At 73.7% G+C, this 90,652-nt stretch carries 88 protein-coding genes and 1 pseudogene; 40 read left to right on the plus strand and 49 right to left on the minus strand.

Annotation, left to right across the window (positions count from 1 at the left end; all coding sequences use genetic code 11):
• Positions 1-34 precede the first annotated feature (34 nt).
• Together ACZ3YL_RS28010 and ACZ3YL_RS28015 are read left to right on the plus strand one after the other, a co-directional pair.
• On the plus strand, positions 35-913 hold the full coding sequence (locus ACZ3YL_RS28010; RefSeq protein WP_223243579.1) for an NAD(P)H-binding protein: 879 nt from the start codon (positions 35-37) through the stop codon (positions 911-913).
• Between the two features lie 200 nt (positions 914-1,113).
• Positions 1,114-1,380: a DUF5302 domain-containing protein gene (locus ACZ3YL_RS28015; protein WP_188309803.1), complete on the plus strand. Its 267-nt coding sequence runs from the start codon at positions 1,114-1,116 to the stop codon at positions 1,378-1,380.
• A gap of 129 nt (positions 1,381-1,509) precedes the next feature.
• On the opposite strand, the gene ACZ3YL_RS28020 is transcribed toward ACZ3YL_RS28015, so the two are convergent.
• The 3 genes and pseudogenes from ACZ3YL_RS28020 to ACZ3YL_RS28030 all read right to left on the minus strand — a co-directional run bounded on the left by ACZ3YL_RS28020 (position 1,510) and on the right by ACZ3YL_RS28030 (position 3,663).
• Positions 1,510-2,034: a DUF6879 family protein gene (locus ACZ3YL_RS28020; RefSeq protein WP_188309802.1), complete on the minus strand. Its 525-nt coding sequence runs from the start codon at positions 2,032-2,034 to the stop codon at positions 1,510-1,512.
• A pseudogene (locus ACZ3YL_RS28025) lies at positions 2,031-2,682 on the minus strand (phosphotransferase). Before ACZ3YL_RS28025 ends, ACZ3YL_RS28020 begins: the two are co-directional and overlap by 4 nt.
• A gap of 96 nt (positions 2,683-2,778) precedes the next feature.
• The gene (locus tag ACZ3YL_RS28030) at positions 2,779-3,663 is read right to left on the minus strand and encodes a helix-turn-helix transcriptional regulator (protein ID WP_465660248.1); all 885 of its coding nucleotides are present in this window, start codon (positions 3,661-3,663) and stop codon (positions 2,779-2,781) included.
• Between the two features lie 175 nt (positions 3,664-3,838).
• On the opposite strand from ACZ3YL_RS28030, the gene ACZ3YL_RS28035 reads away from it, so the two are divergent.
• Positions 3,839-4,615, plus strand: coding sequence for an SDR family oxidoreductase (locus tag ACZ3YL_RS28035; RefSeq protein ID WP_465660249.1), 777 nt, complete (start codon positions 3,839-3,841; stop codon positions 4,613-4,615).
• Between the two features lie 455 nt (positions 4,616-5,070).
• Here the strand turns inward: ACZ3YL_RS28035 and ACZ3YL_RS28040 are convergent, their stop codons facing one another.
• From ACZ3YL_RS28040 to ACZ3YL_RS28060, 5 genes are all read right to left on the minus strand, one after another.
• Positions 5,071-5,571: a DUF6879 family protein gene (locus ACZ3YL_RS28040; RefSeq protein WP_411293104.1), complete on the minus strand. Its 501-nt coding sequence runs from the start codon at positions 5,569-5,571 to the stop codon at positions 5,071-5,073.
• 92 nt (positions 5,572-5,663) lie between these two features.
• On the minus strand, positions 5,664-5,915 hold the full coding sequence (locus ACZ3YL_RS28045) for a DUF397 domain-containing protein (RefSeq protein WP_317621508.1): 252 nt from the start codon (positions 5,913-5,915) through the stop codon (positions 5,664-5,666).
• A gap of 90 nt (positions 5,916-6,005) precedes the next feature.
• On the minus strand, positions 6,006-6,215 hold the full coding sequence (locus ACZ3YL_RS28050) for a DUF397 domain-containing protein (protein ID WP_465660250.1): 210 nt from the start codon (positions 6,213-6,215) through the stop codon (positions 6,006-6,008).
• Positions 6,212-7,066 carry a helix-turn-helix domain-containing protein gene (locus ACZ3YL_RS28055; RefSeq protein WP_465660251.1) on the minus strand — a complete coding sequence of 285 codons (855 nt, stop codon included), beginning with the start codon at positions 7,064-7,066 and terminating at the stop codon, positions 6,212-6,214. Before ACZ3YL_RS28055 ends, ACZ3YL_RS28050 begins: the two co-directional genes overlap by 4 nt.
• A 216-nt stretch (positions 7,067-7,282) precedes the next feature.
• The gene (locus ACZ3YL_RS28060) at positions 7,283-7,549 is read right to left on the minus strand and encodes a hypothetical protein (RefSeq protein ID WP_465660252.1); all 267 of its coding nucleotides are present in this window, start codon (positions 7,547-7,549) and stop codon (positions 7,283-7,285) included.
• Between ACZ3YL_RS28060 and ACZ3YL_RS28065 the strand changes: the two genes are divergently transcribed.
• From ACZ3YL_RS28065 to ACZ3YL_RS28085, 5 genes are all read left to right on the plus strand, one after another.
• The gene (locus ACZ3YL_RS28065) at positions 7,544-7,705 is read left to right on the plus strand and encodes an ATP-binding protein (protein ID WP_465660253.1); all 162 of its coding nucleotides are present in this window, start codon (positions 7,544-7,546) and stop codon (positions 7,703-7,705) included. The genes ACZ3YL_RS28060 and ACZ3YL_RS28065 overlap by 6 nt on opposite strands.
• Positions 7,702-7,977 (plus strand): hypothetical protein, encoded by a 276-nt coding sequence (locus tag ACZ3YL_RS28070; RefSeq protein WP_465660254.1) that lies wholly within the window; start codon positions 7,702-7,704, stop codon positions 7,975-7,977. The genes ACZ3YL_RS28065 and ACZ3YL_RS28070 overlap by 4 nt, the downstream gene beginning before the upstream one ends.
• Positions 7,974-8,150, plus strand: coding sequence for a hypothetical protein (locus ACZ3YL_RS28075; protein WP_465660255.1), 177 nt, complete (start codon positions 7,974-7,976; stop codon positions 8,148-8,150). Before ACZ3YL_RS28070 ends, ACZ3YL_RS28075 begins: the two co-directional genes overlap by 4 nt.
• 54 nt (positions 8,151-8,204) lie before the next feature.
• Complete coding sequence (locus ACZ3YL_RS28080) at positions 8,205-8,645, plus strand: hypothetical protein (RefSeq protein WP_465660256.1); 441 nt, start codon at positions 8,205-8,207, stop codon at positions 8,643-8,645.
• A gap of 289 nt (positions 8,646-8,934) precedes the next feature.
• Positions 8,935-9,090, plus strand: a complete 156-nt coding sequence (locus ACZ3YL_RS28085; protein ID WP_188309795.1) for a hypothetical protein — start codon at positions 8,935-8,937, stop codon at positions 9,088-9,090.
• Between the two features lie 22 nt (positions 9,091-9,112).
• Here the strand turns inward: ACZ3YL_RS28085 and ACZ3YL_RS28090 are convergent, their stop codons facing one another.
• Both ACZ3YL_RS28090 and ACZ3YL_RS28095 read right to left on the minus strand, forming a co-directional pair.
• A complete protein-coding gene (locus tag ACZ3YL_RS28090; RefSeq protein WP_465660257.1) occupies positions 9,113-9,535 on the minus strand; it encodes a tautomerase family protein in 423 nt (140 codons plus the stop codon).
• Between the two features lie 37 nt (positions 9,536-9,572).
• A complete protein-coding gene (locus ACZ3YL_RS28095; RefSeq protein ID WP_465660258.1) occupies positions 9,573-10,283 on the minus strand; it encodes an SDR family oxidoreductase in 711 nt (236 codons plus the stop codon).
• A gap of 149 nt (positions 10,284-10,432) precedes the next feature.
• On the opposite strand from ACZ3YL_RS28095, the gene ACZ3YL_RS28100 reads away from it, so the two are divergent.
• The gene (locus tag ACZ3YL_RS28100) at positions 10,433-11,026 is read left to right on the plus strand and encodes a TetR/AcrR family transcriptional regulator (RefSeq protein WP_188309792.1); all 594 of its coding nucleotides are present in this window, start codon (positions 10,433-10,435) and stop codon (positions 11,024-11,026) included.
• A 2-nt stretch (positions 11,027-11,028) separates the two neighbouring features.
• Here ACZ3YL_RS28100 and ACZ3YL_RS28105 read toward each other — a convergent pair whose 3' ends face one another.
• Positions 11,029-11,451, minus strand: a complete 423-nt coding sequence (locus tag ACZ3YL_RS28105) for an SRPBCC family protein (protein WP_465660259.1) — start codon at positions 11,449-11,451, stop codon at positions 11,029-11,031.
• Between the two features lie 116 nt (positions 11,452-11,567).
• Between ACZ3YL_RS28105 and ACZ3YL_RS28110 the strand changes: the two genes are divergently transcribed.
• Positions 11,568-12,206, plus strand: a complete 639-nt coding sequence (locus ACZ3YL_RS28110; protein WP_188309790.1) for a formylglycine-generating enzyme family protein — start codon at positions 11,568-11,570, stop codon at positions 12,204-12,206.
• 35 nt (positions 12,207-12,241) lie between these two features.
• A complete protein-coding gene (locus ACZ3YL_RS28115; protein WP_188309789.1) occupies positions 12,242-12,766 on the plus strand; it encodes a GNAT family N-acetyltransferase in 525 nt (174 codons plus the stop codon).
• Between the two features lie 4 nt (positions 12,767-12,770).
• Here the strand turns inward: ACZ3YL_RS28115 and ACZ3YL_RS28120 are convergent, their stop codons facing one another.
• Together ACZ3YL_RS28120 and soxR are read right to left on the minus strand one after the other, a co-directional pair.
• Complete coding sequence (locus ACZ3YL_RS28120; protein WP_188309788.1) at positions 12,771-13,694, minus strand: phosphotransferase family protein; 924 nt, start codon at positions 13,692-13,694, stop codon at positions 12,771-12,773.
• A 43-nt stretch (positions 13,695-13,737) separates the two neighbouring features.
• Positions 13,738-14,289, minus strand: a complete 552-nt coding sequence (soxR, locus tag ACZ3YL_RS28125) for a redox-sensitive transcriptional activator SoxR (RefSeq protein ID WP_465660260.1) — start codon at positions 14,287-14,289, stop codon at positions 13,738-13,740.
• A gap of 56 nt (positions 14,290-14,345) precedes the next feature.
• Between soxR and ACZ3YL_RS28130 the strand changes: the two genes are divergently transcribed.
• Complete coding sequence (locus tag ACZ3YL_RS28130) at positions 14,346-15,071, plus strand: transketolase (RefSeq protein ID WP_465660261.1); 726 nt, start codon at positions 14,346-14,348, stop codon at positions 15,069-15,071.
• 122 nt (positions 15,072-15,193) lie between these two features.
• Positions 15,194-16,087, plus strand: a complete 894-nt coding sequence (locus ACZ3YL_RS28135; RefSeq protein WP_465660262.1) for a transketolase family protein — start codon at positions 15,194-15,196, stop codon at positions 16,085-16,087.
• A 63-nt stretch (positions 16,088-16,150) separates the two neighbouring features.
• Here ACZ3YL_RS28135 and treZ read toward each other — a convergent pair whose 3' ends face one another.
• The 3 genes from treZ to glgX all read right to left on the minus strand — a co-directional run bounded on the left by treZ (position 16,151) and on the right by glgX (position 22,600).
• Positions 16,151-17,884, minus strand: coding sequence for a malto-oligosyltrehalose trehalohydrolase (gene treZ, locus ACZ3YL_RS28140; protein WP_465660263.1), 1,734 nt, complete (start codon positions 17,882-17,884; stop codon positions 16,151-16,153).
• 2 nt (positions 17,885-17,886) lie between these two features.
• Positions 17,887-20,331: a malto-oligosyltrehalose synthase gene (gene treY / locus ACZ3YL_RS28145; RefSeq protein WP_465660264.1), complete on the minus strand. Its 2,445-nt coding sequence runs from the start codon at positions 20,329-20,331 to the stop codon at positions 17,887-17,889.
• Between the two features lie 154 nt (positions 20,332-20,485).
• Positions 20,486-22,600, minus strand: coding sequence for a glycogen debranching protein GlgX (gene glgX, locus ACZ3YL_RS28150; RefSeq protein ID WP_465660265.1), 2,115 nt, complete (start codon positions 22,598-22,600; stop codon positions 20,486-20,488).
• Positions 22,601-23,027: 427 nt separating this feature from the next.
• Between glgX and ACZ3YL_RS28155 the strand changes: the two genes are divergently transcribed.
• The 6 genes from ACZ3YL_RS28155 (at position 23,028) to ACZ3YL_RS28180 (ending at position 29,182) form a co-directional block, all read left to right on the plus strand.
• Positions 23,028-24,302, plus strand: a complete 1,275-nt coding sequence (locus ACZ3YL_RS28155; RefSeq protein ID WP_465660266.1) for an SAV2148 family HEPN domain-containing protein — start codon at positions 23,028-23,030, stop codon at positions 24,300-24,302.
• A 59-nt stretch (positions 24,303-24,361) separates the two neighbouring features.
• Positions 24,362-24,814 (plus strand): GNAT family N-acetyltransferase, encoded by a 453-nt coding sequence (locus ACZ3YL_RS28160; RefSeq protein ID WP_465660267.1) that lies wholly within the window; start codon positions 24,362-24,364, stop codon positions 24,812-24,814.
• Positions 24,815-24,879: 65 nt separating this feature from the next.
• Positions 24,880-25,623 (plus strand): ABC transporter ATP-binding protein, encoded by a 744-nt coding sequence (locus ACZ3YL_RS28165; protein WP_188306902.1) that lies wholly within the window; start codon positions 24,880-24,882, stop codon positions 25,621-25,623.
• Complete coding sequence (locus ACZ3YL_RS28170; protein WP_465660268.1) at positions 25,620-27,566, plus strand: FtsX-like permease family protein; 1,947 nt, start codon at positions 25,620-25,622, stop codon at positions 27,564-27,566. Before ACZ3YL_RS28165 ends, ACZ3YL_RS28170 begins: the two co-directional genes overlap by 4 nt.
• 432 nt (positions 27,567-27,998) lie before the next feature.
• Positions 27,999-28,721 carry an exonuclease domain-containing protein gene (locus ACZ3YL_RS28175; protein ID WP_188305088.1) on the plus strand — a complete coding sequence of 241 codons (723 nt, stop codon included), beginning with the start codon at positions 27,999-28,001 and terminating at the stop codon, positions 28,719-28,721.
• On the plus strand, positions 28,718-29,182 hold the full coding sequence (locus ACZ3YL_RS28180) for a GNAT family N-acetyltransferase (protein ID WP_188305087.1): 465 nt from the start codon (positions 28,718-28,720) through the stop codon (positions 29,180-29,182). The genes ACZ3YL_RS28175 and ACZ3YL_RS28180 overlap by 4 nt, the downstream gene beginning before the upstream one ends.
• Positions 29,183-29,255: 73 nt before the next feature.
• Here ACZ3YL_RS28180 and ACZ3YL_RS28185 read toward each other — a convergent pair whose 3' ends face one another.
• The 3 genes from ACZ3YL_RS28185 to ACZ3YL_RS28195 form a co-directional block, all read right to left on the minus strand.
• Positions 29,256-30,059 (minus strand): YwqG family protein, encoded by an 804-nt coding sequence (locus ACZ3YL_RS28185; protein ID WP_465660269.1) that lies wholly within the window; start codon positions 30,057-30,059, stop codon positions 29,256-29,258.
• Between the two features lie 76 nt (positions 30,060-30,135).
• Positions 30,136-31,161, minus strand: coding sequence for a polysaccharide deacetylase family protein (locus ACZ3YL_RS28190; protein ID WP_465660270.1), 1,026 nt, complete (start codon positions 31,159-31,161; stop codon positions 30,136-30,138).
• Positions 31,162-31,332: 171 nt separating this feature from the next.
• Positions 31,333-32,226 carry a phosphotransferase enzyme family protein gene (locus ACZ3YL_RS28195; protein ID WP_465660271.1) on the minus strand — a complete coding sequence of 298 codons (894 nt, stop codon included), beginning with the start codon at positions 32,224-32,226 and terminating at the stop codon, positions 31,333-31,335.
• Positions 32,227-32,742: 516 nt separating this feature from the next.
• Here ACZ3YL_RS28195 and ACZ3YL_RS28200 point away from each other — a divergent pair.
• The 4 genes from ACZ3YL_RS28200 to ACZ3YL_RS28215 all read left to right on the plus strand — a co-directional run bounded on the left by ACZ3YL_RS28200 (position 32,743) and on the right by ACZ3YL_RS28215 (position 38,300).
• A complete protein-coding gene (locus ACZ3YL_RS28200) occupies positions 32,743-34,881 on the plus strand; it encodes an MMPL family transporter (protein ID WP_465660272.1) in 2,139 nt (712 codons plus the stop codon).
• Between the two features lie 303 nt (positions 34,882-35,184).
• Positions 35,185-35,391, plus strand: coding sequence for a cold-shock protein (locus ACZ3YL_RS28205; protein WP_188305083.1), 207 nt, complete (start codon positions 35,185-35,187; stop codon positions 35,389-35,391).
• Positions 35,392-35,562: 171 nt separating this feature from the next.
• Positions 35,563-37,299 (plus strand): DEAD/DEAH box helicase, encoded by a 1,737-nt coding sequence (locus ACZ3YL_RS28210; protein ID WP_465660273.1) that lies wholly within the window; start codon positions 35,563-35,565, stop codon positions 37,297-37,299.
• 287 nt (positions 37,300-37,586) lie between these two features.
• On the plus strand, positions 37,587-38,300 hold the full coding sequence (locus ACZ3YL_RS28215; RefSeq protein ID WP_465660274.1) for a ricin-type beta-trefoil lectin domain protein: 714 nt from the start codon (positions 37,587-37,589) through the stop codon (positions 38,298-38,300).
• A 63-nt stretch (positions 38,301-38,363) separates the two neighbouring features.
• Here ACZ3YL_RS28215 and ACZ3YL_RS28220 read toward each other — a convergent pair whose 3' ends face one another.
• Complete coding sequence (locus ACZ3YL_RS28220) at positions 38,364-39,212, minus strand: helix-turn-helix transcriptional regulator (RefSeq protein WP_188305081.1); 849 nt, start codon at positions 39,210-39,212, stop codon at positions 38,364-38,366.
• 113 nt (positions 39,213-39,325) lie between these two features.
• On the opposite strand from ACZ3YL_RS28220, the gene ACZ3YL_RS28225 reads away from it, so the two are divergent.
• The 3 genes from ACZ3YL_RS28225 (at position 39,326) to ACZ3YL_RS28235 (ending at position 41,073) form a co-directional block, all read left to right on the plus strand.
• Entirely contained in the window at positions 39,326-40,336 is a 1,011-nt protein-coding gene (locus ACZ3YL_RS28225; protein ID WP_465660275.1) for a hypothetical protein, read from the plus strand.
• Positions 40,337-40,476: 140 nt separating this feature from the next.
• On the plus strand, positions 40,477-40,752 hold the full coding sequence (locus ACZ3YL_RS28230; protein WP_465660276.1) for a hypothetical protein: 276 nt from the start codon (positions 40,477-40,479) through the stop codon (positions 40,750-40,752).
• Positions 40,753-40,761: 9 nt separating this feature from the next.
• Entirely contained in the window at positions 40,762-41,073 is a 312-nt protein-coding gene (locus tag ACZ3YL_RS28235; RefSeq protein ID WP_465660277.1) for a hypothetical protein, read from the plus strand.
• A gap of 85 nt (positions 41,074-41,158) precedes the next feature.
• Here ACZ3YL_RS28235 and ACZ3YL_RS28240 read toward each other — a convergent pair whose 3' ends face one another.
• From ACZ3YL_RS28240 to ACZ3YL_RS28290, 11 genes are all read right to left on the minus strand, one after another.
• Positions 41,159-41,902, minus strand: a complete 744-nt coding sequence (locus ACZ3YL_RS28240; RefSeq protein WP_465660278.1) for a sirohydrochlorin chelatase — start codon at positions 41,900-41,902, stop codon at positions 41,159-41,161.
• A gap of 8 nt (positions 41,903-41,910) precedes the next feature.
• On the minus strand, positions 41,911-42,822 hold the full coding sequence (locus tag ACZ3YL_RS28245; RefSeq protein ID WP_465660279.1) for an ABC transporter permease: 912 nt from the start codon (positions 42,820-42,822) through the stop codon (positions 41,911-41,913).
• Positions 42,809-43,612 carry an ABC transporter ATP-binding protein gene (locus tag ACZ3YL_RS28250; protein ID WP_188305892.1) on the minus strand — a complete coding sequence of 268 codons (804 nt, stop codon included), beginning with the start codon at positions 43,610-43,612 and terminating at the stop codon, positions 42,809-42,811. The genes ACZ3YL_RS28245 and ACZ3YL_RS28250 overlap by 14 nt, the downstream gene beginning before the upstream one ends.
• Positions 43,613-43,740: 128 nt before the next feature.
• Positions 43,741-44,925, minus strand: coding sequence for an aliphatic sulfonate ABC transporter substrate-binding protein (locus tag ACZ3YL_RS28255; RefSeq protein WP_465660301.1), 1,185 nt, complete (start codon positions 44,923-44,925; stop codon positions 43,741-43,743).
• Between the two features lie 243 nt (positions 44,926-45,168).
• Positions 45,169-46,512, minus strand: a complete 1,344-nt coding sequence (locus ACZ3YL_RS28260) for a sulfate adenylyltransferase subunit 1 (protein WP_465660280.1) — start codon at positions 46,510-46,512, stop codon at positions 45,169-45,171.
• The gene (gene cysD / locus ACZ3YL_RS28265) at positions 46,512-47,468 is read right to left on the minus strand and encodes a sulfate adenylyltransferase subunit CysD (protein WP_188305890.1); all 957 of its coding nucleotides are present in this window, start codon (positions 47,466-47,468) and stop codon (positions 46,512-46,514) included. Before cysD ends, ACZ3YL_RS28260 begins: the two co-directional genes overlap by 1 nt.
• Positions 47,465-48,046 (minus strand): adenylyl-sulfate kinase, encoded by a 582-nt coding sequence (cysC, locus tag ACZ3YL_RS28270; RefSeq protein WP_188305894.1) that lies wholly within the window; start codon positions 48,044-48,046, stop codon positions 47,465-47,467. Before cysC ends, cysD begins: the two co-directional genes overlap by 4 nt.
• Before the next feature lie 47 nt (positions 48,047-48,093).
• On the minus strand, positions 48,094-48,795 hold the full coding sequence (locus tag ACZ3YL_RS28275) for a phosphoadenylyl-sulfate reductase (protein ID WP_465660281.1): 702 nt from the start codon (positions 48,793-48,795) through the stop codon (positions 48,094-48,096).
• The gene (locus ACZ3YL_RS28280; RefSeq protein WP_465660282.1) at positions 48,776-48,955 is read right to left on the minus strand and encodes a hypothetical protein; all 180 of its coding nucleotides are present in this window, start codon (positions 48,953-48,955) and stop codon (positions 48,776-48,778) included. Before ACZ3YL_RS28280 ends, ACZ3YL_RS28275 begins: the two co-directional genes overlap by 20 nt.
• On the minus strand, positions 48,952-50,685 hold the full coding sequence (locus tag ACZ3YL_RS28285) for a nitrite/sulfite reductase (RefSeq protein WP_465660283.1): 1,734 nt from the start codon (positions 50,683-50,685) through the stop codon (positions 48,952-48,954). Before ACZ3YL_RS28285 ends, ACZ3YL_RS28280 begins: the two co-directional genes overlap by 4 nt.
• A gap of 196 nt (positions 50,686-50,881) precedes the next feature.
• Positions 50,882-50,965 (minus strand): putative leader peptide, encoded by an 84-nt coding sequence (locus ACZ3YL_RS28290; RefSeq protein WP_317621159.1) that lies wholly within the window; start codon positions 50,963-50,965, stop codon positions 50,882-50,884.
• A gap of 234 nt (positions 50,966-51,199) precedes the next feature.
• Between ACZ3YL_RS28290 and ACZ3YL_RS28295 the strand changes: the two genes are divergently transcribed.
• On the plus strand, positions 51,200-52,630 hold the full coding sequence (locus tag ACZ3YL_RS28295) for a YihY/virulence factor BrkB family protein (protein WP_465660284.1): 1,431 nt from the start codon (positions 51,200-51,202) through the stop codon (positions 52,628-52,630).
• Positions 52,631-52,844: 214 nt separating this feature from the next.
• On the opposite strand, the gene ACZ3YL_RS28300 is transcribed toward ACZ3YL_RS28295, so the two are convergent.
• On the minus strand, positions 52,845-54,632 hold the full coding sequence (locus tag ACZ3YL_RS28300) for an FtsW/RodA/SpoVE family cell cycle protein (RefSeq protein WP_465660285.1): 1,788 nt from the start codon (positions 54,630-54,632) through the stop codon (positions 52,845-52,847).
• A 302-nt stretch (positions 54,633-54,934) separates the two neighbouring features.
• Here ACZ3YL_RS28300 and ACZ3YL_RS28305 point away from each other — a divergent pair, with 302 nt between their 5' ends.
• The 4 genes from ACZ3YL_RS28305 to ACZ3YL_RS28320 all read left to right on the plus strand — a co-directional run bounded on the left by ACZ3YL_RS28305 (position 54,935) and on the right by ACZ3YL_RS28320 (position 60,111).
• Entirely contained in the window at positions 54,935-55,996 is a 1,062-nt protein-coding gene (locus tag ACZ3YL_RS28305; protein ID WP_465660286.1) for a cytochrome c oxidase assembly protein, read from the plus strand.
• A gap of 352 nt (positions 55,997-56,348) precedes the next feature.
• Complete coding sequence (rsgA, locus tag ACZ3YL_RS28310; protein ID WP_465660287.1) at positions 56,349-57,470, plus strand: ribosome small subunit-dependent GTPase A; 1,122 nt, start codon at positions 56,349-56,351, stop codon at positions 57,468-57,470.
• A 509-nt stretch (positions 57,471-57,979) separates the two neighbouring features.
• A complete protein-coding gene (locus ACZ3YL_RS28315) occupies positions 57,980-59,605 on the plus strand; it encodes a DNA-3-methyladenine glycosylase 2 family protein (protein WP_465660288.1) in 1,626 nt (541 codons plus the stop codon).
• Positions 59,602-60,111 (plus strand): methylated-DNA--[protein]-cysteine S-methyltransferase, encoded by a 510-nt coding sequence (locus ACZ3YL_RS28320; RefSeq protein WP_188304171.1) that lies wholly within the window; start codon positions 59,602-59,604, stop codon positions 60,109-60,111. The genes ACZ3YL_RS28315 and ACZ3YL_RS28320 overlap by 4 nt, the downstream gene beginning before the upstream one ends.
• Before the next feature lie 70 nt (positions 60,112-60,181).
• Here ACZ3YL_RS28320 and ACZ3YL_RS28325 read toward each other — a convergent pair whose 3' ends face one another.
• Positions 60,182-60,691, minus strand: a complete 510-nt coding sequence (locus ACZ3YL_RS28325; RefSeq protein WP_188304172.1) for a GNAT family N-acetyltransferase — start codon at positions 60,689-60,691, stop codon at positions 60,182-60,184.
• Positions 60,692-60,734: 43 nt separating this feature from the next.
• Positions 60,735-61,250 carry a MarR family winged helix-turn-helix transcriptional regulator gene (locus ACZ3YL_RS28330; protein WP_188304173.1) on the minus strand — a complete coding sequence of 172 codons (516 nt, stop codon included), beginning with the start codon at positions 61,248-61,250 and terminating at the stop codon, positions 60,735-60,737.
• A 140-nt stretch (positions 61,251-61,390) separates the two neighbouring features.
• On the opposite strand from ACZ3YL_RS28330, the gene ACZ3YL_RS28335 reads away from it, so the two are divergent.
• Positions 61,391-62,914: an MFS transporter gene (locus tag ACZ3YL_RS28335; protein WP_465660289.1), complete on the plus strand. Its 1,524-nt coding sequence runs from the start codon at positions 61,391-61,393 to the stop codon at positions 62,912-62,914.
• Here the strand turns inward: ACZ3YL_RS28335 and pth are convergent.
• The 4 genes from pth to ACZ3YL_RS28355 all read right to left on the minus strand — a co-directional run bounded on the left by pth (position 62,901) and on the right by ACZ3YL_RS28355 (position 65,647).
• Positions 62,901-63,485: an aminoacyl-tRNA hydrolase gene (pth, locus tag ACZ3YL_RS28340; protein ID WP_188304175.1), complete on the minus strand. Its 585-nt coding sequence runs from the start codon at positions 63,483-63,485 to the stop codon at positions 62,901-62,903. The two genes, ACZ3YL_RS28335 and pth, sit on opposite strands and share 14 nt — an antisense overlap.
• 98 nt (positions 63,486-63,583) lie before the next feature.
• Entirely contained in the window at positions 63,584-64,216 is a 633-nt protein-coding gene (locus tag ACZ3YL_RS28345; RefSeq protein WP_465660302.1) for a DUF305 domain-containing protein, read from the minus strand.
• Positions 64,217-64,377: 161 nt separating this feature from the next.
• Entirely contained in the window at positions 64,378-65,040 is a 663-nt protein-coding gene (locus ACZ3YL_RS28350) for a DUF3105 domain-containing protein (protein ID WP_188304176.1), read from the minus strand.
• A gap of 100 nt (positions 65,041-65,140) precedes the next feature.
• Positions 65,141-65,647, minus strand: coding sequence for a hypothetical protein (locus ACZ3YL_RS28355; protein WP_188304177.1), 507 nt, complete (start codon positions 65,645-65,647; stop codon positions 65,141-65,143).
• Between the two features lie 327 nt (positions 65,648-65,974).
• On the opposite strand from ACZ3YL_RS28355, the gene ACZ3YL_RS28360 reads away from it, so the two are divergent.
• A complete protein-coding gene (locus tag ACZ3YL_RS28360; protein WP_465660290.1) occupies positions 65,975-67,759 on the plus strand; it encodes a PP2C family serine/threonine-protein phosphatase in 1,785 nt (594 codons plus the stop codon).
• Positions 67,760-67,941: 182 nt separating this feature from the next.
• Here ACZ3YL_RS28360 and ACZ3YL_RS28365 read toward each other — a convergent pair whose 3' ends face one another.
• The 4 genes from ACZ3YL_RS28365 to ACZ3YL_RS28380 form a co-directional block, all read right to left on the minus strand.
• The gene (locus ACZ3YL_RS28365) at positions 67,942-68,541 is read right to left on the minus strand and encodes a TetR/AcrR family transcriptional regulator (protein ID WP_188304179.1); all 600 of its coding nucleotides are present in this window, start codon (positions 68,539-68,541) and stop codon (positions 67,942-67,944) included.
• Between the two features lie 79 nt (positions 68,542-68,620).
• A complete protein-coding gene (locus ACZ3YL_RS28370) occupies positions 68,621-69,664 on the minus strand; it encodes an agmatine deiminase family protein (RefSeq protein ID WP_188304180.1) in 1,044 nt (347 codons plus the stop codon).
• Positions 69,665-69,710: 46 nt separating this feature from the next.
• Complete coding sequence (locus tag ACZ3YL_RS28375) at positions 69,711-71,432, minus strand: urease subunit alpha (protein ID WP_188304181.1); 1,722 nt, start codon at positions 71,430-71,432, stop codon at positions 69,711-69,713.
• Positions 71,429-72,139, minus strand: a complete 711-nt coding sequence (locus ACZ3YL_RS28380; RefSeq protein ID WP_188304182.1) for an urease subunit gamma — start codon at positions 72,137-72,139, stop codon at positions 71,429-71,431. Before ACZ3YL_RS28380 ends, ACZ3YL_RS28375 begins: the two co-directional genes overlap by 4 nt.
• 503 nt (positions 72,140-72,642) lie before the next feature.
• On the opposite strand from ACZ3YL_RS28380, the gene ACZ3YL_RS28385 reads away from it, so the two are divergent.
• On the plus strand, positions 72,643-73,158 hold the full coding sequence (locus ACZ3YL_RS28385; protein ID WP_188307380.1) for an ATP-binding protein: 516 nt from the start codon (positions 72,643-72,645) through the stop codon (positions 73,156-73,158).
• Between the two features lie 413 nt (positions 73,159-73,571).
• The gene (locus ACZ3YL_RS28390; protein ID WP_465660291.1) at positions 73,572-75,881 is read left to right on the plus strand and encodes a SpoIIE family protein phosphatase; all 2,310 of its coding nucleotides are present in this window, start codon (positions 73,572-73,574) and stop codon (positions 75,879-75,881) included.
• Between the two features lie 31 nt (positions 75,882-75,912).
• Here the strand turns inward: ACZ3YL_RS28390 and ACZ3YL_RS28395 are convergent, their stop codons facing one another.
• The 5 genes from ACZ3YL_RS28395 to ACZ3YL_RS28415 all read right to left on the minus strand — a co-directional run bounded on the left by ACZ3YL_RS28395 (position 75,913) and on the right by ACZ3YL_RS28415 (position 81,202).
• The gene (locus tag ACZ3YL_RS28395; protein WP_465660292.1) at positions 75,913-76,998 is read right to left on the minus strand and encodes a DUF2637 domain-containing protein; all 1,086 of its coding nucleotides are present in this window, start codon (positions 76,996-76,998) and stop codon (positions 75,913-75,915) included.
• Positions 76,999-77,228: 230 nt separating this feature from the next.
• The gene (locus tag ACZ3YL_RS28400) at positions 77,229-78,263 is read right to left on the minus strand and encodes a (2Fe-2S)-binding protein (RefSeq protein ID WP_465660293.1); all 1,035 of its coding nucleotides are present in this window, start codon (positions 78,261-78,263) and stop codon (positions 77,229-77,231) included.
• 172 nt (positions 78,264-78,435) lie between these two features.
• Entirely contained in the window at positions 78,436-79,272 is an 837-nt protein-coding gene (locus ACZ3YL_RS28405) for a hypothetical protein (protein WP_411293056.1), read from the minus strand.
• 236 nt (positions 79,273-79,508) lie between these two features.
• Positions 79,509-80,369, minus strand: coding sequence for a hypothetical protein (locus tag ACZ3YL_RS28410; RefSeq protein ID WP_465660294.1), 861 nt, complete (start codon positions 80,367-80,369; stop codon positions 79,509-79,511).
• Between the two features lie 173 nt (positions 80,370-80,542).
• Positions 80,543-81,202 carry a nucleotidyltransferase family protein gene (locus tag ACZ3YL_RS28415; protein ID WP_465660295.1) on the minus strand — a complete coding sequence of 220 codons (660 nt, stop codon included), beginning with the start codon at positions 81,200-81,202 and terminating at the stop codon, positions 80,543-80,545.
• A gap of 141 nt (positions 81,203-81,343) precedes the next feature.
• Between ACZ3YL_RS28415 and moaA the strand changes: the two genes are divergently transcribed.
• The 3 genes from moaA (at position 81,344) to ACZ3YL_RS28430 (ending at position 85,062) form a co-directional block, all read left to right on the plus strand.
• A complete protein-coding gene (moaA, locus tag ACZ3YL_RS28420; RefSeq protein WP_465660296.1) occupies positions 81,344-82,339 on the plus strand; it encodes a GTP 3',8-cyclase MoaA in 996 nt (331 codons plus the stop codon).
• 247 nt (positions 82,340-82,586) lie between these two features.
• The gene (locus ACZ3YL_RS28425; protein WP_188307529.1) at positions 82,587-83,348 is read left to right on the plus strand and encodes an HNH endonuclease family protein; all 762 of its coding nucleotides are present in this window, start codon (positions 82,587-82,589) and stop codon (positions 83,346-83,348) included.
• 130 nt (positions 83,349-83,478) lie between these two features.
• Positions 83,479-85,062 (plus strand): alpha/beta hydrolase, encoded by a 1,584-nt coding sequence (locus tag ACZ3YL_RS28430; protein WP_465660297.1) that lies wholly within the window; start codon positions 83,479-83,481, stop codon positions 85,060-85,062.
• Between the two features lie 206 nt (positions 85,063-85,268).
• Here the strand turns inward: ACZ3YL_RS28430 and ACZ3YL_RS28435 are convergent, their stop codons facing one another.
• Together ACZ3YL_RS28435 and ACZ3YL_RS28440 are read right to left on the minus strand one after the other, a co-directional pair.
• Positions 85,269-87,734 (minus strand): glycosyltransferase family 39 protein, encoded by a 2,466-nt coding sequence (locus ACZ3YL_RS28435; protein ID WP_465660298.1) that lies wholly within the window; start codon positions 87,732-87,734, stop codon positions 85,269-85,271.
• A gap of 119 nt (positions 87,735-87,853) precedes the next feature.
• Complete coding sequence (locus ACZ3YL_RS28440) at positions 87,854-88,975, minus strand: alpha/beta hydrolase (RefSeq protein WP_317621531.1); 1,122 nt, start codon at positions 88,973-88,975, stop codon at positions 87,854-87,856.
• Between the two features lie 151 nt (positions 88,976-89,126).
• Here ACZ3YL_RS28440 and ACZ3YL_RS28445 point away from each other — a divergent pair, with 151 nt between their 5' ends.
• Positions 89,127-89,318 carry a hypothetical protein gene (locus ACZ3YL_RS28445; RefSeq protein ID WP_188310114.1) on the plus strand — a complete coding sequence of 64 codons (192 nt, stop codon included), beginning with the start codon at positions 89,127-89,129 and terminating at the stop codon, positions 89,316-89,318.
• A gap of 186 nt (positions 89,319-89,504) precedes the next feature.
• A partial coding sequence (locus ACZ3YL_RS28450) for a putative Ig domain-containing protein (protein WP_465660299.1) occupies positions 89,505-90,652 on the plus strand: 1,148 nt, incomplete at its 3' end.

A 90,652-nucleotide genomic window follows, 5' to 3' on the forward strand; every position in this document is an offset into this window, starting at 1 on the left:
GCTTTTTTAACCAAGTAAAGTTTCTATGGGTGGCATGGAACAGAAAGACATCCCTCCCGTGCTCGTGACCGGGGCGACGGGCCGGGTCGGCCGCATCGTCGTCGACCAACTCCTCGACGCGGGCGTACCGGTCCGCGCCCTCACCCATCGCCCCGAGGCGGCGGCGACGCTGCCGGCGAAGGCCGAGGTCTTCATCGGCGACCTCACCGTGCCCGAGTCGCTCGGCCCGGCCTTGCAGGGCGCCGGAGCGGTCTTCCTGGTCTGGACCGCCCCGCCGCAGACCGCCGCGGCAGTCGTCGAGCGGCTGGCGGCCCACGTCCGGCGGGTCGTCTTCCTCTCCTCCCCGCACCGGACGCCGCACCCCTTCTTCCAGCAGCCCAATCCCATGGCGGCGCTGCACGCCGACATCGAGCGGCTCATCGCCGGCACCGGACTCGAGTCGACGATCCTCCGGCCGGGGATGTTCGCGTCGAACACGCTGGCCTGGTGGGCGCCCGCGATCCGGGCCGGCGAGGTCGTCCGGTGGCCTCACGGAGCCGCCGAGACGGCACCGGTCGACGACCGCGACGTCGCGGCCGTCGCGGCGCGGACGCTCTGTCGGGACGGATACGTCGGAGGCGACTACGTCCTCACGGGCCCCGAATCGCTCACCCAAGCCACGCAGGTGGACGTCATCGGCGACGCCCTGGGGCGCCGGATCGCCTTCGAGGAGATGACGCCGGACGAGTTCCGGCGCCTGTCGGAGGGCGCGGTGCCCGGTTCGGTCGTCGACATGCTGCTCGCCGCGTGGAGCGCGGCGGTCGGACGGCCCGCGTACATCACCACCGCTGTGGCCGACATCCTCGGGACGGCGCCGCGAGCGTTTCGTCAGTGGGCCGCCGACCACGCCACCGCGTTCACGGAGGCTCCGTAGCCTCGTCGACCGCGCCCTGGGCCCCGGCGGCGGCCCCCGGTCCGTAGCCGCCCCGGCCCTCGCCCTGAGGGCGCTCCACCATCGAGCAGGTCGGCCGGCTGGAGGCCCTCGGGGTGGTCTGGTGGGCCGGGCCGGTTTCGGGACGTGACATGGTGTCCCGTGAAGGCATCAACCCGACACCATCCACCAGGAGGTCCCGTATGAGCAGCGGCGCAGCGTCACCCGAGAACCCGGAGAACACCGAGAACACCGAGAGCCCCGAGAGGTCGGAGGCCGGCCAGGCCACCGAGGTCCCCGCGGCCGCCGCCCAGGACGACGTCAAGGCCCAGTTCCTCGCCGCGCTGGAGCGCAAGCACGGCGCCAAGGGCGGGAGCACGGCCGGCGGTCCGAACGGCGATTCGAAGATCCATGGCGCGCACGCCGCGGCGGGCGGCAAGCGCAACTTCCGCCGCAAGAGCGGCGGCTGACCGCTCCGGTGCGCACCGGAGCGCACGGGAGCGCACCGGAGAAGCGGCCGGGCCTCGGCGGGGCGGGCAGCGCCGGGGCCGGACCGGTTCGGGTGTCCGGGTGCCCCAGCACCGGGGCGCCGGGCGTGGTCAGACGGTGAAGTCGGCGTGCGGGGTGCCGCGCTCCCAGACGGTCTCGAAGGCGGCGGAGACGAGCTTCACCACCGCCGGGTCCTCCGAGTACTCGTGGCCGGCCCAGTCGCCGTCGCCGGTGAACCAGTGGAACAGCACCTGGCGGTCGTCGACCAGCCAGAGGTCGTTGCCGGGCAGCGGGATGTCGGACGCCAGCCGTCGGGGCAGCCAGCGGACCTGCTCGCCGGCGGCGAGGTTCACCGGGGTGAGCGCGTGCTCCCAGCGGATGTAGTCGGTGACGGGCTCGGAGACGATCCTCGCGCGGCGCAACTCGACGCCGCGGCCGACGGTCTCCCGGACCAGCGGCACCCAGCCGGCCCACCAGGCGGAGTCCGGGTCCGTGTCGGCCGTGCCGGAGCGCTTGAACTCCTCGAACTCGGCGGCTTCCTGGGCGACTCCGTAGGCGTCGCGCATTTCCAGGTGGACGGCCGTACGGCGGGCGCTCCTCAGCAGGGCGGAGTAGTCGGGCACGATCTCGGTCATCGGAGGCCTTTCGCGGGATCGGGTGGCAGGTAGGTGTGGGCGCCGGCCGTGAGGCGGCGGAGGGCGGCGTGGGCGGGCGGGCCCCAGGTGGGCTTGCCGCCCGGGCGGCCGCTCAGGCCCGCCTCGCCGATGTGGATGCCGCCGAGGGCGCGCAGGACGGCCCAGCCGCGGGCGCGGCGCAGGGTGGCGGGGTCGCGGGTGGGGCGGTAGGCCTGGTGGAAGAGGGCGGCGGCGCCGTCCGGGAGCAGGGACCAGGCGGCGGCGAGGTCGCCGGCCGGGTCACCCGCGCAGAGTTCGCCGAAGTCGATGACGCCGCAGAGCGTGCCGTCGGCCGTGAGGACGTTGGCCGGGTGGAGGTCGCCGTGGATCCAGAGGGTCGGAGGGCGCGCCGAGGCGTCGGGGTGCCGGGATCGGCAGGGGCAGATCCGGCGGGAGGGCGGGTAGCCAGGCATGTTCCTTGCGCAGCAAAGCACCTGCCGACTCGGTGGCCCAGGGCAGCCGGACGGCGAGGTCCTCGCCGAGGCGCCACATCTGGTTGTCCCAGCCGCGCGCGCCGAGGCGCAGGGGGAGAGCGGCGAGATCGGGGTGCTGGTCTCGGAGGAGTTGCCGGACCAGGTCTGCGGTGATCTCGATCTCGGTACGGGGCATGAGGGGAAGGGTAGTTGGGGGCGGGGTCGGGTGTGGGTCAGTTGCGGTGGGGGGTGTTGGGTGCGGGTCGTTTGGCGCGCGGGGGTCGGGTGCGGGTCAGTTGGGGCGCGGGGTGTCGGGGGCCGGGATCTCGGGGGCGGTGGGGGCCGTCCAGCTGGCCAGGACCTGGAGGGACTGGGCGGTCGGGGAGTTCGGCTCGACGTTGTAGACGCAGAGGGTCTGCTCGCTGTCGCCGGGCGTCTGGAAGGACTCGTAGGAGAAGTGCAGGTCCCCGACCAGGGGATGGAGGTAGTGCTTGGCGCCGTGGGTGCGGCGCAGCACCCGGTGGTCGTTCCACCAGCCGGTGAACTCCGGTGCCTGGAGCATGAGTTCGCCGACCAGGTCGGCGAGCTGGCGGTCGTTGGGGTAGCGCCCCGCTTCGAGGCGGAGGACGGCCACCGTCTCGGCGGCGATCCGCTCCCAATCGCCCACGCTCTCGCGGGCCTTGGGGTCCAGGAGGTAGTAGCGGGCCAGGTTGCGGCGGTTCGCGGGCAGCGCGTCGAAGTCGGTGAGGACCTCCCGGGCGAGCCGGTTGGAGGCCAGCACGTCGGTGCGTCGGCCGAGGATGAACGCCGGTACGTGGTTGAGGGTCTCCAGCATCAAGTGCAGCCCGGGGCGCACCCGTTGGGCTCTCGCCGGTGTGCGGCGGGTGGTGGGCCGGGTGTCGGAGTGGAGGAGGTCGGTGAGGTGCTCGCGTTCGGTGTCGTCCAGGCGCAGGGCGCGGCTGATCGCGTCCAGGACTTCGGCGGAGGGGTTGAGGGCCCGGCCCTGCTCCAGGCGGGTGTAGTACTCGGAGCTGACGCCCGCTAGCCGGGCCACCTCGTCCCGGCGCAGGCCGGGCACGCGCCGCACGCGGCCGTCGGCGGGCAGTCCGGCCTCCTCGGGGGTGACGCGGGCGCGGCGTGAGCGGAGGAAGCCGGCGATTTCCTTGGTGCGGTCCATGGGTCCATTGTCGGTGGGGCGGTGGTGGTGCGGGCGGGCGTGGGTGGTCCTGGCGGTACCAGTCAGGGCAGGGCCAGTTATGGCGTCCTGCGATGCCCGTCCGGGGGTTGTACTGGATCTGCGGTCGACGGAGAGCGGCCGGCGGAACTCCCAAAGCCCTTGGAGGGTAAGCAACATGTCCACGAACACCACGTCCCAGTCGCTTGCCGGTCGCGTCGCCGTCGTCACCGGGGCTTCGAGCGGCATCGGTGCGGCGTCTGCGGAGAAGCTGGCGGCGCTGGGCGCCCGGGTCGTCGTCCTGGCGCGGCGCGCCGACCGGCTGGCGGAGCTGGTCGAGCGGATCGAGAAGAACGGTGGACGGGCGGTGGCGATCGCCGCCGACGTGACCGATGTCGAGGCACTGAAGGCCGTCGCCGAGCGGGTGGAGCAGGAGTTCGGCGGGGCCGACCTGCTGCTGAACAACGCGGGGGTCATGCTGCCCGCCCCGATCGAGGAGCTGGCGACGGACCAGTGGAAGCAGCAGATCGATCTGAACATCACCGGGCTGATGAACGCGATCGGTGTGTTCACCCCGCAGTTGGTGAAGGCTGCGGCCGAGCGCGGGGTGGCGGACCTGATCAATACGTCGTCGATCGCGGCGCAGAACATCTTCCCCACGTTCGCGGTGTACGCGGGGACGAAGGCGTACGTCAGCCACCTGTCGCGGACCCTGCGGGCGGAGCTGGGCGCGAAGAAGGTGCGGGTCTCGGCGGTCGAGCCGGGCATCGTGGCGACGGAACTGCAGAGCCACGTGACGGATCGGGGCGCGCTGGAGTGGCTGGAGGGCTCGAAGGAGACCATGGAGTGGCTCACGCCGGAGGACGTCGCGGAGACGGTCGGCTTCATCGCCACCCTCCCGCCCCGGGTCAACCTCCAGCAGGTCACGGTGATGCCGACCGGCCAGGCCAGCTGACCGGCGGTGTGCAGGAGTGACGACGGGCGGCCCCGCGCACTGCGCGGGGCCGCCCGTGTGGTGCTTCAGGGGGCGGTGGGGAAGTCGTCGGAGCGGATGCTGGCGATGAAGGATTCGCTATTGAACGCGTTCAAATATACTGCGAGGATGATGCTCCTGTTGGAGCTGCCGAAGGGGCGGAGTGGCCATGGGTGCCGTGCTGAGAACCGAGAGCGCCCTGGCGTGGTTCCTTCGGGCGGCCGTCCGCTATCTGTTCGCCCTCGGCTGTGGATGGAGTGTCGCGGCCGGTGGTTGCGCGCTCTGGCTGGCACATACCGGTGAGCTCTCCGGACCGGAGTTCCTGACCGGCTTCATCGAGCTGGGGCTGTTCCTGTTCGGGTGGTTCGGCGTGCCGTCGCTGCTGTTGCTCCTCCTCTCCGCGCCGAAGAGGGAGAGCGAACTCCATCGGCCCGTCGTCACTGTCCTGTGGTGCGGACCGCCGATGTTCTGGGTGCCGTTCGTCGGCGGGTGGGCGCTGATCGGCATTCTGTTCCAGATCGGCTTCGCCGCCTTCGTGCTGCCCTTGCCGCGCCTGCTGATCGTCCCCCGACCGGCCCGCCTCTGATGATGAGCCCACGCCCGCCGACGGCCGAGGCGGCGCCAAACAGTGTCCTCGAACCCCGCCGGGTTGCCGGTCGGGGGCAGGCATGAGCTGCGGAGGTGGACGTGTACTCGCTCACCGGCTCGGAGACGATGCGGGCACGGCGGATCTCCACACGACGGCCGACGGTCTCGGCGATCACGTCCAGCCAGGGCCGCCACCAGGAGGCCCGACTGTCCGGGTCCAGGCGGTGGCCGGCCCGCCACCCGTGGAGGGCCGGGGCGTCCTGCATGTAGCCGTCGCGCATCTCAAGGTGAAGCGCCGAGTACTGGGCGTGCCGCAGCAACTCATCGATCTTCGGAACGCCCTGCGACATCACAAGCCTCCGTCAGCGTCGGCACCGCGCGGGCGGGAGCCGGTCTGGAACGGGCGGCCCCGCGTGATATGCGGGGCCGCCCGTGTGGTGGTTCAGAGGGCGGTGGGGAAGTCGTCGGAGCGGATGCCGGCGATGAAGGATTGCCAGCTGGAGGGGTCGAAGGTGAGTGCGGGGCCGTGCGGGTCCTTGCTGTCGCGGACGGCGATGGCGCTGACCAGTTGGCCGAACTCGACGCAGTTGTCGTTCGGGTTGCTGGCGCTGGACTTACGCCAGGCGATGGGGAGCGTCGAGGCGACTTCGATGCAGTCGCCCCCGAGGGATTGCTGTAGCTGCTCTTGCGCCAATTCAGGTCGGCTGACACGTGGAGGACCCCCTGAGGCTGCGAGTTGGGAGTGGGCTGCCCCGCGCGGCGCGGGGCAGCCCACGGTACTGACTCAGCTGGTGGTCGGGAACTCGCCCGCGCGTATACCGGCCATGAACGCCTGCCAGGCCTCGGCTGAAAAGCGGAGGGCCGGACCGTGGAGATCCTTGCTGTCACGGACCGGGACTATGTTGGCGAAGCCGTCGGCGATCTCGACACAGTCACCCTGGCCATTGCTATACGTACTCTTGCGCCAGTTGGCTTCATGGAGATCTTGATTCACGGGGAGTACTCCTCTGCGACTTCCCTCAACCATGCGATGGACCTCTCGGGTTGGACCGATGACGCCATAAGACGGTGGAAGGCATCCTCATGGCGGGCGATCTCGTGAGGCCGCTCCGAGTAGATGCTGCTGGTGGTCGCCTCGGAATACGCCACGCTGCCGGGGATGTCATTGAACGAGAGGATGGAGAACGAGGCGCCCATCGCCGCGTGTGCACCAGCGGAGAACGGCAGAACCTGGATCGTGACGTTGGGTCGCTCGTCCGCCATGGCGGCGAGATGGCGCAGTTGCTCAGCCATGTTCTGACTGCCACCGACCGGTCGCCGTATGACGGCTTCGCCGATGATCGCCCACAGTTGCGGAGGCTCATGGCGATCGAGAATCTGCTGGCGATCCATTCGTAGGGCGACGCGCCGTTCGACCTCTTCGGTGGACTCGGTTGGGTTCATCGCCCGGATCACATGCCGCGCGTAAGCCTCGGTTTGCAGCAGCCCCGGGACCAATTCGCACTGGTAGGTCTCGATCTTTGCGGCATCCGACTCGAAGCCCACATAAGCGCGGAACCAATCCGGCAAGGCATCGCCGTAGGCGTGCCACCAACCCTGTTGCCGGCTCTGGCGAGTCAGGTTGAGGAAGCGCTTCACCTCATCGGGTGAAGTGACGCCGTAGTGGGCCAAGAGCTTCGTGGCGTCGCGCTCTTGTAGTGGTACGAGCCCGCTCTCGATGCGGCTCAGCTTCGAAGCGGACCAACCCAGCACGGCGGCGACGTCCTTGGCGTTCATCTCGCACGACGCGCGCAACTTGCCGAGCTCGCTGCCGAGCCTACGCCGCAGCACGGTTGGACTGCTCATGCGTCACACTCCCTGGCTGGTCGCTTCCTTGCATAGTTTGCCATCACTCCCGGAGTCCAATCGCGGCTCATGATCAAGCAATTGCTTGGCGCGAGCAGTTGCATGCAATTGCTTCGCCAGGGCATGCTACAGGGAGTAGTCCTTCGGGTCGCCTGAGTGATCACGACTGGTCTACCGCCGGGCATTCCTTTGTCTCCGCCCGGTCGTCGCATGGCTTCAACCCCTCTCCCTGGAAGGTGACTTCGCCATGTCTCGAACCTCCTCCACCGTCTGGCTCCCGCGCAGCCGCCGCTCGCCCGCCATCGCGCGCCAGGGGCTCGCCGTCCTCCTCTCCTCCACCTCCCACGGGAGCCGGCTCCTCGACTCCGGGCTCGTGGTCACCACCGAGTTCGTCACCAACGCCGTCCTGCACGGCACCCCCATCGGGCACCTCATCTCTTCTCGCTCGACGTCGACCCCTCCCGGCTCCGCATCGAGGTGCACGACGCCCGGGGTGACCGCCTCCCCGCCCTCGCCGCGCCCGGTCTCGACGGCGAGAGCGGGCGCGGCCTCCAGCTCGTCGACTCGCTCGCCGACCGCTGGGGCTGCAGCCCGCGACGGCCCATCGGCAAGATCGTCTGGGACGAGGTGGCGGCGTGAGGGCCGATCACGAGATCCGCATCGAACTCCCGGGCCTCCGGCCGCCGGCCATCCGCACCCTGACCCCCGAGGCCCTCGAAGCCCTCTGGAACTCGATCTGCTTCCGCCCGATGTCCCGGCCGCAGCGCGAGTTCTGCGAACTCGCCCTGACCGGCCCCGGCGTGGAGCGTCGCGTCATCCGTCACCTGGCCGCGAACCCCGCCCTCGCCCTCCCCTTCGGGGACTGCGAGCTGCGCATCAGCTGGGCGAACCCCGACGAGGAGTCCGCGTGATCGACCGCCTCCGGGGCTGGTGGTTCCACCACTGCTCCCGCGCTCCCGTCGCTCGCCTCCTCCGGGCTGAACGGCGGCGCCTCGAAGCCGAGTTGGCCCGTCGCCTGCCCGCCGCCTCCGCCGCCGTCCGGCGGCGGGTGCTCGCCGGGCTCGGGGAAGGTGAGTCCACCTGATCGCCCCCGCCCCCGCGTGCTAAGTTTGAACGTGTTCAAATGAGTGGGGGAGAGATGACCGTGGTGCCCGCGAGTGCGCGCTGGCTGGCCGGGGCGGCGAGTGCCGTCTTCCTGGTGCCGCTCCTTCCCCTTGCGGGGGCGTACGGGGTCGGCCTGCGGCTCTTCCTGGCCGCAGTCGGGCTGCTGACCGCCGCCGCCTGCGCCGTCCCGGTCCTCTACCGCCGCCGGGACCGGTTCCGGGTCGCCTGCGCCGCAGCCGGGTTCACGGTCGCCGCCGTGTGGCTGCCGCTGCTGATCCTTGGCCTCCTGGCCGTTCTCTCCCTGGGTGGCTGGGCCTGGTTCCTCGCGTTCCTGTTCATGCCGGTTGCGGCGATCACCGCGCTGATCGCCGCGTTCCAGCGGGCCCGTGGGCCCGAGTGCGGCCGGGCGGCGGTCGCTCTCGGGTGGATCGCCGCAACGGCGTCGGCGGTCGGCTGGTTCCCGCTCGCCGTTTAGCCGGCGCTCGGCGCCGGACGATCCGGTCGAGGCCGGTGGCGAGGCCGGACGTGACCGCCTCGCGATGCTGCGGGGGCTCCGCAGGCAGGTCGCTCGTGGGCTGCACGCCCCGGTCGGGGGGCGTGGAGCCGGCGCGGGGTGCGCAGGAAGTTGCCGATGTGGGCAGGGGCTGGGGTGCTGATGCGGTCGGATCCGAAGTGGTGGGCGACCGGCTCCAGTCGACGGCGCCGCGTTCGCTCAGGTCGGTGGGGGTGAGGGTCCGGGCGATCGTCCGGACCCTCACGACGAGGTGTTCCTGGCTGCGCCGGGCCGGCCCGCCGTGGTCTCAGTGGCGGCGCGGCCGGCCCGGGTGATGCAGAACAACGACGATCCGGCGCTGCTGGAGCCGCACGGGGCCGGCCACGCCTGGCCGCCCGGCACCGGCCGGATGCCGGACGACTCGTAGGCGGTGGTCAGGCCCCCTTCGGTCAGTACGGGAGCGGGCGGTTCTCGCGGGCCCACAGCTGTTCGGCCTCGCTCCCGGTAGGTGGCGGGGAGATGCCGTCCATCATCCACAGGTCGCGGGGTGTCTCGTCGATGTGGAACTCGCAGTACAGGCCGCGCTCGGTGGTGTGGGGCGCGAGGACGGCGGCGAGGGCCTCCCGGGTGCGGCGGCGCAGGTCGGGTTCCTCGGCGTGCCGGGCGATGTGCTCGACGACGATCCGTACGGCGTTCTGGGTGGGCCGGGTGCCGACGTGGAAGGAGTCGGCGCCGATCTCGTGGAAGAGCGTCATCACGTAGAACTCCGGTAGCCCGAAGCGGGTGTAGATCCCGGTGATGTCGGCGGCCATCCGCTGCTTCTGCTCGGGGCTGTAGGTGTCGCGCGGGTGGTAGACGTGCCACAGGGGCATGGGTGTTCTCCTCGGTGGTGTCGGGGTGGGGCGGGGCTCAGCGGCGGAAGGGGATGGTGAGGCCCTCGACCGGGCCGGAGAGCGCGGACTTGAGCGCCCGGGTGACGTCGTCGACGAGGACTTCGCTCTCCCCGCGCTCGACGCCGTCCAGGACGATGCGGGCCACCTCGTCCGCCGGGAGCTTGTCGACGGGCAGGGCCGCGACCATGTCGGTGTCGGCGAAGCCCAGGTGCACGCCGACGACCTGGGTGTGCTGGGCGGCCAGCTCCAGGCGCAGGGAGTTGGTGAGCGACCACAGGGCCGCCTTGGAGGCGCCGTACGCACCGGAACCCGCGCCCCAGGACAGCGCGGAGTGGATGTCGACCAGCGCCCCGCCGCCGCGGGCGGCCAGCACGGGCGCGAAGGCGCGGGCGATGCGCAGCGGGCCGAGGACGTTGGTGTCGAAGGTGGACCGGACGTCCTGGAGGTCACCGGTCAGCAGCGGTCCGGGGTGCAGGACGCCGGCGTTGTTGAAGACGAGGTCGACGTCCTGCACCCGTTCGGCCAGGGCGGCGACCGAGGCGTCGGAGGTGACGTCCAGGGCGAGCGCCTCGACCCGCTGGTCCTCGGTGAACGAGGAGGGGGCGGGGGTGCGGGCGGTGGCGTAGACCTTCGCCGCGCCGCGGGCCAGGAGTTCCCCGACGAACGCCCGGCCGAGGCCGCGCAGGCCTCCGGTGACCAGGGCGGTGGAGCCTTCGATCACGGTCATGTGTCTGTTCCTCGCTCTCGGGAAGGGCGGTGCCCCGCGCTCGGGGCGATCGCCTCGTTTAGATTATTACCATCATCTAAAGTGGGCAGGGAAGCCCCCGGTGCGAGACAGTGGGTGCACCACCACAGGACGACGAAGGGAGCGCGGACATGCCCCGCGTCTCACGCGCCGAGGCCGAACGCCACCGGCAGGAGGTCATCGACCACACCGCCAGGCTGATCCGGGAGAAGGGATCCGACCAGGTCAGCGTCCCCCAGGCGATGGCCGCCGCCGGGCTCACCCACGGCGGCTTCTACCGGCACTTCTCGTCCAAGGACGACCTCGTCGCCCAGGCCCTCACCGCCGCCTTCGCCGAACGCCGCGAAGCCATGGACCGCCTCGCCGACGACCGAGGGGATGCCGACGAACGGCCCACCCCCCGCGCCGAGTTCCTCGACCGCTATCTCTCCGCCCTGCACCGCGACCACCCCGGCCAGGGCTGCGCCGCCGCCGCGCTGGCCGCCGACGCGGCCCGCGCCGAACCCGGCGCGCCGCTGCGCACCGCGTTCACGGCCGGACTGCGCGACCTGGTCGACGGCTTCCGCCAACTGCCCGACCCCGCCGGGCGGGAGGCCGCGCTCGCCGACCTGTCGACCATGGTCGGCGCCCTCCTGCTCGCCCGCGCGAGCGACGACGAGGCGCTGTCCGTCGAACTCCTCGCCGCCGCCCGCCACCGCCTGACGGCAGCGGAGGCGGATGCGTAGGCTCAGCCCGCGAAGCGCTCCCGCAGCGCGGCCAGCCCTGTGGTGAAGACCCCGTGCACGCGCTCGGTGGACTCCTCGCGGTGCTCCGCCCCGATGTCGTACGTGACGCCCCACTCCACGAAGCCGGCGCCCAGCTCCGTCACCGGGGTGACCCGCAGGGTGGCCCGGTAGCCGTTGAAGTGGAAGGTGCCGTCGGGGAAGCTGTAGGTGTAGCTGCGGGCCTCGTTGTCGTAGGCGACCAGCGTCTCCGTCAGCACGACGCCGTCGAGGTCGAACACCCGGACCGTGCCGATCGCGTTGCCCGTCAGCCCGTTGCCGAGCCGGCTCGCCAGCAGGTGCGGGTGCCAGTCGCCGAGAGCGTGGAAGTCCCCGACCAGCTCCCAGACCCGCTCGGCCGGAGCCTCCACCACCGTGCTGACCGTCATGACCGCCATGGTCCTCGCCGCCTCTCGTCCGCCTGTTTAGGGATCACCCCGACGGTACGTCAGCTCCCGGTGCCGGCGGGCAGGCCGTGCGGCGGCGGGTCGTAGGATCGACGATCATGGACCCCCGTACCGGACTGATCGCCGTTCCGCCCGGCCTCGTCACCCTCTCCGACCGTCGCACCCAGCGCAGTTGGAGCGTCGAGGTGGCCGCGTTCGAGCTGGCGCCGTGTCCGGTCACCCGCGAGCAGTACGAGGGCGCCGCCGGTGACCGCCGCCCCGCGCACAGCGTCTCCTGGCTGGACGCCGTCCGGTACTGCAACGAGCTGTCCCGGCGCGAGGGCCTCACGCCCGCCTACCGACTCGACGGCGAGGACGTGGCCTGGGACGGCACCGCCGACGGCTACCGGCTGCCCACCGAAGCCGAATGGGAGCACGCCTGCCGCGCCGGAACGGACGGCCCGCGCTACGGCCCGCTGGACGAGATCGCCTGGCACCGCGGTAACTCGGGCGAGCGCCCGCACCCCGTCGGCGAGCTGCGGCCCAACGCGTACGGGCTGTACGACCTGCTCGGCAACGTGTGGGAGTGGTGCTGGGAGCGCTACGACCCCGAGGTGTACGGCAGTTACCGCGTCCTGCGCGGCGGCGGCTGGTTCGACGAGCACTGGAGCTGCCGCGCCTCCGTGCGCCGCCGCAGCCACCCGACCCTGCGGATCGACGACGTCGGCTTCCGGCTCGCCCGGTCGACCGCGGCCTGAGGAACGGTCGGGCGAACCGGCGCGTTGGCGCCCTCGTGAACCCAGAGAAGATCGTCCTCCGCCCGATGGCCGAAGCCGACCTCCCCGCCCTGGGCGGGATGCTGAACGACCCTGAAGCGCTGGGCGAGTTCCAGTGGTACGGCTGGTCCGACCCCGAGCGCTTCCGCCGCCGCTGGGCCGAGAACGGGCTGCTCGGCGAGGAGCAGTGGATCTTCGCCGTCGCCACCGAGGGCGAGTTCCTCGGCTTCGTCGCCGCCACCCGCAAGGGCGCCCGGCCGACCGCCCCGTACTGGAGCCTCGGCGCTCAACTGCTGCCGCGGGCCCGGGGGCGGGGCATCGGCACCGAGGCCCAACGGCTGCTGGTGGATTACCTGTTCGCGCACACCCCGGTGATGCGGCTGGAGGCGGACACCGAGGCCGACAACCTCGCCGAGCAGCGCGTGCTGGAGAAGCTGGGCTTCACCCGCGAGGGGGTGCACCGGGCGATGGCCTTCCGGGGCGGGGAGTGGCGCGACATGGTCTACTACAGCCTGCTGCGCACCGACCCGCGCCCGTGGTGACCGGTCAGCCGACCCCGAACCACTCCTCGGCGAGATCGTCCAGCGTCCGCGCCGATGGCTTCAACTCCCTGAGGTACCAAGGCAGATCGCTGTACACGTGCAGCAGGGTGTACGCCATCAGCAGGCGAGGCTCGAAGGGGCGGCCGTAGGCGGTGAGCAGCTGTCCGAGCAGCTGCGGGTCGGCGCGGGTGGTGAACAGGCCGACGGCGACCAGGTCGTAGGCCGGGTCGCCGATCATCGCGGGTTCGAAGTCGATCAGGCCGGTGAGCCGCCAGCCGCCGGCCGGGTCGGTGATCAGGTGCTCGCGCATGAACTCGGTGTGCAGCAGGGCGCGTTGCGGGGTGCGGGGGAGCGGGGCGGCGGCGAGGAAGTCCGGGATCTGCTCCCACCAGGCCTCGGGCAGGCCGCGTTCGCGCTGGCGGGCGACGGCGCCGGCCCGCTGCCCGTCGAGGAAGGCGGGCCAGTCGCCGGGGCGCAGCACGTCGGCGAGCGGTTCGGCGTCCAGGGCGTGCAGGGCGGCGAGTGCCTCGCCGCAGTCGCGGGCGATCCGCTCGCGGTCGGCCCGGGGGATGCCCGGCCAGGCGGGGGCGAGGCCCTCGCCGTGCAGACGGGACATCAGCACGTAGCGCCAGCCGTTGACGTACTCGCCCACCGCCCGGACCGCCGGGGTGGGGATCGGCAGCGCACCCCGCAGCCGGGCGAGGACGCGTCCCTCGGCGAGGCCGTCGCGGGCACTGGCGGCCGGGAACAGCTTGAGCACGTGCTCCCCGCCGACCGCGTAGACCGGGACGGACCCCTCCGCGAAGCGCTCCAACGGCTGCCCGCCGACGCCGAGGCGCGCGCACAGCGCCTCGGCGCCCGGGCGCATCACCGACTCGTCGGGGATGACCGCGTCCCACTGCTCGTCCGTCTCCACCAGGGGCAGCATGCCCGCACCGTAGGCATGCCGACGGTCGTGCGGCAAGGGCTTTTCAGTGCGCCGCGTCGCGCCGGGTGCCGCAGGCCGCGGCGGCCGCCGGCTCCGGCTCCGGGCCGGTGTCCGGGTCGCGGGTGAGCAGGTAGCGGGCGCCGGGGCCGGCCTGGGCAGCGCGGTCGTCGGCGTTGTAGAGGGCGCAGCGGGTGAGCGAGAGGCAGCCGCAGCCGATGCAGCCGGTGAGCTTGGCCTTGAGCCGCTCCAGTTCGGCGATCTGCTCGTCGATCCGGGTCTGCCAGGACGCGGCGACGCCGTCCCACTCGGTGCCGCTGGGGGCCGGGCGCTCGGGCAGCCGGTCGAGGGCGACCCGGGCCTCGTCCAGCGAGAGGCCGACCCGCTGGGCGGCCCGGACGAAGGCGATCCGGCGCAGCGTGCCGCGCGGGTAGCGGCGCTGGCCACCGGCGGTGCGGGTGGCGTGGATCAGGCCGAGGCCCTCGTAGTAGCGCAGCGCGGAGGCGGCCAGCCCGCTGCGGGCGGACAGCTGCCCGATGGTGAGCAGGTCGCCGGGGCGCGGGACGGCGGTGTGGCCGGCGTCGGGTGTCGCGGTCATGGGGACTCACTGTAGCCGCTTGACCTCAAGTTCGCTTTAAGTTGCACGATCGACGCATGACGACGCAGACGACCGTGAACACCGGCACGGAATCCGTGAACGGGGCCCGCTTCGAGGACCTCCAGCCGCTGATGGCCCTGATGACCGGCGACGAGAAGCACGACGTCGCGGCCACCTCCACCCTGGACGCGCTCTGGGTGCTGTACGACCGGGTGCTGCGGGTCGCCCCGGACACCGCCGAGGCCCAGGACCGCGACCGCTTCCTGCTCTCCAAGGGCCACGGCCCGATGGCCTACTACGCCGTACTCGCCGCCAAGGGCTTCATCGACCCCGCCGTGCTGCCGAGCTTCGGCGGCTACGACTCGCCGCTCGGCTACCACCCGGACCGCACCCTGCTCTCCGGCGTGGAGATCTCCTCCGGTTCACTCGGACACGGCCTGCCGCTGGCCGTCGGCACCGCGCTCGGCCTGCGGGCCCAGGGGCTGACCGACCCGGCGGTGTGGGTGCTGGTCGGTGACGCCGAGTTCGACGAGGGCTCCAACCACGAGGCGGTGGCCTTCGCCGGCGCCTACGGCCTGGACCGGCTGCACGCGGTGGTGATCGACAACTCCTCGGCCACCCACGGCTGGCACGGCGGGATCGCCCAGCGCTTCGCCTCCGCCGGCTGGTCGACCGCGACGGTGGACGGCCGCGACCACGAGGCGCTGCACCGCGCGTACACCACCGCCCACCCGGGCCGCCCGCACGTGGTGGTCGCCCGGGTCGAGCCGAAGAACTCCTGACCGCGCCGAGCACTCCTGGCCGCGCCGAGCACTCCCGACCGCCCCGAGCACTCCTCGCCGCCCCGAAGAGCGCCCGATCACCCCCGTACGCCAAGTCATCCACAGCGAAAGGCACTTCACCGATGGACACCATGCGCGAGCGCTTCATCGACGTCACCTCCCGCCTCCTGGACGAGGACCCCCGGCTGGCCGTGGTGCTCGCGGACATCTCCGCCGCCGCCTTCGAGCCCGCCCACGAGCGCCACCCCGACCGGGTGGTCAACGTCGGCATCCGCGAGCAGCTGCTGGTCGGCGCGGCCGGTGGGCTGGCACTCAGCGGGATGCGCCCGATCGCCCACACCTTCGCCAGCTTCCTGGTCGAACGACCCTTCGAGCAGATCAAGTTGAGCCTGGTCCACCAGGGCGTCGGTGCCGTCCTGGTGAGCGCGGGCGGCTCCTACGACAACCCGGCGGCCGGCCGCACCCACATGTCCCCGGGCGACGTCGCCCTGCTGGACACCCTCCCGGACTGGACGGTGCACGTCCCCGGCCACCCGGACGAGGCCGAGCAGCTGCTGCGCCACGCCGTCGCCGACGGCGACCGCAATGTGTACGTCCGGCTCTCCAACCACCAGAACGCCACCCCGGTCGCCGTCGAGCCGGGCCGCTTCACCACCGTGCGCACCGGCAGGCGCGGCGTGGTGCTGGCCGTCGGCCCGATGCTGGACGCGGTGCTGGCGGCCACCGAGGGCCTGGACGTGACGGTGCTGTACGCGGCGACGGTGCGCCCCTTCGACGCCGCCGGGCTGCGCGCCGCGCCGGGCGACAAGGCGGATGTGGTGCTGGTGGAGCCGTACCTGGCGGGCACCTCGGCGAACGAGGCGCACGCGGCGCTGGCCGACCGCCCGCACCGGGTGCTGGCCCTGGGCGTGCCGCGCGGTGAGCACCGGCAGTACGGCTCGATGGCCGAGCACCTGGCCGCCTACGGCCTGGACGCCTCCTCGCTCAAGGAGCGGATCGGCGCCTTCCTCTGGTGAGCCGCCGGTGAGCCGCCGGTGAGTCGTCGCGAGTCGTCGTGAGTCGTCGGTGAGGGTGAGCCCTCAGGAGGCCAGCACGACCGCCACCGAGTCCACCGCCAGCCGTACGGTCGCACCTTCCAGGGCGGCCGCCCCGAAGGCCGCCACCACCTCCCGCCCGTCGCCCGCCAACGGCAGCACCGCCTCGGCGGGGCCGAGATTGACCGCGACCCGGTACGGCCCCCGGTGCACCACCAGCCAGCCCGCCGCCTCGTCGTACTCGACCCGCACCGCGCCGAGGTCCGGGTCGGAGAGTTCCGGCCGGTCGCGTCGCAGCTGGATCAACGTCCGGTGCCAGTCGAGGAGTTCGCGGTGCGGGGCGCGCCGCAGCTCGGTCCAGTCGAGCACCGAGCGCAGCACGGTGGCCGGCTCCTGCGGGTCCGGGACGGCCTCGGCGGCCCAGCCGTGCTCGGCGAACTCCCGCCGCCGGCCCTGCCGGACGGCCTCCGCGAGGGCGGGGTCGGTGTGGTCGGTGAAGTACTGCCAGGGGGTGGCGGCGCCCCACTCCTCGCCCATGAACAGCATCGGGGTGAACGGCGAGGTGAGCACCAGGGCGGCGCCGCAGGCCAGTCGGCCGGGGGTCAGCGAGGTGGAGATCCGGTCGCCGAGCGCCCGGTTGCCGACCTGGTCGTGGGTCTGCAGGTAGCCGAGCAGCCGGTGGCCCTCGTCCGAGTCGAACGGCCGTCCGTGGCTGCGGCCCCGGAAGGAGGACCAGGTGCCGTCGTGGAAGAAGCCGCGCCGCAGCGTCTTGGTCAGGGCGGCGAGCGGCCGGCGCGCGAAGTCGCCGTAGTAGCCCTGGGATTCGCCGGTGAGCGCGCAGTGCAGGGCGTGGTGGAAGTCGTCGCTCCACTGGGCGGTGAGGCCCTGGCCGCCGGCCTCCCGGGCGGCGGTGGTGCGCGGGGAGTTGAGGTCGGACTCGGCGACCAGGAACAGCGGACGGTTCACGGACACCGCCAACTTGTCGACCTGGCAGGACAGTTCCTCCAGGAAGTGGGTCGCCCGGTCGTCCGCGAGGGCGTGCACGGCGTCCAGCCGCAGGCCGTCGAGCCGGTAGTCGCGCAGCCAGGCCAGTGCGCTGCCGATCAGGTAGGCGCGCACCTCGTCCGAGCCGGGCGCGTCCAGGTTGACCGCCGAGCCCCACGGGGTGTGGTGCCGGTCGGTGAAGTACGGGCCGTACGCGGGGAGGTGGTTGCCGGACGGGCCGAGGTGGTTGTGCACCACGTCGAGCACCACCCCGAGGCCCTTGCGGTGCGCGGTGTCCACGAAGCGCTTGAGGCCCTCCGGCCCGCCGTAGGGCTCGTGCACGGCCCACGGGGACACCCCGTCGTAGCCCCAGCCGTGTCGGCCGGGGAACGGGCAGACCGGCATCAGCTCGACGAAGTCCACGCCCAACTCGACCAGGTGGTCGAGCTGTTCGGCGGCCGCGTCGAAGGTGCCGCGCGCGGTGAAGGTGCCGATGTGCAGCTCGTAGAGCACCGCGCCGGGCAGCGCGCGGCCGTGCCAGCCGGTCCGCGACCAGCGGAAGGCGGCGTGGTCCACCGCCCGGCTGGGGCCGTCCGGGCCGTACGGCTGCCGGGGCGAGCGCGGGTCGGGCAGCGGCGGGCCGCCGTCGAGCCGGAAGGCGTAGTCGCCTTCCGGGGCCTCGCCGGACCACCAGCCGTGCCGGTCGGCGCAGCGGGCCAACGCATGGGCCACGCCGTCGACTTCGACCAGGACCTGGGCGGCGGCGTTCGGCGCCCACACCTCGTAACGCGACACCCTCAACCCCTCCTCGTCAGCAGCGCCACCGGGCAGGTCGCCAGCAGCTCCGCCACCGGTACCGCCCCCGCCGGGAAGTCGCGCAGCGACAGCTGGTCCGTCCAGGGGCCGCCGGGCGGCAGTTCCAGCACGGCGCCCCGCCAGCCGCCCGCCTTCGCCAGCCCGTACGGCAGCCGGGTGACGGCGGTGACCACGTCCTCGCCCCGGGCGAAGGCCAGCAGGTGGTCCGGGGCGGCCAGCGGCCGGTAGGCGCCGAGCGGGCCGGAGCGGCGCAGGTGCAGGGCGGTGGCGGTCAGGTGGAGCTTCTCCCGGGCGAGGTCGCCGGGGCGCGGGGTGGCCGCGTCGGTGAGCCGCACGGCGAGCGCGCCGAAGTCGACCACGCCCCGGTTGTCCGGGTCCACCAGGGTGTACAGCGGCTCCTCGCTGCCCTGGTAGAGGTCGGGCACGCCCGGAATGGTCAGGTGGAGCAGGGCGGCGGCCAGGGTGTTGGCGCGGGCGTACGGGGCGAGCGCGTGCACCAGGCCCTCGATCCGGGGGAGCAGCCCGGCGTTGCCGAAGACGGCGCGGGCCCGCTGCTCCAGGGCCTGCTCGTACCGGGCGTCGGGGGTGGTCCAGGAGGTGTGCAGCTTGGCCTCGCGGACGGCCTTGAGCAGGGCGGCGACCAGCCGGTCGGGGCCGATCGGCCAGGCGGCGACCAGGGTGTGCCAGAGCAGCCAGTCGGCGTCCCGGTCGAGACCGGGAGCCGGGGGCCCGGCGGCGTCGGACCAGGCGGCGGCCTCGGCGGCCCAGGCCTCCGGCTGTTCGGCGAGGACGGCGAGCCGGGCCCGGGCGTCGGCGCTGCGCTTGGTGTCGTGGGTGGAGAGCACCGTCATGCTGTGCGGCCAGCTGCGCTCCAGGTAGCGGCACCAGTCGTGGAACTCGGCCGGGTGCAGTCCAGGCCGGGCGGGCTCGCCGCCGACCTCGTTGAGGCCGGGCAGCGCGTTCCAGCGGTAGAAGGCGGTGTCCTCGACGCCCTTGGCGGCCACGGCGGCGGCAGTCTGGGCGAAGCGGGCGCAGAACTCCTCCTGGTCGGCGCCGGGCCCCAGCTCGCCGAGGGCGAGGGCGGCGACCAGCCGTTCGGTCGGGTCCTCGGAGGCCGCCCCCAGGACTCCGCCGAAGTCCAGCGCCGCCTCCCCGGGCCGTGCGTACGGCCGGTACACCGGGTAGTCGGTGAGCAGCCGCCGCAGCGCGGCGCGCAGCTGCCAGGGCGCGTGGTCGGCGTGGGCGGGCTCGGCGGCGCCGATCCGCAGCGCGATCCGGACCAGCCGCTCGATCTCGGCGGCCAGCTCGCCGCCGGGGCCGGTCATGTCGGCCCGGCCGCGCCGGGCGGCCGCGATCGCCGGGTGCGGGTCGGCGCACAGCACGGCGGCGGGCCCGCCGTGCAGGAAGGCCTCGTACGCCCCGGCGAGCCGGCAGGCGCCCGCGTGGTCGGTGAGCACGCCGTCGATCCGGCGCAGCGCGTCGTAGCCGGTGGTGCCGGCCACCGGCCAGTCCTCGGGCAGGCGCTCCGCGCCGGTGAGGATCTTCTCGACCACGGTGTAGGCGCCGCCGGTGGTGCCCGGCGCCCCGCCGCCGGTGGCCGCCGCGAGGCGGCGCAGGTAGCCGCGCGGGTCGGCGAGCCCGTCGGGGTGGTCGATCCGGAAGCCGTCCAGGACGCCGTCGGCGTGCAGCCGCAGCAGCACGGCGTGGGTGGCGGCGAAGACCTCCGGGTCCTCGACCCGGACGGCGATCAGCTCGTTGACGGTGAAGAACCGCCGGTAGTTGAGCTCGGTGCGGGCCAGCCGCCACCAGGCCAGCCGGTACCACTGCCGGGCGAGCAGCTCGGTGAGCGGCAGCCCGGCCGTTCCGGGGCGCAGCGGCAGCTCGTGCCGGTGGTAGCGCAGCACCTCGCCGTCCACCACCAGCTGGTCGAGGACGGCGCCGAGCCGGTCGCCGAGCAGCGGCAGCAGCACCCGCCCGCGTCCGGGGGCGTCGGCGGGGCCGGGCTGGGCCGTCCAGTCGATGTCGAACCAGCGCGCGTACGGGGAGTCGGGCCCGTCGCGCAGCACCTGCCAGAGCGGCCGGTTGAGCCGTTCGGGGACGGGCACGGCCATGTGGTTGGGCACCACGTCGGCGATCAGCCGCAGGCCGTGCCGGCGGGCCTCGGCGGCCAGGGCGCGCAGCGCGGTCTCGCCGCCGAGCTGTTCGCTGATCCGGGTGTGGTCGACGGTGTCGTAGCCGTGGGTGGAGCCGGGGACGGCCTCCAGCAGCGGGGAGAGGTGCAGGTGGGAGACGCCGAGGGCGGCCAGGTAGGGGACGGCGGCGGTGGCGTCGCGGAGGGTGAAGCCGGGCTGGAGCTGGAGGCGGTAGCTGGCGGTGGGGTGGGTAGCGGCCGGGCGGGGCTGCGCGGGCTCGGCGGCGGAGGTCATAGGTCCATAGGTACCCGGCCGGGGCCGCCGCCAAGACCCGCTGCTGATCCGAACAGGTGAGCGCACGGCTCCTGGTGCGGCTCCGGGTACGGCCCCGAGCGCGCTCCTGCGCACGCCCCCGGCGGGCACATCCACCGCGCACGCCCCCGGCGGATCAGGCGGGCCGCTGCAGCACCATCAGCGAGCGGTCGGTGAGGCACAGCGCGTCCCCGGCCTTGACCCGGGCGCCGGTGCCGGGGGCGGGCAGTCGGGGCTGGGCGGTGTCGACCACGACCTGCCACTCCTGCCCGTGGTCGGCGGGCACGGTGAACTCCAGCGGCTCGAAGTGGGCGTTGAACATCAGCAGGAAGGAGTCGTCGACGATCCGCCCGCCGCGCCGGTCCGGTTCGGAGATGGCGTAGCCGTTGAGGAAGACGGTCAGCGACTTGGCGTAGCTGGCGCCCCAGTTGCGCTTGGTCATCTCCTCCCCGGCGGGGGTGAACCAGGCGATGTCGGTGAGGTCGTCGTAGCCGCTCACCGCCCGGCCGTGGAAGAACCGGCGCCGCCGGAACACCGGGTGGTCGCGGCGCAGCCAGATCATCCCCTGGGTGAACTCCAGCAGCCGCGCGGCCGGTCCGTCGTCCTCGGGCCAGTGCACCCAGGCGAGTTCGTTGTCCTGGCAGTAGGTGTTGTTGTTGCCGAGCTGGGTGCGGCCGAGCTCGTCGCCGTGGGAGAGCATCGGCACGCCCTGGGAGAGCATCAGGGTGGCGATGAAGTTGCGCTGCTGGCGGGCGCGCAGTTCCTCGACGGCCGGGTCGGTGCTGGGGCCCTCGACGCCGCAGTTCCAGGAGCGGTTGAAGGATTCGCCGTCCCGGTTGTCCTCGCCGTTGGCCTGGTTGTGCTTGTCGTTGTAGGAGACCAGGTCGCGCAGGGTGAAGCCGTCGTGGCAGGTGACGAAGTTGATGGAGGCGATGGGGCGGCGGCCGTCGTCCTGGTAGAGGTCGGAGGAGCCGGTGAGCCGGGAGCCGAACTCGGCGAGGGCGGCGTTCTCGCCGCGCCACAGGTCGCGCACGGTGTCCCGGTACATGCCGTTCCACTCCGTCCACAGCGGCGGGAAGTTGCCGACCTGGTAGCCGCCCTCGCCGAGGTCCCAGGGTTCGGCGATCAGCTTGGCCTGGGAGACCACCGGGTCCTGCTGGACCAGGTCGAAGAACGAGGACAGCCGGTCGACCTCGTGGAACTGCCGGGCCAGGGTGGCGGCGAGGTCGAAGCGGAAGCCGTCCACGTGCATCTCGGTGACCCAGTAGCGCAGCGAGTCCATGATCAGCTGGAGCACGTGCGGGCTGCGCATCAGCAGGCTGTTGCCGGTGCCGGTGGTGTCCTCGTAGAAGCGCTGGTCCTGGGCGAGGCGGTAGTAGGAGACGTTGTCCAGGCCGCGCATCGACAGCGTCGGCCCGAGGTGGTTGCCCTCGGCGGTGTGGTTGTAGACGACGTCCAGGATCACCTCGATCCCGGCCGCGTGCAGCGCCTTGACCATGGACTTGAACTCCTGCACCTGCTGGCCGCGGTCGCCGGTGGAGGAGTAGGAGGAGTGCGGGGCGAAGAAGCCGATGGTGTTGTAGCCCCAGTAGTTGGCCAGGCCGAGGTCGCGCAGCCGGTGGTCCCGGACGAACTGGTGCACCGGCATCAGCTCGATCGCGGTGACGCCCAGCTTGGCCAGGTGCTCGATCACGGCCGGGTGGGCCAGCGCCGCGTAGCTGCCCCGGATCTCCTCGGGGATGCCGGGGTGCAGCCGCGTGAGGCCCTTGACGTGGGCCTCGTAGATGACGGTGCGGTGGTAGTCGGTGCGCGGCGGGTGGTCGGTACCCCAGTCGAAGTACGGGTTGATCAGCACCGAGTGCATGGTGTGCGGGGCGGAGTCGAGGTCGTTGCGGCGCTCGGGCGCGCCGAAGTGGTAGCCGTAGACGGACTCGTCCCAGTCGATGTGGCCGCTCATCGCCTTGGCGTACGGGTCCAGCAGCAGTTTGGCGCTGTTGTGCCGCTGGCCCAGGCCCGGGTTGTACGGGCCGTGCACCCGGAAGCCGTAGCGCTGGCCGGGCTGGACGCCGGGGAGGTAGGCGTGCCGGACGAAGGCGTCCGTCTCGCGCAGCTCGACGGCGGTCTCCGAGCCGTCCTCGTCGAGCAGGCACAGCTCGATCCGGTCGGCACTCTCCGAGAACACCGCGAAGTTGGTGCCGGCCCCGTCGTAGGTGGCGCCGAGGGGGTAGGGCTTACCGGGCCAGACCTGCATGAGTCCTCAACTTCCTTATGGCATACGGAAACTGACGTGTAGTCCAACGCGTGCTCCGACGCGTGGTCCGACAATCCGCCCGGACCCGGACGCTCTCTTCCCGGCCGGGCGGCCGGGCATGTGCGGCACTCGCGCGCCGTGACGCACGGCATGGCCCGCACACTCCCGGAGATACTCCCCGAGCCCTTCCCCGGCGGCCGGGAGGTACCGCCGGGGTTGGTCCGAACGGGTGTCCGGCGGGTATTCGTGTGAAGACTGTGGCCACGGGTGCGGAAGGTGCCCCGGGAGGCCCCTCGGCCATCCGGCTGCGGGCGCCTCGCGGCGGGCAGTACCCTTGATCGTCCGGCCGCCCCGGCCGGCCCCGCGGACTCCGGACAGTCCGTCAACGTCCCGGGGCAGAACGAGTGGCAACCAGATGAGGTGGCGCATGGTGTTCCCCGCCGGCGGCCGTGGCTCCGGGCCCGACGGCCCCGACCGGGGCGGTGCCCGCGCCGAGGCGCCCACGGTGGTCATGCGCCCCACCATGACCGGCCGCTCCCTCGTCCCCGCCCAGGGCGGCCCGGTCGAGGTCCCCGCGCTCGCCTGGTCGGCCGGCGAATGGGAGGACGCCTACCAGCGGGTCCGGCTGTCCGGCCGCGCGTACGTCTGGCTCAACCTGGTCGAACAGCGGCTGCGCTCCCTGGTCGACGAGGTGCTGCACCCCATCTACGCCCCCGCCCACGGCGAGGACTGGGTCACCGCCGCCGCCGGCCCGGCCGGCGAGGAGTGGGCCCACCGGGCCGGCGCCGTGCGCGAGGTCAGCCGCCGCAAGGGCTACCTCCTCGACCCGGCCGACGACGACCCGCTGGTCTTCCTCACCCTGCCCCAGCTGCGCGAACTGATGGTCCAGCACTGGCCCTGCTTCGAGCCCTACCTCGCCGACCGGCGCGAGATCGAACTCGCCCTGGACGAACTGGAAGTGGCCCGGCACGTGGTCTCCCGCAACCGGGTGCTCACCCAGACCGTGCTGGCCCAGACCGAACGCGCCGCCGCCCGGCTGCTGGCCGTCCTGGACGGCGGCGCGGGCGGGGTGCCCGCCGACGTGGTGGAGTCGCTGGTCGCCGGACGCTACGCCGACGTGGTCGCGGTGCACGCCGACCGGGTCCGGCTGCAGCGCGACCTGCCGGTGGAGGACCTGCTGGACGGCGCCCGGCGCCTCGACGCGCTCGGCATCGGCCTCGGCATGCTCTGCCAGAACTACACCGGCAAACGGCTGGTCCGCCTCGCCGGCGAGGGCTGCCGGGTGCGGCTGCTGTTCCTCAACCCGGCGAGCAGCGCGGTGCGCCGCCGAGAGCGCGAACTCGGGCTCTCCCGAGCCGAGTTGTCCCGCTCGATCGAGATGAACATCATGCACGTGCGGCGCGTCCGGGCCCGGCTGCGGGACCAGGGCGGCTTCGAGATCCGGGTCTTCGACGAGACCCCGCGCTTCACCGCCTACCTGGTCGAGGGCCCCCGCCCCACCGGCCCCGCGGCCGGCCGCCGGCAGAGCCGCGACCTCGGCGTCATCCAGCCCTACCTGCGCCGCTCCCGGGGCATGGAGTCCCCCGCGCTGATCCTGCGCGGCGGCGCCGGCCAGCAGCCGGGCGGCACCGAACCGGGGCTGCTGGAGGTCTACCGCGAGGAGTTCGAAGGGGTCTGGGCGGACGCCCGGAACGTCTCCTGAGGCCCGCATGATGAGATAACCGCTGGTCGGAGCGTGCGGACGCTGGAACACTGCGGTCCGTGAACAGCCTCCCCGCCTGGACCCTGAAACCGGCCGGCCCCGAGCACCTCGAACCCATCGTCGGCCTCAAGGCCCAGGTCATGCGCGCCGACCTGGAACGCCTCGGCCGCTGGGACCCGGACCGCTCCCGGGCGCGGGTGCGGAAGTCCTTCTCCCTCCGCCACACCTCCGTCCTGCTGGTCGACGGAGCCTTCGCGGGGTGCGTCACCATCCGCCCCGACGAACGGGGCGGGCGCCACCTGGAGCTGTTCTACCTGGCCCCGCACCTCCAGGGCCGAGGCCTCGGCAGCGCCGTCCTGCGCCACCTCCTCGCCGAGGCGGACACCGCGGCCGAACCCGTCCACCTGACCGTCCTCCAGGGCAGCGCCGCCCTGCGGCTGTACGCGAGGCACGGGTTCGCCGTCGTCGCCGACGGCCCGATCGACGTCGCCATGTACCGCCCGGTACCGTAACGATTCACCCAAAGGACCTGGTCAGCGCAGTTGCGCCCGTGGTAGGTGTAGCCCTCGTGAAGATCATGGGGGAGGGCGCGGCCGCTGTGCTGCGCCTGGAGAACGTACAGCGCACCTACGGCACCGGCCCGGAGGCCGTGCGGGCACTGCGGGGGGTGGACGTCACCTTCGACCGGGGCACCTTCACCGCCGTGATGGGCCCCTCCGGCTCGGGCAAGAGCACCCTGCTGCAGTGCGGCGCCGGCCTCGACCGTCCCGACAGCGGCCGGGTCGTCCTGGACGACACCGACCTCGCCGGGCTGACCGAGACCCAGCTGACCGTCCTGCGCCGGCAGCAACTCGGCTTCGTCTTCCAGGCGTTCAACCTGGTCGGCTCGCTCACCGCCGAGCAGAACGTCGGCCTGCCGCTGCGCCTGGCCGGGCGCCGGCCCGACCGCGCCGAGGTCCACCGCGCGCTCGCCCAGGTCGGCCTCGGCGAGCGCACCGGCCACCTGCCGTCCCAGCTCTCCGGCGGCCAGCAGCAGCGCGTCGCCATCGCCCGGGCCCTGATCACCCGGCCCCGGGTGCTGTTCGCCGACGAGCCGACCGGCGCCCTGGACAGCTCCAGCAGCCGCGACGTGCTCGCCCTGCTGCGCGAACTGGTCGACCGCGAGGGCCAGAGCACCATCATGGTCACCCACGACCCGGTCGCCGCCTCCTACGCCGACCGGGTGCTCTTCCTCGCCGACGGCCGGATCGTCGACGACCTGCCGCACTCGAGCGCCCAGCGGATCGCCGAGCGGATGACCGCCCTGGAGACCGTCGCATGACCTCGCTCGGCACCCTGCTGCCCGTCGCCGCCGCGAGCCTGCGCCGCCGCAAGGCCGCCTTCGCCGGCTCCTACGTCGCCCTCACCCTCGGCGTCACCCTGGTCGCCACCACCGGCAGCCTGCTGAACGACACCGCCGGGGACGACTCCCCGCTCGGCGCGCCCTCGCTGCACAAGGTGCTCCAGTTCACCTCGGCGATGGCCGCGTTCGTCGCCGTCTTCGTCGTCGCCGGCACCTTCGCCTTCGCCGTCGCCCAGCGCCGCCAGGAGATCGCGATGCTGCGCGCCGTCGGCGCCACGCCCCGCCAGATCGTCTGGCTGATCACCGGTGAGGCCGCCGCCGTCGCCCTGGTCTCCGCCGTCAGCGGCTGCCTGCTCTCGCTGCCCGGCGCACCCGCGCTGGCCGCCTGGCTGGTCGCCCGCGGCGCCGCCCCCGAGGGGTTCAGCGCCCGGCCCGCCGTCGGCCCGATGCTGCTCGCCGCCGCCGTCGGCCTGCTGGTCGCCCTGCTCGGCGCCGTCACCGCGGCCGTCCGGGCCGGGCGGGTACGGGCCGTCGAGGCACTCGGCGACGCCGCCGTCGACCGCAAGGTCATGACCGGACCGCGCTGGGCCTGCGCCGCGCTCGGGCTGCTGTCCCTGGTCGGCGTCGTCTCCTACTACCTGTCCGCGGCGAGCCTGCCGCCCGCCCCCGGCGACCAGCCGGACGACCCGCAGCTCGCCTCCCAGTGGGTGATGGGCGCCGACCTGGCCGCCATCACCACGATCGCCCTGTTCGCGCCCGTCGTCGTCCCGGTGCTGGTCCGGCTGCTCAGCGCCCCGCTGGCCCGGCTCACCGCCGCCGCCCCGCTGCTCGCCCGGCAGAACGCGCTCACCGCGGTGCGCCGCACCGTCTCCACCGCCACCCCGGCCTTCCTCACCATCGCGCTCACCGGCACCATGGTCGGCTCCACCGCGGCCTTCGCCGACGCCATGACCGCCCAGGGCCGGTCCACCGCCGCCGCCCGGTACGTGCTGCGCCCGGGCGGCCAGCCGCTGCCCGCCGACGCGGCCCGCCGGCTCACCGCCGCCCAGCCCGGCCTGCGCGCCACCGCCACCACCTCCACCGTGGTCATGGGCCTCGGCGCGGAGCGGCCCGCCTTCGACGACCCCAGCGAGGACTCGCCCGCCAGCGTGCCGTCCGCCGCCACCGTCGTCGACGGCGACCTCGCCACCGCCTGGACCCTGCCCGCCGCCGAAGGCACCGCCGCCGACCTGCACGGCGCCACCCTCGCCGCCTCCACCGACCAGGCCCGCGGCCACGGCTGGAAGCTCGGCGACCAGGTCAACCTGCGCCTCGCCGACGGCACCGTCACCGGCCTGCGGCTCGCCCTGGTCTACCGCACCCAGCTCGGCCTGGACGAGATCCTGCTCAGCGGCGAGGCCGTCGCCGGCCACCTGGGCGAGGCCCACCCGGGCGCCGTCCACCTCAGCGCCGAACCCGCCGACCGGCTCGGCGGCGCCCTCACCGACGCCCACGACCCCGGGCCCGACCCCAACGCCCACTACGCCTGGATCGCCACCACGACGATCCTCGGCCCGGCACTGCTCTACGCGCTGATCGCCATCGTCAACACCATGGTGATGAGCGCCGCCGACCGCCGCCGCGACTTCACCGTGCTGCGCCTCGCCGGGACGGTGCGCCGCCAGGTGCTGCAGATGGTCGCCCTGGAGGCCGTGCTGGTGGTGGTCACCGCCGCCGCGCTGGCCCTCGCCGTCACCGCCCTCACCCAGTACGGCACCACCGCGCTGCTCAACCACCGCATCCTCGCCGGGCAGGCGAGCGTCGCGCTGCGACTGCCCTGGCTGCCGCTGGGCGCGGGCGCGGCCCTGTGCCTGCTGCTCGCCGTGGCGGCCAGCGTGCTGCCCAGCCGGCTCGCGCTGGCGGGTCGGGCGGCGGGACGGTAGGTCCGGCGCCGGCAGGCTGTACGGCTGGTGACCCACCGGTAGTCCTTCGACAGGACCGCTCGGCCCCGGCGTGCTCGTCAGCGCGCCGGGGCCGAGCGGCCATGGCGCCCGGTCCCGCCTCGACGTCGAACCCCTCGCCCACCACCTCCGCCCCATCGACGGCGGCTGCTTCTACGTCCTCCCCGGCGCCCGCGACACCACCGACCGGCTCGGCCGCACCCTCCTCACGGCCCGAGCTGGCCGCGCCCCAACAGCTCTCCGTGAAAACGGAGTTGGACCCTCCAGCGGGCCCCGGTCCAGGCCGTCACCCACGCCGCTCCGCCCCCGGACACCCGCCGCGGGGCAGCCGGCCCGGCCGCCCTGGCGGTCGGATTGTCGGTGGGGCGGGTGATGATAGGGGCTGTTTCGCTGGAGGACGGAAGGACAGACCTGATGAGCTGGTGGCAGCAGCCACTGGTCGGCTTCGACCTGGAGACCACGGGCACCGACCCGGCCGTGGACCGCATCGTCACGGCGGCACTCGTGGACACCGTCGGTGCCGTCCGGGTGGAGGCCGCCCACTGGCTGATCGACCCCGGGGTGCCGATCCCCGCCGAGGCGGAGGCGATCCACGGAATCGGGGACGCGGTCGCGCGCGGCAGGGGCCGGCAGCCCAAGGAGGCGGTGGAGGAGATAGCCGCCGCGCTCTGCGCGCGGATCGCCGACGGTCGGCCGGTGGTGGCGTTCAACGCGCCGTTCGACCTCTCCCTGCTCGACGCCGAGCTGCGCCGGTACGGGCTGCCCACGCTCGCCGAGCGCCTCGGCGCCCCGGTCGGGCCGGTGCTGGACGCCCTGGTGATCGACCGGACGGTGGACAAGTACCGCAAGGGCTCGCGCACCCTGCAACGGGTGTGCGAGGTGTACGGGGTGGAGCTGACGGACGCCCACGAGGCGGGCAGCGACGCGCTGGCCGCCGTCCGGGTCGCCGTCGCGCTGGCCGACCGCTACCCGGCCGAGGTGGGGGAGGTGGCCCCGGCCGAGCTGCACCGGCGGCAGATCGGCTGGTACCGGGAGTGGGCCGAGGGCCTCCAGGCCTGGCTGCGCCGCGGCAAGGACCCGCTGGCGGTGGTCGACCCGCGCTGGCCGTCCAGGCCGACTCCGGGTGACGAGGGATGACCGTACGGCTCGCCCGCCCCGAGGACCTGCCGGGCTTCCTCGCCCTCGCCGCCGAGGTCGAGCACTGGTTCGGCCCGATGGTGGCCGAGCCCGGCTTCCACCGCGCGGTGGAGAAGTCCGCCGCCCGGGGGCTCGCCACCGTGGCGGAGGACGGCCGGGGCCTGCTCGGCGGCCTGCTGTTCGGCACGGACCCGGAGGGGCCGCACCATCTGCACTGGCTGGTGGTCGCCGAACGCGCCCGGGGCACCGGCACCGGCCGGGCGCTGGTCGAGGACGCGCTGCGCCGCCACGTCCGCGCCCCGGCCGCCGTCGAGGTGGTCACCTTCGGCCCGGACCACCCCGGGGCGGTGACCAGCGGCGCCCGGGTGTTCTACGAGCGGCTGGGCTTCACCCCGGCCGAGCCCGCCGCCCCCGGCCCGGAGGGCGGTTCCCGCCAGGTCTACCGGCTGCGCCTGACCTGACCTGACCTGGCCTGACTCCTGTCCTGACCCGACCTGGCGGGCCCGGCGGGATCCGAGGGGGCCGGGGGCCTCCCTACTGCACGTCCAGCCCCACCGGGTGCGCCACGTCCACCGGGCAGACGAACACGTGCAGTTCGCCGTGCCGGCCGACCGACAGGTCCGGGCCGTCGCCGCTCTCCACGGTCAGCAGGTGCGTCATCCGCTCGCCGCAGCGGCCGCAGTCGACCGGGATCAGGTCGGTGACGTGCCAGGAGGGCCAGCCGCCCAGCTTCCAGCCGTCCGCGCGGCCGTGGTCGCGCTCGTACTCGATGCCCTGCCGCTCGGTGAACTCCGCGACGGCGCGGGCGAGTTCCTCGGGCAGTTCGTCCCGGTCGGGCAGGTCGAGGACCTGTTCGGGGCGCAGCGCGCAGGGCCGCGGAAGGTACTCCTCGTCGCTGCGCAGGGGCGGCGGGGGAGTGGCCGGGGCGAGTGCGGCGGCGTGCTGCCAGTGGAGTTCGACGGCGGGGCCGTAGTAGTAGCGCTCGCCCTGGAGGTCGTCGTGGTCGTTGGGGCACCAGAGCACCTGGAGCAGGTCGGTGCCGTCCGGCCAGGGCAGGTGCGGCGCGTCCTCGGCGTGGATCAGGGCGAGCGGGACGAAGGAGGTGGCGGGGGTCTCCTCGGGGGCCCGGCGGGGGTACCCGTGGTCGTCGTCCGGGTGCCGCGCGGTGCAGTGCGGCCAGGGTTCGCCGGCCGGCCACTCGGCCGGGCCGCCGATCCGGCTCGCCCCGGGGTGGGGCGGGGCGGCGTCGGGGTGCAGCAGGGTGGCGGGCCTCAGGTAGGGGGCGAGGCCGGGGACGGCGGCGACGAGGTCGGTGGCGCTGAGGTCGGTGGCGGTCACGGCGCCCCACCCTAAGGCCGGTGGCCCCCCACCCCGCGGCCGGTGCCCCAGCTTTGCGGCCGGCGGCCCAACTGCCTTATGCGGCGGGGAAGTCGAAGGTGTACCCCTGGGAAACCAGCCAGGGCAGCAGCTGCTTGAGCGCGGCCACGCTCTGGCTGCGGTCACCGCCGCCGTCGTGCATCAGGATCACTCCGCCGGGCTTGAGCTGCTTCTGCACGGCGGAGACGATCGCGGGCACGCCCGGGCGGGACCAGTCGCGCGGGTCGACGGACCAGCCGAGCGAGTCCATCCCGAGGTCGGCGGCGATGTGCTCGTTGTCGGCGTTGAAGCCGCCGCCCGGGGCGCGGAACCAGTCGATCCGGGTGCCCGGCCCGCCGGCCTTGACGATCATGTCGCGGGCGGCGCCGATCTCGTACACGGCCTTGTCGTGCGGAAGCTTCTCGAAGGGCTGCGGGTGGTGGACGCTGTGGTCGCAGAGCCGGTGGCCCTCGGCCAGGACCCGCTTGACCAGGGCCGGGTTGGCGGCGGCGTTCTGGCCGATCTCGCAGAAGGTCGCCTTGACGTGGTACTGGGCGAGCAGGTCGAGGATCTGGCCGGTGGCCGGGCCGGGGCCGTCGTCGAAGGTGAGCGCGACGGTGCGGCCGCCGGAGGCGGTGGAGGAGATCACCTTGGTGGCGGACCCGGGGTGGGCGGGCGGTGCGGGCGGTGCCGGCGGTGCGGGCGTGCCGGTGGCCTGGGTCCGGCCGGAGGTCGCCGGGGTGGCGGCCTGGTGCGGCGTGGAGCCGGCCGGCGGGGCGGCGTGGCCGGCGCCGGAGCCGGCGGCGTCCGAGCCGGGGGTGGGCGCGCTGGTGGCGGCGCCGGTGCCGGTCGGCTGCTGTGGAGCGCCGGTAGCGGTGCCGGACGCGGCGGCGCTGGTGGAGTCGGTGGGGCTGGTGGAGCTGGTGGTGCTGGGGGAACCGCTCGGCTGGAGCGCCCCGCTGGCGGTGCCGCACGCGGTCAGTCCCAGGGCGGCGGCCACCGTGATGCTGCCCGCGATCAGCAGGCGGCGGCCGGCGGTCGTACGGGTCGGGTGGGAGGGGCGGCGGAGGGCGGTCCGGTGCATGGCGGCGGCTCCTGAGGGGCGGGAAGGGTGCCGATCCATCGGTCAGGATGACTGTGCGATAGGACGCCGATCGTACGTGTCCCGGTTGCGCGCCGGACCGATCCGGCTTAAGAGTCTTCTCACACGCGACCGGGTTGGCACCCGCCGCTCAGAAGGGGTAGCGCCGCCCCGTCAGAACGGGTACCACCGCACCTCGGTCGCCCCCGCGCGGAGCGAGTCGACCCGGCGGCCGAACTCCGCGAGCGCCGCCGGGTTCCCGGCCGCCTGCTGGGCGACCCAGGAGGCGCTGGCGGTCTCCCGGGCCCCGCGCAGCACGGCGAAGCCGGGCCAGTCCCGCACGTCCCAGCCGTACGCCTCGGTGAACGCCCGGTACTCCTCGTCCGGCACGCCGTAGCGGTCGTGGGCGAGCGCCAGGACCACCAGGTCGTGCTCCCGGAGGTCCTGCGAGAAGGTCTCCAGGTCGAGCAGCACCGGCCCGTCCGGGCCGACGTGCACATTGCGCGGCAGCGCGTCGCCGTGGATCACCCCGGGCCGCAGCCGTGGCGCCAGACCGGGCAGGGCGGCCGCGAAGACGTCCCGGCGCTCGCGCAGGAAGGCGACGTCCGCCGGGTCGACCTGTCCCTCGGCCGAGGCCAGCCAGCGCTCGACCGGCGCCAGCAGGTCCCGCCGGCCGAGCGGGAAGGGCGGCAGCGGCAGCGCGTGCAGGGTGCGCAGCAGCGGGGCGAGGTCGGCCGGGCGTGCCGGGCGGACGGCGGGGGCGAGCCGGTGCCAGAAGGTGACCGGGTGCCCGTGCGCCGACTGCGGACCGGGCGCCACCGCCTCGTACGGGCGGACCACCGGGAGTCCCTGCCCGGCCAGCCAGTTCGCGAAGGCCAGTTCGCGCTGCGCCCGGTCGGACAACGCGGGGCCGCGGCCGACCTTGGCGACCACGGCCGGGTCGCCGAGGTCGAAGACGGCGTTCTCGCCGAGCGCGAGCAGCCGGGCCCCATCCGGCTCGGGCAGCCCGGCGGTCTCGCAGGCCTGGGTGAGCAGCAGCCGCGCGCGGCCCTCGTCGAAGGGGATCATGGCTGGGCTCCGTTCCGCCGTCGTTCATCCGTGCGCCCGGAGGATTCCGGACGGTGATCATCATGACGCACGGGCCGTCGTGCGGGCGCCGGGCGCCGTGGTGCGCGGCGCCCGGCGCCCGTCTCGGGGCCGGGGTGGGGGTTTCCCCTGGCTCGGGACCCTGAGGCCTCCTCCTCGGAGGTAGGGGGTCGACTCCACCCTGAGGGGGAGAAGACTCCACCCGGAGTACGAGGTCAACGGGCTTATGTCCGGGAGACACTGGGGCGGGGCCGCTTCGGGCGGCCGCAACGGGGGTTGGACCACGGGGGTTCCTTGCCGCACGGCAAGCACGTACTCGTAGGCTGACGCCCAGACCTACTTACCTGCCGACCGGCTAGGGAACGCCAGCGCGCGTAGCCCGCCCGGTCCTGCCGTCGCCCAGCGTCCCGTCCCCCAAGGGCTGCGGTGAACCATGCCCAGGAGGCATCGAGCATGTTCCACCGACTAGGACAATTCGTCGTTCGCCGCGCGTGGTGGGTGATCGCCGCGTGGCTCGTCGGTGCGGTCGTCATATCGATCAGCGCCGCGAAGGTCGTCGACCAGACCGACCAGTCGAAGTTCCTGCCCACCCACTACGAGTCCATCCAGGCCTCGGAGCTCCAGTCGCGGGCCTTCCCGTCCAGCTTCACGCCGTCCGCCCTGCTGCTCTTCGAGCGCAACGACGGCGGCCAGCTGACCAAGGACGACCAGGCCTCGATGGACAAGGTCGTCAAGGGCCTGACGGACGCGCAGATCCCGCTGGTCCAGCAGGTCCTGCCGGTGCTCGACCAGTCGAAGTCCAAGGACGGCAAGTACGCGCTGTCCCAGGTCGCCATCGACCAGACCAAGCAGGGGGACCCGCAGTTCACCGAGGCGGCCAAGAAGCTGCGCGACGACGGCACCAAGCTCGCCGAGGGCAGCGGGCTGAAGTTCCGGGTCGGCGGTGACGCGGCGAGCCAACTGGACCAGAAGGACTCCTCGGGCTCGACCGACGCCATCGTGCTGTTCGGCGGCCTGGTGCTGGTCATCGTGATCGTCGGCATCATCTTCCGCAGCATCCTGGCCGGTCTGCTGCCGGTGCTGCTCTCGCTGGTGATCGCGATGCCGGTCTCCAAGGGCCTGATCAACGACGCGGTCAGCGCGTTCGACCTGCAGACCACGCCGATGACCTCGGCGATCCTCATCATCGTGGTGCTCGGCGTCGGCACCGACTACTTCCTCTTCCTGGCGTTCCGCTACCGGGAGCGGCTGCGGGCCGGTGACGACCGCAAGCAGGCCGTGGCCAGCGCGGTCGGCCGGGTCGGCGAGGCGATCGCCTCCGCCGCCGGTGCCGTCGCCGTCGCCTTCGCGGTACTGATCCTCTCCAGCCTCGGCATGTTCACCGCGCTCGGCCCGGCGCTGGCCATCGCCGTCCTCGCCACCGCGCTCGTCATGCTCACCCTGGCCCCGGCCGTGCTCGCCGTGATCCCGTCCAAGGCCGTGTTCTGGCCCGGCCGGAAGTGGATGCAGGAGCCCCAGAACGCCCGCTTCGCCGCGCTCGGCCGGATGACCGGCAAGAAGCCCGGCCTGGTCGCGCTGGTCTCCGGCGGTCTGCTGCTCATCCTGGCCCTGGCCGGCATCAACTACACCGGGACCTACGACCTCGCGGGCAGCTCCATGCCCAAGGACAAGGAGTCGATGGTCGTCCAGGACAAGCTGATGACGGCCTTCTCGGCCGGTGCCACCGACCCCAGCCACGTCTTCCTGACCAGCACCAACGGCGCCAAGCTGAGCGACGCCGAGCTGAAGGACTTCGCCGGCCGGATCGGCGGGGTCGCCGGGGTGGCCAACGTGGTGATGCCCACCAAGGAGCGCGGCCTCAGCAAGGACGGCGCCACCGCCGACTTCTCCGTGGAGTTGAAGGACGCGCCAGCCACCAACGAGGCGATCGACACCGTGGTGAAGCTGCGCGACGCCGCGCACGCCGCGGCCCCGGCGGACACCAAGGCCCTGGTCGGCGGTATGACGTCCGTCTTCAAGGACATCAACGCCGCGATGGCCCACGACTACACGCTGGTCTTCCCGATCGCGGCACTGCTCATCATGATCATCCTGGGCCTCCAGCTCCGCAGCATCGTCGCGCCGTGGTACCTGATGGCCTCGGTCGGCCTCGGCTTCGGAGCCACCCTGGGCGCCACCACCCTGCTGTTCCAGAACATCAAGGGTGAGGAGGGGCTGATGTTCATGCTTCCGATCTTCATCTACCTCTTCGTGGTGGCGATCGGAACCGACTACAACATCCTGATCATCGCCCGCCTCCGCGAGGAGGCCCGCGAGGGCCGCAGCCCGCGCGAGGCGGCCCGCGAGGCCGTCAAGCACGGCGGCCCGACGGTCGCGGCGGCCGGTTTCATCCTGGCGGCCTCGTTCGCGACCTTCATGCTCGCGGGCAACGTGCTCTTCATGGAACTGGGCTTCTCGCTGGCCTTCGGCATCGTGCTGGCGGCCTTCGTGATGGCGATGTTCTTCACCCCGTCCGTCACGGCGCTGCTCGGTCAGCGCGCGTGGTGGCCCGGCCACGGCGGCGACGCCCGCCCCGGCGCGGGGCACACCCCGCGGGTCGGCGCCACGATGCCGCCGGAGCCGGCCGGCCGGCGTTGACCACGGGCTGAACCCGGGCCGAACACCAGGCGGCGCCCCGCTCCGGCGGGGCGCCGTCCCCGCTTTCCAGGGGCGCCAAACGTGATCTGTCGGGCAGAAAAGTCCCCGGTCAATCGGGGTGTCGCCGTGCTACAGTCGAGTCAGTTGCAGTTTTGGTTCCCATGAACGCGTGTGTGCGCCTGCTGGTTCCAACCAACAGGCGCATTTGTTTTGTCCGGTGTTTCAGTCTCCGGATGGGGATCGCGGCTACTCCGGGATTCACGCGGTGTGAGTCCCTGATGCCCCAAGTATGAGGAGACGGTTATGGCTACCGGCACCGTGAAGTGGTTCAACAGCGAAAAGGGCTTCGGCTTCATCGAGCAGGACGGCGGCGGCCCGGACGTCTTCGCCCACTACTCGAACATCGCCGCCCAGGGCTTCCGTGAGCTCGTCGAGGGTCAGCGCGTCGAGTTCGACGTCACTCAGGGCCAGAAGGGCCCGCAGGGCGAGAACATCCAGGTCATCGCCTGACGTCAGCCTCTACGCTGACGCGTGATCTTGTGATCTCGTGAAGCGGGGGCCCGCACCGGAGCACGGTGCGGGCCCTCGTTCATGCCGCCGTACGGCCGGGGCGGCGCACTCTCCCAGACGACGGCCGACCAGTCCGCGACCGCGGGCTGCCGCCCGACAGACGGAGAACCCGTGACCACCCCTGCCCGCACGCCCCGCGACCGCGGTACCGACCGCTCCACCGCCCGTTCGGCCGAGCGCACCGCCGAAGGCCGCACCGGCCGCCCCCGCCGCAACGGGGACAACCCCGAGCGCCCCCGCCGCGACGGTGAGGGCGCGGACCGCGCGCGCAAGCCCCGCAACCGCGCCGGTGCCCCGAAGACCGGCCGCACGGCCACCCCGGAGCCCACCGACTTCACCGTCGTCGAGGGCACCCCGGCCCGGCCCCCGGCGGCCACCTTCGCCGAGCTGGACCTGCCCAAGGCGATCCTCTCCACGCTCACCCGTGAGGGCGTCACCGAGCCGTTCCCGATCCAGGGCGCCACGCTGCCCGACTCGATCGCCGGGCGCGACGTCCTCGGCCGCGGCCGCACCGGCTCCGGCAAGACCCTGGCCTTCGGCCTGCCGCTGCTCGCCCGCACCGCCGGGCGCCGCGCCGACTCCCGGCACCCGCTGGCGCTCGTCCTGGTGCCCACCCGCGAGCTGGCCCAGCAGGTCACCGACGCGCTCACCCCGTACGCCACCGCCGTCAACCTGCGGATCACCACCGTCGTCGGCGGCATGGGCATCAGCCGGCAGGCCAACGCGGTGCGCCGCGGCACCGAGGTCCTGGTCGCCACCCCCGGCCGACTGGACGACCTGATCGGGCGCGGTGACGTCAACCTGTCCGACGTCGCCATCACCGTCCTCGACGAGGCCGACCAGATGGCCGACATGGGCTTCCTCCCGCAGGTCAGCAAGCTGCTGGAGCAGGTCGCCGAGGGCGGGCAGCGGATGCTGTTCTCCGCGACCCTGGACCGCAACGTGGACCGGCTGGTCAAGCGCTTCCTGACCGACCCGGTCACCCACTCGGTCGACCCCTCGGCCGGCGCGGTCACCACCATGGACCACCACGTCCTGCAGCTGGAGCCCGCCGACAAGGTCTCCGCCACCGCCCACATCGCCTCCCGCGACGGCCGCGTGATCATGTTCGTGCACACCAAGCACGGCGCCGACCGGCTCGCCAAGCAGCTGCGCGCCACCGGCGTGATGGCCGCCGCCCTGCACGGCGGCAAGTCCCAGCCGCAGCGCAACCGGGTCCTGGACCAGTTCCGCGAGGGCGAGGTCACCGCGCTGATCGCCACCAACGTGGCCGCGCGCGGCATCCACATCGACGGCCTCGACCTGGTCGTGAACGTCGACCCGCCGATCGACCACAAGGACTACCTGCACCGCGGCGGCCGCACCGCCCGGGCCGGCGAGTCCGGCACGGTCGTCACCCTGGTGCTGCCCGAGCAGCGCCGCGAGGTCAACCGGCTGATGACGGTGGCCGGGATCCGCCCGACCGTCACCAAGATCCGCCCCGGCGACGCCGACCTGGTCCGGATCACCGGTGCCCGTACGCCCAGCGGCGTCGCGGTCGCGCTGGCCGTCCCGGCCGCCGCCCAGCCCGCGGCCCCGGCCGCCTCCGCCGACGGCAAGACCGCCGGCGGCAAGTCGGGCAACCCGCGCCGCCGCTCCGGCAAGCGCTCCGGGCTGCCCACCGACGTCGACATGAACGGCAACCCGCGCCGCCCGCGCCCCAAGCAGCGCCTCGGCTCCGCCGCCCAGGGCGAGCGGCCCCAAGCCGCCGGGTTCATCGGGCGCTCCTCCGGCCGGGCCCGCCCGGGCAGCGGCTCCCAGTCCGGCGGCAACTACGGGACCGGGCGCCAGCGCCGCAAGTTCGACTGACGGCCCGCGGCTCTTCGCCGCAGGCCCCGAGTCCCCTCGAGCGGGCTCCGCGACCTCCCCGCCACGGGGGGAGCGCGGGGCCCGTTCCGCGTTTCCGGGCCACCCGACCCGGCCGGCGGTCAAACAGCTGGCGTGAATCCATCGAAGCTCGCCTTGAACGAGAGCTTGACGGTGGCCGGTGTGAGCCCCGATTCTTTTACGCGGCCCACACATCTGTCGCATGGTCACCATCAGTCCACAGACGTCGAGTTGTCGCGATTCGCCGACCCGGAAGGACCGCCGTCCCGATGCGCCGAACCTCCGCCCTGCTCACCACCGCCCTGCTCGCCGGGGCCGCCGCCCTGGTCGCACCGGCCACCACCGCCCAGGCCGCGCCCTCCTGCGGCGCCTACGTCGCGGGCTGGAGCGCGATCGGCAGCTGCAGCGGCCTCGACCCGATGCAGACCTGGACCGTGACCGCCACCTGTTACTACTGGAACTCCACCCACACCGTGCAGTTCACCCGCCCCGCGTACGGCGGCGTGGCGGTCGGCGACGGCAGCGTCTCCGCGCCCTGCGGCGTCGGCGACACCGTCATGTTCCCGCGCGTCATCATGGGCGCCACCCCGCCGGCCGGCCCGACCGGCCAGATCACCGGCTACGTCGGCAAGTGCGTCGACGTGAAGGGCGCCAACCTCGGCAACGGCACCCCCGTCCAGATCTACGACTGCAACGGCACCCTGGCGCAGAAGTGGCGGATAGGCGTCGACGGCACCATCCGCGCCCTCGGCAAGTGCATGGACGTGTCGGGCGGCGGCACCGCCAACCACACCATGGTCCAGCTCTACGACTGCAACGGCACCGGCTCCCAGCAGTGGCAGGCCCGCGCCGACGGCTCGCTGCTCAACCCGCAGTCCGGCCGCTGCCTGGACGACCTCGGCTTCTCCACCGCCAACGGCAACCAGCTCGGCATCTGGGACTGCAACGGCGCCGCCAACCAGAAATGGCAGCTCCCCGCCTGACGGCTCGTCAGGAACGGTCGGGTCCGCCGCCCGCGCCCCCGTCGGGCGGCGGACCCGCGTGCGCTACGCCACCACCGCCGTCGGGGCCAGCCGGCGCAGCCGCTCCGCCGTCTGCGCGTCACGCGGCGCCATCACGATCAACTGCAGCCCCTCGGCGGCCAGCAGCACATGCTGGTCGATCCGCAACTCGCCCAACTCCTCGTGCCGAACCACCTTCTCGGCCCCCGAGCGCTCCGCCACCTGGTGCTCGTCCAGCCAGCGGTCCGCCTCCGGATGCTCCTCCCGCACATGCTGGATCATCCGGCCCAGATGACGGCCCACCGCCGTGGCCTCGCCACCGCGCTCCGCGTAGGCCGACCGCAACTGGGCCAGGAAGCGCCGGGCGTGCTCCTCCCAGTGCTCCACCCGGCGCCGGTGCAGGGCGTTGCCGAACACCACCCAGGCCAGGTTGCACTCCTGCGGCGGCCGCCCGGACAGCCCGAACAGCGCGTCGGCGCCCGGATTCCACGCCCGCAGGTCCCAGTTGGCGTCCATCACCCAGGCCGGCGCCGGCCACTGGGCGTGCATCAGCCGCAACAGCGCGGCCGGGACCTCCGCGGGCGCGCTCACCTCCCCGTCCATCGGGTGGCTGCCCGCCAGCCGGAACAGGTACGCCGTCTCCGCCCGGTCCAGCCGCAGCGTCCGGGCCAGACTCGCCAGCACCTCCGGCGACGGGTGGATGTCCCGCCCCTGCTCCAGCCACGTGTACCAGGTCACCCCCACCCCGGCCAGCAGTGCCAACTCCTCCCGCCGCAGCCCCGGCGTGCGCCGCCGCACCCCCGGCGCCAGCCCCACCTGCTGCGGCGTCAGCCGGGCCCGCCGGCTGCGCAGGAAGCCCGACAGCTCCGTGCGGCGCTCCTCCGACTCGTCCATGTCCCCCGTCCTTCCTGGTGGTCGAACTACCAGTATCCCCACGCACTGTTGCCGACCCGGCGCCCGCGAGAGTCTTGATCACGTCACCGAACGCCGGCCCCGAGGAACACCTGATGAATCGTCAGATCCATGCTGCCCGCCGCACCGTGGTCGCCCTCGCGGCGGCCGCCGCCCTGCTCGGCACCGCCGGTACGCTACCCGCCGCCGCGGCCGCCCACTGCCCGGCCCCGGCCGTCATCAACGGCCACGCCCCCACCCTCGTCCCCGAGAGCGCCGTCTGGGACCAGGGCCACCACCGCTTCCTGGTCGGCTCGCTGCGGCACGGCACCGTCTCCGCCGTCGGTCTCGACGGCAGCGTCCGCACCCTGATCGACGACCCCGGCACCCTGATCGAGATCGCCGGCCTGCGGATCGACCAGGCCCACCGCCGCATCCTGGTCACCAACCTCGACAACGGCGTCGGCGAACGCAGCGGCCCCGCCACCCTCGGCAAGGTCGCCGGAATCGGCGCCTACGACCTCGACACCGGCCGCCGTCTCTCCTACACCGACCTCGCCGCCGTCGCGGGCGACGGCGGCAGCCACCTGGCCAACGACATCGCCGTCGCCCCCGACGGCACCGCCTACGTCACCGACTCCTTCGCCCCCGTCGTCTACCGGGTCGACCCGGACGGCACCGGCTCCGTCCTGCTGCGCGACGACCGCCTCACCCCCGCCCCCGGCGCCTACGGCCTCAACGGCATCGTCTACCGCGACGGCCGGCTCGTCCTCGGCAAGTGGGACGACGGCACCCTGTGGCAGCTCCCGCTCCGGGACCCGTCCGCCCTGCGCCGGGTCGAGATCGCCGACGGCGGGGCCCTGCTCCACCTCGACGGCATCTTCGCCCGCCCCGACGGCACCCTCGCGGGCGTCACCAACGCCTTCTTCGGCACCGGCCGCGACGCCGAGGTCGAACTGCGCTCCGACGACCACTGGCACACCGCCCGCCTCACCGCCGTCCACCCCTCCGCCGACGCCACCCCCACCGCCGTCACCAACGGCCCCGGCGGTGCCCTCTACCAGCTCTCCGGCGGCCTCGCCGACGCCGGCCACCCGGGGGACACCTTCACCCTGCGCCGGGTCTGACCCGGTCGGCCTGAAGGGCACACGGCCCTCGCGGCGCGCACGGCCCCGGCCGTGCGCGCCGTCGGTGCCTCCGGGCGCCGTCGCCCATGCGAGTGAACACAACTAGCCTCGTGTATTGCGTTTGCATCACGCTGCTGCTCGTGCATAGTGAGATCTACTGGAACAAGCGGTCCGAGGAGCACATCGCCCGGCATGGTGTGGAGCCGATGGAGGTCGAAGATGTCGTGTTCACCCGACCCCACTGGTTCGCGGGTGGCCGGGCCGGCACGACCCTCTGCCATGGCGTGACTCAGACCGGGCGTTACCTGTTGGTGGTGCTGGTGGACAGCACCATGGTGCCGTCGGCGTGGTACTGCGCCACTGCCCGAGACATGACGGCTGCCGAGCGGCGCCTGTTCCTCAAGCGGACGAGTTGAAGGTGACAGATGACTGACAACGGTGCGGACCTCGAAGCGATCGCAGAGTACTACGACACGCACGAGCTGACCGAGGACGAGATCATGAGCGCCGAGCCCGGCGAGCAACTGTCGGCGGAGTCGGTGATGATCACCACCTCGCTGCGGCTGCCGAAACCGGTGATGGACGAGGTACGGCGTCGGGCGCGGGAGCGCGGGATGAAGCCGACGGCCGTCATGCGGGAGTGGATCGAGGCCGCGATCGCGGACGTGGACGAGCCAGTGCCGCTCAGCGTGATCAACGCCGCGGTGGCCGAGTACCAGCACCGAAAGGCCTCGTGACAGCCCGGTGAATGCCGATCCGGCGATGGTCGCGAGGGCTGAGGCGGTCGGTCGTACCGAGCAGCGCGGCCGGTGAGGGCCGTGCTCAGGCGGTGAGGGCCGGGAGCGCCACCGCCGCGCGGCGGGCCTGGTCGTAACGCTGGAGCAGGAGCGCGGCCAGCTCCGGGGCGGGGCCCAGGACGTCGGCCAGGACGTCCGCGCCTTCGGCGGCGGCCGCGATGCGGTCCGGCAGCAGGCCCGGGGCCAGCAGGTACGGGGACACGGCGGTGCGCGAGGCGCCCGCCGCGCGCAGGGCGTCGAGCGCGTCCGGCACCCGGGGGCCGTCCGCCGAGGCGTGGGCGACCTCGACGCCGGCCCAGCCGCGGGTGCGGCGCCACTCGGCGGCGGCCGCGCGGGTGGCGGCGCCGGCGGCCGGGTCGGAGGAGCCGGCCGAGGCCAGCACCACGCCGGTACGGGCGCGGACGGCGGCCGAGCGGACGTCGAGCCCGGCCTCGGCCAGCCGGCGGTCCAGGGCGGCGAGCAGCAGCGGGGAGGGCCCCAGGACGTCGGCGACCGGCAGTGCGGCGCCGGCGGCCCGCAGCGCGGCGGGGATGTCGTGCTTGGCGTGGAAGGCCCGGTTGAGCAGCAGCGGGACGGCCACCGCGTCCCCGAGCCGACCGGCCACCTGGGGGATCCGCGGCGCGCAGTGGTCCAGGTAGGCGGTGGCGACCTCCAGGGCGGGCCGCCGCGCCCGCACCTCCCGGACCAGCGCGGCCACGGTCGCGGCGTGCCGCGGGTCGCGGCTGCCGTGGGCGATCAGCAGCAGGGCGGGCCTCGGCGCCGCCCGCACCGGCCGCCTCACTGGCCGGAGGCCAGCAGGCCGCGGTTGCGCAGCACCCGGCGCTCGACCGGGGTGAACACCAGCAGCTCGATGGCGATGCCGACGAACAGGATGAGGAGGATGCCGAGCAGGACCCCGGACATGTCGGAGAACTCGCGCTGGTCCTCCAGGAACCGGCCCAGGCCGCGGCCGAGGTCGGGGGAGGAGGCGACCAGTTCGGCGGCCATCAGCGAGCGCCAGGAGAACGCCCAGCCCTGCTTGAGCCCGGCCAGGTAGCCGGGCAGCGCGGCCGGGATGAGCACGTGCCGGGCGCCGGTGAGGCCGGTGGCGCCGATGGTGCGTCCGGCCCGCAGGAACAGCGGCGGCACCTGGTCGATGCCGGCGACCAGCCCGTTGGCGATGGAGGGGACGGCCCCGAGCAGGATCACCGCGTACATCATCGAGTCGTTGATGCCGAGCCAGATGACGGCGGCGGGCACCCAGGCCACCGAGGGCAGCGACTGCAGGCCCTGGAGCACCGGGCCGATCGCGGTGCGCACCGGCTTGACCCGGGCGACCACCAGGCCGATCGGGGTGCCGATGACGACGGCGAGCAGGAAGCCGGACAGGCCGCGCCACACGCTGGTCCAGATGATCGAGAACAGCGTGCCCTGGTACCAGAGGTCCTCCAGGGAGTGCCAGACGTCGGCGGGGCTGGGCAGCTTGTACGAGGAGGTGAGGTGCAGGCTGTACGCGCCCTGCCACAGCGCCAGCACCACCAGCACGCCGATCAGCGGCGGCAGGGCCTTGCCGCGCAGCACCTCGCCGAGCGAACTGCGCTGGGCGGCGACGGAGTCGAGGGCGTCCAGGCCGGCGCCGACGTCGGCGCTGTCGGACGCGTCGCCGGGGGTGGTGTGCTCCCGGACGGGGGCGGTGTCAGTGCTGGCCATGGCGACGGATCTCCCCACGCAGTTCTTCGGTGATCTCGATGGACAGGTCGGCCACGCCCGCGGACTCGATGCGGCGCGGCTGCGGCAGGTCGATCCGCCACTCGCGGGCGACCCGGCCGGGCCGGGAGGAGAGCAGGACGACGCGCTGGGCCAGCCGCACGGCCTCGCGCACGTTGTGGGTGACGAACAGGACGGACAGCTGCCGTTCGGCCCAGATCCGGGTGATCTCGTCGTGCAGGACGTCGCGGGTGATGGCGTCGAGGGCGGCGAACGGCTCGTCCATCAGCAGCACCTTGCTGCCCTGGGCGAGGGCGCGGGCCATCGCGACGCGCTGGCGCATGCCGCCGGACAGCTCGTGCACCCGCTTGCCGTACGCGCCGTTCAGGCGGACGAGTTCGAGCAGCCGCTCGGCCTCGGCGCGGCGCTCGGGGCGGGGGACGCCGGCCAGCTTGAGGGCGAGTTCGACGTTCCTGCCGGCGGTGAGCCAGGGGAACAGCGCGTGTTCCTGGAACATCAGGGCGGGGCGGCCGCCGGGCACCTCGATGCCGCCGCGGGTGGGCTCGTCGAGGCCGGCGACCAGGTTGAGCAGGGTGGACTTGCCGCAGCCGGAGGCGCCGAGGAGGGTGACGAACTCGCCGGGCGCGACGTCGAGGGTGATGTCGTCGAGCACATGGGTCTGGGCGCCGGGGCGGCCGAAGGACTTGTGGACGTGCGAGATCCGGACGGCGGGCGCGCCGCCGGGGGCGTCGGCGCCGGGGGCGTCCGCCGAGGTGGTCAGTGCCGGGGTCATCCGGGCACCTCCTGCGTGTGGTCTGGGGGCTGGCGAGGCGAGGCGAGTCGGAGCCGGGGTCCGGGCCCCGTCCGCGCCGGTGGGCATCGATCGGGGACCGACCGGGCGGGCGGGGCCGGACCGCGGAGTTACTTGGTGCCGAGTCCGGCGTCCGCCACGGGCGCCTGGCCCTTGGCCGCGAGGACCTTGTTCAGCAGGGTGAGGTCGTAGATGCCGTTCAGGCTGGCCCCCGCGCCAGCGGAACTCGATCTGGGCAGCTTGAGCAGCCCGGCGGTCACGGCGTGGTCGGCCTCGGCCTGCAGGGTGTTCGCCAGCGGGTCGTCCAGGAAGTCGATGTCCGCCCAGGCCGGGTCGAGGACCCCCGGCTCCAGCGCGTTGCCGGCCTCCTTCTTGATCGCCTCGTTGGCGTCGGCCTTGGCCTTGTCGGGGTCGGCCTTGATGAAGGCGTTGGTGTCCACCGAGCCGCGCAGCACGGCCTCCACCACGTCCGGGTGCTCCTTGAGGAACTTCTGCGAGACGATGATGTTGGTGATCACGAACTTCTTGTCCGGCCAGACGTCCTTCTCGTTGAGCAGGACCTTCGCGCCGAGCGTGACCAGCTTGGAGGCGGTGGGCTCGGGCACCCAGGCGCCGTCGATGGAGCCGGACTTGTAGGCGTCGGGGGTGACCTTGTTGTCGGTGCGCAGCACCGACACGTCGCCCGCGCCGGACGCCGCGTCCACCTTGTAGCCCTTGCCCGCCAGGTAGTTGAGCAGCGCCACGTCCTGGGTGTTGCCCAGCTGCGGGGTGGCGATCTTCTTGCCCCTGAGGTCGTCCAGCGAGCCGATCTTGTCCGGGTTGACCACCAGCTTGACCCCGCCGGAGGCCGAACCGCCGATGATCTTCAGCGACTGGCCGTTCGACTTGGTGTAGCCGTTGATCGCGGGGGAGGGGCCGATCCAGCCGATGTCGATGGAGCCCGCGTTGAGCGCCTCGATCTCGGCCGGGCCCGCGTTGAAGATCTGGGTCCTGACCTGGGTGGCGCCCAACTGCTTCTGGAAGATGCCCTCCTGGAGGCCGACCAGCGGGGTGCCGTGGGTCAGGTTGGCGAAGTAGCCGATCTTCACCGTGTCCGCGGACAGCTTGGCGCCCGAGGCCCCGACGGTGGCGGCCGCGTTGGCCTTGCCGTCGGACTTGTCCGCCGTGGAGCCGTAGCCGCAGGCCGACAGCAGGGCCACGGCGGTCAGGCCGGCGACGGCGGCCGCGGCGGAGCGTCTGAACCGCCCGGCGCCGGGGCGGACGGAGGTATGGGAGGAGAGCGGGTTCGGTGCCATGGTGTGGGTCCTGTTCACGGACGGACCGTCAGGAAGCGGTCCCGGGCGGACGGTTGGAAGGTGGTGCGCGCGGCATCGGGTGCCGGGGCAAGCCGGGCGGCTGGGGGGAAGGCAGCCCGGTGACGGGGCGGTCTCAGCCCCGTCGGCCCGCACATCGGGTCAAGCCGCCCTGGCCGCTGCCGAGGACGCCGCTGCCGATGCGGCCGCCTTCCTTGTCCATGCCCGAGAACGCCTCGCTGGGCATCAGACCCAGTCCTCCTCGTCGGGTGCGCCGGGTGCGTCGTCGACGCGTACGGTCGCGAAGGCCTCGCCCGCCATGCCGGCGGTGAGGGTGGTGCCGTCGGCCGGGTCGATCAGCAGGAAGGATCCGGTGCGACGGTTGTCGGTGTAGTCGTCGAGGGCCAGCGGCTCGGCGGTGCGCAGCTTGACGTGGCCGATGTCGTTGACGTTCAACCCCTCGGCGCCGCTGCGCTGTTCGAGGGTGTCGCCCGCCTTGGTCGGCAGGGCGATCCGGTAGGAGATCTCCTTGACCAGCGCGCGCACCGTGCGGGTGGTGTGCTTGAGCAGCACCTTGTCCCCGGCGCGCAGCGGCCGCTCGTTGAGGTGGCTGACGGTGGCCTCGATGTCCTTGGTGGGGGCGGGAGCCGCCCCGGCGGCGAGCAGGTCGCCGCGGGAGATGTCGAGGTCGTCGGCGAGCCGGACGGTGACCGACTGCGGGGCCCAGGCGAGGTCCGCCGGGCGGCCGAGCGCGTCGATCGCGGCGACGGTGCTGGTCAGGCCGGAGGGCAGCACCGTGACGGGGTCGCCGACCCGCAGCACCCCGGAGGCCAACTGGCCCGCGTAGCCGCGGTAGTCGGGGTGCTCGTCGGTCTGCGGGCGGATCACGTACTGGACCGGGAAGCGGGCCGGTTCGGCGCTCGGGTCGCTGCCGACCGGGACGGTCTCCAGGTGCTCCAGCAGGGTCGGGCCGCCGTACCAGTCCATGTGCGCGGACGGCTCGACGACGTTGTCCCCGGCGAGGGCGGAGATCGGGACGGCGAGGACGTCCTTGATGCCGAGTGAGGCGGCGTAGCCGGTGAACTCCTCGGCGATGGCGGCGAACACGGGCTCGGCGTAGCCGACCAGGTCCATCTTGTTGACGGCCAGCACGATGTGCGGCACCCGCAGCAGCGCGGCGACGGCGGCGTGCCGGCGGGTCTGCTCGACCACGCCGTTGCGGGCGTCGACCAGGACGACGGCGAGTTCGGCGGTGGAGGCGCCTGTCACCATGTTGCGGGTGTACTGCACGTGCCCGGGGGTGTCGGCGAGGATGAACCGCCGTCGGGGGGTGGCGAAGTAGCGGTAGGCGACGTCGATGGTGATGCCCTGCTCGCGTTCGGCGCGCAGGCCGTCGGTGAGCAGCGCGAGGTCCGGCGCCTCCTGGCCGCGGCTGCGCGAGGCGTGCTCGACGGCCTCCAGCTGGTCGGCGAGCACCGACTTGGAGTCGTGCAGCAGGCGGCCGACCAGGGTGGACTTGCCGTCGTCGACGGAGCCGGCGGTGGCGAAGCGCAGCAGGGAGGTGGCGCTGGTCTCGATGGTCGTGCTCATTAGAAGTACCCCTCGCGCTTGCGGTCTTCCATCGCGGCCTCGGACAGCTTGTCGTCGGCACGGGTGGCGCCGCGCTCGGTGAGGCGGCTGGCGGCGATCTCGGCGATCACCGCCTCGATGGTGGTGGCGTCGGAGTCGACGGCGCCGGTGCAGGACATGTCGCCGACGGTGCGGTAGCGGATCAGCCGCCGCTGGACGGGCTCGCTGTCCTTGGGGCCGCCCCACTCGCCGGCGGTCAGCCACATGCCGCCCCGGGCGAAGACGTCCCGCTCGTGGGCGTAGTAGATCTCCGGCAGTTCGATGCCCTCGCGCGCGATGTACTGCCAGACGTCCAGCTCGGTCCAGTTGGACAGCGGGAACACCCGCACGTGCTCGCCGACCGCGTGCCGGCCGTTGTACAGCGACCACAGCTCGGGGCGCTGGCGGCGCGGGTCCCAGGCGCCGAACTCGTCGCGCAGCGAGAAGACGCGCTCCTTGGCGCGGGCCTTCTCCTCGTCCCGGCGGCCGCCGCCGAACACCGCGTCGAAGCGGTTGGACTCGATCGCGTCGAGCAGCGGGACGGTCTGCAGCGGGTTGCGGGTGCCGTCGGGGCGCTCGCGCAGCCGGCCGTCGTCGATGAAGTCCTGGACGTGGGCGACGTGCAGGCGCAGGTTGTGCTCGGCGACGACGCGGTCGCGGTAGGCGATCACCTCGGGGAAGTTGTGCCCGGTGTCGACGTGCAGCAGCGAGAAGGGCACCGGCGCGGGCGCGAAGGCCTTGAGCGCCAGGTGCAGCATCAGGATGGAGTCCTTGCCGCCGGAGAACAGGATCACCGGCCGCTCGAACTCCCCCGCGACCTCGCGGAAGATGTGCACCGACTCGGCCTCCAGCGCGTCCAGGTGGGACAGCGCGAAGGGGCCCCCTGAGTTCTCGCCGTGGGCTTCGGTGCGGCCCGGAACGTCGGTCGCGGTGGTCATGCGAGACCCCTCTCGGTCAGGAAGGCGTGCAGCTCGGCGGCGGACTCGGCGACCGCGCGGCCCCGCGTCTGGAGGCGCAGCTCCGGGGCGAGCGGGGCCTCGTACGGGTCGTCGACGCCGGTCAGGCCGGAGATCTCGCCGGCCGCCTGCTTCGCGTACAGGCCCTTGACGTCCCGTTCGGCGCACAGCTCGACCGGGGTGGCGACGTGGATCTCCAGGAACTCGGTGCCGGCCGCGGCGTGCCGCTCGCGCACCGCGGTGCGCGAGTCGGCGAACGGGGCGATCACCGGGGCGAGGACCTTGACGCCGTTGGCGGCCAGCTTCTCGGCGACGAAGCCGATCCGGGTGACGTTGGTGTGCCGGTCCTCGCGGGAGAAGCCGAGGCCCTTGGAGAGGAACTCGCGGATCTCGTCGCCGTCCAGGACCTCGACCTTGTGGCCCTCGGCGCGCAGCCGCTCGGCCAGCGCGAAGGCCAGGGTGGTCTTGCCCGCGCTCGGCAGCCCGGTCAGCCACACGGTGGCGCCGCGCTCGCAGGGGGCGGCCGCGCGGGCCGCCCCTGCGGCTCCGTCGGCGGCCAGGGTGTGAGCTGTCACGGGTTCTTTCCTTACGTGAGGGTGACGGGTGGTCAGAGGTGGATGCCGCACTCGGTCTTGCCGGAGCCCGACCAGCGGCCGGCCCGGGCGTCCTCGCCCTCGCCCGGCTTGCGGGTGCAGGACAGCGGGGAGCAGCCGATCGAGGTGTAGCCCTCCCACAGCAGCGGGTTGAGCAGCACGCCGTTCGCGGCGACGTAGGCGTCCACGTCCTCCTGCGTCCAGCGGGCGATCGGGGCGATCTTGACCTTGCGGCGCTTCGGGTCCCAGGCGACCACCGGGGTGTTCGCCCTGGTCGGCGACTCGTCGCGGCGCAGCCCGGTCGCCCAGGCGTCGTACCCGCCGAGGCCGCGGTTGAGCGGCTCGACCTTGCGCAGCGAGCAGCACAGGTCCGGGTCGCGGTCGTGCAGGCGGGGCCCGTGCTCGGCGTCCTGCTCGGCGACCGTCCTCAGCGGGGTGAGCGTGATGACGTTGACCGGCATGGTCGCGGCCACCGCGTCCCGGGTGCCGATGGTCTCCGGGAAGTGGTAGCCGGTGTCCAGGAACACCACGTCCACGCCGGGGAACACCGAGGAGGCGAGGTGGGCGACCACCGCGTCCTCCATCGAGGAGGTGACGCAGAACCGCCTGCCGAAGGTGTCGGCGGCCCAGCGCAGCACCTCCTGCGGCGTGGCCTCCTCCAGCTCGCGGCCGGCCCGCTCCGCCAGCTCCGCGTGGTCAGTCGTCGTGCGGCTCATGCGACGCACTCCCGTGGGTCGGTGACAGCAGGCCGAGGAACTTCAACTGGAAGGCGCGGCGGCACCCGTGGCACTCCCAGGCGCCGTGGCCGGCCTCGGACGGGCGCAGGTCCTCGTCCCCGCAGTACGGGCAGAAGAACGGTGCGGCTCGCTCACTCACGACAGTTGCTCCTCGCTGGCCCGGGCCGCCCACTGGGCGAAGCGCTCGCCCTCGGTGCGGTCGGCCTGGTAGCGGGTCAGCAGGCGCTCGACGTAGTCGGGCAGGCCGGCGCTGGTGACCTTGAGGCCGCGGACCTTGCGGCCGAAGCCGGCCTCCAGGCCGAGCGCGCCGCCCAGGTGCACCTGGTAGCCCTCGACCTGGTCGCCGTGCTCGTCGGTGACCAGCTGGCCCTTGAGGCCTATGTCGGCGACCTGGATGCGGGCGCAGGCGTTGGGGCAACCGTTGATGTTGATGGTCAGCGGCTCGGCGAAGTCCGGCAGGCGCTGCTCCAGTTCGTCGATCAGGGTGCGCCCGCGCTCCTTGGTCTCGACGATGGCGAGCTTGCAGTACTCGATGCCGGTGCAGGCCATGGTGCCGCGGCGGAACGGCGAGGGGGTGACCCGCAGGTCGAGCTCCTCCAGGCCGGCCACCACCGACTCCACGTGCTCCTCGGCGACGTCGAGGATGAGCATCTTCTGCTCGGTGGTGGTGCGCACCCGGTCGCTGCCGTGGGCGGCGGCGAGGTCGGCGATCCGGCCGAGCAGCTTGCCGTCGACCCGGCCGACCCGCGGGGCGAAGCCGATGTAGTACCGGCCGTCCTTCTGCTGCCGGACACCGACGTGGTCGCGCCAGCGGGCGACGGGCTCGGCGGGCGCGGGGCCGTCCAGGAGCCGGACCTTCAGGTACTCCTCCTCCAGCACCCGGCGGAACTTCTCCACGCCCCAGTCGGCGACCAGGAACTTCAGCCGGGCCCGGTTGCGCAGGCGCCGGTAGCCGTAGTCGCGGAAGATGCCGATCACGCCGCCGAAGACGTCGGGCACCTGCTCCAGCGGGACCCAGGCGCCCAGGCGCACGCCCAGCTTGGGGTTGGTGGACAGGCCGCCGCCGACCCACAGGTCGAAGCCCGGGCCGTGCTCGGGGTGGACCACGCCGACGAAGGAGACGTCGTTGATCTCGTGGACGACGTCCAGCAGCGGGGAGCCGGAGATCGCGGACTTGAACTTGCGCGGCAGGTTGGAGAAGTCCGGGTTGCCGATGAAACGGCGCTGGATCTCCTCGATCGCCGGGGTGCCGTCGATGATCTCGTCCTGGGCGACGCCGGCCACCGGGGAGCCGAGGACGACGCGCGGGGTGTCGCCGCAGGCCTCGGTGGTGGACAGGCCGACGGCCTCCAGCTTCTGCCAGATCGCGGGGACGTCCTCGATCCGGATCCAGTGGAACTGGATGTTCTGCCGGTCGGTCAGGTCGGCGGTGCCGCGGGCGTACTGCTCGGAGACCTCGGAGATCGCCCGCAGCTGGGGGACGGTCAGCCGGCCGCCGTCGATCCGCACCCGGAGCATGAAGTACTCGGCGTCCAGCTCGTGCGGGTCGAGGATCGCGGTCTTGCCGCCGTCGATGCCCTCCTTGCGCTGGGTGTAGAGGCCCCACCAGCGCATCCGGCCGCGCAGGTCGGCGGGGTCGATCGAGGCGAAGCCCCGGTGCGCGTAGATCGTCTCAATACGTGTCCGCACATTGAGACCGTCGTCGTCCTTCTTGAACTGCTCGTTGGCGTTCAGGGGGGTGTAGTGGCCCATGCCCCACTGGCCCTCGCCGCGGTGGCGGGTCACCTTGCGAGCCGCGGCGGCTGCGCCGGTGCCACGCGCGGCGGTGCGGTCGGCCGTGGGCTCGGCGGGCTCGGGAGAGGTGGCCATGGTGAAGTCCTTCTGGGCAGGTGGCGCTGACGCCGGGTGGGTCGCGGGGCGTGCTCAGCCGTGCGGTGCTGCTGTGACCTGCGGGTTTCTCAGGGCCGGGAGAGCAGTGACCGGGCCGGGCGGGCGCCTGCGCATCCGCTCGTGCGGGGATGGCGGTGGAATCGGCGCCGGGTGCGGTGGTGCGGCGGGGTGGGGCTCAGATCACCGGACAGATGGCGCTGGACACGCGAAGCAGATCGACGTGGAGTCGACCAACCAGGGTGGTTCCGGCGCTAGACATGGCAAGAGATTGGCACGGCCCGGGACTCGCGGTCCACTAACATCCGCATACTGGACGCTGGAGTTTCGACAGATGGGACAACCGGGCGTCGCCGCCGGTCCCGGCCGGGCGTCCGTCGAGCGGCCCGCGGGGAGCCCCTACCCCCGCGGCACACCCGCCCGTACCCCCGCGGTACACGCGCCCGTACCCCCGCGGAGATCAACCGGATCGCCCCGGCCCGATACCGTTACCCCTGTGCAAGCAGCAGGCGATACGAGCAGACCGAACCCCGAACGGCCCTCCCGGCGCCGGGGCAAGGGCTCCCGGCGCGCGGCCAAACAGGCCGCCTGGCGCCGTACGGCGTGGGAGCTGGTCAGGGACACCACCAACACCTGCGTCGAGTACCGGGTCACCGGCCTCGCCGCCGAGGCGGCCTTCTTCACCCTGCTGTCCATCCCGCCGCTGCTGCTCGGCCTGGCCGCCACCCTCGGCTACCTCGACGAGTTCGTCGGCGCGGACGCCATCGAGCGGCTCAAGCACGACATCGTCTCGGCCTCCGGGACGGTCCTGTCGGACTCCTCCGTCAACGAGGTCGTCAAGCCGCTGCTCAGCCAGGTCTTCGACCACACCCGGCCCGACCTGATCTCGATCGGCTTCCTGCTGTCGCTGTGGTCCGGCTCCAGAGCCCTCTACATCTTCATCGACACCATCACCGTCATGTACGGGCTGGACGGCAAGCGCGGCATCGTCAAGACCCGGCTGCTGTCGCTCGGCCTCTACCTCGGCGCCCTGGTGATCGGCTCACTGGTGCTGCCGCTGCTGATGGCCGGGCCCGGACTGGTCGAGAACGCCGTCCCCGGCGCCGCCGGGCTCGTCGGCGCCGCCTACTGGCCGGTCGCGATCCTGCTGCTGATCGTCTCGCTGACCACCCTCTACCACCTCGCCGTGCCGGTCTCCACGCCCTGGCGCGAGGACCTCCCCGGCGCCCTGGTCGCCCTGGTGGTGCTGGTCTTCTGCAGCGTCGGTCTGCGGCTCTACCTGATCAGCTCGGTCGAGGGCCCCTCGGTGTACGGCTCGCTGGCCGCGCCGGTGGCCGTACTGCTGTGGATCTTCGTGGTCGCCCTCGCGGTGCTCATCGGCGCCGCCATGAACGCCGCCATAGACCGGCGCTGGCCCACCCTGGAGACCGCCGACGCCCGCGCCGAGAACGAGCGCGCCCAGGAGGAGGCCGCCGCCGCCGTGGTCCGCGAGGTCGCCGCCCGGCGGGCCGTCGAGCGGGCCCGGCGCGCCCGCGAGCTGGGACTGGCCGAGGGCCTGGAGGAGGAGTGGGGCGAGGAGGAGGTCGACGACGTCGACGCGCCCGCCGAGTACCCCGAGCGGTGGGCCGACGTGCTGGCCGCCGACAACGTGCGCGGGCGCCTCAGTGCCCGGCCCGGGCCGCACCACCGGTCCGCCCCGCCGCCGCCGGACAGCGACCGGCCGCCGGGGCCGCCGCCTGGGCCGCCGGGGCCGCCGCCTGGGCCGCCTGGGCCGCCGCCGGGGTCGCCGCCGGAGCGGCCGGGGGCGGGGTCTGGCCCAGGGCCTGGTTCGGGGCCCGGCGGTGGGCCCGGTGGTGGGCCCGGGGTGGGGCAGCAGGTGCCGGGATACCCGCCCAGGCCGCCGCGGCCGCCGTGGGAGCAGCGGTAGGGGTCGGTGCGGCTGCTCGGGGCCGGACGTACGGCAGGGCCTCCCTCGCGGGTGCGGGGGAGGCCCTGTGTGTTGTCCGGCGGTGTCCGGGTCACGATCGACTGGTGTGCGGTTCGTGTTCGATTCGTGTCGGGTGCTGTTCGGGGGCGATCGGCGGCCGGGCGGTGCGGTCGGCCTGCCGGGGGCTCGGTGCCCGGGTGCGGTCGGTCGGTGGTCAGCCGATGGTCGGGTTCTCGGGGAAGGGCGAGTGCGGCGACCGGCCGTAGCCCTGGGTGGGCTGCGCGTCGACCGCCGGGTAGCCGTACGAGGGCTGCGGTCCGCCGGGCTGCTGCGGTGCGGCGTGCCGCTGCGGTGCGACGGGGGCGTGGCCGAACGAGGAGCGCAGTTCGGTGGGGGCGCCCGGGTCGGTCAGGCCGGGCCCGGTGGAGCCGGGCCCGCCGGTCGGGTCGGGGCCGGCGCCCGGCAGCGGGTCCAGGCCCGCGCCGAGGGTCTGGCCGGCGCCCAGGGTCTGGCCGGGGCCGGGGCCCGCTCCGGAGGTCTGGCCCGCACCCGGCGAGGCCGGGTCGGAGCCGACCGGGCGGGCGGCCGGTCCAGGCTGTGCCGGGAGCGGTTCGGGGGTCGGCTGGACCGGGTCCAGGGCGGTGCGCCCCGAGGAGTCGCTCAGCTTGATCAGCAGGGCGATCATCAGCCAGTTCGCCAGCAGCGAGGAGCCACCGGCCGCCAGGAACGGCAGCGCCTTGCCGGTCAGCGGCACCAGCCCGCTCACGCCGCCCACCACCACGAACACCTGCAGCGCGAGCGCCGCCGACAGCCCGGTGGCCAGCAGCTTGCCGAACGGGTCGGTCAGGCCGATCGCGGTGCGCAGGCCGCGCTGGATCAGCAGCACGTACACCAGCAGGACCGCCGTCACCCCGGCCAGGCCCAGCTCCTCGCCGATGGTGGTGAAGATGAAGTCGCTGCGCCCGGCGAAGCCGATCAGCCACGGCCGGCCCGAGCCCAGGCCCGTCCCGGTCATGTGCCCGGTGCCGAGGCTGAACAGCGCCTCGGCGGGCTGTTCGGAGATCGCCTTGTCGCTCACCGGCGGGTAGTAGTTCAGCGGGTGCAGCCAGGCCTCGACGCGCCCGTGCACGTGCGGTTCCACGGTGCCGACCACGGCCGCGCCGCCGACCGCCATCAGCAGGCCCAGCACCACCCAGCTGGTGCGCTCGGTCGCCACGTACAGCATCACGATGAAGACGCCGAAGAAGATCAGCGAGGTGCCGAGGTCGCGCTCGAAGATCAGCACCATCAGGCTGACCACCCAGATCGCCAGCACCGGCCCGGCGTGCCGGCCGCGCGGCAGGGTCATCCCCCAGACCTTCCGCCCGGCCAGCGCCAGGGCGTCCCGGGAGGCCATCAGATAGCCCGCGAAGAAGATCGTGATCGCGACCTTCACGAACTCGTCCGGCTCGAAGGACGGCAGCCCCGGCAGCTTGATCCAGCGCTTGGCGCCGAAGCTGTCGGTCGGCGAGAACACCGGCGCGGCCAGCAGGACCAGCGCGCCCGCCATCATCACGTAGACGTACCGCTGGAAGAAGCGGTGGTGCTTGACGAAGACGATCAGTGCGAGCGCCGCCGCCACCGATATGAACACCCACATCAGCTGCGACGGCGCGGCCGGGAGCTTCTGGTAGTCGCCCTTGGCGGCGTGCGCGGCCTTGTAGCTGAAGTCCAGCCGGTCCAGCAGCATCAGGCCGAAGCCGGTCAGGAACACGCCCAGCGGCAGGATCAGCGGGTCCGCGAACGGCGCGAACCGGCGCACCGCCAGGTGCGCCACCACGACCAGCGCCCCGAGGGACAGGCCGTGGACGAGCAGCCCGGGCGGCAGCTTGTCGGTCAGCGCCAGCGAGGCGTCGATGTGTCCGGCCAGACAGACGGCCACCGCGAGCGCCAGCAGGCCCAGCTCGATGTTGCGGTGGCGCGCGGCCAGCCGGCGGCCCTCGCCGCGTGCAGAGCTTTGCACCTCTTGTCGTCCCCTTGTTCATCACCCACGTGGCCGGTATCGCCGACGGTGCATCCTGCCAGACGAACCTCACCCCGCGCCGGTTGCGCCTCCGGGCCCGGCAAGGGCAGAACTTTGCCTTGGTAAAGCTTTGTTGGGCTCAGGTAAAGCTTTGGTCAGGGCGGGGTATAGAGGTGGGCCCCGGCTGCGGCGGGGCGGGTCGGGAGGGCCATCATGGCCGGGCGCCGCGGCCCCTGCCCGGCGACTCCCGGCGCCTCCCCGGCGACGGCCGGGTGGCGGGTGCGGGAGAGGCGGGCAGACGGATGAACGGCGCGGCGGGCGGCGCGGCCCAGGCACTCGGCCACGACGGTGCGGTCCGGATGCTCGGCCACGACGGTGCGGTCCAGACGCTCGCCTACGGCGGACCGCCCGCGTGGCAGTGGTCCGACCTGGCCACCTCCTGGACCCTCGAACCGCTGGTGCTCGCCCTGTCGGTGCTGCTCGGCGCCTGGTACCTGACCGCGGTGCGCACCGTGAACCGCGGCGACGGCGGCCGCTGGCAGCCCACCCGTACCGCGGCCTTCCTCGGCGGGCTGCTGCTCTGGATCTGGTGCACCTGCTCCGGCCTCGGGGTGTACGAGCGGATCCTCTTCACCGACCGGGCCGTGCAGGTCGTGCTGCTGCTCATGGTCGTCCCGCTGCTGCTCGCGCTCGGCGCCCCCGTCTCGCTGCTGGCCGAGTCCTCGCCGGAGCGCCGGCGGGAACGGATCCTGCGGGCGCTGCGCAGCCGGCCGTCCAAGGTGCTGATGTTCCCGGCGGTCTCCACGGCACTGCTGATGGCGCCGCCGTGGCTCCTCTACTTCACGCCCTGGTACGAGTGGTCGCTCTCCAGCGGCATCGGGAACGTGGTGCTGCACCTGGCGCTGGTGCTGCTCGGCCTCGCCTACTTCTGGCCGCGGCTGCAGCTCGACCCCGTCGGGCATGAGTACCCGCACCTGGTCGGGCTGTTCATCACCTTCGCCGAGGTGATCTTCGACGCGGGGCTGGGGATCGTGCTGATCTACGGCGGCCACCTCGTCGCCGAGCACTACTACGTGGCGCTCGGGCGGCCCTGGGGGCCGAGCCTGGCCCAGGACCAGACCTGGGGCGGCAACGCCTTCTGGGTGCTGGGGGACCTCGTCGGGCTGCCGTTCGTGGCCGCGCTGGTGCGGCGGATGGTGGTGCAGGGGCGCGAGGAGATCAAGGCCGTGGACGCCGAGCTGGACGCCCGCTTCGAGGCGCAGGCCGCGCAGGCGAGGGAGGCCGGACTGCCGGAGGAAGAGGAGACCGGCATGCGGCCGTGGTGGCTGGACGACCCGAACCTGAAGCACCGGTACGGGGGCTAGGCGCTTCCTCGTCGGCTCCCCGCCGGTTCCTCGGCCGGCTCTTCGGCTGCCGGTCCAACTTTGGCCCCTGGTGGTCCTGTTGTGGCCCTGTTGTGGCTCTTCGGAGCGCATTTTCGCAGGTCAAAAACAGGTTGGCAGCGATCGACCGCCCCACTAGCGTGTGACACATCAGGTTCGGGAGCCATTGGGCCGCCCGAGGAGTAGAGAGCAGGAGGTGGACCCCCGTGGTCGTTGTCGCCCCGATAGCTGCCCTGGGCAGCGCACGCGTTCACCTCCTCTTCCCGGCCGCCGGCTGAGCCCTTCGCGCCAGCCGTAGCCCGCCGGGATCATCTCCTCCCGAAGGGCCACTGCGTTGTTCAACGCTGCCTCCGTTCCGTCGTTCTCCTCCCCCCTCGCCACCGAGAGCTCCCCGCTGGCCCGCTACGGCTGGACGCCCGAGCTCCATGAACGCTTCGCCCCGCTCGCCGAAGCCGGGCTGCTCCCGGCCCGGATCGTCCGAGTCGACCGCGGCCAGTGCGACGCCGTCCTGGCCGACCCGGAAGCGGGCGGGCTGCGCACCGTCCGGCTCGACACCCGGCCGGTGGGCGACGCCGACATGATCAACTGCCCGTGCACGGGCGACTGGGCAGCCGTCGACCTGGACGCCCAGCCGATGGCGGCCGTCTCCGCGCTGCTGCCGCGCTCCACCGCGATCATCCGCAAGGTGGCCGGCAAGCGCTCCGACGGCCAGGTGCTGGCCGCCAACGTCGACACCGTCCTGATCACCGCCTCGCTCGCGGTCGATCCCGACCTCGGGCGGATCGAGCGCTTCCTCGCCCTGGCCTGGGAGTCCGGTGCCGAACCGCTGGTCGTCCTCACCAAGGCCGACCTGGTCCACGACGCCGACTTCATCCGGGCCGACGTCGAAGCCGTCGCGCCGGGCGTCACCGTACTGGTGGTCAGCGCCGAGACCGGCGAGGGCATCGACGTGCTCCGCGCCTGCGCTCCCGGCACCACCGTGCTGATCGGCCAGTCCGGTGTGGGCAAGTCCACTCTCACCAACGCGCTCGTCGGTGCCGACGTGATGACCGTCCAGGAGGCCCGCGAGGTCGACCAGAAGGGGCGCCACACCACGACCACCCGCGAACTCATACCGCTGCCCGGTGGTGGCGTGCTGATCGACACCCCCGGGCTGCGTGAGGTCGGCCTCTACGGTGGCGAGGGCGTGGACCTGGCCTTCGCGGACATCGCCGAGCTGGCCGAGAACTGCCGCTTCCACGACTGCAACCACCACACCGAACCCGGCTGCGCGGTCCGGGCGGCGCTGGAGGACGGCACCCTGCCGCAGCGCCGGATGGACAGCTACCTCAAGCTCCAGCGCGAGAGCGAATGGATCGCCTCGCGCACGGACGCCCGGGTCGCCAAGGCCCGGCTGAACAAGTGGAAGGCGATCACCAAGTCGATGCGTGCTGCGGGAGGTCCGGTGAAGCGCTGAGCCGGCTTTGGGGCCGGGCCTGGTCGGGCCCGGGGCCTGGCCCCCTGGTCCGACAGCTGAGCCTCGACCCGGCGCGGCCGGGCGTGACCACCCGCACTGACCGGTCGGCCGGCGGCCGGCCAGTGCGGGGCGAGGCAGGGCGAGGCGTGGCAACGCTGGGCAGGGCATGGCGAGGCGGGGGTGGTGCGGGGATCGGTCCGGGACGCCGGGACGCCGGGACGCCGGGACGCCGGGACGCCGGGGCGCCGCGGCCAGGCCGGCTAGCCGCGTAGGTGCGGTGGGCACGGTGCGTGTGGTGGGCAGGGTGGGCGGGACGGAGGGTGGGCGGGACGGAGGGTGGGCTGGGCGCGGAGGTGGTGGCGGCGGAGGGTGGGTGGGGGGAGGGGGAGGGAGGGCCCCGGGAGTCAAGTCCGTAACTGCGACGACTTCCCGAGCCGCAGTCTCCGTCGCCGCTCCGGCACCGCCGGAGCGGCGACGGAGAAACCCCCAGAGCGGCCCCCCCGACGGCGATGTCCGATTCCCGCCAGTCACCCCCCGCCCAGTGCCGCAAACTGGACAGCGTGATCGACGACGACATCCGGTACCGAGCCGTGGACAGCCGAGACGCCCGCTTCGACGGCGTCTTCTTCACGGCCGTCACCTCCACCGGCATCTACTGCCGGCCGAGCTGCCCCGCCGTGACCCCCAAGCGCGTCAACTGCCGCTTCTACCCGAGCGCCGCTGCCGCCCAGGGCGCGGGCTTCCGCGCCTGTCGCCGCTGCCGCCCGGACTCGGTGCCCGGCTCCCCGGAGTGGAACCACCGCGCCGACCTGGTCGGCCGCGCGATGCGCCTGATCGGCGACGGCGTGGTGGACCGCGAGGGCGTTGCGGGCCTGGCCGACCGGCTCGGCTACAGCGCCCGGCAGCTGCAGCGCCAGCTCACCGCCGAGCTCGGGGCCGGCCCGATCGCGCTGGCCCGCGCCCGCCGTGCCCAGACCGCCCGGCTGCTCCTGCAGACCACCGAGCTGCCCGTCACCGACATCGCGTTCGCGGCCGGCTTCGCCTCCGTCCGCCAGTTCAACGACACCGTCCGCGAGGTCTACGACCGCACTCCCAGCGGCCTGCGCGCCGAGGTGACGGCCGGCCGCCGCATCGCGACCCCGGCCGGCGGCCTCACGCTGCGCCTGGCCTACCGGGGTGCGTTCGACAGCGACCACCTGATCGACTTCCTGGAACTGCGCGCCGTCCCCGGCGTGGAGGAGGTCGTGCCCGGCGCGCGCCCCGGCGTGCGCACCTACCGGCGCACCCTCGCGCTCCCGTACGGGCACGGCATCGCCGAGGTCGACGGCCTGGCGCCGGAGGACCGGCGCACCCGCGGCTGGCTCGACTGCCGTCTGCTGCTCGCCGACCTGCGCGACCTGCCCACCGCCGTCCAGCGCCTGCGCGTCCTGTTCGACCTGGACGCCGACCCGGACACGGTGGACGAGCAGCTCGGCGCCGACCCGGTGCTCGGCCCGCTGGTCCGCGAGCGCCCCGGTCTGCGCTCGCCCGGACACGTGGAGCCGCACGAGCTCGCCGTCCGCGCCGTGCTCGGCCAGCAGATCACCGTCGGCGCCGCCCGTACCCTGGCGGGCCGGCTCGCCGAGAAGTACGGCACCGCGCTGCCCGAGCCGAGCGGCGGCCTGCGCCTGCTCTTCCCCACGGCAGCGGCCCTGGCCACCGCCGACCCGGAGGACTTCGCGATGCCCGCGGCCCGTCGCCGTGCGCTCACCGGCCTGTGCGCCGCGCTGGCGGAGGGCGTGGTGCGTCTGGACGGCGGTGTCGACCGGGAGGAGGCCGCCGCCCGGCTGCTGGACCTGCCCGGCATCGGCCCCTGGACGGTCGGCTACCTGCGGATGCGCGCCCTCGCCGACCCCGACGTCTTCCTCCCGAGCGACCTGGGCGTCAAGCACGGCCTGCTCCGGCTCGGCGCCCCCGGGGACCCGAAGGCCGCCGCCCGCGCCGCCGAGGCCTGGGCCCCGTGGCGTTCCTACGCCGTCCACCGGCTGTGGGCCGGCCCCGTCCCGAGCAACGGCACCACGAGCACCACCACCACCAGCACCAGCATCACCACCAGCACCACCCCCTGCACCGGAACGGAGAACGACCCGGCATGAGCACCACCGTCTACACCACCATGGAGAGCCCCTTCGGTCGCCTGCTGCTCAGCGGCGTGCTGCCCGAGGACGGCGGTCCGGCGGCGCTGGCCACCGTCACCGCGCCCGGGCAGAAGTACGCGCTGGCCGAGCCCGCCGACGACTGGGAGTTCGACCCCGACGCCCTCGCCGAGCCGGTCGCCCAGCTGACCGCCTACTTCGCCGGGGAGCGCACCACCTTCGACCTCCCGCTCGCCCCCGAGGGCACCGAGTTCCGCCGCCGGATCTGGGCCGCGCTGGACGAGGTCCCGTACGGCACGACCGTCACGTACGGCCGACTCGCCGAGTTGGCCGGGCAGGCGCCGCGGATGGTCCGGGCGGTCGGCGGTGCGGTGGGCGCCAACCCGCTGCTGATCGTCCGCCCCTGCCACCGGGTGCTCGGCGCCAACGGTTCGCTCACCGGCTTCGCCGCGGGCGTGGACCGCAAGCGCCGACTGCTGGAGCTGGAGAGCGGCACCCTCTTCTGAACGCTGAACGCTGAACGCTGAACGCCGAACGCCGAACGCTCCCTGCTGACCTGCGCGCCCCCGGAGGCGCTCAACTCCGAAGGTCGACCCGCCAGTTGTTGCTGCGCATGGGCCGTCCGGGCGGGAACTCGAACGCCGTCTCGCCGAGCAGCGTGAACCCGGCCTTCGCGCACACCGCGTTGGAGGCGGGGTTGTCCACCGAGGGGAAGGCGTGCAGGAAGCGGTGCGCGGCCTCGCGCCGGGCGGCCGCGACGGCGGCCCGGGTGGCGGTAGCCGCGATGCCCCGCCCCTGGTGCCCGGGCAGGACGTTCCACCCCATCTCGTGCACGGTCTCACCGTCCCAGGTGCGGGTGCCGTAGCCGACCGTGCCGACGGCCTCGCCCTCGGGCAGCAGCACGATCCGGTACATGCAGCCCAGTCCGGACGGGACGAAGTCCAGGTAGCGCGCGTGCCGGACGAGCAGCTGCTCCTCCGTCTCCGGCCCGCCGACGTGCGTCTTCATCTCAGGGGTGTTCACCCGGCGCAGCAGCGCCAGGTCGGCGTCCGTCCAGGGTTCGATCCGTACCTCGGTGCTGGTCATGCGGGGGACGGTAGTGCCCGTGGCGCTCCGGTGGCCACTGGTTTCATCCGGCGGCGGGCCCCTCGGGGCCGGTTCCCGGCTGGGCGAGGGCGCGGGCGAGCTGTTCCAGCGCGGGCAGTGCGTGGACGACGGCGTCGCGGTCGGCGGGGTCGAGGGTGCGCAGGGCGCTGGCGATCCGGCGTTCATGCGCGTGCTGCCAGTCGTCGAGCTGGCGCCGTCCGGCGGCGGTGAGTGCGATCCGGGCGGTGCGCCGGTCGCCGGGGTCGGCCTGGCGGTCGACGAATCCGGCTTCGAGCAGTTTGCCGACCAGCCCGCTGACGGTGTTGGGGGCGAGGCGCTGGCGGGCGGCGAGTTCGCCGACCCGCAGCGGGGCGGCGGCGAGCGTCTGGAGGAGTTCGACCTGCGCCATCGGCAGGGACTCCCACGGGTAGTCGGTGCGGATGCTGCTGCGCAGGGCGCGGCGCAGCCGGGTGACCGTGTCGGTCAGCCGCCGGGCGTGCTCGACCGCCGGGTCGGGGCTTTCGGTGGCGGGGTCGGGAACGTGTGGTGACGACGGCATGGCGGACAGCGTATCGCCTGGTACGGGGCGTTCTCGGGGTGCCGTCCGCTCCTCGGACGCGGGACGCACCGCGAGATCTTTCGTATCGCAGGGCGAGCAACTCGTAGAAAGAACATATCTGCATCCGATATATTTGGCATATGAACGCCACCGCCCTTGCCACGCGCCTGCTCACCGAGCGCCCCCGGCCCCGCGGCATAGCCGGCTGGCGCCACGCCCACTGGCTGGCCGTCGGCACCGTCTGTCTCGGCGCCTTCCTCGGCCAGCTCGACGCCAGCGTCATCGCCCTGGTCTTCCCCGCCCTCGGCCGCCACTTCGACGCGGGCTTCGCCGCCGTCGAATGGGTCGCCCTCGCCTACCTGCTCGTCCTGGTCGCCCTGCTGGCCCCGATCGGCTGGCTGTCCGACCTGGTTGGCCGCAAGACCATGTACATCGGCGGCTTCGCGGTCTTCGGCCTCTCCTCCCTCGGCGCCGGATTCGCCGGCAGCCTGTGGATCCTGGTCGGCTGCCGGGCCGTGCAGGCCGTCGGCGCCGCGATGATGCAGGCCAACAGCGTCGCCCTGGTCGCCCGCGGCGTCCCGGAGCACGCGATGCGGCGCGCGCTCGGCATCCAGGCCGCCGCCCAGGGCCTCGGGCTGGCGCTCGGGCCGAGCCTGGGCGGGCTGCTGGTGGAACACGCCTCGTGGCAGTGGGTGTTCTGGGTCAACGTGCCGATCGCGGTGTTCGGCATCGTGGCCGGCTGGTACCTGCTGCCCCGCACCCGGACCCGCGCATCGGTCGCCGTCCCCGAGCCGCGCGCCCGTGAGCCCCGCACCCGTGAGCCGCGCACCCGTGAGCCGCGCGAGCCGCGGGCCGGCGATTCGCGCGAGCCCCGCTTCGACCTGCCCGGCATGCTGCTGCTCACCGGCGCGACCACCGCGCTGCTGCTCGCCCTGTCCACCGCCTCCGGCCTGCCGCTGCCCGGCTGGGCCGTGGCCGTGCTGCTGCCGACCGCCGCCCTCCTCGCCCTGGCCCTGGTGCGCCAGGAGCGGCGGGCGGCCCGGCCGATCCTGGCGCCCGGGCTGGTCAACACCCCGGGCGTGCGGTCCGGGCTGGTGGTCGCGCTGATCGGCTACCTGCTGCTGTTCTGCCCGCTGGTGCTGGGCCCGGTGCTGCTCACCGGCGCGGGCGTGTCCACGGCCGCCGCCGGACTGGTGGTCACCCTGCTGCCCGCCGCGTTCGCGGTCGCCGCGACGGTCGGCGGCGCACTGCTGCCCCGGGGCTGGTCGGACGTCACCAGGTGCCGCTTCGGCTCCGGTCTCGCCGCCGTCGGGCTGCTGCTGTTCGCGGTGCTGCCGGTCTCCGGCGCGGCGGTGGCGGCGCCGCTGCTGGTCGCCGGGTACGGGCTGGGCCTGCTGCTGCCGGCCAACAACGCCCTGGTGATGCGGGCGATCCCGGCCGAGTGCTCGGCGGTCGGCGGCGGCATGGTGAACATGGCGCGCAGCCTGGGCACCGCGCTCGGCATGGCGCTGTCCGTCCTCGGTGTCCACCTGGCGGGCGCGGCGTCCGGTGGGCGGACGGTGCTGGTCGCCCTCGCGGCGGTCGCGGTGGCGGCCGCCGCCCTGACCCGCCCGGCCGTGCCCCGACCGGGGCCCGGCCCGGTGGAAGGCCTCAGGACGAGCTGACGTTCAGCGCGTCCTGGGCCCGGTTCAGGCCGAGCCGCACCAGCGTCTCCAGGGCGTCCGCGCAGCGGTCCGACACCCCCGGCATCGCGGCCAGTTCCTCGTCCGAGAACTTCTTCAGCACGTAGTCGCCGACGCTCTGCCCCTTCGGCGGGCGACCGATGCCGAAGCGCAGCCGGACGAAGTCCCGGGTGCCGAGCACCTCGCCCACCGAGCGCACCCCGTTGTGCCCGCCCGGTCCGCCGCCGCGCTTCAACTTGCCGACGCCGTAAGCGAAGTCCAGGTCGTCCTGGACGACCACCAGGTGCTCCACCGGTACCCCGTACCGGCGCAGCAGGGCCGCCACCGGGCGGCCGGACAGGTTGATGAACCACTGCGGCTTGGCCAGCAGCACCCGCCGGCCGTCCAGCTCGATCTCCGCGACCACGGCGCCGATCCCGCGTCGGCGGAACCGGGCGCCGTGCCGCTCGGCCAGCCGGTCCACGGTCAGGAAGCCCGCGTTGTGCCGGGTCAGCCGGAACCAGGGGCCGGGGTTGCCCAGTCCGGCGATCAGCCAGGGCGTGTCGGTGGTCATCCGGGTACTCCAGGAGTGGGGAACGGCGGACGGCCGGAGCGCTGCGGGCAGGTTGCGGAACCGCCCTCGCGCCCCGGCCGTCCGGGGAACAGCAGGTGTCAGGAGGCGGGGACGCCGGGGGCGGCGCCGCGCTCCTTGAGCATGTCGGTCATCAGCTGCAGTTCGGAGGTCTGGGCGACCACCATCGACTGGGCGAGCCGCTTCTCGATGTCGTTCTTCGCCATGTCGACGTACCCCTGGGCCATCTCGACGCCACCCTTGTGGTGCTCGATCATCAGCTGCAGGTAGTACACCTCGGCGTCCCGGCCGCTGAGCGTACGCAGCTTCGCCATCTGGGTGTTGGTCGCCATGCCGGGCATCAGCGAGCCGTCGTGGGCCTGGTAGTCGTGGCCCATCCTCATCCACGCCATCGGCGTGGCCGGCGAGTGCTGCGACAGCCCCCACTGGTCGAGCCAGCCCATCATCATGCCGCGCTGGTTGGCCTGGGTGTTGATGATGTCGAAGGCGAGGGTGCGGGTCGGCTCGTCGGAGGTGCGGTCCCGGACGATGAACGACAGGTCCACCGCCTGCTGGTGGTGGGTCGCCATGTCGCGCGCGAACCCGGCCTCGGGGGAGTCGTCCGCCGGAACGGCCAGCGAGGACGAGCCGGAGGCCGACGTCCCGCCGGCCACCAGGGCCGGAACGCCGAGCGCCAGCGCCACCGCGGCGGCCAGCGCCGCCGGCCACCACAGCCGTCGGCGGCCGGGACGGGCGGCGGCCGCCTCCTGCGACTGCTCGGGGTCCGTCTCGGTGAAGTCCTTGGTGACGTGCTCGGTGACGTGCTCGGTGGCCCGCTCGGCGTGGTCCTTCGCGCGGTCCTTCGCGAGCTTCTCGGGGCGGGGCCCGGCGGCGGTCACATGTCCCCCATGGTGCAGGAGGCGCCCGGCTCCTGGGTCTGCTTGCCCTGGACGTACTTGGTGAAGAACTCGTTGACCCGCGGGTCGCTGGCGCTGTCCACAATCAGCTGGGTGCTCCAGGCGTTCAGGGTGATGGTGCCCTGCTCGTCCGGGTACGGGCTCATCAGCGAGTACGGGGTGGTCTTGACCTTGTCGGAGAGCGTCTTGATGTCGTCCGCCGTGGCCTTGCCGTTGTACGTCACCCAGACCGCGCCGTGCTCCAGCGAGTGGACGGCGCGCTCGTTCTCGACCGGCTTGTCGTAGACGTGGCCCATGCAGTCCAGCCAGACCGCGTTGTGGTCGCCGCCGACCGGCGGGGTCATCGGGTAGTTGACCTTGTTGGTGACGTGGGTGCGGCTCAGGTCGCCGAAGGTCTTCACGCCCGGGATGTCCGCGTTGGCGGCGGCCGCGCGGTCCTTCTTCTTCTGGTTCTGGTCCATGACGATCCAGGTGCCGGTGGCGATCGCGCCGACCACCAGCACACCGGCGGCCACCGAGGCCACGATCTTGTTGCGGCGGTCGCGGCGCTGCTCGGCGGCGCGCAGCTCGGCGATCCGGGTGCGGCGGTCGACGCCGCCCTTGCTGCCGGGCTTGTTGGACTGCTTGGAGGCGGAACCCATGATGGTTGTCCTTGTCCCCGCCGCGCACGGATGTGGCAGCGGTCGGCTGAGGTGGGGGGAGGTGCGGACCCGCCGACGGAACGTCGGCGGTGGGTTCCGCTCAGGACCGGTGGACCTGGAGTTCGTGCAGATCCGGCGCCGGGCGCGGACCGTCCAGCAGACCTGCGGGCACCACCCGCGGCAGCGCCTCCGGCGCCGGGGCGGCGAGCGGTGACACGACGGGCTGCGGGTGCGGCGGCGGATTCGGGAGCTGGGCGTCCTGCGGGCAGAACGGGTGGCTGGAACAGCCGTTGTTGCGCGGCGGCTGGCCGTCGGCGGTGCACAGGATCCAGTGGTCCTGCTGCTCCACGAGCCGGTGCTGGTGATCGGACACCCCGACGGTGTCACGGGCGTTCGGGGTCAGGACAGCGGCCTGCGCCGCGCTGACCACCGACACGGCGCTCACCGGGGCCGCGGGCGGGCGGACGGGAGTGTCCGCCTTCGCCAGACCCGAACACGGCAGCGCGCTCAGCAGGGCGACCAGCAGCAGGACCAACAGCGCACCCGCCGGGCGGCCCGCCGGTGCGGCCCTCCCCGGTCGGGGCGAGCTTGGGGCCGACGCGGTCATGCGCACATTTAATCAGCCGAACGGGTGAAGCGATGCCCCTCCTCGGCCCTCATTTTTGGCCCCCAACACCCCGTAATGACCAGGAAACGCCCTGCTCGGGGCACATCCGGCAAGCACGGACGGAACGGAAACCGACCCGGCGGCGACGCCCCCGCCGCCCCACCACCCCGCCGGCGGCGAACCGGCAGGTGAGCGCGGTGGCCGGGATGATCCGATCGGTGACCGGTTGTCGCCGAAACCCGGACAGCGTCGTTGCACTTGGAGACAATGACGCCAGTCCGGCCCCGCCGGGGGCGGCGCGACCACGGACCGACCAGGAGCCGCCAGATGAGCACGCAGGGTGCACCCGCACAGCCGCCCCGGCCCGACGACGGCTGGTGGGACACCGTCTACGACGGCCCGGCGGGCACCCTCCTCGACACCCCGCACGCCGACTCCGGCGACGGCAGCGTCGACGACTGGTTCGACACCGCCGCCGGGCTCATCGGGGCACAGCGCGTGGCACCACCGGAACCGGTCACGGAACCGGTCACGGAACCGGTGACGGAGCCGGTGACGGAGCCGATCGCGGACGTGGCCGCCTGCCCCGCGGAGGTGCGGGACAGCATCGACGACTGGTTCGACGACGCGCTCGGTGTGATCGAGGGCACCGGCGGCATCGGACACCAGCGCACCTCCACCGAGACCCTCACCAACGAGACCCTCTCCACCGAGACCCTCACCAACGAGACCCTCACCACCGAGACCCTCACCACCGAGACCGAGCCCGAGCCCGAGCCCGGCCCCGATCCTGAGCCTGCGCCCGAACTCGCTCACGCGCCGGAGCCCGAGGTGCCGGCCGCGCCGGTCTCCCTGGAGAAGCCCGCCCCGCCGCGGGCCCCCGAGCCTCCGGCCGCCGTCGAACCCGAACCCGAACCCGCTCCCGAACCGGCTCCCGAGCCGGAACCGGCTCCCGAAGCGGCTTCCGAACCGGAACCGGAACCGGAACCCGAAGCGGCTCCCGAGCCGGAACCGGAACCCGAAGCGGCTTCCGAACCGGAACCGGAACCCACCCCCGAACCCCCGGCCGCCGCCAAGGAACCCACCGCCGAACCCGAGCCCGACCACGCGCCGCAGCCCGACCCGGAACCCGCCGCCGTCCCCGTCCCCGTCCCCGACCCCCGCCTGGCCATCCGCACCCCGCTCGCCAGCAACCCTCCCGCCGTCCCCCACGTCGGCGGGCGCCCGCCGACCTACGGGCCGGAGCCGACGGCCGTACCGGAGTCGGACCCGGACTCGCTCGACACGGTCGTGCCGGACACCGCCCTGGAAGGCGCCCAGTACGGGACGACCGTGCTGCGCGCCGTCTCCGTCCGCGGCGACTCCGCCCGCTACCGGGGCGAGCCGCGCCGAGACAGCCTGCTGGTCACCAGGTTCGGCGACGGCCCCGACGGGCTGCTGCTCGCCGTCCTGGCCGGCCATGACCGCACCGGCGCCGCCGAGGACGAGTCGCTCACCTCGCAGGCCGTCGCCGCGGCCACCGGTGAGGCCTGCCGCCAGCTCGCCGCCGCCATCGGCCGCAGCCGGACCGGCCTCGCCGCCGACCTGCGCGACGGTGCCCGAGACCGGTTGCGCTACGGCCTCCAGCGCCTGGCCACGGGTGCCGCCGCCCCGCTGCGCGCGCTGGCCTCCCGGGCCGAGGGGGACGGCACCCCGTCCCCGGCCTCGCTGCACTGCCTGCTGGTGTCACTCGACCCGGCGGCGGGCTACCGCGCCGCCTTCGGCGTCGGCCCCGGCGGGCTCTATCTGCTGCGCTCCGGCCACTGGATCGACGCCTACGCGGCCCGGCTGCTCCACCACCCGGACGGCCAGCCCCCCGTCCCGGAAGCCCCCGCACCCGAACTGCGCCCGTTCCGCTTCCGTCTCGTCCCCGCCACCCCGGGCGACATCCTGCTGCTCTGCACCCCCGGCCTGTCCCGCCCGATCGCCGACGAACCCGCCGTCGCCCACTTCCTCTCCTCCCACTGGGCCCACCCCCACCCCCCGGGCACCGTCGACTTCCTCCGCCAGGTCCAAGTCCGCGCCAAGGGCTACGCCGACGACCGCACCGCCGCCGCCATCTGGACCGAATAGAAGCGCCACCGCCCAGCGCCCGAGTCACCGCCCAGGCCCGAGCCACCGCTCAGCCCCAGCCATCGGCGCCGCACCCCGCCCCCGGGGCTCGCCCTCGCAACCCCGCCCGACCGGCACGGCCTTCGCACCGGACGTCGGCCCGTCCGACTTCCGGCGCGCGCGAGCCCACCGGCGGGAGCTGCTCAGGTGCGCAGGAGGACGGTGGCGACGGTGGTGGCGTGGGTGAGGGCGGTGGGAGGCAGGGTGTCGGGAAGGCCGATGGCGAGGGGGACGGCGAGGCCGTCGAGGAGGGCGCGCAGTTGGGTGGCGCGGTCGGCGGCGGGGCCGGGGGTGAAGTGGCCGGTGATGGCGCCCTGTTCGATGAGGGTGACCAGGTCGGCCTGCCAGGGGGCTTCGATCTCCTGCTGGCCCTGGCGGAGTTCGGCGCTGGCGGGGGAGCGGCCCCAGACTTCGACCCAGAGGATCCAGCGCGGGTCGCCGGGGCCTTCGGGCAGGTAGAGCCGCAGGTAGGCGTCGAGGCGTTGCCAGGGGTCCAGGGCGGGGTCGGCGAGGGCCTGGCGGCGGCGGGTGCCGAGTTGGTCCTCGCTCCAGCGGAGGGTTTCCAGCAGCAGCTGGTCCTTGCTGCCGAAGTAGTAGAGGAGGTGTCCGGCGCTCATCTGGAGCTGTTTGCCGAGCCCGGCCATGGTGAGTCTGGCGAGGCCGTGTTCGGCGATGGCAGCCCGGGCGGTGGCGTAGACCTCCTCGCGGGGGCGCGCCGGGCGGCGCGGGCGGGGGTCGGCCATGGCGGGGCTGCTTCCTGGGAGGAGAGAGGGAGGACCGAAGGGTACCGGGGCGGGGGCGCGGGCCCCCACCCCGGGGCGGTCAGGCCGTGGGCTGCTGCTGGGTGATGCAGTGGATGCCGCCGCCGTTGGCGAAGATCTCGCGGGCGTCGACGAGTTCGACGGTGCGGCCGGGGTAGGCCTTGGCGAGGGTGTCGGCGGCTTCCTGGTCGCGCGGGTCGTCGAAGGCGCACAGGACGACGGCGCCGTTGGCCACGTAGTGGTTGATGTAGGAGTAGTCGACGGGCTCGCCGTCCTCGTCGAACAGGACGGTGGGGGCGGGCAGTTCGATGACCTCGAGCTGTCGGCCACGGGCGTCGGTGGCGGTACGCAGGATGGCGACGAGTTCCTGGCAGACGGCGTGGTCGGGGTGGGCGGGGTCGGGCTGGACGTGGGCGACGACGACGCCGGGGCGGACGAAGGAGGCGACGATGTCGATGTGGCCGCGGGTGCCGAACTCGTCGTAGTCGCGGGTGAGTCCGCGTGGCAGCCAGATGGCCTTGGTGGTGCCGAGGTGGGCGTGCAGTTCGGCTTCGACGTCCTCCTTGGTCCAGTCGGCGTTGCGGCCCTCGCCGAGCTGGACGGTCTCGGTGACGAGCACGGTGCCCTCGCCGTCGACGTGGATGCCGCCGCCCTCGTTGATCAGCCGGGAGGCGAAGCGCTGGGCGCCGGTCAGTTCGCTGAGGTGTTCGGCGATGTGCTGGTCCTTGTCCCAGCGGGCCCAGGACTGGGCGCCCCAGCCGTTGAAGATCCAGTCGGCGGCGGCGAGCGAGCCCTTGCCGTCGATCAGGAAGGACGGGCCGATGTCGCGCATCCAGGCGTCGTCCAGGGGGCGTTCGACGATCTCGACGGCCTCGGTGACGTACCTGCGGGCGTCGGCGGTCTCGCCGGTGTTGACGACCAGCGTGACCGGTTCGTACCGGACGATGGTGTTGGCGACGGCGGCCCAGGCCTGGCGGCCGGCGTGCAGGTTCTCGGGGGTGTCGAAGGTGGGGTTGGCGGTGGGGAAGGCCATCCAGGTGCGGTCGTGGGGGTGCCACTCGGCGGGCATCCGGTAGCCGAGCGCGGCGGGCGTGGGGGTGGTCATCGTCGAGTCCCAGGGGTCAGGGGGCAGGGGTGTAGGGGGCAGGGGGTCAGAGGAAGTAGAGGCGGCTGAGCGAGACGCTGTCGGCGGGTTCGGAGCGCAGTGCTGCGCCGTCGAGGGAGACCAGGCCGGTCTCGGTGACCTCGACCCGGCCGATTCGGGCGTTGCGGACCATGTCGCGCGGCCCGATGCCGCGGGTGCCGCGGACGCCGACGCGGCGGCGGCGGGTGGGGAGTCCGTCGGCGGGGCGGTCGAGGGAGCCGGCGTCGGCGGCGGCCTGGGCGACGAAGGCGACCGAGATGTCGGCGGCGGTGGCGCCGTGGGCGCCGAACTGCGGTCCGAGGACGAGGGGTTCGCAGCGGTCGGTGGAGGCGTTGGGGTCGCCGACGACGCCGTACGCGGGGAAGCCGGACTTGAGGACGAGCTGCGGTTTGGCGCCGAAGTGGTCGGGGCGCCAGAGCACGATGTCGGCGAGTTTGCCGATCTCGATCGAGCCGACCTCGTGCGAGAGTCCGTGGGCGATGGCCGGGTTGACGGTGAGTTTGGCGATGTAGCGCAGGACGCGCTCGTTGTCGTCGCCGTGTTCGGTGGTCCCGTAGGAGCCGGTGCCGTCGAGCGGGCCGAGTTCGGCCTTCATCTTGCCGGCCAGGGCGAAGGTGCGGCGGACGGTCTCGCCGGCCCGGCCCATGCCCTGGGCGTCGGAGGAGGTGATGCCGATGACGCCGAGGTCGTGCAGGACGCCCTCGGCGCCCATGGTGCCGGCCCGGATGCGGTCGCGGGCCATGGCGGCGTCGCCGGGCAGGTCGACCTTGAGGCCGTGCGCGGAGACGATCATGCCGAAGTGTTCGCCGAGGGCGTCGCGGCCGAACGGCAGGGTGGGGTTGGTGGAGGAGCCGATGACGTTCGGCACGCCGGCCATCTTGAGCACGTTGGGGACGTGTCCGCCGCCGCAGCCCTCGATGTGGAAGGCGTGGATGGTGCGGCCTTCGAGCACCTTCAGAGTGTCCTCGACCGACAGGCATTCGTTCAACCCGTCGGTGTGGAGGGCGACTTGGACGTCGTACTCCTCGGCGACGCGCAGCGCGGTGTCCAGCGCGCGGGTGTGGGCGCCCATGTCCTCGTGCACCTTGAAGCCGGAGGCGCCGCCCTCGGCCAGGGCCTCGATCAGCGGGGCCGGGTCGGAGGAGGAACCCCGGCCGAGGAAGCCGATGTTGACGGGCCAGGCGTCGAAGGCGTTGAAGGCGTGGCGCAGCGCCCAGGGGGAGTTGACGCCGACGCCCCAGACCGGGCCGAACTCCTGGCCGATGACGGTGGTGACGCCGGAGGCGAGCGAGGCCTCCATGATCCGCGGCGACAGCAGGTGGACGTGGGTGTCGATGGCCCCGGCGGTGGCGATCAGGCCCTCGCCGGAGACGATCGTGGTGCCGGTGCCGACGACCACGTCGACGCCGTCCAGGGTGTCCGGGTTGCCGGCCCGCCCGATCGAGGCGATCCGGCCGCCGATCAGGCCGATGGACGTCTTGCGGATGCCCTGGATGGCGTCGATGACCAGGACGTTGCTGATCACGACGTCGCAGGTGTCGCGGACGGCGGCGGGCTTGAGGTGGAGGCCGTCGCGGGCGGTCTTGCCGAAGCCGGCCAGGAACTCGTCGCCGGGGGCCTGGGAGTCGGACTCGACGCGGACGATCAGTCCGCTGTCGCCGAGCCGGATCCGGTCGCCGGCCCGGGGGCCGTGCACGGAGATGTAGTCGTGCGGGGAGATACGGCTCATGAGGGCACCTCCGTGTCGTCGAAGCCGGTCAGGTAGCCGGTGGCGCGGGCCTTGGCGAGGGCGGCCTCCTTGGCGCCGGGGGCGTCCAGGGGGCCGTCCACGAGTCCGGCGAAGCCGATGGCGACCCGTTCGCCGCCGATCGGGACGAGGCCGACCTCGACGGTGGCGCCCGGGTCGAAGCGCACCGAGGAGCCGGCCGGGACGGCGAGGTGGGTGCCGTAGGCGGCGGCGCGGTCGAAGGCCAGGCGCGGGTTGACCTCGAAGAAGTGGAAGTGCGAGGTGACCGAGATCGGCACCTGGGAGGTGTTGTGGACGGGGATGACCAGGGTCTCCTCGACCGGGTCGTAGCCGGCGCCGTCGCCGATCAGCGCGCCGCCGGGGGCTTCGTCGCCGAGTGAGCCGGCGCCCTTGAAGGGGTCGTCGACGACGGCGAGGCGGGTGCCGTCCTCGAAGACGGCCTCGACCTGGACGACGGTGACCACGTCGGGCACGCCGGGCAGCACGTCGTCGGCGGTCAGGACGGAGCGGCCGGCCTCGATGGCCTCGGCCAGCCGGCGGCCGTCGCGGGCGGCCTCGCAGACGGTGTCCGCGATCAGGGCGGTCGCCTCGGGGATGTTGAGGCGTACGCCCCGGGCGCGGCGGGCGCGGGCCAGTTCGGCTGCCGTGAAGATCAGCAGCCGGTCCCGCTCGGTGGGGGTCAGTCGCACGGTTCCTCGCTCGCGGTCGCCGGGGAGGGGGCCGGCTCGGGGCCGGTGGCTTCCGGGTGATGTTAGAACGGCGTTCAAACATCTCGGGTCATTGAACCCGCACCGGGGCGCCGTGTCCAGCGTTGCCGCTGCGCGGGGGTTCGGCCCCCCGGGCGGGCGACGGGGGTGAGGGCGTCGCCCGGCGGCGCGCGGGGGCGGCGGCGCGCGGGGGTGGCGGAGCATGGGGCGCGCGGCCCCGCGCACGGTCCGTACGGGCGCCGGGTGTGCGCGGGATCGGGCGGGGGCGGGCTCGAAAACAGCCTCTGCGCTTCGCAAACCAGTCCGGCGCGGGCAGTTGGATCACGTGAACCTCCCCGTGCCCCTTTCACCCCACGTGATCGGACGCACACTGTTGCAAACGCCGTCAACTGGGCATGAGGATGAGTGGTCAGAACGAGGGGGCCACCCGGCCGGCGGGGGATCCGGAGGCGGGGGCCCGGATTTGAGGGCGGGGGCATGTGTTGATGGACGGTCAGTCGCGATTCCCGCGACAGCGGACGAGTTCGGGCGACGCCTACCGGTCCGGGGCGGCCCAGGGCCCGGCCACCGGCGCCGGTACGGCCCTGCCGGGTGCCTCGGCCCCGGGGTGCGCACTGCACCGACGGCTGCACCTGGCGCTCGACCCGGCCGACCTGGTCGCGGTGGGCTCGGTGCGGCACCGGCTGCGCACGGCGCTGAGCCACTGGGGGGTGCCGGAGCTGTCCGACACCGCCGAGCTGCTCTCCTCCGAGCTGGTCACCAACGCGCTCCTGCACACCACCAAGGGCGCGGTCTTCGACGCGGTGCTCGACTCGGAGAGCCGGCTGCGGATCGAGGTGCAGGACGGCGCGAGCCGGCTGCCCGGGCGGCGGCGCGATCCGGACGCCGAGTACGCGACCTCGGGCCGCGGGCTGATGCTGGTGGAGGCGCTCGCGGACTCCTGGGGGGTGCAGCTACGGGGGGACGGCAAGGTCACCTGGTTCGAACTCGCCCTGCCGTAGTCCTGCCGCAGTCCTACCCCGCAGCCGTGCCGTGCCGTAGCCCTGGTCTGGCCTGGCCCGGCCTGGCCGCGCACTGGACCTCGGGTCGGCTCCCGCGGCCGGATCGCTGCCGACCGCTTCCGGCGCACCCGTACGCCGTCCCCGCACGATTGTTCGCCGTCGATCGATCCGTTCCCGAAGCAAGCCCTGAACACAAGGTGGGGCGCAAGATTTCCGGCCCGTTGCCATTGCCGCTCGGCCGAACATTGGACAGGATGGTGGGAATGTCTGTCCACGTGCGGGAAGCAGCGGGGAGACCGAACCTCGACTGACCCCCGTCCGTCGGCACCATCCGATCCAGCACGACCCATCACACCGCCACGCGGCCCGTCCGGACGGTCGGCGCGGTCCGCCACGGCAGCGGCAGGAGCAGCATGCCCACTGAGCCCGAGTCGCCGGGGCCGGCGCTTCCTCCCGGCGCGTCCGCCCTGGAGCCGCACCAGCCGCGCCAACCGCAACAACCGCGCCGGCCGCAGCAGCCGTACCAACCGCAGCCCCCGGCCCCGCGTCAGCCCGCGCAGGCCACCCGCCGCAACTCCGCGCGCACGCCCCCGGTGCTCGCCTCCGGCCGGCTGGCGCCCGTGCTGTCGGGCGGGCTGCCGCCGTCCTCCACCGACTCCATGCCGGACTGGCTGGAGCCCGCGATGGCCGCCAACGGCATCGGCTCCTTCGACTGGGACATCCGCCGCGACGTCCTGGAGGGCGACCAGCGGGCCTGCGCGATCATCGGCCTGGACGCCGTCGAGCGGGACCGCTTCGACCGCACCGCCGCCTCCTTCCTGTCCCTGCTGCACCCCGAGGACGCGCCCGTGGTGCGCCGCCGGGTCGAGCGCGCAGTGGCCGAGTTGGGCCAGTGCGGCGCCTACTACCGCACCGTCGGGCCGGACGGGACGATGCGCGCGGTGCGCTTCCGCGGCCGGGTGCTCGCGGACGCCTTCGGCCGGGCCTCCCGGATGGTGGGCTTCGTCTGGGACGCCACCGTCGAGCTGCACAAGCGCGACCGGGCCGACCGGATGGCCCTGCTGCGCGAGGAGCGCTCCCGGTTCATCAAGGAGGCCGCGCGCGCCCTCTCCGAAGCGGTCACCGTCCGTGACGTGGCCCGGGTGTTCACCGAGCTGCCGCTGCCGGGGCTGCCGCCGGACGGCCTGGTGCTGGCCTCCTTCGAGGCCGGCCGGGCCCGGATCCTGGGCGCCTTCGGCTACCGCTCGCAGGCGCTCGCCGTCTGGGACCGCGCCGTGCTGCCGGCCGGCCACCCGGCCGCCGAGGCGCTCAAGTACCGCGCCCCGGTCTTCATCGCCAGCCGCGAGGACTTCCGCGACCGCCACCCCGACGTCTGGGAGCAGACCAGCCGCACCGGCCGCGGCTCCTGGGCGTACCTGCCGCTGGTGGCCAGCGGCCGGGCGATCGGCGTCTGCGTGGTCAGCTTCGACGACGAGCGCGAGCTGGACGCGGACGAGCGCACCCTGCTGTCCACCCTGGGCGGGCTGGTGGCCCAGTCGCTGGCCCGGGCCCGGCTGCACGACGCCGAGCACGAGCTGGCGGCCGGCCTGCAGCGGGTGATGCTGCCGCGCACCGTCCCCTCCGTGCCCGGGGTGACCACCGCGGTGCGCTACCTCGCGGCCGGCTCCGGCCTGCAGATCGGCGGCGACTGGTACGACGTGGTGCCGCTGCCCGGCGGGCACGTCGGCCTGGTGATCGGCGACGTCCAGGGGCACGACGTGCACGCCGCCGGGATCATGGGCCAGCTGCGGATCGCGCTGCGCGCCTACGCGGCCGAGGGCCACCCGCCCGCCGCGGTGATGGCCCGGGCCTCCCGCTTCCTCGCCGACCTGGACACCGACCACTTCGCGACCTGCACCTACGCCGAGGTCAACGTGGACTACGGCGTGGTCTACGCCGTCCGGGCCGGCCACCTGGACCCGGTGGTGCGCCGTGCGGACGGCACCGCCGCCGTGCTGCCGGTGGCCGGCGGGCTGCCGCTGGGCATCGACCCGGACCAGGAGTACCGGGTGACCAGGTTCAGCCTGGACCCGGGAGAGACGGTGCTGCTGTGCACCGACGGTCTGGTCGAGGCACGCGGCATGGACCTGGACGAGGGCATCGGCCGGCTCACCCGCACCCTGGCCCGTCCGCTGCCGGTCACCGACCGGGCGGCCCGCGACCCGCTGGAGGAGCTGGCCGACCGGATCGCCTCGCAGGCCGCCGACTCCAGCGAGCGCGAGGACGACATAGCGCTGCTGCTGCTCCGCTGGGACGGCCCGGAGGGCGGCCTGGCCGCCCAGCAGCTGCGCCGCCGGATCGGCCAGGCGGACCTGGCGCGGGTCGCCGAGGTGCGGGCCGAACTGCGCGACGCGCTGCGCCGCTGGGGCGTCGCCGAGTTCATCGACACCGCCGAGCTGCTCTCCTCCGAGCTGGTCACCAACGCGATCCGGCACACCGACCGGGACGCCATGTTCACCGCCCGGCTCTACCGGGAGGCGGCCTCGGACGGCGGCCGGGCCCGGCTGCGGGTCGAGGTGGAGGACGAGTCGGACCTGTGGCCGACCCGCCGGACGCCGGGGGAGCAGGCCTCCTCCGGGCGCGGGCTGATGCTGGTGGAGGCGCTGGCGGACGCCTGGGGCGTGGAGCCGCGCGGGTCCGGCAAGCGGATGTGGTTCGAGCTCACCGGGACGAGCGCGGCCTGATCATCCCCGGGGCCCACGCCCTGGGGACGAGTCAGCCGAACTGCTGCTCCAGGTCCTTCAGTTTGCGTTCCAGCGAGTCCAGCCGGGGCAGGGTGACGGTGTCCTCGTCGACGGTGAGGTCGATGGTGCGCCGTTCCGGACGGGCCGGCAGGCCCGGCTGGACGACGGTGCCCTCGGCCGCCTCGACCTCGCGCGGTCCGGCCTCGGGCGCACCGGAGACCTCCCGCGTACCGGAGACGTCCCGCGCACCCGTCTCCGGCCGCTCCGCCCCGGGCCCGCCGGCTATCGCGGGCTCCGAGCCGGCCGACTCCAACTGCCGTGCGGAGGCGCCGCGTCCGCGCCAGCCGCCGCTGCGGTTGATCGCCCGGATCTCGGCCCGCTCCCGGCGCCCGGCCAGCTTGCGGCGCTCCTTGTCCAGCGCGCGCTCCCGCCTGTCGTCGCGGACCTCGTCCACCGCCTCGTCCAGGCTGCGCACCCCCTCCAGCAGCATCAGCGACCAGGCCGCGTAGGTCTCGCGCGGGGCGCGCAGCCAGCGGACGATGCGGATCTGCGGCAGCGGACGCGGCACCAGGCCCTGCTCGCGCAGCGCGGCCCGGCGGGTCTGCTTGAGCGCGCGGTCGAACAGGACGGCGGCGGACAGCGACATGCCGGAGAAGAACTGCGGGGCTCCGGCGTGGCCGAAGCCGCGCGGGGCGTGCACCCAGTTGAACCAGGCCGAGGCGCCGGCGAAGAGCCAGACCAGCAGCCGGGAGCCGAGCGCCGCGTCGCCGTGGCTGGCCTCGCGGACGGCGAGCACCGAGCAGAACATCGCGGCGCCGTCGAGCCCGAACGGGACGAGGTACTCCCAGCCGCCGGAGAGGCCGAGGTTCTGCACGCCGAAGCCGACCAGGCCGTGGAAGGAGAGCGCGGCCGCGACCCCGGCGCAGCAGAACAGCAGCGTGTAGGAGGCGGCGCCGTACAGGGATTCCTTGTTGCGGCGCCGTTCCTCGGAACGCTCCCAGGAATCCGCGCCGGCGGCGGATCCCCGGCTCCGGGCCAGGGCCACCAGAAGCACGCTGACCAGCAGCCCCGCTACCCCGGTGACGGCCCAGCCGAGCGGTATGTCGGACAATTTCATCGCCGGAACCAGCCTCGCTTTCTGCGTCGCTTTCCTGCGCCGCCCACTGCGCTCCAGCGGCGCGGCGGGGACCATCATGGCGGATGCCCGGCGGGGGAATGGCTGATTCGCCGCCAATGCGCTGAGGAGAGGGATTTCTGACCCGTCGTCAATCACATGGTCGGATGAATTCGATGCGGGGCATTCCAGGAATCACGGGCTTTTCGAATCCATAATCGGACGTATTTTCGTCAACGTCGCGTGACGCGGGGGCAGCCGCCGCACATCTCCTCCGGTTCGGCGGTGTAGACGAGGCAACAGCTGGCCCGGGCCCGGTCCGTATTCGAAGCACCCGTGCGGCCGGGCGCCGGGGGCGCGAAACCGGCACCCGGAGTGAAGGGGGCCGGGGCGGGAGCGGCGCCCCGGCCCGCGCCGGGCGTGCGCGCGGCCCGCCCCCCGGGCGGCGACGGCTTGCCGAGTGCCGGCGGCTTCCGGGGTGCCGACGGCTTCCCGGGTGCCGATGGTGCGGACGGCTTCCCGAGCGCCGACGGTGCCGGCGGTGTGGACGGCCCCCCGGGGGCCAGCAGTGCGGACAGTTCGGCGCGCGCCCGCTCCTGCTCCCCGAGCAGCCCGCCCGCGTGGCAGAGCCCCTCCACCACCGCGTCGGTGGCCATCGCCCACAGCACCCGGGGGCCGCGCCGCGTCTCCGGCCCGAAGGCGGCCAGCACCGGTGCGAGGAACTCGCCCAGCGCGTACCGCAGTTCGGTGGCCAGTGCGTCCTCGTCCGGCGCCGTACGGGCCTCCGGCGAGCCGGCCGCCGGGTCGTCCGGCAGGCAGGCGAAGGCCTCCGGGCGCACCGTCAGCTCCATCGAGCCGGGGCCGCGCCGCACCGAGACGTCGCCGGGGCCCAGCAGCGGGACGCGCCGCTCCAGGAACCAGGGCAGGGTGAACAGCAGTGAGACCGGCCAGACGAAGCGGTGCAGTCCGAAGCCGGCCGCCACGTCCGGGCGTAGCGGCTGCCCGTAGCGGGCGAGGCCCTGGCGGGCGTCGTGGGCGATCAGTTCGCGCACCGCCGCCGGGTCGGTGGTGAGGTCGGCGACCGGGAGCCAGCCGTCGCCGCGGCGGGGTGGGGCGCAGCGCACGCTCAGGATCGGGGTCAGCGCGGTGAGCCGGTGGTACGACGGCGTGCCGGGGGCGGGGGAATCCGGCGCGTGGGTGCGGTCGTGCGCCTCGGTGGTGCGGGGGGCGCGCGGCGCTGGGCCGGGCCGGGTGCTGCTCGCGGTCATGGGCGGGCCCCATCGGGTCGACCGGGGCCGCGCGCGGACCGCCCGGCGGGCCCGGCCGGGGGGCGCGGGGCCCGCCCGGTCGGGGCCTGCCGGACCGGGGCATGACGGTGCCCGGGGAACAGCAAGGCGACCTGTCCGGGGCACTGCTCACCCCGGACAGGTAAGGCTCACCTTAGCTGATTGTTCCCCTGGTCTCGCGGGTGACGCGTCCGTCCGGGGGAGGCCCCGGCGCACGCCCCAGCTGGCGCGCGAGCCAGACCGGCACCCCGCCCAGGGCGTGCACCAGCCGGGCTGCCTCGGCGCGCAGCCGCGCCGCCTCGGCGGGTTCGGACACCTCGGCGAGCGCGGCGAGCGCCGGCGCCACCCCCACCGTGAAGCCGAGCTGCTCGCGCAGCCGCAGTGAGGCGTCGAAGCCCTCCCGGGCGTTGCTGTGCTCCCCGCGGGAGAGTGCCAGCGCGGCCAGGTGCCGCCAGGTGTAGGAGCGCAGCAGTTCGTCCCCGCGCTCCCCGGCGCCCTCGTGCGCCCGGCGGTAGGCGATCCAGGCGGCGCCGCGGTCGCGCAGCAGGTTCTCGGCGACCAGTCCGCGCCGGAAGTCCAGCAGCGGGCGGCCCGGTGCGTCCGGCGGCAGCAGGGCCGAGGTGCGGCCGAGTGCGGCCTGGGCCTCGTCCAGCCGGTCGCGCGAGCCGAGCACGCTGGCCAGGTAGGCGAGGAAGCCGCGGGCGCAGGCGGCGGTGGCGCGCTGTTCGGTGCCCTCCGCCAGGGCCTCGGCCAGTCGTAGCGCCTGTTCCGCCTGGGTCCACTGGGACGCGGTGAACAGGCACTGTTCGATGAGGAGTTCGGCCCGTGCCAGGGCGACGGCCGGGTCGTTCTCGGCGGCGGGACGCAGCAGTTCGGCGGCCTCCTGCCAGCACCCCCGGGAGCGCAGCCGCCACACGGTGTCGCCCGGTTCCCCCGCTGCCGCCCGCCCCCGCCCCTCCGGGTCACTCGGGTTCCATCCGTGCTCCGACAACGCCACCTCCTTGTGTGCGCCATCCAGCAGGACGTGGACCTCCCCCTGAAGCCCTGCCGTCCGCGACCGTTCGCAGCGCGACGGCGGCACGACGGCATGGCGGCGGCAGGGCGAAAGGCCCACGCTGTGGCGGCAATTCAACACGGGGGTGAGCTTGTGCACCAGATCACGAGCGGAGGTTGTTGCTTTTGCCGGGCGGATGATCTAGTGGAGCGCGCGGGCGCGCCGCCACCGGGTCAGGAGGTCCAGCCGGTCTCCATCAGGGCCTCGGCGGCGCCGTTGGCGGGCTGCGGCACCCCGGCCAGGTCCAGGCTGAACAGGGCCACCAGCAGCTGCTCGCCGCGCACGGTGGCCTGGTGGGAGTAGCCGGCCAGGGTGAACATGGCGGCGGCCATCTCCTCGGCGTGCAGGGTCTGCAGCCACAGGCACTCGACGGACTTCACGTCGGCGGGCTCGGTCCAGGTGTCCACCTGGGCGACCATCCGGCCGCCCAGCAGGGTGACCCCGTCGCGCTCCTGGGCCTCGGTCAGCTCCAGGTCGTCGAAGCCCAGCCACTCCAGGTAGCGGGCGGCGGTGAACACCGCGTCCTGCGAGGTGCGCACCGGGTGGGGGCGGAACGGGGCGCGGTGGCGGAACGGGCGGGAGCGGCCCGCGGAGCCGCCGGGCGGCGCGGGCGGGGTGGGCGCCGGGGCGTTGACCGGGTGGGCCGGGTACGGGCGGGCGGCCTGCGGTCCGGGGGAGGCGAGCGGGCCGGCCGTACCGCCGCTCAGCCGGGTGGTGCGGTCCACCGGGAGCCGGACGGTGGCGCCGCAGTTGCAGGTGAACTCGGGCTGCGGCCACTGGTCGGAGCGGCCGCAGTGCGGGCAGCGCATGCTCAGCCAGGAGTCCTCCCAGGACCGGAACCGCACCTGCACCGGGACCCCGCCGCGCAGCAGCGGCACCTTCAGCGAGGCGCCGCACGGGCAGGGCAGCGACGGCGGCTCGTACAGGTGCTCGCGGCGGCAGGCGGGGCAGCGGATCGCCCGGGCGCCACCGCCCGCCCCCAGCCCTGGCCGCGCGGGGTCGTGTCCGGTGAAGTCGTCGGGCAGTCCTGCCATCGCGGGCTCCGTCCGTCGGTGTGGGGTGGGTGGGTGCTTCCCATGCTCCCCGAAACGTCCGGTCCTGGGCGCGGAATGGGGCAATCCTCAGGGATGGATCAGGGGCCGGTGACCGGGCGGAGCGAGGCCGGACCCTCCGCAGGGAGGATGTGCGGTCGGCGTACGGACGACGGTCAGCCGGCCGACCAGCGTGCCAGGTCGGCGGGGGTGTCCAGGTCGTCCGGGACGGCGATGTCCGCGCACTCGACCAGCACGAGCTCCGCGGCGTGCGCTGCCAGCAGGGCGCGGGCCCCGGCGTCGCCGGTGGCGCCCCCGGCGGCCTCGGCGAAGTACCGGGCGCCGATCAGCACCGGGTGCCCGCGCCGCCCGTCGTACGCCGCCGCGGCCAGTTCGGCGCCGGCCCGGTGCGCGGCCAGCAGCCGGGCCACCGCGGCCGGGGTGACCCCCGGGGTGTCCACCAGCATCACCAGCACCGCCGGAGCCCCCGGTGGCAGTGCGGCCAGCCCGGTCCGCAGCGAGGAGCCCATGCCCTGCGCCCAGTCCGGGTTGGCGACCAGCCGGCAGCCCGGCAGGTGCGCGGTGGAGCGCACCCGCTCGCGGTCCGCGCCCAGCACCACCGTGACGTCCGGGCAGCCGCCGGCCCGCACGGTGGCCACCGCGTGCTCCACCAGCGGGCGGCCCGCGTACCGGAGCAGCGCCTTGGGCCGCCCGCCGAGCCGGCGCCCGCCCCCGGCGGCGAGGACGAGGGCCGGGACAGCGGGCGGTGCCGGCGGGGCCGGCCGCCCGTGGAGTGGCCGCCCGTGCTCGGGGGCCGGGCCGTGCGGGTTCTGCATGGGCCCAGCCTGCCCGGTCCGGGGCCGCTCGCGCAGCGGGTCGACACTTGTACGAATCCACAAGGCGAAGGCGCAGGTCGTGGGCGGTCCCCGGCGGTTCGGCCGCTGGCCCCGCGGCGCGCTTGCCCCTGTACTGGGGCGATGAACACCGCACCGCGCCCGCTGGTGGACCGCTTCGGACGGGTCCACACCGATCTGCGGGTCTCCCTGACCGATCGCTGCAACCTGCGCTGCACGTACTGCATGCCGGCGGAGGGGCTGGACTGGCTGCCCCGGGCGGACGCGCTCGACGACGACGAGGTGGTGCGGCTGGTGCGGGTCGCCGTGGAGCGGCTGGGGATGCGCTCGGTGCGGCTGACCGGCGGGGAGCCGCTGCTGCGGCGGGGGCTGGTGGGCCTGGTCGGGCGGCTGGCCGCGCTCGGCGTGGAGCTGTCGCTGACCACCAACGGCGTCGGCCTGGCGCGGACGGCCGCCGGGCTGCGGGAGGCCGGGCTGGGCCGGGTGAACGTCAGCCTGGACACGCTGCGCGCGGACCGTTTCGCCGCGCTCACCCGGCGGGACCGGATCGGCGACGTGTTCGCGGGCCTGGCGGCGGCGAAGGCGGCCGGGCTGGATCCGGTGAAGGTCAACGCCGTGCCGGTGCGCGGCGTGAACGACGACGAGATACCGGAGTTGGCGTCCTTCGCCGTCGAGCACGGCTACCTGATGCGCTTCATCGAGTCCATGCCGCTGGACGCGCAGGGGAGTTGGGACCGCGCCGCGATGGTGACGGCCGAGGAGGTGCTGGCCCGGCTGGGCGAGCGCTTCGAGCTGCTGCCGGTCGGGCGCAGCGGCAACGCCCCGGCGGAGGAGTGGCGGATCGCCGGGACGGACACGGTGATCGGCGTGATCGCCTCCGTCACCCGCCCGTTCTGCGGCGGCTGCGACCGGGTCCGGTTGACGGCCGACGGGCAACTGCGCAACTGCCTGTTCGCCACCGAGGAGTCGGACCTGCGCGCTCTGCTGCGCGGTGGCGCGGACGACGCGCGGATCGAGGCGGCCTGGCGGGCCTCGGTGGCGGGCAAGGGGCCCGGGCACGCCATCGGCAGCGCGGAGTTCGTGCGGCCGGAGCGGCCGATGTCGGCGATCGGCGGCTGAGCGCCGGGGCGCGGACGGGTGAGCGGCGGAGGTCTGTTCGGCCTCCGGCGCCGAGGTCTGGCGGAGCGTGCGGGCGGGGTTGAGCGGAGCGTGCGCCGAGGGCGGGCGGAGCGTGTGCCCGGGCGGCCTGGCGGAGTGTGAGCTTCGACATGCTCCTTGACGTCCCCGTGGCGTCGGCTTGACCTCCTCTTGGGGCGGCTGGTCTGCTGGTGCGCCGTCAACCCGCCCCTGACCTCGGGAGTTCTCCGTGCCCGCCCGCCGTACCTGGCTGTCCGCCGCCACCGTCTTCCTGATATGCGTGCTCGCCCTGGTCGGCTGGCTGGTCGAAGGCCGCGACCACTCGTCGACCGGCGGCTCCGCCGCACCGGTCGGGGGGATCGGCACCAGCCCGCTGGAGAACCCGGACGGCACCAAGCCCGGCCTGGCGCCGCTGGCCACCCCCGAGGAGCAGAAGGCCGGCCGGGACCTCATCGCCAAGGTCGCCACCGCCCGGACCGGCCCCAAGGACGGCTACGACCGCAACGAGTTCGGCCCGGCCTGGACGGACGGCGTCGAGGGCGTCCCGTTCGGCGGCAACAAGTGCGACACCCGCAACGACCTGCTCTCCCGGGACGGCAGTGGCGTCGAGCGAAAGGACGGCTCGGACTGCGTGGTCACCGCGATGACCATCCGCGACCCGTACACCGGCAAGACCGTCCAGTGGACCAAGCAGCAGGCCTCGAAGATCCAGATCGACCACGTGATGCCGCTGTCCTACGACTGGCAGATGGGCGCCGCCACGTGGGACAAGGCCAAGCGGGTCCGGATCGCCAACGACCCGCTCAACCTGATCCCCGCCGACGGCTCGCAGAACGCCTCCAAGGGCGACTCCGGCCCGGCCGACTGGCTGCCCGCCAGCACCGAGATCCGCTGCTCGTACGCGGTGCGCTTCGCCCAGGTCTCGCTGAAGTACCAGCTGCCCGTCACCGAGGCCGACAAGAAGACGATGCTCCAGCAGTGCGGCGGCTGAGGAAACGATCCTCCGCGAGGTGCCCAGCCCGGGCCAAGGCCGAGGTGCGGCCGTGCCGAGGACACGACAGGACGGGGAGGGCGAGGTGCCCCGACGGCGCGCCGGATGGTATTCGTGGGCGGTGCCCCCGATGACCCCCCGCCTGCCGCGACGCGCCCTGCCCGCCCTCGCCGCCCTCCTGCTCGCCCTGCCCGCCGGCTGCTCCGGCCCGGACGAAGCGCACCCCGCGGGCGCATCGGCGAGCCGCCCGCCGCTCGCCGAGCGGGTCTCCGCCGACGCCTCCCCGGCCCTGCGGGCCTACTACGACCAGCGGCTCGACTGGGCACCCTGCGACGGCGAGGCCGACCAGGACGCCGACCAGGAGGAGGCGGCCGTCCAGTGCGCCACCCTCAAGGCCCCGCTGGACTACGCCGACCCCGGCGGCCGCAGCATCGACGTCCCGGTCGCCAAGGTCCCCGCCGCCGACCCCGCGCACCGGATCGGCTCCCTGCTGCTCAACCCCGGCGGGCCCGGCAACTCCGGCGTCACCATGGCCCGGAACTGGAAGGGCAGTCAGGGTCCGCTGCGCGACCGCTTCGACGTGGTCGGGTTCGACCCGCGCGCCGCCGGCGGCACCCTCCCCGTCCACTGCCTGGACGACCGCACCCGCGCACAGTGGACCAGCACCGACGACCCGGCCTACGACCACGGCCGGACCCTCGCCGACGCCTGCGAGGCCAAGTACGCCGACGTGCTCCCCCACCTCGGCACCCGCGACAGCGCCCGCGACCTGGACGTGCTGCGCGGGGCCCTCGGCGACCGCAAGCTCGACTTCCTCGGCTACTCCTACGGCACCTACCTCGGCGCCCTCTACGCCGAGGAGTTCCCCGACCGCACCGGCCGGCTCGTCCTCGACGGCGCCGTCGAACGCAGCACCGACCTGATGCACCTCAACGGCGAACAGGCCGTCGCCACCGAAGCCGCCTTCCGCGCCTACGCCGCCGCCTACGCCGCCGGCTGCGCCGCCGACGGCGACGACTGCCCGCTCGGCAGTGACCCGGCCGCCGCCGCCCAGCGCCTCGCCGACTTCCTCGACGGCCTCAAGGACCACCCGCTGCCCACCCGCGACGGACGCACCGTCACCGCCGCCCTCGCCTGGACCGGCGTCACCGACGCGCTCGCCGACGGCCGCCGCAACTGGCCCCGGCTGCGCGCCGCCCTCGACCCGGCCCTCGCCCGCGGCGACGGCGACGAACTGCTCAAGCTCGCCGACGCTGCCACCGGCCGCGACGAGGACGGCCACTACGACACCGCCGCGGACGCCTACGCGGCCATCCACTGCGCCGACGCCCCGCTCGCCCCCACCGACGCCGACCTGCGCGCCGCCCTCGCCACCCTCGCCGACCGGGCCCCGCTCATCAGCCGGCACGACACCCGGGTCACCCTGCTCGACCCGGACTGCCGTCCCTGGCCGTACCGCTCCACCGAGCGGCCGCACACCGTGACGGCCCCCGGCAGCGCCCCGATCCTGGTGATCGGCGGGACGGAGGACCCGGTCACCCCCTACCCGTGGGCGCAGCGGATGGCGGCCGGACTGCAGCACGGCGTGCTGCTCACCCGCGACGGCGACGGGCACATGTCCTGGGACCGCAGCGGGTGCGTGCGCGACGCCGTCGCCGCGTTCCTGGTGGACGGCGTGCTGCCGGCCGCGGGGACGCACTGCGCCTCGGACTGAGCCCCGGGCTGAACCCCGGACGGAGCCCCGGACGGAGCCTCGGACTCGGCCCGGACTCGGCCCGCTCGCGGGCGGGTCGCGGGCGGGGAAGGCCGAAGGGGGCGGGCCGCGCGAACGCGGCACGCCCCCTTCGGGGTTCGGGCTCCCGGTCAGGGTTCCGGGAGCCCGGGGCTCGGGACCACGGCTCCGGTGTCAGGACCCGGCGGTCAGGACTGCGGGGCCGTCAGGTCGTAGAAGGTGGCGCCGCCGACCGTCTTGGCGGTGAAGTGGCTGGTCACCCAGGCCTCGATCTGGGCCGCCTCGGTCTCCTGACCGCCCTCGCCGCCCTCGCCGTTCGCGCCGCCCCCGCCGAAGCCGCGGTGCGAGCCGCCCCCGATGAACCAGTGGACCTTGCCCTCCTGGACGTACGTCTGGAAGCCCGCCAGGCTGAGCGAGGGGTCCGTGCCGTTGAAGCCGCCGAGGGCCATCACCGGCTTGCCGGTGGCGAGTTGGTAGCTCGCGGCGTTCTGCGAACCGGTGGTGGCGGCCGCCCAGGTGTACTGGCCGGCGTTCTGCGAGAGCAGCGCCGCCGCCTCGGAGCTCACCTTGGTGCCGCCGAGTAGACCGCCCATGCCGCCGCCGAAGCCGCCCGCGCCGCCCTCCGGGCCCTGGCTGCCGGGGAAGCCGGGCACGCCGGTGGCACCGCCAGATCCGGTGGCGCCGCCCGCGCCGCGCTCGTGGCGGCCGCCGGGGACGGTGCCGCCGGCGCCCCGGCCGGAGCCGTCGGCGAAGCCGCCCGGGCGGTGTGAGCCCTGGCCGTTCTGGCCGCCGCCGAAGCCGCCCTGCCCGCCGCCGCCGAAGCCGCCCTGGCCGTTCTGACCGCCCTGCCCGCCGCCGGGGAAGCCGCCCTGGCCGCCGCCGAAGCCGCCCTGGCCGCCCTGGCCGAACCCCCGGCCGTTGCCCGTCGCGCCCTTGCCGCCCTTGCGGCCGAAGGACCCCGGCCCGAAGCCCGCGCCCTTCACCGACGGCCCGGCCGTGATGATCGAGCCGTTGTGCGCGGTGCCCACGGTGTCCACCGCGTACGCGGCCGGCCCGCCGAGCGCCGCTGCCAGGCCCACCAGGCCCGCCACCGAGGCGATCCGCGCCCCGACCCGGCCGGAGAAGCTGCCGGCGAGCTGCCCGGCGACCAGCGCCACCGCGGCCGCCAGCCCGCCGGCCAGCACCGCCCAGCGCAGCCAGGGCAGGAAGTTCGAGCTGCGCCCGAGCAGGACGAACGCCCACCCGGCCGTCACCGCGAGCACGCCCGCCAGCACCAGCGCGTACGGCAGCCGGTGCCGCGCCCGCCACAGCCCGTCCACGCCCATGCCGACCAGCGCCGCGACGGCCGGGGCCAGCGCCACCGTGTAGTACTGGTGGAAGATCCCGGACATGAAGCTGAAGATCAGCGCGGTGGAGACCAGCCAGCCGCCCCACACCAGGAAGGCCGCGCGGGCGGTGTCCGGACGGGCGTAGCGGCGGGTCGCCCACAGGCCGACCACCAGCAGGATCAGCGCGGCCGGCAGCAGCCAGGCGATCTGCCCGCCGATGTCGCTGCCGAACATCCGGGTGATGCCGGTCTGGCCCCAGCCCCGGTTGTGCCCCGCGCCGGCCGGCAGGTCCAGCCCGGCCGGCATCCGGCCGCCGCCGCCCACGCTGCCGCGCTCGTTGCCGTCGACCCGGCCCAGGCCGTTGTAGCCGAAGGTCAGCGAGAGGAAGTCGTTGTCCTGCGAGCCGCCGACGTACGGGCGGGCCGAGGCGGGCAGCAGCTCCACGACCGCCACCCACCAGCCGCCGGCGACCAGCACGGCCGCGCCCGCCAGCAGGGTCTGCCGCAGCCGCCGCCAGAAGCCGGTGGGCGCCACGACCAGGTAGATCACCGCGAAGGCGGGCAGGATCAGGAACGCTGCCAGCGTCTTGGTGAGGAAGGCGAAGCCGAACATCGCGCCGGTGAACAGCAGCCACCTGGTGCTCGCGGTCTCGACCGCCCGCACCATCCCGTACGCGGACAGGGTGAGCAGCAGCACCAGCAGCGCGTCCGGGTTGTTGAAGCGGAACATCAGCGTCGCGACCGGGGTGAGCGCCAGCGCGGCACCGGCCAGCAGGCCGCCGAGCGGGGAGAAGCGGCGGCGCACCGTCGCGTACAGCGCGCCCACGGTGGCGGCGCCCATCAGCGCCTGCGGGGCCAGGAGCGACCACGAGGAGAGGCCGAACAGCCGTACCGACAGCGCCATCGGCCACAGCGACGCCGGCGGCTTGTCGACGGTGATGAAGTTGCCGGCGTCGGAGGAGCCGAAGAAGAAGGCCTTCCAGCTCTGGCTGCCGGCCTGGACGGCGGCCGAGTAGAAGGCGTTGGCCCACCCGGAGGCCCCCAGGCCCCACAGGTAGAGCACGACGGTCGCGGCCAGCAGCGCCAGCAGGGCCGGGCGCACCCAGCGCGGGTCGTCCGCGCGCCCGCGCCAGGCACGGACCGGCAGGGTGCGCAGCCGTCCGGACCAGGAGGCCGGGCCCTTGGGGCCGACGGGCGGCAGGGCCTGCTCGGGGAAGAGCGGCGCCGGATCCGGCCGGTCCGCGTCCGGCCGCACCTCCGGTGGCGGGAAGTTCGCGGCCTCCGGCCACGGATCGCCGGCCGGAGGGGAGTAGCTGCTCGTGGTCATGCGCCATACCGTGCGTGGCGTGACTGAGAGAACCGTGAGATACGGCTGTGAGACGGGTGTGATCTGCCCGCTAACGCCCGTACGGCGACGGGTTCAGCAGGCTCTCACGGTTCCGGGTCTCAGGCGGCGGCCGGCATGGTGATGTGCTTGCCCAGCCACTCCAGGGCCGGGGGGATCTCCCGGGTCCAGGTGTGGAAGTTGTGGCCCGCGGTGTCCAGGGTGATGGTGGACATCTTGGTGGGGGCCTTGAAGGCGGCGAGCATCGCCTTGGTCTCGCCGTAGTTGTTCTCGTCGTACGCGGTGGTCAGCAGCAGCGAGACCGGGGCGGCCGGCTGGTTCTTCAGCCGCCACAGCAGGTCGTTCTCCTGCTTGAGCTTGTCGTTGCCGCCGAAGAGGTCGCCGGTGGTCGGGTCGAGGGCCGCGCTGTAGTAGCCGGAGAGGGCGATCGCCGCCGGGTAGGAGTCGGGCTTGCGCAGGGCGAACTTGAGCGCGCAGTAGCCGCCGGTGGAGTTGCCGATCACGGCCCGGTTCGCCGGGTCGGTGCCGATCCGGTAGGTGGTGGCGAGGGCCTTGGGCAGGTCGGTGGTGAAGAAGGTCTCGACCTGGGGGCCGTTCGGCACGTCGACGCACTCGGTGTCCCGGTTGTCGACCAGGGTGGGCCGGGTCATCACCAGGATGGTCGGCGGCAGCTTCTTCTGCTCGATGGCGTCGAGGGTGGACGCCGGGTACTGCATCAGCGAGATCAGCTTCTCCGGGGTGCCCGGGTAGCCGGTGAGCACCACGGCCACCGGGAAGCGCTGCTTGGCGTAGGCCGGCTGGAAGTACTGCGGCGGCAGGTAGACGTACGCCTCGGTGCTCAGACCGGTGCCGGCTCCTTTGACGTCGACCTTCTGGATCTGCCCGGACCGGTCCGGCTCCGAGCCCTGCGACGAGTAGAACCTCTGCTCACCGGTGACGGTCACGCCGGAGGCGTTGGGCTGGTGGTCGACCACCGTGCCGAGCCCGCCGCTGGTGCCGAGCAGGTCGGTCCAGGAGCTGTAGAAGCCGAAGTAGCTGTTGGCGATCAGGCCCATGGCGGCCAGCACCGACAGCTGGGTGGCCAGGAAGGCGCCGATCCGGCCCAGCCAGGACTTCCAGCCCTTGCCGCCGAACTTCGGCCAGAACCACATGGTGGCGGCGAAGACGACGATCGCGACGACCGAGGTGATGATCTGCAGGGGGAGTCCGGTGAGGCTGAGCACGAGCCCGATCGTAGTTGACCCCAACGGGCGGGCCGGGACGGCCCCTGGGGGTGATCGTTCCGAAAGCTGTTGACCGGGGTGGTTCGTACTCGGCACCATGTCGCGGGGCGTGCGCACAGTGTGTGCGCCGGGGGTTACTGGGGGTGGGGCCGTGAAGCCCATCGGAAAGGCCGCTCTGGCCATCGGTCCGGCGTTGCGGCTCGGTGCGGGCACCAGGTGCGAGGACACCTTCCCGTTCGAGACCGGCCGCACCTCGACGTCCTGGTCGATCACGCTGCAGCCGGTGGCCGACGGCAACGCCAAGACCAACGACGTGGACCCGAACTCCTTCCCGCAGCCGTAGCGTTCACCGCCGCCGCCCGTAACGGGCATACCAGGACCGGTTGTTGCCATTCGGTGGCACAACCCGTCCCGTGTAGTGGCGAGTTGTGCGGGAACTGTTGACCGTTTGAAGTGACCATGGCACTTTCGTGCGGGCGTGGGCCTCGGCGACCAGTCGGGCAGTCCGCGATCCCCCACAAGGAGAGCCATGTTCAAGAGACTTGTCGCGATGGCCGGCACGAGCGCCGTCGTCGCGAGCGGGCTGGTCCTCGCCGCCGCCCCCGCACACGCCGTCCAGGCGGCCGACCTGACGTCGACCATCGCCCTGGACGACTGCTCCGCCTCGCTGGTCCGGTTCCCCGCCTCGGTGGGCGGCGACCGGGCCATGATGCTCACCAACGGGCACTGCCTGCCGACCATGCCCCCCTACGGCCAGGTCATCCAGAACGTCAGCGCCAGCCGCAGCGGCACCCTGCTGGACGGCGCCGGCAACAGCCTCGGCACCGTCCAGGCCGACAAGGTGATCTACGCGACGATGACGGGCACCGACGTCGCCCTCTACGAACTCACCGACACCTACGCCTCGATCACCTCCAAGTACGGCGCCACCGCCCTGACGGTGAACGACACCCACCCGACCGACGGCGCCTCGATGTACATCCCGTCCTCGTACTGGAAGCAGGTCTGGAACTGCTCCGTCAACGGGTTCGTGCCCACCCTGCGCGAGGACCAGTGGACCTGGCACGACTCGCTGCGCTACAGCTCCGGCTGCAACACCACCCACGGCACCTCGGGTTCGCCGATTATCGACTCCGCGAGCGGGCGGATCGTCGGCATCAACAACACCGGTAACGACAACGGCGAGATGTGCACCCTCGACAACCCCTGCGAGGTCGCCGCCGACGGTTCCACCAAGGCCTTCAAGGGCCAGAGCTACGGCGAGGAGACCTACTGGTTCACCACCTGCCTGAACTCCGCCCGGGCCATCGACCTCTCCGTGCCCGGCTGCCTGCTCACCAAGCCGGCCGGCAGCGGGGTCACGGTCTCCAGCCCCGGTGACCAGTCCACGGCGGTCGGCGGCGCGGTGAACCTGCAGCTCAGCGCCTCCGGCGGCACCGCCCCGCTGTCCTACCGGGCGAGCGGCCTGCCCGCCGGACTGTCGATCGACTCCTCGACCGGCCTGATCTCCGGTACCGCCACCACGGCCGGCACTTCCAGCGTGACGGTCACCGTCACCGACGCCGCCGGCAAGTCGGCCACCACCAGCTTCGGTTGGACGGTCACCGGTGGTGGTGGCGGGTCCTGCACCCCGGCGCAGCTGCTCGGCAACGCGGGCTTCGAGACCGGTTCGGCGGC

It is taken from the genome of Kitasatospora sp. NPDC023176, assembly GCF_055560495.1.

Coding starts and splice junctions, on each gene's coding strand:
- ACZ3YL_RS28430 (WP_465660297.1), top strand. CDS start 83,479: ATGACCCCCCGCCTGCCGCGACGCGCCCTGCCCGCCCTCGCCGCCCTC.
- ACZ3YL_RS28325 (WP_188304172.1), bottom strand. CDS start 60,691: ATGACCAGCACCGAGGTACGGATCGAACCCTGGACGGACGCCGACCTG.
- ACZ3YL_RS28135 (WP_465660262.1), top strand. CDS start 15,194: ATGGACACCATGCGCGAGCGCTTCATCGACGTCACCTCCCGCCTCCTG.
- ACZ3YL_RS28225 (WP_465660275.1), top strand. CDS start 39,326: ATGAATCGTCAGATCCATGCTGCCCGCCGCACCGTGGTCGCCCTCGCG.
- ACZ3YL_RS28285 (WP_465660283.1), bottom strand. CDS start 50,685: ATGGCCACCTCTCCCGAGCCCGCCGAGCCCACGGCCGACCGCACCGCC.
- ACZ3YL_RS28030 (WP_465660248.1), bottom strand. CDS start 3,663: ATGGACCGCACCAAGGAAATCGCCGGCTTCCTCCGCTCACGCCGCGCC.
- ACZ3YL_RS28080 (WP_465660256.1), top strand. CDS start 8,205: ATGACCGTGGTGCCCGCGAGTGCGCGCTGGCTGGCCGGGGCGGCGAGT.
- ACZ3YL_RS28220 (WP_188305081.1), bottom strand. CDS start 39,212: ATGGACGAGTCGGAGGAGCGCCGCACGGAGCTGTCGGGCTTCCTGCGC.
- glgX (WP_465660265.1), bottom strand. CDS start 22,600: ATGCAGGTCTGGCCCGGTAAGCCCTACCCCCTCGGCGCCACCTACGAC.
- ACZ3YL_RS28170 (WP_465660268.1), top strand. CDS start 25,620: ATGACCTCGCTCGGCACCCTGCTGCCCGTCGCCGCCGCGAGCCTGCGC.
- ACZ3YL_RS28370 (WP_188304180.1), bottom strand. CDS start 69,664: ATGACCACCCCCACGCCCGCCGCGCTCGGCTACCGGATGCCCGCCGAG.
- ACZ3YL_RS28235 (WP_465660277.1), top strand. CDS start 40,762: ATGACTGACAACGGTGCGGACCTCGAAGCGATCGCAGAGTACTACGAC.
- ACZ3YL_RS28190 (WP_465660270.1), bottom strand. CDS start 31,161: ATGCACCGGACCGCCCTCCGCCGCCCCTCCCACCCGACCCGTACGACC.
- ACZ3YL_RS28260 (WP_465660280.1), bottom strand. CDS start 46,512: ATGAGCACGACCATCGAGACCAGCGCCACCTCCCTGCTGCGCTTCGCC.
- ACZ3YL_RS28335 (WP_465660289.1), top strand. CDS start 61,391: ATGAACGCCACCGCCCTTGCCACGCGCCTGCTCACCGAGCGCCCCCGG.
- ACZ3YL_RS28100 (WP_188309792.1), top strand. CDS start 10,433: ATGCCCCGCGTCTCACGCGCCGAGGCCGAACGCCACCGGCAGGAGGTC.
- ACZ3YL_RS28090 (WP_465660257.1), bottom strand. CDS start 9,535: ATGCCCCTGTGGCACGTCTACCACCCGCGCGACACCTACAGCCCCGAG.
- treY (WP_465660264.1), bottom strand. CDS start 20,331: ATGACCTCCGCCGCCGAGCCCGCGCAGCCCCGCCCGGCCGCTACCCAC.
- ACZ3YL_RS28015 (WP_188309803.1), top strand. CDS start 1,114: ATGAGCAGCGGCGCAGCGTCACCCGAGAACCCGGAGAACACCGAGAAC.
- ACZ3YL_RS28435 (WP_465660298.1), bottom strand. CDS start 87,734: ATGACCACGAGCAGCTACTCCCCTCCGGCCGGCGATCCGTGGCCGGAG.
- ACZ3YL_RS28165 (WP_188306902.1), top strand. CDS start 24,880: ATGGGGGAGGGCGCGGCCGCTGTGCTGCGCCTGGAGAACGTACAGCGC.
- soxR (WP_465660260.1), bottom strand. CDS start 14,289: ATGACCGCGACACCCGACGCCGGCCACACCGCCGTCCCGCGCCCCGGC.
- ACZ3YL_RS28360 (WP_465660290.1), top strand. CDS start 65,975: ATGAGCACGCAGGGTGCACCCGCACAGCCGCCCCGGCCCGACGACGGC.
- ACZ3YL_RS28330 (WP_188304173.1), bottom strand. CDS start 61,250: ATGCCGTCGTCACCACACGTTCCCGACCCCGCCACCGAAAGCCCCGAC.
- ACZ3YL_RS28385 (WP_188307380.1), top strand. CDS start 72,643: ATGGACGGTCAGTCGCGATTCCCGCGACAGCGGACGAGTTCGGGCGAC.
- cysD (WP_188305890.1), bottom strand. CDS start 47,468: ATGACCACCGCGACCGACGTTCCGGGCCGCACCGAAGCCCACGGCGAG.
- ACZ3YL_RS28130 (WP_465660261.1), top strand. CDS start 14,346: ATGACGACGCAGACGACCGTGAACACCGGCACGGAATCCGTGAACGGG.
- ACZ3YL_RS28195 (WP_465660271.1), bottom strand. CDS start 32,226: ATGATCCCCTTCGACGAGGGCCGCGCGCGGCTGCTGCTCACCCAGGCC.
- ACZ3YL_RS28205 (WP_188305083.1), top strand. CDS start 35,185: ATGGCTACCGGCACCGTGAAGTGGTTCAACAGCGAAAAGGGCTTCGGC.
- ACZ3YL_RS28040 (WP_411293104.1), bottom strand. CDS start 5,571: ATGTCGCAGGGCGTTCCGAAGATCGATGAGTTGCTGCGGCACGCCCAG.
- ACZ3YL_RS28415 (WP_465660295.1), bottom strand. CDS start 81,202: ATGCAGAACCCGCACGGCCCGGCCCCCGAGCACGGGCGGCCACTCCAC.
- ACZ3YL_RS28175 (WP_188305088.1), top strand. CDS start 27,999: ATGAGCTGGTGGCAGCAGCCACTGGTCGGCTTCGACCTGGAGACCACG.
- ACZ3YL_RS28215 (WP_465660274.1), top strand. CDS start 37,587: ATGCGCCGAACCTCCGCCCTGCTCACCACCGCCCTGCTCGCCGGGGCC.
- ACZ3YL_RS28255 (WP_465660301.1), bottom strand. CDS start 44,925: ATGGCACCGAACCCGCTCTCCTCCCATACCTCCGTCCGCCCCGGCGCC.
- moaA (WP_465660296.1), top strand. CDS start 81,344: ATGAACACCGCACCGCGCCCGCTGGTGGACCGCTTCGGACGGGTCCAC.
- ACZ3YL_RS28290 (WP_317621159.1), bottom strand. CDS start 50,965: ATGTCTAGCGCCGGAACCACCCTGGTTGGTCGACTCCACGTCGATCTG.
- ACZ3YL_RS28410 (WP_465660294.1), bottom strand. CDS start 80,369: ATGGCAGGACTGCCCGACGACTTCACCGGACACGACCCCGCGCGGCCA.
- ACZ3YL_RS28010 (WP_223243579.1), top strand. CDS start 35: ATGGAACAGAAAGACATCCCTCCCGTGCTCGTGACCGGGGCGACGGGC.
- ACZ3YL_RS28155 (WP_465660266.1), top strand. CDS start 23,028: ATGGTGTTCCCCGCCGGCGGCCGTGGCTCCGGGCCCGACGGCCCCGAC.
- ACZ3YL_RS28375 (WP_188304181.1), bottom strand. CDS start 71,432: ATGAGCCGTATCTCCCCGCACGACTACATCTCCGTGCACGGCCCCCGG.
- ACZ3YL_RS28250 (WP_188305892.1), bottom strand. CDS start 43,612: ATGACCCCGGCACTGACCACCTCGGCGGACGCCCCCGGCGCCGACGCC.
- ACZ3YL_RS28055 (WP_465660251.1), bottom strand. CDS start 7,066: ATGAGCAGTCCAACCGTGCTGCGGCGTAGGCTCGGCAGCGAGCTCGGC.
- ACZ3YL_RS28390 (WP_465660291.1), top strand. CDS start 73,572: ATGCCCACTGAGCCCGAGTCGCCGGGGCCGGCGCTTCCTCCCGGCGCG.
- ACZ3YL_RS28350 (WP_188304176.1), bottom strand. CDS start 65,040: ATGGGTTCCGCCTCCAAGCAGTCCAACAAGCCCGGCAGCAAGGGCGGC.
- ACZ3YL_RS28305 (WP_465660286.1), top strand. CDS start 54,935: ATGAACGGCGCGGCGGGCGGCGCGGCCCAGGCACTCGGCCACGACGGT.
- pth (WP_188304175.1), bottom strand. CDS start 63,485: ATGACCACCGACACGCCCTGGCTGATCGCCGGACTGGGCAACCCCGGC.
- ACZ3YL_RS28035 (WP_465660249.1), top strand. CDS start 3,839: ATGTCCACGAACACCACGTCCCAGTCGCTTGCCGGTCGCGTCGCCGTC.
- ACZ3YL_RS28180 (WP_188305087.1), top strand. CDS start 28,718: ATGACCGTACGGCTCGCCCGCCCCGAGGACCTGCCGGGCTTCCTCGCC.
- ACZ3YL_RS28120 (WP_188309788.1), bottom strand. CDS start 13,694: ATGCTGCCCCTGGTGGAGACGGACGAGCAGTGGGACGCGGTCATCCCC.
- ACZ3YL_RS28355 (WP_188304177.1), bottom strand. CDS start 65,647: ATGACCGCGTCGGCCCCAAGCTCGCCCCGACCGGGGAGGGCCGCACCG.
- ACZ3YL_RS28395 (WP_465660292.1), bottom strand. CDS start 76,998: ATGAAATTGTCCGACATACCGCTCGGCTGGGCCGTCACCGGGGTAGCG.
- ACZ3YL_RS28315 (WP_465660288.1), top strand. CDS start 57,980: ATGTCCGATTCCCGCCAGTCACCCCCCGCCCAGTGCCGCAAACTGGAC.
- ACZ3YL_RS28400 (WP_465660293.1), bottom strand. CDS start 78,263: ATGACCGCGAGCAGCACCCGGCCCGGCCCAGCGCCGCGCGCCCCCCGC.
- ACZ3YL_RS28365 (WP_188304179.1), bottom strand. CDS start 68,541: ATGGCCGACCCCCGCCCGCGCCGCCCGGCGCGCCCCCGCGAGGAGGTC.
- ACZ3YL_RS28095 (WP_465660258.1), bottom strand. CDS start 10,283: ATGACCGTGATCGAAGGCTCCACCGCCCTGGTCACCGGAGGCCTGCGC.
- ACZ3YL_RS28275 (WP_465660281.1), bottom strand. CDS start 48,795: ATGAGCCGCACGACGACTGACCACGCGGAGCTGGCGGAGCGGGCCGGC.
- ACZ3YL_RS28320 (WP_188304171.1), top strand. CDS start 59,602: ATGAGCACCACCGTCTACACCACCATGGAGAGCCCCTTCGGTCGCCTG.
- ACZ3YL_RS28105 (WP_465660259.1), bottom strand. CDS start 11,451: ATGACGGTCAGCACGGTGGTGGAGGCTCCGGCCGAGCGGGTCTGGGAG.
- ACZ3YL_RS28020 (WP_188309802.1), bottom strand. CDS start 2,034: ATGACCGAGATCGTGCCCGACTACTCCGCCCTGCTGAGGAGCGCCCGC.
- ACZ3YL_RS28245 (WP_465660279.1), bottom strand. CDS start 42,822: ATGGCCAGCACTGACACCGCCCCCGTCCGGGAGCACACCACCCCCGGC.
- ACZ3YL_RS28110 (WP_188309790.1), top strand. CDS start 11,568: ATGGACCCCCGTACCGGACTGATCGCCGTTCCGCCCGGCCTCGTCACC.